Raw genomic sequence first — 115,343 nt, 5'->3', positions numbered from 1 at the left:
CCAGCAATGATTCTATTTATGGGGTTTGCGGCGCCATCAGGACTTGTGTTGTACTGGATAACAGGTAACTTATTTACAATGACACAAACAATTGTATTAAGAAAAATAATGGAACGTGAAGAGTTACAATTACAAAAAGCATAGAGAAACACCGCTCATTACGAGCGGTGTTTTTTATTTGAATCGTTAAGGAAATTTTAAGAAACCAATATTACTATTGGCGTTGTATACGAAAGTGTACATGCTTTAGAAATATGAAGGAGGAAATTTCCTATGAAGAAGAAAACAGTTGGTTATTTAGCGATTGCAGGTGCTTTATCATTCGGAATCATTGGAGGAGTCGGTGTTCCGGCATTCGCGGCAACAAATACTCCAACAGCTGAGCAAGCGACAAAAACAGCGAAAAAAGATTTAGATGCCGCTACAAAACAAAAAGTAAAAACGATTATGGACGATACAAAGAAACAGTTACAGGAGCTAGGTGTAAAGCTTCCAGAAAAAGAAAAACGTAAAGAAATGTTTGCGGGATTAGATGAACAAACAAAAGAAAAAGCGAAATCTATTTTAGAGCAAGAGAAATCTGGAAAATTAACACGTGAACAAGCAAAAGAGGAATTGACAAAGCTAGGCGTAAAAATGCCGGAGAAAGGTAAGCGTGGAGACATGTTTGCTAACTTAGATGAGCAGGCGAAAGAGAAAGCGAAGTCGATTTTAGAGCAAAAGAAATCTGGAAAATTAACGCATGAGCAAGCAAAAGAGGAATTAACAAAGCTAGGCGTGAAAATGCCGGAGAAAGGTAAACATGGAGACATGTTTGCTAACTTAGATGAACAGGCAAAAGAAAAAGCAAAGTCAATTTTAGAGCAAAAGAAATCTGGAAAATTAACGCATGAGCAAGCAAAAGAAGAATTAACAAAATTAGGTGTGAAACTTCCAGAGAAAGAGAAGCATGAAGACATGTTTGCAGGATTAGATGAAGCAACAAAAACAAAAGCAAAAGCGATTTTAGACAATGAAAAGAAACAATTAGAGGCATTGAATGTTGATTTACCGCACCATAAGTTTTTTATGAAAAAAGAAGATAAATAATTGATTTATGTATCTTTCGTGGGGCAACCGGAAGGCACGTGCGAGGACCGATTTCTACTTATAGAAATCGGTCTCTTTTAATGATTCAATAAAATTCTTTTCATAGTTAGTATGTATCCGAAGACGCAGTAGAAGATTGCAAAACCGATAAACACTTCCGTATATTGATATTTACCCAATACGTAGAAGGAAACAGCTGGTATAATAGCTACCGCTAAAATGCTATAACCAGGATACTTGTGCCTATGCATGATAGCGAATAGAACAGAGAGAAACGTAGCAATGATACAAAAAACAGCAATCATTATTGGTGCATCTCCTATATAAATTATACCAATTTTAGGGAATTAGAGAAATATTACAGCTTCTGTTATAATATAAGAAGATAAATATTTCCTATGTTATATAAAAAATATATTGATTTTTTCTAACAATTCAATATAATGAACAATAACTACAAAATTCGACATCAAGAAGTGATGATGAGGACACGATCAATTTTTTACGATTCTCAGAGAGGGAAGCCTTTGGCTGTGAGCTTCCTAATACGGAAAAATGGATTACCACCTCTGAACTGCAGCAGTGAACGAGCATCTAGTAATTGCTTGCCGGCAAAAACCGTTATTTAGACTTGAGAAATTGGTGAAGTGTATTACTTTACGAATTGAAACAAGGGTGGAACCACGAATACAACACTCGTCCCTTTTTTAGGGAGGAGTGTTTTTTTATTTCATTTTTGCATCACACTAGGATTGGAAGGAGGATACGCAGCATGCATCATGATGAGAAGAACAAAATTGGTTTAACAGTAGCACTTTCTATCGTAGTAGGAACGATTATTGGATCTGGTGTGTTTATGAAACCAGGGAGCGTATTAGATTACTCGGGGAGTTCTAATATGGCCATTCTTGCTTGGATAATTGGTGGTCTGTTGACGCTAGCAAGTGGTTTAACAGTAGCTGAAATTGGAGCGCAAATCCCGAAAAATGGTGGGTTGTATACGTATTTAGAGGAGATTTACGGAAGTTTTTGGGGATATTTATCAGGTTGGATGCAAACAATTGTTTATGGACCTGCTATTATCGGAACATTAGGTTTATACTTTAGTTCTTTAATGATTAATTTTTTCTATTTAGATAAAGTGTGGAATTTACCAATCGCAATTGGAACGGTTGTGTTCCTTGGCGTTGTAAATAGCATGGGAACAAAATACGGAGGTATCGTTCAAACAATCACGACAATTGGGAAGATGATTCCGATTGTGTTAATTGTTGTGCTAGGTTTCTGGAAAGGGAATAGCGATATTTTTAACGTAGTTGTGCCGATATCGGAAAATCAAAGTATCGGTATGGCAATTTTAGCAACGTTATTTGCTTATGACGGCTGGATTTTACTTGCTTCGATTGGTGGAGAAATGAAGAATCCAACAAAGTTATTACCGAAAGCAATGACAGTAGGGATTTTAATCGTAACGGCTGCTTACGTATTAATTAACTTGGCGTTATTAAATGTATTACCAGCAGCAAAAATTGTAGACCTTGGAGAAAATGCAACAGCGACAGCTGCAGGCATGTTACTTGGAGAATATGGCGGAAAAATTATTAGTATCGGTATTATCGTTTCTATTTTCGGCTGTTTAAATGGAAAGATTTTAACGTTCCCACGTATCCCAATGTCTATGGCAGAGCGTGGACAACTTCCATTTTCTAAGTTTATTGCAAAGGAAAGTCCGAGATTTAAAACACCAGCAAATGCGATTACTGTTGAAATTATTTTAGGAATTATTTTAATGATTATTAGTGATCCAAATAAGCTATCTGAGATTTCCGTATTCATTATTTATATTTTCTATGTAATGACGTTTATTGGTGTCTTCATTTTAAGAAAACGTAATAAGAATAAAGAGCGTGCATATAGTGTACCGTTATTCCCAATCGTACCAATTGTAGCGATTTTAGGTTCGTTCTTTGTAATTGGTAGTGCGATTATTAACGATCCAGTAAGTTGTTTCTTATCGATTGGAATTGTATTTACGGGACTTCCGGTGTATTGGTACTTGAATAAGAAGAAAGAAACAGAATGATGAAAAGGTAGGCGTATTATACGCCTACCTTTTTTACTGTAAAAAAATTGTACTTGCGTCCATTTTCTATTTTGGTTACTATAGTCGTAGTAACCAAAATAGAAAGCGTGGGGAAAGACTTGAATTTTCGTGTTTATATTTTAGCTATCGCGGCTTTTGTAGTCGGAACGGTTGAGCTAATTATAGGAGGAACGCTCGATTTAGTTGCCAATGATTTAGGAGTATCTATTAGTGTAGCTGGTCAGCTTATAACAATATTTTCGGTAGTATTTGCTTTGTCAGGTCCAGTTTTATTAGCTTTGACAGGGAAGTTTGAAAGAAAAACATTGTATGTTGGAGCATTATCGATTTTCTTAATCGGAAATATTATTTCGGCATTTAGTGTGAATTACGGAATGCTGATGTTCTCAAGGGTTATTTGTGCGGCCAGTGGTTCATTAATTATTGCACTATCGGTAACACTTGCTTCTAGTGTAGTAGAACCGCATTTTCGTGCGCGTGCAATTGGAATCATTTTTATGGGAATTAGTGGATCACTCGTACTTGGAGTACCGCTTGGTCTTGTACTCGGAAATGCATACGGATGGCGTGCACCATTTGTATTAATTTCGGTATTAACAGTTATGGCAATTGCTTGTATTTCATTATTCTTAACGAAAGTACCACCGACATCGGTATTATCAATAAAAGAACAACTTGCTACTTTAAAAGATAAAAAAATTGTAAGTGCACAGTTAACATCATTTTTGTTTTTAACAGGGCATTTAACATTGTATGCATATTTAACACCGTTTTTAAAAGATGTCATGCATGTTGAAGCAAACTGGATTAGTGTGTTTTACTTTATTTTCGGAATCGCAGCAGTAATTGGTGGCGGATTCGGTGGCTGGCTTGCTGATAAATGGGGATCGAAGAAAAGTATTATTTCTATCATTATCGTATTTGCGTGTGCAATCTTCATACTGCCATTAATGACATTCTCATTCCCGCTCTTCATCATTATGATGGGACTTTGGAGTATGCTGAGCTGGGCGATTTCACCAGCGCAACAAAACTATTTAATTGAAATTGCACCAGAATCAGCTGGTATTCAGCAAAGTTTAAATAACTCTGCCCTTCACTTAGGGATTGCGCTCGGTTCAACAGTAGGCGGAGTTGTTATTGAAAAATCATCTGTTATATATAACGCTTGGGTAGGCGGTGGCTTTATTATATTAGCTCTGCTTTGTGCGATTTTCTCGATTACAAGAGGACGTTCTACTCAGTTTGCAAAAGAAGAATCTATCGTTTGATAGGTTCTTTTTTTTGTAAAAAATTGCAGGTTTTAGTAGATGTATGGAGAACGTTGTATATAGCGAGGTGATGGATATGTATACGAATTTTTCAATTATTGGTCTTCTAATTTCAATGCTCCCCTTGTTTCTTATTATTCTTGCACTTAGATGGGTTCGTTTCATCTATAAAAATTCAGAGAAACAGGTAGAGCAAAATGAGAAAATCATTGAGCTGTTGATGGAGATAAAGGAACAAAACGAAAAGGAGTCTAAGTGAAAAACTAGACTCCTTTTTATTATTTAATTAGTATCTTAATTTCATTAACAAACTCTTAATTTCCTCATCTTCCATAAAGAGGTCATGGTGTTTCTGGGTAATCTTTGCAAGTGCAACGTCGTGATAGAAAAATTCTGTAAAGAACTTCACGAAAGGTTGTGACATTGTTTTCATCGCTTGCCATGACTCTTGTTCTACGCCAGCAAATAAAATTTCACGATCGTCAACGATGAGTAGCAAATAGCGCTCTAATGCATTAGGTTCTTCAGCTGGGATTAGAAAATGCATGTTTTCTAAGTCTGTTTCTACTTCTCCAACAATAAGGGATTCAATTTGAACACCTTGTTTTGCTTTTTGTTCTAGTAAAGGAAGATATTCTAAAAGAGTATCATTCCAAGCTGAAATACGGATTGATTCTTTTGCACTTTCAATGAGTTCCTTACTTTGAACTCGAATAGAAGATTGCATTTTTAAGCTCCACACACGGTCATCTGTAAATGATTTTTTTGATATATTTGTTTCCAGTTCTTTAATATTTGATTGGAATTCTGTCGTTAATTTTTCAATTGCTAGCTTTAGTGGTAATGCTGTATACAGTTTTTTCTTTTCTGAAACAGAATCCATTACCATTCCTTTATCGATTAGGCGTGCTAGCACTTCATATATTTTTGCTTTTGGAACACCTGAATGCTTCACAATCGTTGTAGCATCTAATGGTTCATTGCTTGATACGACAACTTCATAAGCTTGGCTTTCATATTGTGAGAAACCGAATTTTTGTAACATAGTTCCCTCCGAACGAATGAGATTATATTTTAAGGATAATGAACTATTTGTTTTTGCACAAGTGGTAGTCCGTTTTCTAATTGTATTAAGGTGAGAATTAATTTCAATTTTTTAATTTTATCTATTATACTTAATATAATGATTAATAAGATTTTAATTTAATGCGAAGGGGATGCTGGGGGGAAGATGTTAAGAAGTTTACGTTTAAAAATTGCGGTAGTGTTTTCAGTTCTTATTTCTATGATGTTCGTAATATTGGGTACAGCTGTGTATCAATTACAGAAAGAAAAGGAAGTGCGTTCCTTAGACGAGTATTCTCAAAATGCGATGGATCTTGTAACAGAGCAACTTACGACATTTGTTCAAAGAACGGATGAAGATATGGGGTATTACGCGAACAGTGAGATGATTCGTAATATACTTCAAGGTGGGGTTACTCCAGAAGAGGAAGCGTTTTTAACGAAAGAGTTTGCGGAGTATAAAAAGAATCATCCTGGTATTTTAGATTTATATATTGGTACGAAAGATAAAAAAACATTAAGTGCCAATCTTGCTGAAGGTGGGCAAGTGCCAGAAGGATACGATCCAACGACAAGACCATGGTATAAAGATTCAGAGGCTGATGTAAAAAAGGTCCATTGGGGACAACCTTCTTATGAAATTGCAACAGGAAAGTTAAGTGTAGGTGTTTCTAAAGCAATTACAGCTCAAGATGGATCTGTATTAGGCGTTGTTGCGATGGATGTATCGCTTGGGACGATTCAGAAGTTGCTTCACAATATTCAATACAATAATGATGGAGAAATGTTTATTATAAATGATAAAAATATGGCTCTTGTTTATCCAGAAAAGATAGGAAAAGATGTTTCTAAAGAGCCACTTATAAAGAGCTTAAATAAAGAGGTAACAAAATATGCGGTCACTACAATAAAAGGTGAAGATGTAGTTGTTTATAGTCAATCATTTGATACGATGAAATGGACGATAGGAATCTTTTATCCGAAAGAAACGATCGATGGGCTATTAAATAGTACAAGAAATACAGTTATTATAATGGCATGTATTAGTTTATTAGTTGGAATCGTAGCTTCCTACTTGTTCTCAAGAAGATTAGCAAGACCACTGCAACTATTAAAGAATCACGTGCAAAAAGTAGCAGAAGGCGATTTAACGCTGCGAATGAAAGTGACAAGTAAAGATGAAGTTGGAGAGTTGACTAAGCACTTTAATGATATGGTTGAACAAATGAATGAAATGGTAAGTAAAATTAAAAACAGCGTATCAACGGTGCAACAATCAACGAATAGTTTACACTATTTAACGAATGAAACAGTAGCGGCTAGTAGAGAAGTTTCAGGAGCAATGGATGATGTGAGTGGAGGAGCTTCTACTCTTGCGAATAGTGTGGATGAAGTTTCAGCTCAGCTCGAGAATATGGCGGAGTCAGTGGAACAAATGAATAGCTCCGTTGGTGAGATAAAAGGAGTGGCTGGCAAAGCGGAAGAGGCATCTAAGCAAGGATTAAATACAATGAGGAATTTAATCCGTACGAGGGGACAATCATCTTCGATTGTTGTTCATACAGAAGAAGCATCGGATAAGTTAGAACAAAGAGTTGGATCGATTCAAAATGTTGTTGAGCTTATAAAAGGCATTTCAGATCAAACAAATTTACTTGCTTTAAATGCATCGATTGAAGCTGCCCGTGCAGGTGAGCAAGGTAAGGGATTTGCGGTTGTTGCTGAAGAGGTTCGGAAATTAGCGGAACAATCAAAAGAGGCAACCGGAGAAATCACAACGATGATTGGTGATGTACAATTAGAAGTAAAAAGGGTTGTAGAAGTTGTAAGTAAATTGAAAGACATTGCAGATGTGCAAAATAAAGTGACGACAGAGGCGGAAATGGAGTTCCGCACAATTATGTCAGTCGTAAATACGATTAGTACTTCAGTTGAAAAAATTGTAGAAGAGGTACATAACATAGGTTACGAGCAAGGGGAAATTACAGCGGTAATGCATACAATTGCTGGTACGAGTCAAGAAAGTGCAGCTGTTTCTGAAGAGGTACATGCTGCAACGGAATCACAGGTGAATCATTTAGAAAAGGTAGCTCACACGATGGAAAGTTTGACAGAACATATGAGAGATTTAGAAAGATTAGTCGAGCAGTTTAAAGTGGAAGAGTAACATATTAGTAAAATGATGAGGATTTCGGTAAAATAGACAATGGATATATAAGAAACGATTATAGGAGGAAGACTACTATGGCAATTGTTGATGTATCGATTATTCCAGTAGGAACAGGTAATCCAAGTGTTAGTGAATATGTAGCAGAAGTACAAAAGGTGCTAGAGAAAAATGCGGATCGCGTGAAGTATCAATTAACACCGATGAATACAATTATTGAAGGAGATCTTCCTGTCATTCTAGAAGTAATTCAACAAATGCATGAAGTTCCATATACGAAAGGTGCACAGCGTGTTGCAACAACAATTCGTATTGATGATCGTCGTGATAAAGTAAGCACAATGGAGAAAAAATTAAACTCTGTTCGATCAAAATTATAAAGAAAAGCAGCGATTTTCGCTGCTTTTTTCATATAGGAGGTAAATAAGATGAGTGAAAAGTTTAACGAACAATTTGACGGGTTGTTAGAGAAATACACGGAACTGTTACTTGGAGAGAGCAATGAAGAGAGAAAAGAACAGGTACAGAAGTGGGCACTTTATTCTTACATAGCGAAGACGATGCCAGCTTTAGTGAAGCATTGGAATGAGACGTATCCCGATGCGAAAGAAGAGATGGTGCAGTTAATTACGGATATTAAAAGGCTGAATGAAGAGAAGCGAAATGAGCAATAAAAAAACTTGAGGGAAATATAATCGTAAGTTTTCTGTATTAATATCCTTATATAATTTACATGGAATATTAAGGGTTTTATAGGCATGTCGAATATTTTCGACATGCCTATTTTATGCCTAGTAAACTCCATTTTTCTAAATGTCGAAAAATATTTCAGGTATATTTATAAGCGGAAATATAGGGTTTTAAATGTTTTTATAGTATTTTATAAATTATCTAAATAATTATTTGTATCCAATAATTTTAAACAATGATATAATTTTGAAGAGGGGTAAAAAACAGATAAATCAAGTCATAGGGGTGAATTACATGGAACAATTAATGCGAAATTCGTTTCTTTTCTTATCTAAAAATAAAGCGCTAACAAAACTGGCTAAAAAGTACGGTTTACGCTTTGGTGCAGGTCGCTTTGTCGCAGGGGAGACAATTGAATTAGCGACAGCAGCTATTAAGCAATTGAACAAGCAAGGACTTTGTGTAACAATCGATTATTTAGGGGAATTCGTTGATAATGAAGCGGAAGCAAATGAAATGGCTAACCAATCGATTGAAGCAATCCGTGCAATTGGAAGAGAAGGTCTTGATTCGCAGCTTTCTTTAAAGATGACTTCTATGGGATTAGATATCTCTGATGAAATCGTAATGAACAATATGCGCCGTATTTTAGAAGCGGCGAAAGAAAATGGTGTGTTCGTTACCATTGATATGGAAGACTATACACGCTGTGGTAAAACAATTGATATCTTTAAACAATTAAAATCTGAATACGATAATATTGGTACTGTTATTCAAGCTTACCTATATCGTACAGAAAAAGATATTGAAGATTTAAATGCTTATAATCCTAATTTACGTCTTGTAAAAGGTGCTTATAAAGAACCTGAAGAAGTGGCATTCCCAGACAAGAAAGATGTAGATGACAATTATAAAAAAATTATTAAAATGCACTTATTAAATGGAAATTATACTGCAATTGCTTCACATGACGAAGCGATTATTGAATATACAAAAAAACTTGCTGAAGAACACAACATTCCAAGGGATCAATTTGAATTCCAAATGTTATATGGTATTCGTAATGAGCGTCAACTTGAGCTAGTAAAAGAAGGCTACAAAATGCGTGTTTACGTACCTTATGGAAACGACTGGTATGGATATTTCATGCGTCGTCTAGCAGAGCGTCCAGCAAACGTTGCGTTCGTATTAAAAGGTATGGTTAAAAAATAACCAAGGAGAAAATACTCCTTGGTTATTTTAATTGCTGAAATGCATAATGTGCCATTTTCTTCGTATCAGGATACAGTTGCTTGCGGGTAGAAGATAATACAACATTAATGACACGTTTACCGTCTTTTTCATCCACTGTTACGACTGTATATTTGCCAAGTGCTGATAGACCGCTTTTACTTCCAATCGCATATGGATCGTCATATAGTTCTTCTCGTCCGTAGTTTGCGATGTTTGGAGAGCGTTCTGAAGTATGTAGAGTTGTACGCGTTGAATTCATATATTCTAAAACAACTGGATACTTTAATGCTTCTTTCGTAATAATAGCAATGTCATATGGTGATACTTTATTCCCAATTGCATCAGCACCACTTGCGTTTTTGAAAGTCGCATGCTTTGTACCAAGTTCCTTCGCTCTAGCATTCATCATTTTCACAAATTCATTTTTTGATCCTGCAATATGTTCTGCAATTGATTCAGCTATTGGATCTGCACTAATGATAAGCATAAGTTTTAATGCCTCATCACGCTTTAATTTTTCTCCAGCACGAAGTTTAATTTTCTTGCTTTGACTTTCTGTTTTAATTGCGTTTTCTGTAACCGTAATTTCTTCATCTTCTTTTACATTCTCTAGTAAAAGAAGGGTTGTCATCATTTTGGCTATACTAGCCGGATAAGAGCGTTCGTCTTCGCGTTTCCCATACAAAATTTCACCTGTGTTTGCATCGATTGTAACCCCATATTGCCCAGTAATGTTAGGTTGATCAGCTCTTACAGCTTGTTGTCTTTGTGCATAAGAGAAGAAAATCATCCCTGTAAATAGTGTGGCAATCATTACAATCATAACTATTGTTCGTTTCATTATAATTCCCTCATTTGTTACAAATAAATTGGGCAGAAAAAGCAGCCATTAATCATTATGCCACGTTCTCTGCCCAAAAATATAGCGTTATTTTTCGCCCATATTATGCTTTTTATATTGTTGGTTATTACCTTGACGTCCTTTTTCCACGCCGTGGTTATGCGGACCTGCGTTTCCAGTTACACTAGCTGCACTAATTCCAGCCTTTGAAGGGTTCTTCTTAAGTTTTGCCATATATATTCCTCCAGTTTCGTCAGATTATAAAAAGGGAAAGTGTATTTTAGTGAAGAAAATACATATATAGCATGGCCAAATGAAAGAAAAATATTTATTTCAGAAAATTTTATCAATAAATATATTGCGAAAATTTAAACAGTATCATATATTTATTAGTAGAGGCTCACTCATTGATTGCGACTTATGTCGAAAAATTGAATGAGCATTCATTCAAGAATAGGGGGAGAATTGGATGTTCCAAATTAAAAAGGCTGCTGTTCTAGGTTCAGGCGTAATGGGTTCGGGAATTGCGGCACACTTAGCTAATATTGGTATTCCGACATTATTGCTTGATATTGTACCACCTGCGCTTACGAAAGAAGAAGAAGCGAAGGGACTTACATTAGAACATAAAAGTGTGAGAAATCGTTTTAGTAATACGGCTGTGCAAAAACTATTAAAGCAAAAACCAGCTCCTCTGACAGTGAAAGGAAATCTAGCACTGATTGAAGCAGGTAACTTAGAAGATGATCTTGAGCGTCTAGCTGATGTAGATTGGATTATTGAAGTAGTAGTTGAAAACTTAGATATTAAAAAGAAATTATTTGAAAAAGTAGACGCTGTTCGTAAACCGGGCTCAATTGTAAGCTCGAATACGTCAGGCATTTCAGTTGAAAAAATGGCAGAAGGTCGTTCAGACGACTTCCAGAAACACTTCTTAGGCACACACTTTTTTAACCCACCACGATATTTAAAACTTCTAGAGGTAATACCGACGAAAGAAACAGATCCACAAGTATTAAGCTTCATGAAACTATTTGGCGAAGACGTTCTTGGAAAAGGCGTTGTTATCGCAAAAGACACACCAAACTTTATTGGAAACCGCATCGGTACGTACGGTTTATTAGTAACTCTTCAAGAGATGATAAAACGCGGCTACAGCATTGGGGAAGTTGATTCTGTAACAGGCCCACTTATTGGTCGTCCGAAGAGCGCAACGTTCCGCACATTAGATGTTGTCGGTTTAGATACATTCGTACACGTTGCAAATAACGTATATGAAAATGTGCAAGAAGAAGAGCGTGATGTATTTAAAGTACCAGCTTTCATGCATGACATGCTTGATAAAAAATGGCTTGGAAGCAAAACAGGTCAAGGCTTCTTCTTAAAACAAGGAAAAGAAATTTTAGAATTAAATCCTGAAACGATGGAATATGAAGCGCGTAAAAAATTAAAAGCTGCATCCGTAGAGTTAAGTAAACAAGAAAAAGGATTAGCGAATAAATTGAAAGCGCTTGTATACGCAAAAGACCGCGCAGGAGAGTTATTATGGAACATCATTACACCAACTCTTTTATACTCTGCAAAACTTCATAAAGAAATTGCTGACGATATCGTTGCAATTGACCAAGCGATGAAGTGGGGCTTCGGCTGGGAGCAAGGACCGTTTGAAGTGTGGGATGCAATCGGCGTTGAAAAATCTGTTCAAAAGATGGAAGAAAACGGCGTAGTTGTTCCTACTTGGGTGAAAGAAATGTTAGAGAAAGGTTTCACTACTTTCTATAAACATGATAACGGCGATAGCTACTATTACGATAATGGCGAATATAAGCTAATCGAGCGTAATAAAAAAGCAATTTCTCTTAAGCAATTAAAAGCGAAAAATGGTGTATTAAAGAAAAATAGCGGAGCGAGCTTAATTGATTTAGGCGACGGCATCCTTTGCTTAGAGTTCCATTCGAAGAGCAATGCAATTGGTATGGATATTACGCAAATGATTAACTACGCTGTTGATGAAGTAGAAAAGAATTATAAAGGTCTTGTTATCGGTAACCAATCGAAGAACTTCTGCGTTGGTGCGAACCTAGCAATGATCTTAATGGAAGCACAAGACGACAACTACTTTGAAATTGAGTGGGTTGTGAAAAACTTCCAAGATGCAATGACGAAAATTAAGTACTCTTCTAAGCCAGTTGTAGCAGCACCATACGGTATGACGCTTGGCGGAGGTACAGAAGTTTGCTTACCAGCAGCGAGCATTCAAGCTTCTAGTGAAACGTATATGGGCTTAGTAGAAGTTGGTGTTGGCTTAATCCCTGGCGGAGGCGGTAATAAAGAGCTATACATTAAACACTTAAACAAAATGGCAAACGGTGTAGAGTTTGATCTGCAAAAAGTTGCAAATAAAGTGTTCGAAACAGTCGCAATGGCGAAAGTTTCAACTTCAGGACAAGAAGCAGTTTCTCATAACTTCTTAGGTGATAAAGATGGTATTAGTGTGAATGGTGATCACTTACTATACGATGCGAAACAGAAAGCACTTGCTTTATATGAAGCTGGTTATAAAGCGCCGATCCGTAAAAAGATACCAGTTGTTGGGGAAACAGGATATGCAACTCTTGCACTTGGTGCTGAAGCAATGCATTTATCTGGTTACATTTCAGAGTACGATCTTCACATTGCTAAGAAACTTGCATATGTCATTGCGGGCGGAAAAGTGCCGTACGGAACAGAAGTTGATGAGCAATATTTATTAGATGTAGAACGTGAAGCATTTATTAGCTTAGTAAGTGAGATGAAATCACAAGCAAGAATGCAGCACATGCTTGTAAAAGGAAAGCCATTACGTAACTAATAACGAGGGGAGATATCGTTCATGAGAGAAGCTGTCATTGTTGCGGGAGCAAGAACACCAATTGGAAAAGCAAAGAGGGGTTCATTAAAAACAGTTCGTCCTGACGATTTAGGGGCGTTAGTAGTAAAGGAAACGTTAAAGCGTGCGAATTATGAAGGACCAATCGATGATTTAATTTTCGGTTGTGCGATGCCAGAAGCAGAGCAAGGTTTAAATATGGCTCGTAATATCGGCGGATTAGCAGGACTTTCTTACGATGTTCCAGCTATTACGATTAACCGTTACTGTTCTTCAGGTTTACAAAGTATCGCTTACGGAGCTGAGCGTATTATGCTTGGTCACTCTGAAGCTGTATTATCAGGCGGAGCAGAATCAATGAGTTTAGTTCCAATGATGGGACACGTTGTTCGTCCGAATAGTCGCCTTGTAGAAGCGGCTCCAGAATATTATATGGGTATGGGACATACAGCAGAGCAAGTTGCTGTGAAATATGGAATTTCTCGTGAAGAGCAAGATGCATTTGCAGTAAGAAGTCATCAACGTGCTGCGAAAGCATTAGCGGCAGGAAACTTTGTTGATGAAACAGTACCTGTAGATGTGACGTTACGCTCGGTTGGATCAAACAATAAACTTCAAGAAGAAACAATCACTTTCGCACAAGACGAAGGTGTAAGAGCAGAGACAACGCTAGACATTTTAGGGAAATTACGTCCAGCATTTAACGTTCGCGGTTCTGTAACAGCTGGTAACTCTTCACAAATGAGTGACGGTGCAGCATCTGTACTATTAATGGATCGCGAAAAAGCAGTGAGCGATGGCATGAAGCCACTTGCGAAATTCCGTTCATTTGCAGTAGCTGGCGTACCACCAGAAGTAATGGGAATCGGCCCAATCGCTGCAATTCCGAAAGCGTTAAAACTAGCTGGCTTAGAGTTATCTGATATTGGCTTATTCGAACTAAATGAAGCATTTGCTTCTCAATCGATCCAAGTTATTCGTGAACTTGGTTTAGATGAAGAAAAAGTAAACGTAAACGGTGGTGCAATCGCACTTGGACATCCACTTGGCTGTACAGGAGCAAAACTAACACTATCTCTTATTCACGAAATGAAACGTCGCAACGAACAATTCGGTATCGTAACAATGTGTATCGGCGGCGGAATGGGAGCAGCGGGAGTATTTGAATTACTTTAAAAAGTGCAGGTGGCTCGTTTAGAACAGGAGGGCGTTGGAAGCCTTGACGAAGAGGCACTTTTTGCCTCACAGGAAGGGGTGAAACGACCGACTGTTTTAGCCACTGGAACTGGATTATGAAAAAAAGTGGAAGCGGCTCGTTCAGAATGTGAGGGGGATGGAGCTTCAGACGTAGAGGCGTTCTTTGCCTCGCAGGAAGAAGCGAAGGCACCGAACATTCTAGCCGCTGGAACTGGATTATAAAAAAGAATGGAAGCAACAAAGGTTTATAAAAAAAGGGAGAGCTAGCTTCTTTCAAAAAGAGAGAAGCGGCTCATGAAAATATGAAGGAGGAAATTTTCATGGAAAAAACAGTAGGAAATGCGGTTAAAGGCGGTAGCTTTTTAGTAGATGAGATTACGATTGATCAAGTGTTTACGCCAGAAGATTTTTCATCTGAGCATAAAATGATTGCAAAAACGACAGAGGACTTTATCGTAAATGAAGTTCTTCCAGAGCTTGAATATTTAGAGCAACATGAGTTTGATCGTTCAGTTCGTCTTTTAAAAGAAGCTGGAGAACTTGGTTTATTAGGCGCTGACGTACCAGAAGAGTACGGCGGAATTGGTCTTGATAAAGTAAGCTCAGCGTTAATCGCAGAGAAATTCTCTCGCGCTGGTGGCTTTGCAATTACTCACGGTGCTCACGTAGGTATCGGATCTTTACCAATCGTATTATTCGGTAACGAAGAGCAAAAGAAAAAGTATTTACCATTACTTGCAACTGGTGAAAAATTAGCTGCATATGCATTAACAGAGCCAGGTTCAGGATCTGACGCATTAGGCGCAAAAACAACTGCACGTTTAAATGCAGAAGGTACACATTATGTATTAAACGGTGAAAAACAGTGGATTACAAACTCTGCATTCGCTGACGTATTCGTTGTATATGCAAAAATCGATGGAGAGCACTTCTCAGCATTTATCGTAGAGAAAGACTACGCTGGCGTATCTACAAGCCCAGAAGAAAAGAAAATGGGTATTAAATGTTCTTCAACTCGTACGTTAATTTTAGAAGATGCGTTAGTACCGAAAGAAAACTTACTTGGTGAAATCGGTAAAGGTCATATTATCGCATTCAACATTTTAAATATCGGTCGTTATAAATTAGGTGTTGGTACAGTTGGATCTGCGAAACGTGCAGTAGAAATTTCAGCACAATATGCAAACCAACGTCAACAGTTCAAACAACCAATCGCTCGCTTCCCATTAATTCAAGAGAAACTTGCGAATATGGCAGCAAAAACATATGCAGCTGAAAGCTCTGTATATCGTACAGTAGGTTTATTCGAAAGCCGCATGAGCACATTATCTGAAGAAGAAGTAAAAGACGGTAAAGCAGTAGCAGCTTCTATCGCTGAATATGCAATCGAGTGCTCTTTAAACAAAGTATTCGGTTCTGAAGTATTAGACTATACAGTAGATGAAGGTGTTCAAATTCACGGTGGTTACGGATTTATGGCAGAATACGAGATTGAAAGAATGTACCGCGATTCTCGTATTAACCGTATTTTCGAAGGGACGAACGAAATTAACCGCCTAATCGTACCAGGTACGTTCTTACGTAAAGCGATGAAGGGTGAATTACCACTTCTTCAAAAAGCACAAAAATTACAAGAAGAGTTAATGATGATGATGCCAGAAGAAGTGGGCGATGAGCCATTGGCACTTCAAAAATATTTAGTAACTAATGCGAAGAAAATCGGCTTAATGGTAGCTGGATTAGCGGCTCAAAAATATGGTAAAGCATTAGATAAAGAGCAAGAAATTCTTGTGAATATCGCTGACATCGTAAGTAATCTATACGCAATGGAATCAGCTGTTCTTCGTACAGAAAAAGCAATCAAAACAACTGGTCTTGAAAAGAATAAACAAAAAGTGTTATACACTGAAGTATTCTGCCAAGAAGCATTCAACGAAATCGAAGCAGATGCGAAAGAAACACTTATCGCAGTTGAAAATGGCGACATGCTGCGCATGATGTTATCATCATTACGTAAATTAACTCGTCACACACCACTTAACGTAATTCCGAAGAAACGTGAAATCGCTGCGAAAATTTTAGAAGATGAGCGTTACACAGTTTAATATCTTTAAAGAACAGTAGTCGTTTATACGGCTACTGTTCTTTTTTTTTTGAAAAAAAGAAATTTTTTAGTGACACAAAAACTAATGCCATTAGTATAATGAAACTAATGGTATTAGTTTTTGTGAAAAGGGAGATGGAAATATGAGAATGATACATGAACAAACGGTATATCAATTGTCATTTTTGCCAAGAGTGTTTCCTGTGAATTGTTACTTTGTGGAGGAAGAAGATGGTTTAACTTTAATTGATGCGGCTTTGCCATATAGCGCAAAAAGTATTTTACAGGCGGCTGAGAAAATAGGAAAACCAATTACTAAGATTGTATTAACACATGCGCATGATGATCACATCGGTGCATTAGACGCATTAAAGGAAGTACTCCCTCATGTTCCAGTCTATATTTCTAAGCGGGACGCAAAGCTGTTAGAAGGAGATACGACGTTACAAAAGGATGAACCAAATATACCGATAAAAGGCGGTGTACCTAAAAAGGTAAAAACGGTACCTGATGTTTTATTAGAAGATGGCGACCGAGTTGGATCGCTTCTTGCGATTATGACACCGGGACATACGCCAGGATCCATGTCGTTTCTTGATGTACGAAATAAAGCTCTTATTGTTGGGGATGCATTTCAAACAAGAGGAGGTATGGCTGTTTCGGGACAAATGAAATTTTGGTTTCCGTTTCCTGCGATGGCAACGTGGAGTAAAGAAATATCAGTACAAAGTGCAGAGAAGTTAAGCGAATATGAGCCTTCCTTACTTGCGGCAGGGCATGGGGAAATGATAAAGGATCCAGGGACTGTCATAGAGCTTGCTATTAAGGAAGCGAAACGGAATATAGAAAGTAAGAAAGAGGGTTAATTTATGTCACCGAGAATTGGACTTACATTACAGAAAATTGTAGAAACAGCTGCAGAAATTGCAGATGCAAATGGAATACAAGAAGTGACATTAGCTTCATTAGCGCAAAGGTTAGGGATACGTTCGCCCTCACTATATAATCATGTAAAAGGGTTACAAGATGTACGGAAAAATCTTGGTATTTACGGAATAAAACAGCTGCATAACAAACTGGAAGAAGCGGCCGAGGATAAACGTATGGATGAAGCAATTCATGCATTAGGAGAAGCGTATGTAGCATTTGTCCGAAAACATCCTGGACTATATGAAGCAACTTTTTTACGAGATGAAGAAGTAAGAAAAGCAGGTGACGGAATTGTAAAGCTTTGTCTTCAAGTATTACAACAGTATGGCTTAGAAGGAGAGAATGCACTTCATGCGACACGCGGATTCAGAAGTATTTGTCATGGATTTGCTTCGATTGAACAGCAAGGCGGATTTGGTTTGCCGTTAGATCTGGATACAAGTTTACATGTATTATTGGAAACGTTTATTAAAGGATTACGTGAATAAGAAGCGAGACAAACAAAAACCTTAGAAGTGATTTTTTAGTTATCTTTTTAATTGGGAATCTATATTCGTTAACAGGCGAACAGTATAAATTAGCAAATGCATGTTTATTAGCAGGAGTACTTTGTTCTTATGCTTTAACTATCGTAGTTTTGAAAAGAAGATATTAGATGAGAAAGAGCCTCTAGTGGTTTAGAGGCTCTTTTTTGTTAAATGATATTATTTTGCAGGTTTGAAAAATGTGTATATGGCTAAGAAAAAGCAAACGAAACTGAATACGATAGGATCTTGATATGGACTAGGCTCAGAGCCCTTCTGGATTTCTGTAAGGAAGTCATGTGTTTTCATATTTATTGCTCCTTTATATAAGAATACGTTTAATGAAACTAATACTTACTAATAGAGTTGCACTAATAACTACTAAGAAAAACGTAGTATTACGGTTTTTATAGTTGTTAAGCGCAATGAATAAAAAACAAATGAGAAATAACATATGTAAAGGAATAGAAGTGAGTAATGGCTTTAAAGTTAATATATCAATCAACAGTTTTACATAGAGGATTGCGTAAATGATAAAGAAGATAACTTTAACATATTTTTGTATGAGCACACCTTCCTACCATGGTTTGTTTGAGGATTATGCTGTTATTATAAGGGTAGCTTTTGAATGTTTATATTTTTCTGTAATTATAACATTTTTTTGTATTTATAAATAGATGTGACTGATTTGAAATGTAAGAAAGCTTTTTCATGAATACGATTTAAAAAGAACAGAATACTAAAGGAGAATGAAAGAAGAAAGGTAGGAGTATTCCATGCAAAATTTAACAGAGCTTGAAGTAGAAAACTTACGTCATTTAATTGGTGGACATGCAACAATTATTAACAAGTTGGAGCAGTATGCACAAACGTGTACAGATCCACAACTGAAACAAATGCTACAAAAGGATGCACAAGATGCACGAAATACGAAGCAACAATTAATGACTTTTTTAGGATAGGAGGAAGCGGAACATGAATGAAAAAGATATGGTAAATGATTATTTAGCAGGATTAAATGCAAGTTTAACAAGCTATGCAAATTATATTGCTCAGTCTGATAATGAGCAGTTACATCAAACGTTAATTCAAATTCGTAATCAAGATGAGATGCGCCAACGTAATATGTATGAGTACGCAAAGCAAAAAAGTTATTACAAACCGGCAGCACCTGCGAATCCAATGATTGTGCAGCAATTAAAAAGTCAATTAAGTGCGGAATAACGGGATGACAAAAAACGGGCGAATGAAGTCGCTCGTTTTTTGTTTTGAGCATGTCAATAAATATAAAATAAATATTTTTCCAGTTGTAACAAATATGACGAAAATGGAATATAACAATTCACAAAAAGGACAAATATTTTGTTCAATATTTCACAAAGTATCCATGGTTTCTATCGTGGGAACCTCTATAATTAGGAGTGTAAAGAGCAAAAGAAATAGATTATATGATCAATTAGGAGAGATTGCTATGAAAAGACATACAAGAAAAATTGCAATTATCGGTACTGGATTAGTTGGATCAAGTTGTGCGTATTCCATTGTAAATCAAGGAATTTGCGAAGAGCTATTATTAATTGATATAAATCATGAACGTGCAGTTGGGGAAGCAATGGATTTATCACATTGCATTAACTTTACAAATACAAGAACAAAAGTATATGCAGGAAGCTATGAAGACTGCAAAGATATGGACATTGTTATTATTACAGCAGGGCCAGCACCAAAACCTGGACAAAGTCGCTTAGATACTTTAGGAGCGAGTGCGAAGATTATGGAAAGTGTTGTTGGCGGCGTAATGGAAAGTGGATTTGATGGTATTTTCTTACTTGCATCGAACCCAGTTGATATTATTACATATGAAGTGTGGAAATTATCTGGATTACCTAGAAATCGCGTAATTGGTACTGGTACATCACTAGATTCTTCTCGCTTAAGAACAATTTTATCTGAAATGCTACATGTAGACCCTCGTAGTATCCATGGGTATTCATTAGGAGAACATGGTGATTCTCAAATGGTTGCTTGGTCTCATGTAACTGTTGGTGGAAAGCCAGTTCTGCAAATTTTAGAAGAACAAAAAGAACGATTTGGTGAAATAGATTTAGATGAAATTGTTGAGAAGACTGCAAAAGCTGGATGGGAAATTTATAAACGAAAAGGTACTACTTATTACGGAATTGGAAATTCTCTAGCATATATTGCGAGTTCAATCTTTAATGATGATCACCGTGTTATCGCTGTATCAGCCATTTTAGATGGTGAGTACGGTGAATATGATATTTGTACAGGAGTACCCGCTATTATTACTAGAGACGGTATAAGAGAAGTTGTAGAACTCAATTTAACAGAGGATGAAGAATCTCGATTCGCAAAATCAAACGATATTTTACGTGATTATATGAAAACAATTGGTTACTAACTTATAGAAGAAGGTGAAACGAATGAAGGAATATATAATGTCTCGTGTATTTAAAGCATCTGCTGGAATCGCACAAGGTATTTTCGTATCCCTCGGAATTGGTTTACTGATCGAAAATATAGGAAGAATTGTTGATATACCATTACTTATTACAATCGGAGTTGTTGCAAAATCCCTTATGGCACCGGCGATTGGTGCCGGCATTGCTTTTATGCTCGGTGCAAACGGTCTTGTAATCTTCTCGGCGATGGTAGCCGGAGCAATTGGTGCCGGATCCATTTCAATTACTGAAGCTGGTCTAATTATTAAAACAGGTGAGCCAATCGGTGCATTATTAACAGCAACTTTAGCTGTATATATTGGTAAACGTTTAAGCGGAAAAACTGCGTTAGATATGATGCTCGTTCCATTTGCAGCAATATTAGGTTCTGGTTTAGTTGGTATTTGGTTATCTCATAATATTACTCCTGTTTTAAATGCAGTTGGAGCGTTCATTAAAGATAGCTCAGCTGGTAGTCCATTTATTGCTTCTATCGTCATTGCAGTAGTTTGGGGACTATTACTTATCTCTCCAGCTTCATCAGCTGCGTTAGCAATTGCACTTAGCTTAGACGGTGTTGCAGGTGGTGCTGCGCTTGCCGGATGCGTCGCTCAGTTTATCGGATTCTCTGTCATCTCAGCGAAAGAAAACAATTTAGGTGGCATATTAGCTCAAGCACTTTGTACTCCGAAAGTACAGTTGCCAAATATCACTAAAAACCCAATGATTCTCGTTCCAACTGTCGTCGCCAGTGCTATAGTCGGTCCAGTATCAGCATTAATTTTCCAACTGGAAGCAGGAAAGGAAATTGCAGGTCTTGGATTAAGTTCTCTTATCGCACCAATTAATTTAATTTCCAGCCAAGGGTGGGAAGTTCTCCCGGCGATGGTAATTACTTATATCGTCATTCCAGTAGCTGTTTCTTATATACTTTACATTGCTCTTAAAAAAGCAGGTCGTATTCACTCTGGTGATATGACTGTACCTCAATCTTAAGTTGAAAATCTCCTTACTAATAGATAAAAGCAGACTGAGAAGCCACAGTCTGCTTTTTTGTCATGCTACATTCTATGATTTTGTTTTACTGGAACTCTTATCGGTTCTTTGGCCAATAAGAGCTGAACGCCGAAGTAAAGTATGCTTGCAAGCGTCATTCCAGAAACGGCATCTACAAAGGCATGCTGCTTCGTAAATAGCGTTGATAAAATAATAAGTGTACCGAAGAAAGTAAGGATGTAATATTCAAAAGCATGCTGTTCTCTACGCTTAAAGGCAGCTAACATAATTACAAATGTAGTAAGAACGTGAATGCTAGGAAAACAGTTTACAGGTTGATCGATACTATAAATATAGCGAACTAGTTCAGAAAATACATCTGTCCCAACGACAGTCGGACGCGGTACAGTTGTTTGCCAAAAATAATAAATAGAAAAACAAGCAAGCTTTCCAAAAATAATACTACTTAAAGTGACATAATATTGCTTTCGGTCTGCAAAGCAGTAATAAATAAGTGCGCCGTATAAGTATGGAAACCAAAGTAAATAAGGAATAATAAATGCTTTTACAAATGGAATCCAATCATCTACTACAGTTGTAACGTCTACTGCGTGAACAGTCGATTTATTTAATACGTCGTAAAGGGGACTTACGAGTACGAGTAGAAGTATATAACTTAACGGAAGAAAAGATGAAAGTTTAAATTTCTTCATGTTGATCTCCTATGTTTAGTAATGTAAGTAAATTCAATTGATTATAATATAGAAACGTGAATTGGGCTATCGATTTTACTTACATTTTCTTGAATTAACCTTACGTTTTTGTCACTTGACTAAAAAGAAGGGAAGGGTGCTAAATGAAGCGTTTATCGTATTTCTTATTTTTTATATTGATATGCCTAGTCGGTGCTGGGTGTGCAAAGGATAAAGAAGGAGAGAAATTAGAATATAACGGAAGAGCACTCGTAATTGGAGTTGTTGGAGAAAAGCCGAAAGATACGTTTAGGAATGTAAAGTTTGAGGAAATGAAGTTAGAGGCACTGGAAAAGAAATCTAAGGAAGTGGATGGTTTTCTAATAATGAAAGATCACTTTCAAGAAGCCTCAACAGAGCAGTATAAAAATGTATTTTCATCGCTAAAGAAACCAGTGTTTTTTATCGGTTTACAAGATAAATTATATTCAATTTTTATTACAAAAGGGATAGAGTATAACAGTGCACGAAAAGATGTAAATGCGATGTATACGCAAGGTTTTGCGAATATCGGAAGTGGTGAAGGGCAACAATGGGCAATTGGTTTATCAAATGGTGGAAACACAGAAGAAAGTATTCATAATATGTATATCGTAGTATTTCAAACAATTGCAGATTATTTGAATAGATGATGAAGGAGCCTGTAAAAGAGGCTTCTTATTTTTTTAAATAAACGTTTGTTTAAGCTGTATGTTCGGTAGGAAGAAACCGATGTAACTCAAGGGTTAACAAAGAGAAATGGAGAATTAATCAAACGTTTGTTTAAGCTGTATGTTCGGTAGGAAGAAACTCCTGTAGTTCAAAGGTTAAGAAAGAAAAATGGAGAATTAATCAAACGCTTGTTTAAGATATATGTTTGGTGCAGAATCTAAAAAATTTATATATTTATTTTTTTCTTAACAAATGGCGGAAAAATAAGAAAAATTCGCAGGATTATTAAAAATTATCACGAAATAAGTAAAAGTTTAGCGAATAATGGTTTGAAATAATAAAACGTTTTCTATATGATAAAGGTAAAGGTTAGTAAAAAAGTAGGTGAATTTATGACAGTAACATTTTATTCATATCCAAAGTGTGGCACATGTCAAAAGGCAAAGAAATGGTTTGAGGCAAACGATGTAGCATATGAGATGATTCATATTGTTGAAAATCCACCATCAAAAGAAGATTTACGTAATTTACATGAAAAAAGTGAATTACCATTAAAAAAATTCTTTAATACAAGTGGAATGCGTTACCGTGAACTTGGTCTAAAAGATAAGTTGAAAGATGCAAGCGAAGACGAAATGTATGAGCTTTTAGCATCGGATGGCATGTTGATTAAACGTCCAATTGTAACAGATGGAACGAATGTAACACTTGGTTTTAACGAAGAGCAGTTTGAAAGTGTGTGGAAAAAGTACCAATAAGGTATTTTTACATAATTAATACATTCACTGGAGGTACAGTCATGAGCATTCCAAATAATTTACGTTACTCTGAAGAACACGAATGGGTAAAAACTGAAGGTAATGAAGTTGTTATCGGTATCACTCACTTTGCACAAGGTGAGCTAGGCGATATCGTATTCGTTGAACTTCCTGAAGTAGGTGCAACAATCGAAGCTGACGAGCCATTCGGAAGCGTAGAATCTGTTAAAACAGTTTCTGAGTTATACGCACCTGTAAGCGGTAAAGTTGTAGCAGTAAACGAAGAATTAAGTGACCAACCAGAACTTGTTAACGAATCTCCATACGAGGGTGCATGGATGGTTAAAGTTGAACTTTCTGATGCAAGCCAAGTTGAGAAGTTATTAACTGCAGAAAAATATGCAGAAATGACAAACCAAGACTAATTATAGTCGACTAAAGGACAGCCTTTGTGCTGTCCTTTTTTATTTTGTGTGAAATAATGAAATTCAAGTTATATGTAAATAAATAAGCTATTATGAGAAAAACTGTTTTGTGGTAAGGTTTCATAAGTCTTCACAATCTAAACGAGCCGCTTGCGCTTTTCATTGTCCAGCTCCACCTCCTAGCTCTTCATGTCTAAGAACCCTCCGCACAAGAAGACAAAAAGCGTCTTCTGTGCGAAAGAACCTTAGCCAACAGGGCTAAACAGTCGGTTCCGCTTTTCTTTATGATCCAGCTCTAGCGGCTAGATTGTTCGGTGGCTTCGCTTCTTCCTGCAAGGCAAACGCCTTTACGTCAGAAGCTCCATCCCCCTCACAATCTGAATGAGCCGCTTCCGCTTTTCTTTGTGATCCAGCTCCAGCGGCTAGAACAGTCGGTCATTTCACTCCTTCACTTGAGGCAAAAAGCGCCTCTAGTTCAGGAGTTCCAATGTCCTCTTGTTCTGAGCAAGCCGCTTCCGCTTTTCTTTTGCAAAAATAAACAGGAAACAACATGAAAATAACGAATATACTATATACTAAGTTCAAGGTTATATAGTATATGGTGATCGGGTGATGACATATGATTTATGTAGAAAAAGTCATTATTGTAGAAGGTACATCAGATAGAAGAAAGATTGAATCTATTATTCGTGAACCGGTGGAAATTGTTTGTACAAATGGTACAATTGGTTTGTCGAAAATGGATGAGCTCGTTGATCAGTTTTTTGATAAGGAAGTGTATGTGCTAGTGGATGCTGATGATGCTGGAGAAAAGTTAAGGAAACAATTTCGAAAAGAATTTCCGCAAGCCGAGCATATCTATATTGATCGCTCGTACCGAGAAGTGGCAACTGCGCCATCTACACACTTAGCAAATGTATTATGGGGAGCCGACATTGACGTTTATACAGAATATTTACGGTAAGGAATGATAGAAGTGATTGATTGGACAGGAGCCGAAGCTACAGCCCTAATAGAGAACGAAGAAAAAACAGTATTATATGTATATACTCCAATGTGTGGAACATGCCAATTAGCAAAAAAGATGTTAACAGTCGTTGAGATGACAATTGAAGGCCTCAAAATTGGGATGTTAGATTTAAATTATGCTCCGTATTTAGCGAAAGAGTATGGGATTGAAAGTGTACCTTGTTTACTTGTTTTTGAAAATGGGACACTGATGAAGAAGATATACGCATTTCATTCGGTTGAATATTTATATACGGAATTAAAGTAGGCGGCAAAATTTTTGCCGCCTCGACATATTTCTTGGGAAATATGTCGAGATGCAGGGTGGATACAGTATTTGTCGAGCGAAAATAACAGGATTACTCTTTAGTGAGAGGGAATGGTATGTAATAGAAAGTGATATGAAGGATGTGATTTAGGGTGAGATTATATTCTTTGCTTCAATCATTTGTAAATTACGCTAATGGTCAATATCATTTAGAACCGCTTTTAAGGAAAGAGGAAAAAACTGTTAATTTTCGCTTTGGAGATGAAAGTTGTTCGTTACAAATTTCAAGAGATTATATAGAGCTGGTACATGAGGAAAGAGGAACGGAACAAATCATTTGCTTAGATGAAAAGGATATAGAACAATTGGTGAATGGAAATGTACGATTGCAAATGTTAATGAACGATGGACGTGTACAATATTCGGGAACGTACCGAACGATGTTATTAGTGGAATCGATGTTTCACATATGTAAACCGATGTCAGTAGGGGCTTAAAATTCTGAAGGTTCATTTTTTACGAAAATTTTTGTTGACATGGTGTGTGGATATTGATACAATTCAATTCATAAAATATAGACAATTTAATAAATTACAAATCAGACGAAAATTGAATCTGATTTCTCTTATCAAGAGAGGTGGAGGGACTGTGCCCTGTGAAGCCCGGCAACCGTCAACTTATGTTGAAATGGTGCCAATTCCTGCAAAGCGAATGCTTTGAGAGATGAGAGAGAGGGATAATGTTGTTATATACGCATATAAACCTTTCTGCTTCTCTAAAGCAGAAAGGTTTTTTTATTGTTTGAATGTGGAGGACATTCAAACAATAAAGGTAGTGATAACGTTGGACTACACGCATTAAACATAAAAATTGCGGAGTCGATCTAAAATCTTTATGAAATCTAGCTCCAGCGGCTAGAACAGTCGGTCGTTTCATCCCTTCCTATGAGGCCAAAAGCGCCTCTACGTCAGGGATTCGGGCGTCCTCTTGTTCTAAACGAGCCGCTTGCGCTTTTTATTTAAAAAAGGGGTGAACATCATGATTCTATTAGAGAACGTAAAGAAAATATATAAGGCGAAAAGCGGTGATGTCACTGCTGTAGATAACGCCAATTTAAAAATAGAAAAAGGTGAAATATTTGGTGTTATTGGATATAGCGGCGCTGGGAAAAGTTCTTTAATCAGATTGTTTAATCAGTTAGAGAAACCGACTTCTGGTCAAATTACAATTGCGAATCGTGTTATATCAGCAATTACAGGAAGTGAACTTCGTAAGGCAAGGCAAGAAATCGGAATGATTTTTCAGCACTTCAACTTACTTTGGTCACGAACTGTACGTGAAAATATTGAGTTTCCACTTGAAATTGCAGGTGTTGATAAAGCGAAGAGAAGAAAACGTGTTGATGAATTAATTCATCTTGTTGGATTAGAAGGAAGAGGAGACGCGTACCCATCTCAGCTGAGTGGAGGCCAAAAGCAACGCGTCGGGATTGCAAGAGCATTAGCTAACAATCCACAAGTGCTTTTATGTGATGAAGCAACGTCAGCTCTTGATCCGGAAACGACAGATCAAATTTTAGATTTACTATTAGACATTAATAAGCGTCTTGGTTTAACAATTGTACTCATTACACATGAAATGCACGTGATTCGAAAGATATGTAACCGAGTAGCGGTAATGGAGAGAGGAAAGATTGTAGAAACAGGTCCAGTACTTGATGTATTCCGTAATCCGAAGCAAGATATTACGAAACGATTTGTACAGCAGTTAACAGATTCTGAAGATACAAATGAAACAATTGAAAGTTTAATTGAAAAATATCCAGATGGAAAAGTAATTCGTTTGCAGTTTATCGGTGAGGCTGTAGAAAGACCAGTGCTTCAACGATTAATGCAACGCAGTGATATAGAAGTTAGCATTTTGCAAGGAAATATTGCACAAACGAATAACGGTTCTTACGGTAGTTTAGTTGTTCATTTAAATGGTGAGGAAACAGCGATCCAGCAAGCAATAGAAGGAATTCATCAAGATCAAGTAGAGCTGGAGGTGATTGCACATGGATAAGTTACTCGCAAATGTTGATTGGAATCAAATGTTAGAAGCAACTGGTGAAACGTTATATATGACGGCAATCGCAGCTCTTGCGACATTTGTTTTAGGACTAATTTTAGGATTGTTACTCTTCATGACAGCGAAAGATAATTTATGGGAAAACAAATCAATTAATACGGTGATTGGAGCATTCGTAAATATATTCCGCTCTATACCGTTCATCATTTTAATTATTTTATTAATCCCATTCACAAAGATTCTTCTTGGAACAATTCTTGGAGCAAGTGCAGCTTTGCCGGCTTTAATTATTGGAGCGGCACCATTCTATGCGAGAATGGTTGAAATTGCACTTCGCGAAATTGATAAAGGTGTAATTGAAGCTTCAAAAGCAATGGGAGCAAAAACAAGCACAATTATTTTGAAAGTGTTAATTCCAGAATCATTACCAGCATTAGTATCTGGTATTACGGTTACGACAATTGCTTTAGTAGGCTATACAGCAATGGCGGGAGTTGTTGGTGCTGGTGGCCTTGGAACACTTGCTTACTTAGAAGGATTCCAGAGAGGGAATAACGATGTAACAATCGTTGCGACAATTTGTGTATTACTAGTTGTATTTTTAATCCAGTGGATTGGTGATAGTTTAACGACTCGAATAGATAAACGATAATAAAAACGGGAGGATATTTTAAATGAAAAAATTATTACTTACGGCACTTATTTCAACTTCAATTTTTGGGTTAGCTGCTTGTGGCGGGAAAGATAAAGATGAAAAGAAACTTGTTGTTGGTGCTTCTAACGTACCGCATGCTGAAATTTTAGAAAAAGCAAAACCGTTACTTGAGAAAAAAGGAATTGAATTAGAAGTGAAAAAATTCCAAGATTACGTGTTGCCAAATAAATCGTTAGCGGATAAGGATTTAGATGCAAACTACTTCCAGCACATTCCGTATTTAGAAAAAGAAATTAAAGATAAAAAATATGATTTTGAAATAGCAGGGAAAATTCATATTGAACCAATTGGTGTATACTCTCAAAAATATAAGAGCTTAAAAGAACTTCCAGACGGGGCGACAATTATTATGAGTAATTCCGTTACTGACCATGGACGTGGTTTAGCAATTTTACAAAAAGAAGGCATTTTAAAAATTAAAGACGGAGTAGATCCAGTTAGTGCAACTCCAAAAGATATTGCAGATAATCCTAAAAACTTAAAGTTCAAAACGGATATTGAGCCTGGTTTGTTACCACAGGTGTATAACAATAAAGAAGGCGACGCTGTTTTAATTAATTCAAACTATGCAATTGATGCGAAATTAAACCCAGAAAAAGATGCAATTGCAATTGAAGGTGATGATTCACCGTATGCAAACGTAGTAGTGGTTCGTAAAGGTGATAAAGATAAAAAGGCGATTAAAGAGCTAGTAGAAGTATTGCATTCAAAAGAAATTCAAGACTTTATTACTAAAGAATATAAAGGTGCTGTACTTCCGATAAGTGAATAAATATAAGGAAAGGACTGGTAATTTTCCAGTTCTTTTTTCTTTATATAAATAAGAAGAAAGGTGTATCATAGAAAGATGTAAATGAAATACTTATATACATTTGTGAAAAAATTGTTACTTTTTTTCGTCGTTTGCGATATCATTTTATTTGATATAAGATTAGAATGAGAATAAAATGAGAATATGAACGTTTTAGGAATTTTTAAAATGTATATATAGGATTAATGGAGGTATTGAGATGGCTGGTTCTACATTAACGGTTAAAGACTTACACGTATCAATTGATGGCAAAGAAATTTTAAAGGGTGTAAACCTTGAAGTAAAAGGTGGAGAAATCCACGCAATTATGGGACCTAACGGAACAGGTAAATCAACTTTATCTTCTGCAATTATGGGTCACCCAAAGTATGAAGTAACAGAAGGTAGCATCATCATCGACGGTGAAGATGTATTAGAAATGGAAGTAGATGAGCGCGCACAAGCGGGTCTATTCCTAGCAATGCAATATCCAAGTGAAATTAGCGGAGTAACAAACGCTGACTTCTTACGTTCTGCAATTAACGCACGTCGTGAAGAAGGCGATGAAATTTCTCTTATGAAATTTATCCGTACATTAGATAAAAACATGGAATTCCTAGAAATGGATCCAGAAATGGCACAACGTTATTTAAACGAAGGTTTCTCTGGTGGAGAGAAAAAACGTAACGAAATTCTTCAATTAATGATGATTGAGCCAAAAATCGCAATCTTAGATGAAATCGACTCAGGTCTTGATATCGATGCATTAAAAGTTGTATCTAAAGGTATTAACGAAATGCGCGGCGAAGAGTTCGGTTGCCTAATGATTACGCATTACCAACGTTTATTAAACTACATCACTCCAGACTTCGTTCACGTTATGATGAACGGTCGTATCGTTAAATCTGGTGGCCCTGAGCTTGCACAACGTCTAGAAGCTGAAGGTTACGACTGGATTAAAAAAGAATTAGGTATTGAAGACGAAACAACAGAGCAAGAAGCGTAAGAGAGGAGCATAAACATGACAATCGGTACATTACCTTTCGATCAAGAAACAATCCGTCAACGCGCAAGCGAAGTAAACGAAGCTGCTTGGTTGACTGAGTTCCGCTTACAAGCTCTTGCACAAGCAACTGAACTTCCAATGCCAACGCCTGATAAAACGAAAATTGACAAATGGGACTTTATCGGAAAAGGCGACGCTGCTAAGCAAGAGCCTGTAAGTTCTTTAACTGAACTTCCAGAAGCAGTGAAAAACTTAATCGATGAAAATAACAGCGTATTAGTGCAACGTACTGGTACAACTGCATTCGTTTCTTTAGCAGACGAAGCAAAAGAAAAAGGTGTTATTTTTACAGACATTGTAACAGCAGCAACTGAGCATGCTGAACTAGTACAAAAGTACTTAATGAAAGACGGCGTGAAAGTAGACGAGCATCGTCTAACTGCACTTCATGCTGCATTAATCAACGGTGGTGCATTCGTATATGTTCCGAAAAACGTTGTTCTTGAAACTCCACTTCAAGCTGTATTCTTAGTAGACGGCGAAGAAGCTAACGTATATAATCACGTACTATTCGTAGCTGATGCGAACAGTACTGCAACTTATGTAGAAAACTATGTTGCAAATGAAAATGCTAAAGGTATTGCAAATATCGTAGCAGAAGTAATCGTGGAACAAGGCGCACAAGTGAAATTCGGTGCGGTTGATCTATTAGCAAAAGACGTAACAACTTACGTTAACCGCCGCGGCGTTGTAGGACGCGACGGCCGTATTGATTGGGCTCTAGGCCTTATGAATGACGGAAACACAATTTCAGAGAACGTTACGAACTTAATGGGCGACGGTTCATATGCTGATACGAAAACAGTAACAATTGGCCGTGGTAACCAAACACAAAACTTTACAACTAAAGTTGTTCACTTCGGTAAACATTCTGAAGGTTGGATTTTAAAACACGGTGTACAAAAAGATAGTGCAACATCTATCTTTAACGGAATTGGTAAAATTGAACACGGTGCATCTAAATCAAATGCACAACAATCTTCTCGCGTTCTTATGTTAGATGAAAAAGCTCGCGGTGATGCAAACCCAATTCTTTTAATCGACGAAGATGATGTAATGGCAGGTCACGCAGCTTCAGTAGGTCGCGTAGATCCAGTCCAACTATACTACTTGATGAGCCGTGGTATTCCAAAACGCGAAGCAGAACGTTTAGTCATCCATGGATTCTTAGCACCTGTAGTTAATGAGCTTCCAATTGAAGGAGTAAAGGCACAGCTTGTTGAGGTAATTGAAAGGAAAGTTCGCTAATGAATATTCATGAAATACGCAAACAGTTTCCAATTCTTGATCAAAAAGTGAACGGCAAACAACTTGTTTATTTCGATAGTGCAGCAACTTCTCAAAAACCAATTCAAGTCATTGAAACGTTAGAACGTTACTATAAAGAATATAATTCTAACGTGCATCGCGGTGTTCATACGCTCGGTACGAAAGCTACCGACGCGTATGAAGGTGCACGTGAGAAAGTTCGCAAGTTTATCAATGCGAAATCAATGGAAGAGATTATTTTCACACGCGGAACGACAACTGCATTAAATACAGTAGCAGCTAGCTATGGTCTTGAAAATGTAAAAGAAGGCGATGAGATCGTTATTTCTTACATGGAGCACCATAGTAATATCATTCCGTGGCAACAAGTTGCGAAGAAAACTGGCGCAACTTTGAAATACCTTCCGCTTCAACCAGACGGTACGATCTCTTTAGAAGATGTTCGTCAAACTGTTACACCGAATACAAAAATCGTTTCTATTATGCAAGTATCAAACGTACTTGGAACGATTAACCCTGTAAAAGAAATCGGAGCAATCGCACACGAAAACGGCGCAATTATGGTCGTTGACGGTGCACAAAGTACACCTCACATGAAAGTGGATGTACAAGATTTAAACTGTGATTTCTATGCATTATCTGCTCATAAGATGTGCGGACCTACAGGTATCGGCGTATTATATGGTAAGAAAGAATTGCTAAACAATATGGAGCCAATTGAATTTGGTGGTGAAATGATTGATTTCGTAGATTTACAAGAATCTACTTGGAAAGAGCTTCCGTGGAAGTTTGAAGCAGGTACACCGATTATCGGTAATGCAATCGGACTTGGTGCGGCAATTGATTTCCTAGAAGAAATCGGTCTTCATAATATTGAAAAGCATGAGCATGAATTAGCGCAATACGCTTTAGAAAGACTATCAGAAGTAGATGGCGTTACAATTTATGGTCCAAAGCATCGCGCTGGTCTTGTTACATTTAATATTGAAGACGTACATCCTCACGATGTAGCGACTGTATTAGATGTAGAAGGCATTGCAGTTCGCGCAGGACATCACTGTGCACAACCGCTTATGAAGTGGCTAAAAGCTTCTTCAACAGCACGTGCGAGCTTCTATTTATATAATACAAAAGAAGAAATTGATACATTTGTTGACTCGCTAATCAAGACAAAGGAGTATTTCACAAATGTCATTTAATAATTTAGATACGTTATATCGTCAAGTTATTATGGATCATTATAAAAATCCTCGTAACCATGGCGTATTAGAAGATAGTGTTACCGTTAATTTGAACAATCCAACTTGCGGCGATCGTATTCAACTTACGATGAAAGTAGAAGAAGGTATTGTGCAAGAGGCGAAGTTTGAAGGCGAAGGATGTTCAATCTCAATGTCTTCAGCTTCAATGATGACACAAGCAGTAAAAGGTAAGAAAATTGAAGAAGCACTTCAGCTTTCGAAAATTTTCTCTGACATGATGCTAGGAAAAGAGTACGATGACAGCATCGATTTAGGAGATATTGAAGCATTACAAGGCGTATGCAAGTTCCCTGCACGTATTAAATGTGCAACATTAGCGTGGAAAGCGTTAGAAAAGGGCTTAAACGAAGATAAGTAATGTTAAAGGTTCCTAAAAACGAGGTTATCTAAGGAGGGACACACCAACATGGCGAAGCAACTGCCAGATATCGGCGATTATAAATATGGTTTCAAAGACAAAGACGTTTCGATTTTCCGTGCTGGACGCGGTTTAACAAAAGAAATCGTTGAAGAAATTTCACGTATGAAAGAAGAACCACAGTGGATGTTAGACTTCCGTTTAAAATCACTGGATAAGTTCTACGAAATGCCAATGCCACAATGGGGCGGCGACTTAAACGACTTAGATTTCGATGAAATTACGTACTACGTAAAACCATCTGAGAAATCTGAGAAGTCTTGGGATGAAGTACCTGATGAAATTAAAGCAACATTTGATAAATTAGGTATTCCAGAAGCTGAGCAAAAATATTTAGCTGGTGTATCTGCACAGTACGAATCTGAAGTTGTATACCACAACATGAAAGAAGACCTAGAAGCTCTAGGAATCGTCTTCAAAGATACAGATAGCGCATTAAAAGAGAACGAAGATATTTTCCGTGAACATTTCGGAAAAGTAATCCCACCAACAGACAACAAATTCTCTGCATTAAACTCTGCAGTTTGGTCTGGTGGATCATTCATCTACGTTCCAAAAGGTGTTAAAGTTGATACACCACTTCAAGCGTATTTCCGTATTAACTCTGAAAATATGGGACAATTCGAGCGTACGCTTATCATCGTAGACGAAGGCGCACACGTACACTACGTAGAAGGTTGTACAGCACCTGTTTACACTACTAACTCACTTCACAGTGCGGTAGTAGAAATCATCATTAAAAAAGATGCTTATTGCCGTTATACAACAATCCAAAACTGGGCGAACAACGTATACAACCTAGTTACAAAACGTGCGGTTTGTGAAGAAAACGCAACGATGGAATGGATTGACGGTAACATCGGATCTAAATTAACGATGAAATACCCAGCAGTTATCTTAAAAGGCGAAGGCGCTCGTGGTTTAACATTATCTATCGCGATTGCTGGTAAAGGCCAACACCAAGATGCTGGTGCGAAAATGATTCACTTAGCACCAAACACGTCTTCAACAATCGTTTCTAAATCGATTGCGAAGCATGGTGGTAAAGTAACTTACCGTGGTATCGTACACTTCGGACCAAAAGCGAAAAACTCTCGCTCTAACATCGAGTGTGACACGTTAATCATGGATAACCAATCTACATCTGATACAATTCCTTACAACGAAATCAAAAACGATTACGTTTCACTTGAGCACGAAGCGAAAGTATCTAAAGTATCAGAAGAACAATTATTCTACCTAATGAGCCGTGGTATTTCTGAGCAAGAAGCTACAGAAATGATCGTAATGGGCTTCATTGAACCATTCACTCGCGAACTTCCAATGGAATACGCAGTTGAAATGAACCGCCTAATCAAGTTTGAGATGGAAGGTTCTATTGGTTAAATAGAAATGCGGAGCCGACTGTTCAGACCCGTTGGCTAAGGTTCTTTCGCACAGAAGATGCTTTTTATCTTCTCGTGCGGAAGGTTCTTAGACATGAGGGGCTAGGAGGCAAAGCTGGATAATATATGCATGAAGAAAGCGCCCTGCACAGCAGGGCGCTTTTTTGTTTTGCGGATTTGTCTTGGCTTGGGAGAGGATACCCGGGTGGGTGTTCAGTTAAATATATCAGCGATTTTTCAAATATATCGACCATAACTCGGAATATATCAGCGATTATTTCAATATATCGACGATTCGACAAGGGATATCGACTTATCAACAAATTACGACATAGCAAGAGGAACGAATACCCCGCACCCTTCAAACAGGAAAGGAGCATTTATACATAAAGAGGGCGACTGGAAGTAATTTAGATTAAAATAATGACAAATGCAGCAAAGAACTTATGGGAAAATCCCCACGGCTAACTTTCTGACAAATCCCCGCTCTACCAACTAATCCCCACACTGGCAAAAATAAAGTTTCTCGTATAAAAAGGACAATCTTTTGCTTTTTCTCACAATGCGAGTACAATGTAAAATAGCAAGAAAAGACGAAAAGTATTTACAGGATTATTGTGTGCGCATAGCGTAAATGGCAGTAAGGAACTGAGAGGAGGTTTTTTCTCTGAATACAAATAAAGAAACAATCATCCACCTTTATCATACAAACGATATACATAGTCATTTTGAAAATTGGCCGCAAATTTCTCGGTTTGTTCTAGGGGAGAAAAAGCGAAGACAGGAAGCGGGAGAGACTGTTTTGACGGTTGATATCGGCGATCATGTGGATCGTTTTCATAGTATTTCGGAAGCGACGAATGGACTTGGGAATACGAAGCTTTTGAATGAGGCGTTATATGATTATGTAACGATCGGAAATAATGAAGGAATTACGTTAGCGAAGGAGCATTTGAATCGGCTCTATGATGATGCTGGATTTGAAATACTTGTCGCAAATTTATTTGAAAAAGAAGGGGTACGTCCGTCATGGGCAAGGCCTTATAAATTGCATACAACGACGGATGGGATTACCATTGCTTTTATCGGATTAACGGTAGCTTATCCAGAGTTTTATCAGATGCTCGATTGGCATATTGAAGATCCCATTATTCATTTAGAGTCTATTTTAGAAGAAGTGAAAGATGAGGCTCATATTACGGTTGTCCTTTCTCACCTTGGAAAAAGTATGGATGAGTATATGGCAGAGCATTATGATATAGATGTTATTTTAGGAGCACATACGCATCATTTATTTGAGCGTGGTATTCTACTGAATAATACTTTACTTTGTTGTTGTGAAAAGTGGGGGCGTTACGTTGGTCACGTACAGCTTACTGTGGATATAGAGATGAAGAAATTGCTGAAAAAAGACGGTAGAGCGATTAAGACGGAACGTTTAGGTGCTTATAACGAGCCGTTATCCACAATTGAAATACTGCAGGAAGAAAGTGAGCATATAATGGCAGAGTCTGTCGTTCATTTAAAAGAGTCATTACCGGTTGATTGGTTTCATGAGACGCCGTTTTCTCACATGTTAGCAAGTGCGCTGAAAACATGGTGCAATGCAGAGATTGGCATGGTGAACGCTGGTGTACTTCTTGAAGGGTTAGAAGAGGGTGTTGTAACGCGCGGAGATATTCACAGAATTTGTCCACATCCAATTAATCCGTGTGCTTTGAAAGTTCCAGGAAAGATATTAAGAGAAGTTATTTTGAAAGCACGTAAGCCGAATATGGAGAATCTTGAGGTGAAAGGATTCGGATTTCGGGGAAAAGTGATGGGGAAAATGATTTACGCTGGTGTAGAAGTCATTCCAGATACGATTCCTGGGAATAAAATTTTACTCGAAGATGTATTAATTAACGGGGAATCGCTGGAATTAGATCGTATATATACAGTAGGAACGATTGATATGTTTACATTTGGCTACTTATACCCAGAGCTATCCACACTTTCTGACAAACAATATTACATGCCAGAACTACTTAGAGATGTGTTAACAGATATGTTAATAACTTATACATCTTCCGTTAAACTATAGGCTAGTTAACTTGTAACACTCATTTTTCTCTTGTCATACAGATAAGAAAGAGAGGAGTGTGAACTATGGTTAATGTGGAGCCAATTATAATTGATAATTATACGTTTATTGCAGTTAGCGTGAAACTTCCAAAGACGAATTTGCTAGCTGTAATGAGCGATAAAGGATATATTATGTGTGGTGCATTAGATGTAGATCTTTTAAATGAGAAATTAGGTGATCGAGGAATTATTGCTGGCCGTGCGGTTGGTGTAAGAACGATTGAACAACTTCTTGAAGCGCCACTAGAATCGGTAACGATTGGAGCTGAAGCATTAGGCATTCCAGCAGGTACGATTGGAAAAGAAGCATTATTAAAAATGAGATAAGCATATATCGTCCCTCCTTCTTGCATAGAAATGATATAAGAAGGAGGTTTTTTTATGAGTATATTTCGCTCGAAAAACTCGCGGTTTCGAAGGGGACCTATTGCCTTTCGGTATATACTGCTTATGTCGTTTATTCTTTTTGTTATATTACTTACGCAAGGGTTGTGGATTGTGAATAATAATATTCAGCCGACCTTAATTAAATATGGGGAAGTAGAGACACATAAAATGGCGACGGCAATTATGACGAAGGCAGTAAAGGATCGAATTAATGAAGGATTCGATGTAGATTCATTAATGAAAGTACAGAATGATAAAAACGGAAAAGTATCCACAATTAATTTAAATACAAAGCAAGTAAATGAAATTGTAACATCAACGACCACGTACATAGAAAAATATTTACAGCAAGTAGAACAAGGGAAGTTGAAGGAGCTAGGTATTTCTGAAAAAAACGGCGCGACTATGGCAGTTCCTTTTGGGCGTGTAACTGATAATGCACTTCTTGGTAATATAGGACCAGATATTCCGATTCATTTCACGCCAGTTGGACATGTGAATACAGATATTAAACAAAAAATTGAGCCGCATGGGATTAATACTACAGCGATTCAAATTGTTATGGAAATGGAAGTAACATTGCAAGTGATTATTCCATTTCATACGAAAGAGATAAAGGTGAAACAAAATGTTCCGATTGCGACGCGTATCGTTCAAGGGGAAGTGCCTACGTATTATGGAAGCGGAAGTGTTGCTGTACCTGATAAAAAGAAAACAGATAGTTAGTTGCATATAAAGTGAAACCCGGCTCAGTCAGACTTTTACTGGATAAAAAATAACCGTAGCAATGCAGCTACGGTTATCGTTTTGTATTTGCTCGTTCTTTGCGCTCCCAAAGGCTTAAATGCATGTATGGATCGAAGGCCCATTCTGTATAGCCATTGTCTTTATACATGCCAAAATGTAAGTGGGGCGGAAATTTTCCGGCTGTACCAGGAGGTCCATAACCAGTGCTACCAACAAATCCGATTACTTTCCCTGGCTCAACAATTTGTCCAAGCTGTATTTCTTTTGAAAACCCGCCTAAATGAGCGTAATAATGGTAATTGTTATGAAGGTCGCGAATACCGATGCGCCATCCACCAAGGCGGTTCCAACCTTTCGTTTCAATAATGCCATAGCAAGTCGATCTTACTGGCACGCCATATCCGGCAAAAATATCGGTTCCTTCATGAATCCTTCTGCCGCCAAAACTTCTTCCAGCGCCGAAAGTACTACGGTAGCTATGGTCACTACGGATCGGAAGAGGAAAAGCATTTCCTTCTAAATTAATACGTCCATAATGTTTATAAATTTGGGCGTATTCGCTAATTAAATCAACTGTTTTGGCACGTCTATAATATTCCCAGAGCATAATTTTAATACGGTCTTCTGACGTTCCTTGTTTCCTTAAAATAGTCGCTGCGGTATGCAGAAGATCACGGTCGCTATTTGCATTTGCAAATCCATCTTTGTCACCATCTAAACCTATTCCGCCAAATAGAGAAATTGTATGGGGAAGAGTATCGTTACTATTAATAGGTCCAGCCCATATTTCTGGTTTGAAATAAAGGGAAATGATGGCATCTGGTTTTTTCGGAATATCTTTTCTTACGCTCCGTATATTTCTTTCATATTGATCCATTGCAGCTAAGTAATACCATGGAATGCCTGAAGACTGCTCGGTTTCTTTATATAGTGCCATGCGCTTTTCGTATATGCTTTGCTGATTATCTTCACCGTAAGCGATGTTTTGGTGGAGAAGAAAACAAATAGAAAGCAAAAGAGAAATTTTTCGAAGCATGAAATAGACTCCTTTCACAACATCACTCTTTTTAGTGTGGGATATACGGAGTATTTCATTATAGGGAACGATTGGAAAAAATCTTAGAATCTTCATTTGAGCAAATCGCTTTCATACGTTAGAATAGATATGTTACATTGAAAGAAGCGAACACGGTAAACTATTTCATATTGTGCGGAGTTGATAACCATGACAAAACAAACAGAATATAAGCGCAAGCCCGAATGGTTGAAAATTAAGTTAAACACGAATGAAAACTATACAGGCTTAAAGAAAATGATGCGTTCTAAAAATCTTCATACCGTTTGTGAGGAAGCAAAATGTCCGAATATTCATGAATGCTGGGCTGTAAGAAAAACAGCAACATTTATGATTTTAGGTGCGGTTTGTACACGTGCTTGTCGTTTTTGTGCGGTTAAAACAGGCTTACCAACTGAGCTTGATTTACAAGAACCAGAACGCGTGGCAGATTCAGTAGTACAAATGGGCTTAAAGCACGTTGTTATAACAGCGGTTGCACGTGATGATTTAAAGGACGGGGGAGCAGCTGTTTTTGCTGAAACAGTACGAGCAGTACGTCGTAAAAACCCATTCACGTCTATCGAAGTATTACCATCTGATATGGGTGGAGTAGAAGAAAACTTAAAAATGTTAATGGATGCAAAACCAGATATTTTAAACCATAACATTGAAACAGTACGTCGATTATCTGACCGAGTTCGCGCTAGAGCAAAATATGAACGTTCATTAGAGTTTTTACGTCGAGCGAAAGAAATGCATCCTGATATTCCAACTAAATCGAGCATTATGGTGGGCTTAGGTGAAACGAGAGAAGATTTAATTGAAGCAATGGATGACTTACGTGCAAACAATGTGGATATTTTAACTCTTGGGCAATACCTACAACCATCTAAGAAGCATTTACCAGTTCTTAAATATTACCCACCAGCAGAATTTGCAGAGCTTAAAGAAATTGCACTTAGCAAAGGATTTAGCCACTGTGAAGCTGGCCCACTTGTGCGTTCTTCTTACCATGCGGACGAGCAAGTACGTTCTGCAAAAGAAAAAACAGCAGAAGCTAAATAATGAAAAAAGAGAGCTAACGATTAGCTCTCTTTTTGTTTATACTCTAAAACGGTATTTGGACATGTTAATAAAATCTTTTTTAATTCTTCTGTGGATAATTCAATTGTAAATTCAGGTACACCAGGTGTAATTAAAATTTTATCGTACGTATAAATAGCGTTATCCACAATAATTGTTACATCGTGTGAATATCCGAAAGGAGCCACACATCCCGGCGTACAACCAGTTTTGTCTCGCAGTTCATCAGGAGAACAGAGAGATAACCGTTCTCCTGTTAGTTCTTTCATCTCTCCCCGGTTGAGCCTTGTGCCCTCTAACGTAAAAAATACGTAATAATCTCCAGACTTTGATTTTAAAAATAAGCTTTTACTTGGAGTGCCTTGTAAGCCGAGTCTCTCACGTACAATCCGATCTGTCTCATAATCGAGTACTGGTTCGTGTTCAAATTTTTCATAAGAAACATTTGTTTTATGTAGTAGAGCAAGTACATCTTCGTACATATGGAGTGATACCCCTTTCTATTATTAGTACAGTTTCTTCTCGTGGCGTCAACTGAATGTTTTGGAAAGGGATATTACTTAGAAGATGCTTCCCATAAGCGTTTTATGATACATTGTTCGTCGATTGTAATTTCGTAAATATCAGGATTCGTTAAAGTTCTCCATTCATTAAAGCCAATCGTATGATTAAAATGCTTTAAAATGAGCGTAAGTAAATTGCCATGTGTAACAAGTAGTGTTGTCGTATGGTTTAATTGTAAAACGTCTTGAATAAGCGATATGGCACGGTCTGTTGCTTGTTTTGTTGACTCTCCGCCTGAAAAGGCAATATCTATATTTGTAAAAGTAGATTCTAGTTTTTGCATCCAATCATCCATTGGAACGTTGCTCAATATGCGTTCAGTTAATCGTTCATCTTCTTGGATAGATAAGTTAGCTTGGAGCGCATAGGGCCGAATGGAATCGATAGCTCGGACAAATGGGCTTGAAATAATATGATCGATTTGTAGATGATTTTCTAAGAGGAATGTAGCAAGGGTATTTGCTTGGTCTTTTCCATCGGTCGTTAATTCAGCATCACGTTTTTGCCCAGTTGCTGAACAATGTCGTATTACAATAATTTTCTTCATAATTCATCCCCATCTTTCAAGTTGACGCTATATACTTCGACAAATGTGGAAATAATTCCTTTTTCTTGTAAAACGGCATATGGATTTAAATATGTGGAAAAGTAATGTGGATAATGAACATTTGAGGTGCAATCATGAATAAAATGATATGTATTGTAGTTAGTCTTTGTTTTTTTATACACTTGTCCACAACTTATGCAGAGTCGAATCAAAAAGTAAATTATCCAAGCAATCGAAATAAGTCATTTGTGAGTGAGGATATTTTTTATAAACAGTTAGATAAGAAAATCTATAAAGAATACAATAATGCAGCATATAGTGTTCGAAAAAAATCTTATTTAAAGAAGTGCCCGATGAAGAATTTTCTTTCCTACAAAAAACAGCCGTGGGTTGTCGGAGTAGTGTGATGCTTCAAGATTTTTTTGTTCATCCTGATCGCCAAGTTTATTTTTTTGCTTCCTTTTCTCAAAATGAAGTAGAAGAGTTTCATAAATATATCGTTATAGATGCAGAAACAAAGAGGGAGCTGCAAGAAGGAAAAAGCTATCAACATTGCGACAATCCATAAAAAATAAACCACCAATCGGTGGTTTATTTTTTACTCCGGTACACTCATTAATTTCTCTTTCATTTTGCGAATAAGAACGACAGCGCCAATTGTACAAAGAAGTGTAATTCCTTCTGCAACGAAGATATTGATTGTTTTTGTTTGGTAAAGTGCCGCGAAAAAGTCTACAAATGCGTGGAATAGTATAGCGTATACTAGGAAGATATATTTCTTCTGTTTTACTGCGTATAAAACAAGCATTGTAAAGGCAATTTGAAGCACGAGTGCCATAATTCTTTCTAAGCTACCAAGGAAGTATAAGTAGGCAGGTTGCTGAATTAACATGTCCTGTAAAATGCTCAGCTCGGGTTTTTGTTCAATCAGTCGAGCGAAGCTACCATCGTTAATAGAATTAGCAAAGATTAATGCTTGTAATGCAGAAAAACCGCCAATTAAAATAGATTCAATTCCGCCGTGACCAATTCCATAAGCGAAGCCATCTTTATATTCTAGATATTTTTTTAGTAAGAAGAAGAAGGCAACGAAGCGTCCTAATTCTTCAAAAATACCAGCAGTCAATCCGCCATAAATTGCGAAGACAAACGGATTTTCTAAAAATGGAGCGATTGTTGGATTACCGCGCATAAATAGGTGGAATGGTGTTTCAAGAATTTGGGTAAATCCGATAAAGATAAGAACACCAATGCCGACTACTTTCCAATTCATATTATATTTTTTACGGAAATAAACGAGTACAATAATTGGGACCAGAATCGAGACAATGAGTTGAAAGATGATGCTGGCAATTACAGTATTTGAAACCATACTTTCACCGCTTTCTAATATATGTACATAACTATTATGCATGAAATATAGGAGAGATGAAACTTTTTAAGATAAAATGAATTTACTTATTGACTCTAACGTTGCGTCATACTTTATCGTATGTACTAAGGGGGAGATACAAATGACAATGAGAGTAAAAGAAGTAGCTGATTTAGTTGGAATTAGTGTGCGCACACTGCATCATTACGATGAAATTGGGTTGTTAACCCCAGACGAGACGACAGAGTCTGGATATCGTCTGTATTCCAATGAAAATTTAGAGACATTGCAGCAAATTTTGTTTTTTAAAGAGCTTGGCTTCCCTTTGAAAAAAATTAAAGAGATTATCATGAGTCCATCATTTGATCGCGAAGAGGCACTACAGCTTCATAAGAAAATGCTTCTTGAAAAGCGTGCCAGATTAGATAAGGTGATTGCGACGATTGATAAAACAATTCAGCATACAAAAGGAGAGATTGAAATGACGAACAAAGAGAAATTTGAAGGATTCGATTTCAGCCATAACCCATATGAAGAAGAAGCACGTGAAAAATGGGGAGACGCAGCTGTAGATAAAGCAAATGAATATGCAAAAGGTATGTCAAAAGAGAACCAAGAGGAGTTTAATGCTATTTATAGAAATTTAGCAGCGCTTAGACACGGAGCACCAGATTCTAAAGAGGCACAAGAAGCAATTGGGGTGTGGTACGATTACTTGCAAAACTTCGGTGAATATTCATTAGATGCTTTTAAAGGACTTGGTCAAATGTACGTCGCTGATGAGCGCTTCACGAAAAATATCGATAAGTTTGGTGAAGGGTTAGCGCAGTTTATGTGTGATGCGATGGAGGTTTATGCGGATCGTAATAAAAAATAAAAAGTAAAACAGGTGGAGGTTTTCTCCACCTGTTTTACTTTTTAATCATATCATTCAAAGTCTGATCTCCCGTATTGTTCAAATGAGGATTTTTACTCATTTCACGTTTTAGCATATCGAGGCTTTGCGTATATTCTGTATCATTTAATGCGCCAGATTGAAGACCTTGAATTTGGGAAATCAACTTTTGGTCTGTTGATACATATCCTTTATAATAGCGAGGGACGATGGACAAAGCAGCTCTATATACTTGATCTGCTACGAGTTTTGGATCCGTTGTGTTTGCACGGTATACAACAAATACTTCATCATCGGTAACGAGCGTAGCAGCGTTTGTAACGTCAGGAAGTTTGACTGTCATACTTGTAATCATTTCAGCAACTTTCTCACGGTTAATGGCTCCTACTTGTTTGTTAGATACTTCATGCTTTTGTTTAGATGAATAGCCGACCCTTGTGAGCCGTGTATTTGTATTTTCCGTATGATACATGTCATTTTTATTGGAAACAAGAACACGGCTTCCTTCTTCACGTTCCATTTCAGCTTTGTTCGCTGATTGGCAGCCTGCAAATAAGGAAATAGTGAGAAGGGAAAGTAAAATTTGTTTTTTCACGATGTATCACCTCCTTCTCCATAGCATGTACTAATTTGCAATTTTTTGTATTTGAAATTGTTGGTTGTTATGCTTTGTGATACGATAAAAAGAAGAATGCTTAGAGAGGAAGTTAATGATGGAGCAAAAGCAAGAAATTCATGCTACGGTGAGCATTAATAATGTTCAGTACGAAGTAATTAAAAACTTTCGTGACGGTTTTAGTGAAGAAGCATTTAAAGAGCGCTATGCAGAAATTTTAAATAAATATGATTATATCGTTGGAGACTGGGGATATGAGCAACTTAGATTGCGCGGATTCTTTGATGATAGTAACCAGCGTGCGACATATGATACGAAAATTAGTACGTTAACGGAGTATTTATACGAGTACTGTAACTTCGGTTGCGCACACTTCGTATTACGAAAAATGAAGAAATAAAAAAATCCTCTTACGATTGTAAGAGGATTTTTTGCATTATAAACAAATCGAGATATAATCTCCTTCAGATAGTATTGTATTTGGCTTCATTTGTTGTCCATTCAATTGAATATCCCCATTTTTAATTTTATCCACAATGAGTGTACGGCTCCAGTCGGAAATATATGTGGATAAGGCTTTATCCATGCGGTGGGAACCGAAAACGATGTCTAATACGATCGTGATTTTAGCTATGCCGTTTTCTTTATGTTGCATAATGGAAATAGTAGTAGTTGTTTCGGCTTGATCTTGCTGCGTCATATCGACTGTTTCAACGTGATCAGTAAATGATTTATAAATACGCAGTTTTTGATTCCACGTATGATCTTTCGGACATTTATAAATGGCAAAGCGATATATGTTTTTTCCGTTGGCGTTATGCCTACGAATATTTGTGTCGGTAAATAGGGTAGTGCGTCTGCAATTTTTACAATACTTTTCGATTGTGTTTTGTTCATTTTCATATAAACTCCAAGAAAGTTGTACTTTCTGCATTTTCCTTCACCTCTTATAGTAGTGGCAAAGGAACGTAATACAGCTATTTGGATGTCTTGTAGTATGAAGACATGAGAAAAAGACAAAAATAAAAGGAGGTTCCCTTAGGAACCTCCGTAAACATCATACTACAGATGCGTTACGTTCCTTTGTAATGGGAATGGGCAGACTACTCCCTTGAAAAAGCGTGGTGCTTTTTTGAGAGTAATGCTATCCAATTGCTGGTCCATTACAAAGTAAATGTTGGCATACGTAGATAACGTCCTTTCTATCCAAATAGATTTATTCTTAATTATAACATATTAGTTTGAAAATTAAAAATACTTACAATGAAAAAACACCAGCTGTTTTAGCTGGTGCCTAAGATAAATTATATAAGTTCAAATAAAAATGAGCGTAGTTCTTCTGCAATTTCTTCAGTCATAGAAAATGCGTGCTCTAAGTAGCCTGGTTCGTTTAAATCGTCAGCGCCGATGATTGCAAATTTATTGCGCTGCATATCAAGGACAATTGTTTTACCGTAATGACGATCAGAGTATAAAAGCGCTAAATCGTGACGCTCATTTTCTCCCATAAAGCTAACGAAACGCGTTTTTGTAGCGACAGTATCGTCGTACAGAAAGAAACGTTCTTCCATACACATGGCTCCTTTATTAAATATCTAAGTTTAAGTGTGGCTTATGATCTAAATGGTGATGCGTTTTAATGAATCGTACTGTTCTTGTTTTGTAACGCATTACGATAGAATATGTTTCAGCTAAATCTCCGCCAAGGAATTTAACACCGTCTAATAACTCACCAGCAGATACACCAGTTGCTGAGAAGATTGCATCATCCCCAGATACTAAGTCATCTAACATAAGAAGTTGACGAGGATCTTCTAATCCCATTTCACGACAACGAGCTTCTTCTTCTTCGTTCATTGGAACTAAACGAGCTTGCATTTCACCTTCAAGGCATTTTAATGCTGCTGCAGAAATAACACCTTCTGGAGCTCCGCCAATACCTACGAATAAGTCGATACCCGTTCCAGGTAGTGCTGTTGCGATTGACGCACCAACATCACCGTCACCAAATAATTTTACGCGTGCACCTTTTGCACGAACACGGTCAATAATATCTTGATGACGTTCACGTTCTTGAACGATAACTGTTAGATCGCGAATCTTTTTATTGTTAGCTTCTGCTACAATTTCAATTGTTTTTTCAATTGGATCATCTAAGCTAATTTTACCAGCTGCTTTTGGACCAACCGCGATTTTTTCCATGTACATATCAGGAGCATGAAGAAGGTTCCCTTTGTCTGCGATTGCAATAACTGCCATTGCATTTGCAAGACCTTTTGCAACGATGTTTGTACCTTCTAATGGGTCAACGGCGATGTCTACTTCTGGACCGTTACCTGTTCCTAGTTCTTCACCAATATACAGCATCGGTGCTTCATCAAGTTCTCCTTCACCAATTACAACTGTACCTGCCATGTTTACTGAATCGAACATATCACGCATTGCTGTAGTTGCTGCATCATCTGCTTCATTTTTCTTTCCGCGGCCCATCCACTGTGCGGATGCTAATGCTGCTGCTTCTGTTACACGGACAATTTCTAGTGCGAGTTCACGTTCCAAGATTTCATTCCTCCAATTTCAAAAATCATACAAATATAACTATAACAAATAACGGAGAAAAGGTGAATTCGAAAAATTGTCGATTTTTTCAGAAGAAAGCGTTACAATTAAAATGTAAATGCTTTAATTTCCAGGTAGGTGACATTCATGTATTTTGTAGACAGAAAGAAAATAGAACAAATGCTAGTATGTTTAGAACGAGCAACAAGTACATTTCAAGAGAAAAAGATATATGAAACCGAGTTTGAATTTTACGCATTAGAGCGCATAGCCCATCTTATTATTGATTGTGTATTAGATGCCGGGAATGCGATGATTGATGGATTTATTATGCGCGATCCAGGAAGCTATGAAGATATTATTGATATTTTAATGGACGAGCGAGTGATAAGTGAAGAAGATGGACAAGGGATGAAAGAAATTATCCTTCTTCGAAAAATGCTTACACAAGACTATATTCAAATGAATCATGATGAATTATATAAGACGATTCAAAAACATATTGCAGTGGTAGAGAAATACCCAGCAAATGTTCGCAGTTATTTAGAAAAGGAATTAGGACCTGTATCTGCATTTGTACCAGAATAATTATGCTTATAAGATCCCCAGAGAATGCCTTTTGGGGATCTTATATTGTATGTGAGAAAGAAAAGGGAGAAGGGTGAAGTATGGGGGAAGCACGTACTACGAAAGACGAAATTGTACAATTGTTGAAAGTAAAGGGAGAGCACACGGTAGCGGAACTAGCTGACGTTTTAGAGATTACAGAAATGGCGATCCGAAGACATTTAAGTAATCTTGAGAAAGACGGACTTATTTATTCTAAGATGGTAAGGCAACATGTCGGAAGACCAACTTATTTGTATGGATTAAGTGAAAAGGGAGAAGATACATTCCCGAAAGAGTATAAGCAATTTGCGATTGATATGCTAGAAGATTTAGCTCGAATGGGTGATGAAAAAATACTTCGTTACGTTTTAAAAGAGAGAACGAAGCGAATGGAAGAACAGTTACAAAAGAGAGTGAGTAATCAAAAGAATTTAGCATATAAAGTGCAAGAGATAGCAGCTATGCAAGAGAAAAACGGTTATATGGTTCAAATAAAGAGAGATGGAGAGAATTCTTTCGTAATTGAAAAACAAAACTGTCCGTTAAAGGAAATTGCAGAGAGATTCCCGCAAGTATGTAAAGATGAAAAAGAGATGTATAAGCGTTTATTTGCAGGAGCAGATGTAAAGACGTTAGCAAATATGTGTGAGGGCGATTGTAGTTGTTCTTACCAAGTAAAAGAGAAAAAATGAACGTTATGGGGCGCTTTTAGGTAAAGCGTTTTTTTCTTTGGAAAAAGCGGGTAATATAAGAGTGGTATGATAAGGTGAGAACGTTAGCATAGAAGGAGAGACATAATCGATGTATAAAGGTTACTTAATTGACTTAGACGGTACGATGTATCGCGGAGAAGAACAAATTGAAGAGGCAAGCGACTTCGTAAAAGCATTAGGAGAGCGCGGCATTCCTTATTTATTCGTTACGAATAACTCAACGCGTAAACCAGAACAAGTGGCAGAAAAACTTGTTCGTTTCGATATTCCAGCGAAAGCAGAGCAAGTATTCACAACGAGTATGGCGACTGCGAACTTCATTTATGAACGTAAACAAGACGCAACTGTATATATGATTGGTGAAGAAGGCTTACACGATGCACTTGTGGAAAAAGGATTTGAACTTGTGGATGAAAATCCTGATTTCGTTGTTGTTGGTTTAGATCGTGACATCACATATGAAAAGTTAGCAAAAGCGTGTCTTGCTGTGCGTAACGGCGCAACGTTTATTTCCACAAATGGAGACATTGCCATTCCGACTGAGCGCGGATTATTACCAGGTAACGGCTCATTAACATCAGTTGTAGCAGTATCAACAGGTGTGGATCCAATCTTTATCGGAAAACCAGAATCAATCATTATGGAACAAGCTTTAAAAGTACTTGGCATAGAAAAAAATGAAGCATTAATGGTTGGGGATAACTACGATACAGACATTTTAGCAGGAATAAATGCTGGCATGCATACCCTTCTTGTCCACACTGGAGTCACAACTGTGGAGAAGTTAACAGAATACGAAGTACAACCAACGCAAGTTGTGCATAACTTGACGGAGTGGATTGAGAAGATGTAATGAAGAAAGCTGTTCCAAACTTTGGAACAGCTTTTTTTCTAATATTTGCGGGCAGTCCGATTGGTGTGGGCTAACATTCAGTTGTGACTAGTGTCGATTTTTGTCGGTAAGTCGATATATTTGAAAAATCGCCGATATAATCTGAGTTGCGCCGATATATTTAGAAAATCGCTGATATAATCTGAGTTGCGCTGATATATTAAAAAAATCGCTGATATAATTTTATTAAAAAGCACGATTCACAACGTCTTTAACCTCTTCAAGATATTGCTTACGCACACTGTTATCCACAGAAGGAACACTTGTATAGAATGTATGCTCAATTGTTTCAATACCTGTGAATTCAAAAATACCAACATCCGCTGTTTTCTTCATTGCATCAAACATGCCGCCTGCTGTGTATGCCTCTTTCGTATTACCCATTGTAGATAATAACAATCCTTTTTTACCGCTTAATAACTTTTCAATACCGTTTTCACCGTAAGCATAAGCAAATCCATGGCTAAACACACGGTCAACGTATCCTTTTAAAATAGCAGGAAGTCCCGCCCACCAAACTGGATAAATAAATGTAATGCTGTCAGCCCAAGAGATATGTTCTTGTTCTTCTTTAATATCTTCTGGTGTATTTCCTTTAGAAAATGAGATGAAATCGGAAGCGCCTAATACTGGATTAAAGTTTAATTCGTATAGATCGCGAACGCGTACTTTGTGACCTTTTCCTTCTAATTCACTTTTTACCGTTTCTAAAATCGCATGGTTGAAGCTTTCTGTATTCGGGTGTGCATAAACGATTACATGTTTCATTTTTCTTCCTCCTATTTGTGGATATGTGAATAGTTATTTGTATATCTGTAACTATTATGGTTACTACCTTTATAGAAGTCAAGTAATACATATGTATGTATAAAAAGACGCCCGAAAATCGCCTTTTTATACCCCGCTCATACAAAGTACAAAAAGGACAAATAAAATAATGACAATACCAATGCCGAAGTTAAATACGAGAGTACTATCCATATATGTAGCCTCCTTGTTTGAAAGTAAAAAGCACTCTAGTTAAGAGTGCTTTTTTATTTTGAATCTACTTTATAACTTTTAGAAAGTGATTCATGCGTGTAATGATTTACATTATTTTATGTATTTATACTTTGAAATGAGTAAGTCCTTGTTGGATATAGAAAAAAAGACACTCGTGGAGTGTCTTTTAAGATGACAAAATGTGCCAATTGCTTGAGGTTGATAAGACGCTAATTTCCGTGTTAACGCCTTTTCTTTAATCAAGAAGTGTAGCAACAGCGATTCAAATAGATTGTACCATTTGTTTAATTGTGGTGCGTATGCAATTGTGCATATTATGATCATGAGGTAGGTAATGAACTGTGAATAATTTGAAGTGATTTATTTACGATTTCTTCTGCGGCATATATGCCGATTGCGTCTGTTTTTAAAATATGAGGTTGTAAGTTATCATGCATTGCCCCTAACTCACCATGAAGTGGTGCGAAGGCATGGTTCGCCTTTTCAAGCATGCATAAATCAAGTAAAGAATCCCCAGCTGTAATAATCGTATCTATTTGCAAAATTTCTTTTATATATTGCACGGCGTCCCATTTGTTAATTGGTTTTGGTACAAAGTATAGCTTTCTACCTTGAAGTGAATGATTCCAGCCTTGTTTGCCTAACCAGGAAGTGAAGGATGATAATTCATCATAAGGAATGTTCTCCCGTTTAATAATGCAATAATGGAATAGATCATCAGCTGTTTTTTGTGATATAACCCAATCTTTATGAGCTATTTGTCCAAATTCCTTTAGTATGTCGTTTCCCTCTATACATTCAAACGATAGTCTTTTTTTTACTATCCTGTTCCAAGTACCATCTTGTTTACCGTTATGAAGGATATTACCGCCGTTACTTGTAATGGCGTATTCGGGAATGATTTCGTCTTGGAATAAAGAAATACGCTGAAACTGCTCAATAGTTCTTGTTGTAACTGGGATGAAATGTGAGTGCAGTTGCAATTTTTTTAGTAGTGAAATGGTTTTATGTGATATGAAAGAAATTTCTTTCCCATCTAAAGTTTCAATGAGTTGAATTGATTCATCTTCTATAGGGGCACGAAACGATTTCCGGGAATAAATAAGCGTCTGATCAAGATCACTGGCGAAAATCATATCGTTTCCCCCTTAAGAGGCTTAATGAGCCCGCAACATGAATAAGCCATATTCTCATAGATTTCAATAGGGACATTCTTTTCTTTAGCAAGAAGTAAAATATGCTTTAAATCGGGATTGTTTTGCTTACGTATTAAAATTTTCCACGGTATTCTCCGGAGTAATACGCGAGTTGTTTCACCGACTCCTGGTTTAATTAAGTTAATATCGTCAATTTCAAAGTGATTTTGGATAGACTGTATATCTTTTAATCCTTGCCAAGAGGGATCAGTGTAAGTTGAAGTAATATAACGTAATTGATTATCTATATGAGAATGAACAGAAGGGAATAAATCTGTTACCTCATCAACGAAGAAATTTGATAAGTCTTCTTGCTCTAGCTCTTTATAATATTTAACACCATGAAAATCATTTGGACCGATATAGGTGTCATTTAGTACAGTGCGGCTAATGAGTCCAGAGACTGTTGCATTTAAGCAAGCGCTAGGAATAAGAAAATCTTCACGTGTACCGTAAATTGAAGTACAGTAACCGGGATCAGCAAGCACAGCCATACAATGAGAAATGTGTGTATTATTTCGTTCGTTAAATGTGTGTACTGCATATTCTAATTCTTTTTTTATTGCACCTTTTCCAGTCCACCCATCAATGAATTGAATTGTTTCTTTAGGGTGATGTTCCAAAATATAATGGAGTGCATTTTCATCAATACCGCGTCCGCGAACAATAGAAATACAATAGTGAGGTACATCAAGGTTGTATTGATAGCGTATGTAGCGTTTGATAAGAATGCCAATAGGTGTACCAGCACGAGCTAATGAAACGAGGACAAGGTTAGTTCCTTTAGTTTGTATAATCTGTTCGGCGACAACTCCAACAGCGATGGCTAGTTTGTGTTTGTATTGTTGCAGGGAAGAAAAGAATAAATCCATATACGCTTTAGAGGGTTTATATTCCATTGGTAACATTTCGGAATAATGTGTGCCAGCTTGAATTGCTTGTTCTCTAGTTTCCGTGGAACTTTCTTTCATTAAATCACTAATATCTTTTAATAGAAAAATAGCATCATTTGGATTGTAACTACTAATATGAGAATTTAATTTCACCATAATTATCAACCTTCCTTTTCTATGCTATTTGAAAATGAGACGATATGAATAAAAGGAATAACTGTTTGTAACTGCTGTAGAAGAGGAGATAGGGCTTCTTCTCCTAAATCACGCTCAATAAAAACAAATACTTCATCGTAATCATGAGGTGAAATATTATAAAAGTAATTTGTAATAGTAGAATCTTCAGGACTTGGATATGAGAAATGATTATGAATGGCGTAGTTCACATCATTTGAAACAGGATGGATAGGGCTTCTTGTTGTAGATTGATATAAAATATTTTCACCCATTTCAGCAGCAATTTTCATTGGGATATACATAAATTCACCCGTTCCGAGACAGAGTGTTCGTTTTCCCATTCTTTCTCTTTTTAAAGTTTTTCCTGCTTCTTGGGCGAAAGAATGAATGTGCTTTTGTTCATATGCTGAAATGCCAAATCGCCCAGTATATTTTATATAATTTGATGTATAGGGTGATTTTGGGCAGGTAAGGGCATGTTTTTTGAAATCAGGTTTTGTTTCTTTAATTTGAATCTCTTTTTTTGCAATATTTAATGGTTGGCCAGTTGTATGAATACTGCCTTCTAATAAAGAAATAACATGAACCTTAATTTGAAGTTCTTCTTCTAATTGTTTAAATTGTTTTCTATTAGTATGAGAACGCCAGTCTAACAAAGAAGCAATTATATATTCTTCTCGTGGGAATTTATTTTGAATAGATCTAATAATATTTAATGCTGTTTTTCCTGTTGTCATCTCATCATCTACGAGAACAATTGAATTGTTGTTTTGAAAAAAGCTTTCATCTACATAACAACGGTGTGATGTTGCATGAGAATGTTCTTCCTCAAATGTAATGACAGATTCTAGGTGGGGTATCGATTCCCTAGTTGTATGTACATACTTTGCATTTTGAAAGCATTGAAACATAGAATGACCAAGTGATGTCGCTGTTTCAGCGAATCCGATGAACAAAACTTCTTGTTGCAGAGGATATTGATAACGAAATACTTCCTCTGGGATTTCATCAATTTCTAATGAAATGAGATTTAAAATTTCTTTTTGAAATGGATGAGAAATATTATGTAGTATTTCCATATATCTTGCAGCGAGAGCAACTCCACTTGATAGAGAGACTGCAGGTTTAATAGGAAGATGCTTTCCAAGGATTGTACTCACAAATAAAAAACTACGTTTCTTATTTATTCTCGCAGCCATTTGAAAAAGATTGTCTAGCGCTAAATTATATGGATTATCACGTACTTCTACATGAACTTGTATATTATTTAAAACGTTATACGTGTTGCTTTGCGTTTGTAATAAGGAGATCGGTAAATTGTTTGTTTTCATGTAGCACCCCGTAAATATTAGATTTTAAAATGGTTTTGCGAGCCCAGCCATAATGAGGTTTTACTTCATTCATCTTGTTAGAAAAACTGCTTTTTAGCACTCCATTATACGTATCTGCATTTTGTAAAATTAATCTCGCATCTAAATAATCTTCCATTGTGACAATGTGCATTGCCTGTACAACTTTAATATGAGATGGATGAATAACTGTCTTTCCGATTAAGCCATTTGCATGGTCAAGTGATACCTCTTGAATAAGCCCTTCTTCATGATCATTAGAAAAATATTCCCATACACATCCTGAAATAATATATTCATTTGTTGCCCTTGAGAAAACGTTAATAATGTCTGAAATACAATCACGGACAACAGTAATATGATAGATAGGTGTGTATTTATTGCGCCGAATACTAAATATACTTGAAAAATCAGTAGCACCAATACGTACATTTAAGATGTAATCGTGATAAGAATCTAGTAAATCCTTTATTTGTAATAATGATTCTGCCCGTGTTTCCTTATACATAATTTCGGGTGATTCTAAAATCGGCATGCCATATAGCGATAATGAGTATAACTCGTTTATATATGCAAGCTGATCGATATAAGTCTTTCCGTTAATTGGTGTGAATTTTGGAAAGACAAAACCACATAAACAATGAACAGCACTACCTAATTCAGTAACAATTTTCTTCATTTGACTTGGCTGTCGAACTCTAATAAAAAGAAGTGGGATGTCTGCTTGATTTAGTATGTTGGCACTGACTAAGTTAGCGATTTGCTGTATTTGAACGACGATGTTTTGCTCTGCAAGTTTTACTTCCTCATCGCTTATAGCGTCCTCTAGACAAAGAATAATTGAGATAGCATCCACATGTTTCCTTATAATTATATCTTCCGCAATCGTTTCTTTCGTGCCAGGAGTATATAGTGTGGCACCTAGTGCGTAAGCTAGTTGTTCTTTCCCTATATTTTTTGAAAAATTAAGAGGTTCTTTATAGAAAAAATTTTGCCGTTCTTCTGAGGAGAGATAAGAAAAGTAATTCAAATTGTCACCACCTTATTTATAATGATTCTGTTTAATCGTAACATAATAAGAAAAATCTTCCATAAAAATGAAGCAAGAAATTAAAAAAATATATTGAGAAAGATGAATTATAAGATGAATATCGAATATTGTTAATAGAAATATAATAGGGGGAAAGAGAAAGTGGATATACATAAATTAACAGAGGAAGAAGCAAATGAGATAAATACTTGGACGTACGAGGAACCATATAATTTATATAGTTTTTCAGGCGAGAAAGAAGTAATGGAAGAGCTATTAGATGGAACGTATTATGGCTGTTGTGATGATCAAGGAGATTTCATCGGTTATTTTTGTTTCGGAGCAAATGCACAAGTACCAGGTGGAAGAGATGCTCATTTATATGGTGGAGAAGATGTGATTGATATCGGACTTGGCATGAAGCCGGCGTTAACCGGGAAAGGAATGGGGAAAGAATTCTTCCAAGCTGGAATAGCGTTTGCCACGAAAGAGTTTAATGCAAAAATGTTTCGATTAAGCGTAGCGACATTTAATACAAGAGCGATTACGTTATATAAAAATATCGGATTTAAGCAAGGGCCTATTTTTTTGAGTCGCGGAAGAGAATTTATGCTGATGGAATATGAAAGACCGTCAGCATGAACCTGACGGCCTAGAAAACACTATTATTCTGAGTGCTCAGCTCGGTGCGCTAAACGGCTTGAAGCAGCGGCAGCGATTCCGCCAACGATATCATCAAGGAACGTATGCACCTTTCCAGTTGATTTATCATTTAAGTATTCTAAAATACCAGGTTTTAATTTATCAATATATCCAAAGTTCGTGAAACCGATAGAGCCGTACACATTCACGATAGAAAGTGCGATAACTTCATCAATTCCGTATAAGCCTTCATCACGTTTTACAATATCTTGTAACGGTTCACTTAGCATTCCCTTTTCAGCAAGGACATCAAGCTCGATACCAGTAATCAGTGCGTTTTGTACTTCACGTTTTGATAGTACACGTTCTACATTGTAACGGCATTCTGACATCTCTAAATTTGGATGATATTTTTTTTGAAGAAAATGAACAAGTTCAGCAATATCGTCAATTGTTACACCGCGTTCTTGTAATAGTTTTAATGCTCTTTCTTGTAGTTGATTTGATTCTTTCATGTTTATCACCTTTTTTTCTTTTTAGTATTTGTATACGTTTCGTTGCTTTATCATGTGCATAGGAATGAAAGGCGAGCACAAGCTCATATATATAAAGAAAAACCATAGGTGGCGACTGCGATGATTCAGCATATTTATGAGCATTATCACATGCATGTTAAAGAATTAATCCCCCTTGGCCCCTATAAAAGCTTTTGGATTCGCAACAAAATTTATGTACTTGTTCCAATTGGAGAAATGGAGGAAGAAGTACTTGTAGAGATGAAAAAGCTCAGTGATTATATGAACCAGCAAGGGGATATAACTGTAGCGACTTTCGTTCCGACTATACACGGCTACTATGTAAGTGAGATAGAAGAACAAAATTACTGCTTATTAAAAGGTATGCGCACGTTAGAACGACATGCTATGTCATTAGGAAGTGAGCTTTCTATATTCCATAAACGAGGTGCATTCTTTCCAGAAGAAATTGAGCAATTAAGCCGAATTGGTGAATGGAAAGCGTTATGGGAAAAGAGACTCGATCAATTAGAAAAGTTTTGGCAATCACAAGTGATGAACCACCCTTCAGATGTATTCGATCAATTGTTTATTGAATCCTTCCCGTATTACTTAGGAGTTGCAGAAAATGCCATTCAATATGTTGTCGATACAGAAATGGATGATACGCCGCAACTAACGGATGCAGCAACAATTTGCCAAGAACGATTCACACCTTTATTATGGCATCAAACGAAGCGTCTCAAACTTCCTTTTGATTGGGTGTATGATCACCCGAGTCGAGATATTGCAGAATGGATCCGCCATATGACGATAGAAAAAAAGAAAGACTGGGAGCAAACAATCGTTCAATTTGTTACGGATTATGAACGGAATTATTCGCTATCCTCATTTGGCTGGCGCTTATTATTTGCAAGGCTCCTGTTCCCGCTGCACTATTTTGAAACAGTCGAACGATATTACCAAACTGGAAACGAAGAACAAAAAAGCATATATAGAGATCGCTTAGAAGCCATTTTACACGATGTGAACCGCTCAGAGCAATTTATGAAGCATTTTTATGGTTCACTTCGTTTACCAGTAGATAAGCTCGGGATTAGAAAATTAGATTGGCTATCTTAAAAGTATAAAAAAGAGACCGATGGAGGTCTCTTTTTTATACCACAATTTTATGTAATACATTATGCCCCTACCTGCTGATCTGCACATATATTTAAAACGAATTGATGCCCTTCGAGTTTTTCATTTACTTTACCCAATAATTCTTGCTGAATTTCTTTAAATAAAAATTGATAGCTTGTATTCCACGTTGGTATAGCGGATGAAAGGCCTAATAAATATTCTTTTTTCTTTTCTAGTTCTTGAATTGTTAAAAAAGTGTTCCCCATTTTTGGCATCTGTCGTCCCCCTATGTTTTTTACTTTATATGTGTGAACGATTCACTATATAGTATTAATTATCGCATTTTTTGAGAGGGATTTCCAATTTTGTTTTATGATGTTAACGGATAAATGTGATTTGAATAAAAAAGGAGACCAAATTTGGTCTCCTTTTAGCAAGTGACTTTGAACAAGCCGCTAGATAATATCCAGCTCCAGCGGCTAAAATGTTCGGTGGCTTCGCTTCTTCCGCCGAGGCAAAAACGCCTCTATGTCAGAAGCTCCATCCCCCTCACATTTTGAACGAGCCGCTTCCGCTTTTAGATTAATATCCAGCTCCAGCGGCTAGAACAGTCGGCCATTTCGCGCCTTCCTGTGAGGCAAAAAGCGCCTCTTCGTCAGGAGCTCCAATGACCTCCTGTTCTGAAAGAGCCGCTTCCGCTTTTAATTAAAATACTTGTTCTACTTCGATAACGCCTGGTACTTCTTCAAGTAACGCGCGCTCGATACCAGCTTTTAGTGTGATTGTAGAACTTGGGCAGCTTCCGCATGCACCCATAAGGCGTAGTTTTACGATACCTTCTTCAATGTCTACTAATTCAACGTCTCCGCCATCGCGAAGTAAGAATGGACGTAATTTATCTAATACTTCTAATACTTGTTCTTGCATATGTGGGTTTTCCATTTTTATCGACTCCTTTCATCAGTTTTATTATAATCAAGATAGAGGGGAAAATCTATTTTTTCTCTTCTTGTTTTATTGTCGAAATTTTGTATCGTGTTTTTTCAGTATAGGGGTATGGAATAAGTTTGTAAAATGATGTGCTTATGTAATAAGACATCTGAATATACTGTTGGGACAAGAAGTGGGGGAGAAGAAATGGTTAATGTTCAAGTGTATGGGACGAAAGTAATTTGTGCGAGCTGCGTTGGAATGCCATCTTCAACAGAAACGTTTGAATGGTTACAAGCGGCAATTGGTCGTAAATATGAAGGACAAGAAAATAAATTTAATTTCGAGTATATTGATTTCCAAGAAGAACAAGAAGATGCGGATAAAAAAGCATTCGCAGAGCGCGTAGTGGAAGAAGATTTATTTTATCCGGTCGTTCTTGTAAATGGAGAAATTGTTGGAGAAGGAAATCCTCGTTTGAAGGATGTTTACGAAGAAATCGAGAAATATTTATAAAACAAGAAGTCTTTGCGAATTTGCAAAGGCTTTTTTTATTGGAGGGATAGATATGAAAAATGGAGTGAAGCATGCGTTACCAACGGAAGTAGAGCAGTTAATGGAGCGGTACACAGTAGAATTAAAAGAAATTTTTTTGGATGAAAAAATAGTCGGGGTATATATTTACGGATCCATCGCACTAGGTGCATTTCATAAGGAAACGAGCGATGTTGATTTTGTTACAGTGATAAATGATTCCGTGAATGAAGCTGAAAAACAGCAGCTTGTGGAACTACATAAGAAACTTAGTGATAATATGCTAGGTAAAAGAATGGACGGTATGTATATTCCGCTTGCTGACTTAGGGAAATACAATGATGAAATGAACGAGTACGTGTATTGTGCAGATGGTAAAGCTAATGTTGGTCATTGGGACATTAATGCGGTCACATGGTGGACGTTGAAAAATCAAGGCATTACAGTTACAGGAAAAGAAGCAGAAGATCTTCCGCTGCAAATACAATGGAATGATGTAGTAAATACGATGAAATACAACGTAGAACAGTACTGGAGTGAAAAGGCGAAGAAGCCATATTTATTTTTTATAGAAGAGTGGGTAGAATCAGCTGTCGTTACGATGGGACGTATTTTATATACACTAGATCATAAAACAATCGTTTCAAAAGATAGAGGCTTGCAGTACTTGTCAGAACGTTCAGCGGAAGAATGGGAGCTTTTATTAAAAGAAGTAGCGAGAATACGGCAGAACCCAAAAGAAAAGCGAATGCTCTCAAGGTGGAGAAGGGCAGATATGACGAAGAGGTACTTACTGCATTTAATTGAGATGTGTAGAGAGAAATGGTAGGGAAGAAAATGGACAATACAGTGGGGTGTATTGTCTTTTTTATTTTGTAGTAGATAGAAAAGTATTTACAAGTATTGTGTAGAGGAAAAATAATAGAAAAAAATATGTGCATGGGGGAAGATGATGAGTAAATATAAATTACATATAGATAGAGAACAATTATGGAAAGGATGCGTTTTAAATTCGATTGCCCATGCAATTAATGTAGCGCATTGTCCAGATTTCTCACATGAAAGTTCATGGGATGGATTTAACTATAGTATGCAAGATAGCCAAGGCGGACAAGGGGCAATTACGTTTCATCCGAATTACACGATTGTATGTCTTCAAGATGTGAATAGTGAGAGAATGGATGAGTGGATTGATGCGAAAAGTTATTTTGAAGGGGCACCTTCGGAAGTAATAGATATTGCGAAAGAAGAAGCACTTCAATACGTATTAGAAGAAGTAGAAGGCGAAACAGTTCCTTTTATTACAACTGCATTTTGGATTGAGGATAGTGGTGCGTATTCAATTGATTCATTTGAAGAGATGGAAGAGCACGGTGGATTCTTATTAGAAATTCCATTACTTGATACAGAATCAGCAATGGAAAGACTGGAAGAAGAGTATGAACTGACAGAGGAACAAATAGAGCTTTTACAACTCGTGTATGAGAAAAAAATCCAAAGGCCAAATGAGGAAATTAAGTTGTCTAAAGAAGAAGTAGCAATGATTGGAACGGAAGATAGCGAAGGATTGGAAGCTAGTAAGGAGTCATTTGCAGAAATGAATATTACTTGGGAGTTGTAGGATAGGATATAAAATTGTGATAAAGGACTAGTAGAAAGAACAATGTGAAATTACATTGCACTTTCTACTAGTTTTTTTATATACATATCAATTTCATGAAAGAATACGGGCTCTTTTTCCTCGGTATTCAGATGCACGGCGCAATGTAAATATTGCTGTAAATAGTGATTAGCTTGTTCGTACTGTTTTAATTTGTAGAAAGAAAAACAGGTAAGAAGTAGAAACGCTTTTTCTTCTAATATTGGAACGACAGCTAGTACCGGAGTAATGGAATGTATATTTATTTCCACTAAGTTTTCATAAGATGTCCACGTTTGAAACCAGTCGAAAATAGTAGAAAGGTAACCCGGAATGTTGATAGTTTCATGTGAAACATTATGCAGAGGAAGTTAATAATGAACTATTCATGAGTTGTGTAAGTGGAAATATGTTTGAAATAGTAGAAGGCTAATTTGTGAGCTCTTTTAAGTCGAGATGTTTGTTTTAAAATAGTAGTATATATTCACTAAAAAAGATGTATAAAAATGATTTTGATGCATCCTTTTTAGTGAATATATAAAATAATTAACTTAGTGTATTAAAGATATGATACATGATTATTTTAATATATTTAAAAGTAAAATGAAATAAGAAACGGATAATTGTCGGAATATATTCGATTTCCGTTCATTTTTATGAAATATGTGTACTTTTTGTTAGATTCCTTCATTTTGTGCATATACAATAAATGTATATAGAAATAAGAAAAGGATGATGCACGTGAAGGACACTGTTTTAAAAGAAACGATTTCTCCACAAGAATTACATAAAGTTGTTCAAAAGAATACAGCTTATTATGACTTTAAGTGGGGGAAAGTAGAAAATCCAGCGCAAGGGAATACATGGAATTGGGTAGCCTTTTTCTTCCCAACTTTTTGGTTAGCTTATCGAAAAATGTATAAGTTATTTATTATATTTGCGTTATTGGCTATACCTAGTATAGTTATACCCCCTTTTATAGATATTCCAGATGGGATTTATGTAACATTTAATTTAGCTCTTCAATTAGGAATGATGATATTTACTGGATGGCAAGGAAACCGTTTATATTACAAGCATGCTGTTCGTGTTTTTCGTAAGGGAGAAGATTCGTCTGATCATGAGAAGGCGTATTTCTTACAATCAAAGGGTGGCGTAAGTATTGCTGGTATGATTGGTTTACAGGTTATAGTCGGGATTGTGTTTGGGTTAGCTGCGCTCGGGCTGTCCTTTTTACCAACTGAACCGAATATTAAAAACGTTGTTCGTTCAAGTGGTGAAGGGGTTACTTTAGAGATTATGACTGATAATCCAACTTGGAAGTTTGTTAAGAAAGAAAAAGATTATGACGTAGTAGAGTTTACTGGTTATGATTATACAGAGAAGAAAAACGTGAAAATTAAATTTGCTGTTTATTTCGATGAAGATTATTTCGAGTGGCAAGAGGTATATGAAGATAATAAGAAGTTAAGTGAAGAAGAAGTGGAAGAATATCAAATTTACATTGAAGAAAATAATTTGGGTTTCTAGAGAGAACTCGTTCATTTTGAAAAGAAGAATCTTGTGAAGGTTCTTCTTTTGTTTATTAGGGAGAGAGAAATGATTTCAGCATTAATAGAAGCTCTAATAGGATCTATTAGTTTAAGTACGGGTTTACACACGAAAAAGATTGATGTTAACATACGTTACTTGCAGCAGTATGAATGGTTTCGAATGATATATGAAGACGAGAAGTATCGAAAGTTATTTATTACGAACTACAAAGTTCGCTCATATTTACAAAGTAAGCTAAGAGTTCGATTGCTCGTAAAAAATAAAAATGCACAACGAAGATTTTTAAAATTAGTAGAAGAGCAAATAGAAAAACGGCATACAAATTGAAATTTTGTAAAATACAATAAAAAATGAGAATTTGAGGTAGGGTTGTCAATAACGTGAGACTATGGCACTATAAAGAAATGCTATACAAATTTTATTTATCGAGATGTAAACATCAATTTTGATTTTTACGTATAAATAATGAACGGAGGAAATGAATTTATGGCTACTTTACCAAATTGTCCAAAATGTAATTCAGAATATACGTATGAGGATGGCGTTCTTTTCGTATGTCCAGAATGTGCTCATGAGTGGGGCCAAGAAGCAGAAGCTGAAAACAATGATGGTGCAAAAGTTGTAAAAGATGCGAACGGAAACGTTCTTCAAGATGGCGATGCTGTTACTGTTATTAAAGATTTAAAAGTAAAAGGAACTTCTTCAGTTGTGAAGATCGGTACGAAAGTAAAGAGTATCCGTCTAGTTGATGGCGATCACGATATCGATTGCAAAATCGACGGTTTCGGAGCTATGAAGTTAAAATCACAGTTCGTTAAGAAGGCGTAAGTAAATAGAAGAGGAGGCGAATAGCCTCCTCTTTTTATTATGTCACTTTTTGTCGGTAAATCGATATTTCGTACAAAATCGTTGATATATTCTGAGTTATGATAGATATATTTGAAAAATCGTTGATATATTGCAAGTTATGATAGATATATTGAAAAAATCGTTAATATAATTTCACTCACCGAGAACGATGCATCATTTACCTCGCATCATAGTCAACCTCTTTCAACTGACATCGCTTATTAAAGAACGTTTTATATCCAAGCTGTAAAAAGATAATGACAGCAAAGGCAGTACTTCCAGAAATACCGAGTATGATGGCGATTTGATATTGAATGGCTGTGAATGGTGATACACCGGATAATATTTGACCAGTCATCATGCCTGGTAAGCTTATAATTCCCATTCCGACCATAGAATTAATTGTTGGTAAAATAGCAGAGTCAAAAGCGTCTCGAATGAGCGGAGCAGCTGCTTCTTTCGGTGTTGCGCCGAGCATAAGTGCACCTTCAATTTGACCTCTTTGCGATTTCATATTGTTTAAGAACGTATTTGCACCAAGAGAAACACCAGTCATGGCATTCCCAACTAACATTCCTGTAATAGGGACGATATATTGCGGAGCATACCAAGGGTCATGACCGATAATAACAAAGATAAATAGTAGAAGTGGTCCAATTGATCCGGCGATCATGGAAAGGGCGGCTACTCGTTTTAATTCTTTAGACATTGGGATGTTAACCCGTTTATAAATATTAAAAATTGCAAAGGTAGTAATAGAAGTGATGAGAGCGATTGTATAAAATGGATTACTGTTTTCAAATACGTATGTAAGGACATATGCAACAAGTACGAGCTGAATCGTCATACGGAATGTTGCGAGCGCGATTTGTTTTTCGCGAGGTATTCCTTTTAATTTTACAAGTCCAATTAAAATAAGAATGAAAATATAGGCAGCTGCAAGTTGCCAAATTTGGAGTTCAATAACGCCCTTCAACTGAGAGCACTTCCTTTCTAGTTGCACCCTTTGTTTTGCTAATTTCAATAATATCGTCTGCAATTTCTTCTGGAAGTTGTTGCGAGTGTGTGATGAAGATAACTGTTTTTTTCTTTTTTCGTGCTAGTTCAGTAAATTGTTTCATAACGCGGCGTTCTGTATCACTGTCTAATGCTGAAGTGGGTTCATCTAATAAATAGACAGGCGGATCCATAAGTACGATACGTGCAAAGGCAAGTCTTTGTTTTTCACCGCCGGATAATGAGGAGGTGCTATCTTCTAATTGCTTGTCTAAGCTAACGGTTTGTAATGCACTCCGCAGGGCATCATCATTTGGAAATGGTTTTTCAGAAAGACGAAGTCCCATTAATAGGTTGTCTTTAACGGTTCCATCAAAAATAGGTGGAGTTTGCCCAAGCATAACTACGTCACGACGTAATTGAATAGGGTAATAATCAGAAATTAACTTTCCGTTATATTCAATTGTACCGGATGTTGGGGATTGTAAATCGTTTAACATGCGAAGTAATGTGCTTTTTCCGCTTCCGCTTTCACCGATAATACAAGTAATCTTTTCTTTTTGAATCTGTAAATAAGGAATGTGTAGTATATCTTTATATATAACGTCTTTTAATATAAACATAAATCGCTCCTTTCTGATTCTAGTTATATCGTATCAAAAAAAGAGGGGAAAATGGTTATAACGAACAACGTTTTTTCTTCGTCTTGAGTTTTATTAATAAGTTAAGTAAACGATCTAATTCTTGGCTGAAAGAAATCACTTTATCATGAGTGAATCCGTATCGTTCAACGAGATAGATTAGCTCTTTCTTTTTTGCTTCTATTCGATTGTTTAGTTTAGATAAGTTCATAAGTGGAATGTAATGCCTCCTACAAAAGTATTTATCACATAAAAAATAAGACCGAATGAATTCGGTCTTAAAGGAAGTAATAAAACAACTTACAAATAGCATACAATGTTTATCAATATTTTTTAATATAAAAATGAAAAATAAATCATTATAAATATTGAGAAAGATGTGTCTGATAATTTTTAAAAACTGATGCAAAGAGGCTGCCTACATCGTAGACAGCCTGTAAAGTATTAACCTTTATGATATTTGTACATCCAAAGAAGACCAGATTTTAATAATCTCGGTACACGTCCCATTAATGGTTGGTTTGCTAGTAAACCAAAGCCGTGCTTCTTACCAAGAGATCCTAGAACACCTTTTAATTTAATAACAGGTAGTTCATCCGGGAGTGGTTCATTATTCCAACGTTTTAATAATATTTGGACAATTTGTTCTCCTTGACCTTCAGCCAGTTGGGCAGATGGTGCATGTGGAAGTGCTGCGCAATCTCCTACAACGTAAACATGATCGTTATTTGGAATATTATGATATTTAGTTAAGACAACCCGTCCGCTACCATCTTGTTCAACTGGAAGGTTTCGAACAACTTCATTTGCTTGAATACCAGCTGTCCAGACGATTGCATCACATTCAAGTGGTTCATCGTGGTTGTACACAATATTTGGTTCTACTTTTGTAATGTTAGAGTTTCGTATAATGTTAACTTTATGCTTTACAAACCATTCTTCTACGTATCTACTTAATTTCTCTGGATATGGGAATAAAATTCTATCTTTTCGATCAAATAAATAGATTTTTAAATCAGAACGGCTTTCACGAAGTTCACTTGCTACTTCAACGCCACTTAAGCCAGCACCAACGACAGCTACTGTTGCATTTGGTTCTAGACTATTTAATTGTTCATATGTCTTACGTGTTTGTTCAATTGATTGTAGACTATGTGTATATTCTCTAGCTCCAGGAACGTTATGATATTTATCTTCACAGCCAAGTCCGATAATTAAATCATCATATTGGATCGCTTCGCCGCCATCAAGATGAACAGCTTTTTCTTCGAGGTCAATATTTGTTACTGTGCCGTATTGAATATTGAGGCGTGGGTGTTCAGGAAACGGTATACGAATATGCGTTTCTGAAATAGTACCCGCAACTAATGCATAATATTCAGTTTTGAAGCAATGATATGGTACTTTGTCGATTAATGTCACTTGTACATCATCTGGAAGTTGGTTGCTTGGAAGTAGCCTTTGCAGAATTCTCATTCCACCGTAGCCGCCACCTAGTATTACGAGGTGTTTCATGATGGATTACCCCTTTTCTGTTGAAATATCCCCTAATCATAAAATTTTATATTAATAAAATATTTTGACTTTACTCAATCAAATTATATCGAATTTGTGAACAAATAACAATGCATGAATGAATACTCTGTTGTACAATAAGAAGAAAAGTAAACTGTTTTTCTTTTTAAGTTACTCTTTCATTGTAAGTAGCATGTTATATAGAAGAAATCATCTACTTTGAAGTGAAGTAATGAAGTAACTAAATAGTTTAGACTGTGTAACGAAAACAACAAGAAACAGCTTAGTTTTCTTCTTATAGATAAAGTGAAAAGGTAATTTGTTTTGTAGTACAGGGGGGAGAATTTTGATTAAACCATTAATTGAATTTTGTGTAGGTAACCTTGCAAGTGGTTCACAAGCAGCTCTAGAAAAATTAGAAAAAGATCCGAATTTAGATGTAATGGAGTATGGTTGTTTAGGATATTGTGGCATTTGTTTTGAAGGACCATTTGCACTTGTAAATGGTGAAGTTGTACAAGGTGCAACAGTAGAAGAGCTTGTTAATAATGTATATGAGTATTTGGATGAAAATCCAATGTTTTAAGGTGTTGCGAATTAGCAGCACCTTTTTCATTAGATAAAACTTTATTTCGTGGGGAAGACTAATACTGAGTATTAGTCTTCCCCAATCGAAAATAGTAGGATAAATAAAAAAAGGCCCTTTTTAGAAGGGCTTTTTTCTTACACAAATTGTGTAAGAGTGGCTCATCGCCAAACGTTGTCAAATATGAGAAACGGGGGACATTCATATTGTGTTCTAAAAGCATGCATTTTATACTTAACATAACAAATTATTTTTGGAGTGAATATAAATGAGCCAATTTTCTTTTACAAAAATGCATGGTCTTGGCAATAGTTATATATATGTAAATATGTTTGAAGAGCAAATTCCTGAAGGAGATTTAGCCCTTGTGGCCGAAAAGGTTTCAAATATTAATACTGGTATTGGAGCAGACGGGATGATTTTAATTTGCCCTTCAGACGTAGCTCCGGTGAAGATGCGTATGTTTAATAATGATGGTTCTGAAGGAAAGAGCTGTGGTAACGGTTTACGCTGCGTAGCGAAATATGCGTATGAGCATAAACTAGTAGAAGAAACAGTTTTCACAATTGAAACGTTAGCTGGTATTGTAACGGCTGAAGTAACAGTAGAAGATGGTGTCGTGACATTAGCAAAAATCGATATGGGAGCACCTCGTCTAACACGTGCAGAAATACCGATGCTTGGTGAAGGTGAAACACCATTTATTCGTGAAAACTTCTTATACAATAATCATCGTTATGCATTTACAGCTGTTTCAATGGGAAATCCGCATGCGGTTATTTTTGTTGATGATGTAGAAAAAGCACCTCTTACAACACTTGGACCAGTTCTCGAGACACATGAAATGTTCCCAGAGCGAGTAAATGTTGAGTTTATCGAAATTTTGAATAATGACGAGATGAACTTCCGCGTTTGGGAACGTGGATCTGGTGTAACGCAAGCTTGCGGAACAGGAGCGTGCGCTGCAGTTGTAGCTGCTATTTTAAATGGAAAGATGGAACGTGGTAAGGAAATTACAGTCCATTTAGCTGGCGGCGATTTAATGATTGCGTGGACTGAAGAAGGAAACGTGTTGATGAAAGGACCTGCGGAAGTAATTTGCCGCGGAGTGTATGAGTACAAGATAGAAGCGTAAAGATGTATAATGGACTAAGAACAGAAAGGAAGGTGTATTTCATGATTGAAGTAACAGAACAAGCAGCTTTTCAAATTAAAGATATGTTAAAAGATGCTGAAGATGGAGAGAAGTATGTGCGCCTTGCTGTACACGGCGGCGGATGTAGCGGTCTTTCTTACGGTTTAGGATTTGAAGTAGAACCAAAAGAAGACGACACAGTGCTTGAGTTTTTCGGTGTTGAATTTGTTATTGATACAGAAAGTGCTCCGATAGTTAAAGGAGTAAAAATTGACTATAAACAATCTATGCTTGGCGGCGGATTTACAATCGACAATCCAAACGCAATCGCATCATGCGGATGTGGATCATCTTTCCGTACAGCATCGAATGCTGGTAAGCCAGAAGAGTGCTAAGTTTTTAGCCAAAAAAGAAAAGGCCTTTTTAGCGATGGAATAAAATCGTTAGAAAGGCCTTTTCTTTTTGCGTTAAAACAGAAAATGCATGTAAAGTTACTTTAGATTTTAATTTAAATGTTATTATATACGGTATATATGATTAATGCTGTGAATTCGAGATTCATATTGTTCATTTTAAGATAAGATTATGTAGAAAAAATGTAAACTTTGAACCGAATGGAACTGTTACGGATGTAGTGGAAGACGGTTTACCACGATAATAAATTAGTTACGGGAAGAATTGTAGTAAAGTTGTCTTTGATTTTATAAAGTTTTTGGGAGCATCTCCGAATATAGGTGAAAAAATAATTCTCTTAGCCATGTTAACTACAGTATTAGTATTTACCGAAGTTTCTTCCAAATTCAATAGCGTTATCGTGGATGTTGTTGTCGTATTATCTTTGTTGATATATACCGCAGTAGGGCAGAAATTGTAACTGGACGCGGAGGAGTAGCAGCTTCCTTTTAAAAGAAGGAGGAAAATATGATGGAGGATATTCTTGAATTTATAGGGAGATACGTAATTAAACCTATTATTAGTTTAGTGAGATATCTTGTAATAGAGATTATAATTGAGGGCATAATAGAAGGCGTAATAAACGGTATAAGGAAATTACGTGATAAGTGGCGGAATTGGCGTGAAAGACGTTATTGGCGGTAGTGTAGCTGATGAGCGTGAGAAACAAAAACGTTATACAGAAGCTTAATGGAATGACAATTTCTAAAGTGAAGAAATAATTATTATCTTACAAAAGTGTAATGTTCATGTCATGTTTTTGAATTTCTTCTTTAAGCTCCGGGCTTTAAGATAAGAATATAAGAAAAAACATATGAGGTGAAGGAAATGAAAAGATACATTGCACTATTTAGTATTTTAGTTGTATTTGCAAGTTTGTTAGTTGGTTGTGATTTAAACCGTATGGGTAAAGATGAGTATTATGTTCAAATTACAGTAGATGGAAAAGAATTTGATAGTAAAGCTAGTAATGGGCAGAAATTTAAAGATTATGAATATAAGTTGACTGGCTTTGATAAAGACGGTAAAGAGAAAGAATTAGAATTCATAGCTCAAAAAAATCTTCGTAAAGAAGCATTCCTACGCGTATACCACTCAGATAAAAAAGGTGTAACAGCTTGGGAAGAAGTGAAAAAAGACGAGCTTCCAGCGAAAGTGAAAGAAAAACTAAGTGTGAAATAAGACAGATAAAAAGGAATTGACGAACAGGGTCAATTCCTTTTTTTGTTTTCAAATTCTTCTTCTGAAATGACTTTAAATCCGTGTCTTTTAAATAAAGCAGTTGTCACTCCGAAACCAGTTTGCTTATTACCGTTAAAATCTCCAGTGTAAATCGTAGAACTACCACAAGATGGGCTGCGTTCTTTTAAAATAATATATTCTGGGTGTAAATCTTTAATTTGTTCTAATGCTTTATAAGCACCATTTACGAAAGCTGCTGTGACATCTTCACCATTTTTTGTTATCACTTTCGCTTTTCCGTCTAAAACGTCGTCGCCATTCCCGCCAATAATTTCAGCGGAAGGACGAGGTGTTGGTAGTCCTCCTAATACTTCAGGGCAAATGAGGACTGTATCTTCTTTTTGCAGAAGCTCCTCTATTTTTGAAACAAGATTGTCATTCCCGTCATAACGGCAAGCAATCCCACCTAAACAAGCGCTAATTACGATCATATTTTCATCTCCATTAAAAAATATTAACTATCACGCCAATTTCGCTTCCTGCCTCTTACTTATAAATGAGGTGATATAAATGGGAAGCTTATATAATTTAATGAAACCATATAGTGAATTTCGAAGTAAAGAAGAGTTTAATACATATCAAAAACAAGTTTTGAAGTGCTACCGATTTCAATTGAATAAAACTGATTCTATCATTATTCATTTTTTAGGAAAATATGCGGTGAATGAGAAACAAAAAACAGTAGGAGTCGCTTGTCCATTAATGGGGACGATTGCGACGAATGTTGGAAAGAGTATTCGTACAGTACGCCGTTCAATTGCAAAGTTAGAGGAACTAGGAATTATAAAGCGTGTTGCAACAAAAGAAAGGCATAAACGCGGCGGGTATAGTGCGAACTTATATGTATTTCTTACATCTGCGATTGACCGCATGGATGACCGTATGAAAATGTCCGCTTGTAAAACTGAGGATAATGCAACTGGCTGTAGTAAAAATGAGCAAAAAATTGCTGGGAAAACAATTCTTTCTAAAAACATTTCACAAATAAAAGAGAAAAGAAAAGGAACGTATGAGCTTGATGAGACGTATTGCCGTCATGATATACCGAAGCCTTTTATATACGCACTGGTGCCGATGACGAGTAATCCGAAGAAAATTAATATATTTTGGAGTAAGGTCGAGCTTGCGTATAAAAAGAGTGGGTTACTAGAACAAGGTGTTTTACTAGAGCAAATATTAGCTGACGAAGAAGTGTATGGAAATTTAATTTGGCGCGTGAAAAGTGTTGTAAGAGCATATAAATATGGGGAAATTCGTAAAGACATTGGGGCACTTTTATACAGTACAGTGCGAGATTTATTTTTAGAGGTTGGATTAGAATGGGGAGCAGCATTAAGGAGAAGTAAGGGAATATCACTATTTGATCCATTTAAAAAAGAGTCATGCGTATAATACATGACTCTAAGTGGCTAATCGAACTTCCTTACAACTGGAATACGAATCGCTACAAATAGTACGAAGACGATAACAGCTATTGCACCACTTTTCATAACGGTTACGATTGGAATTCCCATTGCAAGTGCAAGTGATGTGAATGCATAAGAGAGCGGGATAAAGCCCATTGATGATAGCATAAGTAAACTCATTACGCGTCCCATCATTTCTTCTTTTACTGTCGATTGAATCATTGCCATAAGCGGTACAATCGCCATTGCGATTGTAATACCATAAAACATGCCGGCTAATAGTGCTTGCCAAAGTACGGTGCTAAAGTTGATGGCTAAGAAGAATACACCAGACAATAGCATCATGATAATACAAAATAGACCGCGTCTACGATTAATATTTTTTAAACCGACAATGACAGCACCGATTGCCATTCCGCCACCTACAGATGCTTCTAAGTAACTAAAATGGAGCGAATCACCATGCAGAACGTTTTTAACAAAAAGCGGGAAACCAACTTGCATCGGGCCGATTAAAAATAAGTTTAAAAAAGCGCTACAAATAAGGAAAGTTGAAAGGAATGGCGATTCCTTTACATATAAGATTCCTTCTTTAATGGAAGTGAACATACCTTTATCTGTATCTTTTTGTTCTGGCATCGTAAATTGTATTTTTTGAACGAGTATGGCAGCGACAATCAGTAATAAAATCGTAATGGAAAAGATTGTCTCATAGTTCGTAAATTTAATGAGAATACCACCAAGTACAGGGCCTAAGATGACCGATGCTTGGTTCGTCATTTGTGTAAGCGAATTTGCTTGTGTTAACCGGCTTTTTTCTACCAATTCCGGTAAGATAGATCCATCTGCTGACCAGAAGAAAGCATCAGCAAGTCCAAAGAATAAAGCGAATAAAGCAAATGTATATAGTGTTACATCACCGACAATGAACCATGTGAGAATGGTTGCGACAAGAATCGCTCGAATGATATTGGAGTAAAACATAATGTTTTTTTTCGGGAATTTATCAGCTACAGCGCCGCCGACAATCATAAAAATAAGCCTTGGAACACTAAGAGCTACGAAAACAACACCGAGTGAAGCTTCAAGGTTTAATGTTTTTGCTATGTACCACGTTTGTGAAAAAGTAAAAAAGGCTAAAGCAAAGCTTGAAAAAAGAGTAGCTGCCCAAAGAAAAAGGAAATTCGTATTTTTTAATAACGGTTTTCCGCTTCCTTCTAAAGCAGTTTTATTTTGTTGTAGTTCCTCCATATTGCTTCCTTTCTATGTGACGAATTTAAACTAAAAAACTTATTAACAATCGTTTTATACAGTTTCTAATATTTCTATACTGCACTTTCTCATTGTAGACAATAATAATGAATTTGCCCAGTAGCTATTTAACGACAAAAAAAGATGCCGAATGGGCATCTTTTTTTAGGCTAACGCAATATAAATATCCAATTGAACGTTGTTTGGATCTAACGCTCTTTCATCGTAAAGCTCAAAGTCTGTTGTGAAGGCACGTTTATTTTCTTTCGACCATTTCCAAATATATTCCCAAGCTTCACAAACGACTTCAGCAACTGGTCCTTTTCTTGTTGTAAATACCGCATATGTAGCGGCAGGTATTGTTAAAGTTGTCATATTTTCAGGAACGTCTTCTAATGAAGAAACAGGCATACCGATTGTAAATTGATATGTACCGGTTTCATCTGATTCGTAGTTTGAGTAGAAAGCGAATGTTTCTTTCGTTTGTTGATTTGGGATGTGATGCATCATTTGTTCTTGAAAGTATCGGTTCCAAAGTTGTGGAATGTTTCCTTCAGTAGATGCCTCTTTTTCATTAGTCGTCGTAACCGAAACGCCGATTGCGTGGAAAGCTTCTTTTTTTACGATAATAGGTTCTTGTAGCATAAAAAATTCCTCCTTTTTTAAAAAAAGAACATTTGTTCTTGTTTTAATATAACATATTTTTACATGTAACGGTTGTTGTTTTTAGAAAATTTTAATCATAAAAAACAAACTGAAAATAACTAAAAAATGGTAAATTTTCTATTGTATGTATAAATAGGGTGAGGAGTATGTTAAAATTTTTAAGTATCCTTTAACTGTTATATAAACCTATACAGCACGGTGTTTTTACTATATTAAAAGTATGGTAAAGGTTTGTATAAGTGTCCGGTATATATGCTATTTTTGATAAATTAAAATAGTAATATTCTATGAGATTTATATTGTTGACATTGGGATTTCAACGATACATTTTCGTAGGTCGGATTGTTGCGAGTGGATATATATTGCTATGTATTCGGCTACTAAATGAAAGGGTTACTGAAATGAAGTAGGCGGATAGCAAGTATATAGAAAGGAGAAAGGTAGAAAATATGAAGCAAGTATTGAAGTGTTTTAATGTCGTAACAATGATCACACTTCTTCTATCCATCATATTGCCTTCGCCCAGTGCTTTTGCTACAGAGATAAATAAAAAAAGCTGGGATGAGTTACAAGGAAATGATGTGAAAATTAAGGCAGAGCAAGTGAATGCTGAAATGTATAAGGGAGAAGTAGCGGAGAGGGAGCACGTATTTCAATATAAGATTGAAAATACGGGAGATACACCAATCCGAGAATTAGTAATTAAACAAAATAATGACAATGGAATTGAGTTTCTTTCGCAATCTGTGAAAGTAAACGGAGAGAAGTTACTTGAAAATAAGGTAGCGGATTTCTATGTAGAGGAAAAAGATAATGGAGGAAAGGTTCTTTCTTCTAATCTTAAAATTCAAGATTTAAAATCACATGAAAAAATGACTGTATTAATAAAAGCTCGTCGTGCGCAACATTTTAATAAAGAGTATAAGCAGAAAATTAGTGTGCAAAAGGATCAACTACAAATAGGAAACATGTCTGTAGATGTTGAAGGGCTTCCTTCTGAAGAGAAGTTAGAAGCTAATACCGATGATGAGGCTGACAGTAGTAAGAAAGCTATCGGATCAACAACTGATTCAAAAACTAAAGAAGTGGATGGGAAATTAAAAGTATCTGTAGAAGATAAAAATACATCTACACAAAAAACAGAAATAGAGAAGGTAAAACAACCTGAAGCTGAGAAGCAACTAGAAAAAGAGGAAAAGCAATCACCTTTAGCAGTAAAGCAGAGTGATGCAGAAGTACAAGCTGCATCAGAAAATGCTTCGAAGGTTCAAATCCAAACAGGAGATAAACAAGGATTTGGAGACCCGTTGTATTCTACAATTGCTCCTGGTAATTTAGTACAGACTGGTAATGTGACGCTTGGTTTGACATCTGATCATTATGGCAGACAAAGTATGGGTTATAAAACGAATAAAATGACGGTTGATGTTGATAATGATGATAGTACTTTTAATTCGTCAACAGGTGCATTTCCTAACATTCCTGCTGGAAGTAAAGTGAAAAAGGCTTACTTATTCTGGACAGCAGCAATGGGGTTACCAGGAAATATCGCTGATAGAAAGGTTACCGAGGATCAAGTAAGGCAACCAGTCAAAATGAGAATGGGAAATAAAGAATATGCAGAGGTAACTGCTGATAGCATAAGAAAAGCTGATTATCTACCTTATATTTCTAATTATTCAGGTAGTGGCGCAGGATATGTAGCGTATGCAGAAGTAACAAATATAATTGCACAGCAAGGTATTTCTCAAACGTTGACAGTTGCAAATGTGCCACAAATTAAAGATGTAACAGGTGGCGGCTATTACTGGGGTAACTGGAATCTTATATTAGTTTATGAAAACTATAAAGAAACAGTAAAAGACATGAAGATTTGGGAAGGGCTAGTCTCTCAAAAAAGTACAGCCTGGACAGATATTAGTGTTAATAAAATAAACACACCAAAAGAAGGCGCTTTTAAGGCGAAATTTAGTTATTTTTCATCGCAAGGTGATCCAGCTGATAATGATGGATATGCCTATGATTATGGAGAGTATGATTTTGGGTTAGGGTATCAAAAGTTTAAAAATATTAAAGGTAAAGATAATGATGTTAATGACTCATCTATGACAGAAGTACAAGTAGATGGTACTAACGAATTTGTTACGAAAAAATACCCAGGATATAATCCAGATTGGACAAATTCTTTCAGTACAGATATTCATACGTATCACCTTGAAGGACCCACTCAAGTGAAAAATGATTTAAAAGAAGCAAAAATGCGTTTTAGAGCATATGGTGGTGGCGGTGATATTTACGTATTAAATAACGCTACATTCGTTACAGAACATAATGCTCCAAACTTACAAGTTGATAAAAAGGCATTAGATAGTACCGGAAAAGAAATTAAGGACGTTAAAGCTGGTGAAGAGTTTACGTATCAAATTGAAGTGAAAAATGATACGAAAAATAACCAAGCGCCGGTATCAAATGTAAAAGGTTTTGATAAATTAGATGATCGTTTAGAGTATGTTCCAGGGTCTATACAATATGTTTCTGGAAGTAATAAAGGAAATAAAACAGATAATGCAAGCGATGATGAAGCAGAGTTTGTAAATAATCAAATTGATTTCCGTGTTGGTGAGGGTGCAGATGCTAAAAACGGTGGTGTTTTAAAGCCGGGTGAAAGTACCGTTATTACATTCAAAGTAAAAGTGAAAGATTCTGTACAATCAGATACAACAGTAAAAAATGTCGTTGTTGTAAAGGGACAAGATAGTGCCGAGATAAAGTATGAAACTGAGGACGATGCAAATGTTACGGTTACTACCCCAAAAGAAGTTCCAGGGGAAATAGAGGCGAGAAAAATAGCTTCTAATAAAACACCGAAGTTAGGTGATGAGGTAGAGTATCGTATTACATTTAAAAATAAGATAAAAGATGGACGTCTAGATGTATTGACGATTGAAGACGAATTACCAAGTAGTCTTGAATACGTGAAAGATAGTTTGAAAGCCGAAGGTGTAAAACCAGAGCCAGTAGAGCTGAAGTTTGAAAATGGCAAAGTAATTGCAAAGTATCCAGAAATTATGGATATGGAAGAAAGAAGTATCGTCTTTAAAACAAAAGTAAAAGAAACTGCAAAAATTGGTGAAGAAATTGTTAACAAAGCAACCGTTAGTGATAAAACAAATCCACCAAAGGATCTAGAAGAGAAGATTACACCACAGCATAAGGCCGGTAAAATTGATGCAAAGAAAAAGGCAACAAATAAGAAGCCGAAGCTAGGAGAAGAATTTGAATATCAAATTAGCTTTAAAAATACGGTGGAAAACGGAAAACTAGATGCAATTACAATAGAAGATGAAATTCCAGCTAACTTAGAATTTGTTCAAGGCAGTGAGAGAGCTGAAGGTACTGAACCAAATCCAGTAGAGTTAAAAGTAGAGAATGGTAAGGTAATCGCAAAATATCCAGAAATTACGGATACAAAAGAGCGAAGCATCGCCTTTAAAGTGAAAGTAAAAGAAGAGGCAAAAGCGGGAGAAACGATTGTTAATAAAGCGGTTGTGAGTGAGCCAAATGGACAGTCTGAGCATCCAGAAGAAAAGATTACGCCGGATTATAAATACGGTAAAGTGGATGTAGAAAAAAACGTAACGAATCAAACACCAAAACTAGGAGAAGAAGTGGAATACCGAATTACATTTTATAATACGGTAGAAAACGGAAAACTAGAAACGGTGCTAGTAGAAGATACACTACCTAAAGGTGTTGAATACGTGAAAGATAGTTTGAAAGCTGAAGGTATAAAACCAGAGCCAGTAGAACTAAAAGTGGAAGATGGCAAAGTAATGGCAAAGTATCCAGAGATTATGGATACAGAAAAAAGAAGTATTGTTTTTAAAGTGAAAGTAAAAGATTCGGCAAAGGTAGGGGAGGCAATTGTAAATAAAGCAATTGCAAAAGATCCGAAAAATGAGCCTGTTGAATCGAAGGTTGTTATTACACCGCAAAGTAAAAAAGGTGAAATTGCTGCTACAAAGGTAGTTAATAATAAGAAGCCGAAGTTAGGTGAAGAAATCGAGTACCGCATTAGTTTTCATAATACGGTTGAGAACGGAAAACTAGAAACGGTGCGAGTGGAAGATACAATTCCAAAAGGTCTTGAATATGTAGAAAATAGCATCAAGGCCGAAGGAGAAGCACCTGGACCAGTAGAATTAGCTGTTGAAAATGGGATAGTCAAAGCTAAGTATATCGATATTATGGATATGAAAGAAAGAAGTATCGTCTTTAAAGTAAAGGTGAAGGAAGAAGTAAAAGTAGATAAAGAGATTGTCAATAAAGCAATTGTTGATGATACGAAAAATCCACCGATTGAACCGGAGGAAAGAATTACTCCGCAACATAAGGATGGAATAATTGATTCGAAGAAGACAGTAGATAATCCATCACCAAAACTAGGAGAAGAAGTAGAATACCGAATTAGCTTTAAGAACACGGTAGAAAACGGAAAACTAGAAAAGGTAATAATAGAGGATACAATTCCTAACGGTTTAGAGTATGTAAAAGGCAGTGAAAAGGCTGAAGGTGATAAACCAGCTCCATTAAAGTTAAGTGTGAAAGATGGAAAAGTTATTGCTGAATACGACAATATTACGGATATGAAAGAAAGAAGTATTGTCTTTAAGGTAAAGGTGAAGGAAGAAGCGGAAGTGGGGAAGGAAATCATCAATAAGGCAATTGTTGATGATATGAAAGATCCGAAAGAACCAGAAGCGAAAATTACACCATTACACAAAGATGGAAAAATTAAAGCGAAGAAAATCGTAAATAATGAAACACCGAAGTTAGGAGAAGAAGTAGAATACCGAATTAGTATGAAAAATACGGTAAAGAACGGAAAGCTAACAGACGTGACAGTAGAGGATACTTTACCAGAAGGTTTAGAGTATGTAGAAAATAGTTTGAAAGCAGAAGGTGCCGGAATAGATTCAGTAGAGCTGAAATTTGAAAACGGTAAAGTAATGGCAAAATATCCAGAAATTACGGATACAGAAGAAAGAAGTATCGTTTTTAAAGTGAAAGTAAAAGAAGAAGTAAAAGTCGGTAAAAAAATCATTAATAAAGCAACTATTGATGATTCGCAAAATAAGCCAGTTAATCCGACAGCGGAAATTACTCCTCAGTATAAAGATGGAAAACTTGAAGCAAAAAAGATAGTAAATAATGAAACGCCGAAGTTAGGAGAAGAAGTGGAATACCGAATTAGCTTTAAAAATACGGTAGAACATGGAAAGCTAACAGAGGTAAAAATAGAAGATGATTTACCAAATGGATTAGAGTATGTGAAAGATAGTTTAAAAGTAGAAGGTTCTAAGCCAGATCCAGTGGAATTAAAATTTGAAAACGGTAAGGTAATGGCAAAGTATCCTGAGATTACAGATACAAAAGAGAGAAGTATTACCTTTAAAGTGAAAGTAAAAGGTAAAGTGAGCGATTCAATTGTTAATGAAGCGATTGTGAGCGATACGAAACATCCGCCAGAAACACCGACAGCAGAAATTATTCCGCAACATAAAGACGGAAAAGTGAAAGCGAAGAAGACGGTAAATAATGAAACGCCGAAGTTAGGAGAAGAAGTAGAATACCGAATTAGTTTTAAAAACACGGTAGAAGACGGAAAACTAGCAGAGGTAAAAATAGAAGATACTTTACCAGAAGGTTTAGAGTATGTAGAAAACAGTGTGAAAGCAGAAGGTACTAAGCCAGATCCAGTAGAATTGAAAATGGAAAATGGTAAGGTAATGGCGAAGTATCCAGAGATTACGGACACAGAAGAAAGAAGTATCACTTTTAAAGTGAAAGTAAAGGAAGAAGTGAAAGTCGGTAAAAAAATCGTCAACAAAGCAATTGTTGATGATACGAAAAATGAACCAGAAACACCGACGGCAGAAATTACTCCGCAGCATAAAGACGGAAAAGTGGAAGCGAAGAAGACGGTAAATAATGAAACGCCGAAGTTAGGAGAAGAAGTAGAATACCGAATTAGTTTTAAAAATACGGTAGAAAACGGAAAGCTAGCAGAGGTAAAAATAGAAGACGATTTACCAAATGGATTAGAGTATGTGAAAGATAGTTTACGAGCGGAAGGTACTAAGCCGGATCCAGTAGAACTGAAAGTGAAAGATGGAAAAGTAATCGCCAAATATCCAGAGATTACGGATACAGAAGAAAGAAGTATCGTCTTTAAAGCGAAAGTAAAAGAAGAATTTAAAGTTGGTGAAGGTCTTGTCAATAAAGTAGTTGTTGATGATACAAAAGATCCAACAACTTCAGAAGTAACAATTATGCCAGAATATAAAGACGGTAAGCTTAAAGCAGAGAAATTTGTAAACAATAAAAAACCGAAATTAGGAGAAGAAATAGAATACCGAATTAGTTTTAAAAATACGGTAGAAAACGGAAAACTAGTAGAGGTTAAAGTAGAAGATGAAATTCCAGCTGGATTAGAGTATGTAGAAAACAGTTTACAAGCAGAAGGATCTAAGCCTAGTCCGGTAGAATTGAAATTTGAAAACGGTAAGGTAATGGCAAAGTATCTAGAAATTACGGATACAAAAGAAAGAAGTATTATCTTTAAAGTGAGAGTAAAAGAAGAGGCAGAAATAGGCAAGGAGATTGTTAATAAAGCAATCGTAGTAGATACAAAAAATGAGCCCGAAGAGCCTCATGTGGAAATTACTCCGCAATATAAAGATGGTAAAATTGCTGCGCAGAAAGTGGCGAATAATCATAAACCGAAACTAGGAGAAGAAGTAGAATACCGAATTAGTTTTAAAAACACGGTAGAAAACGGAAAACTAGCAGAAGTGAAAATTGAGGATCAACTACCAAATGGATTAGAGTATGTGAAGGATAGTTTAAAAGCAGAAGGTAATGAACCAAATCCGGTAGAGTTAAAAGAAGAAGCTGGAAAAATTACAGCGAAGTATGAAAATATTACTGATACAGCTGAGCGTAGCATTATCTTTAAGGTAAAAGTAACAGAAGCAGTAAAAGTCGGGAAGAAAATCGTGAATACGGCAATTGTGGATGATGATAATCCGAAGAATCCTCCGCAAAAACCAGAAGCGATTATTACACCGGAGTATAAGAATGGAAAAATAAAAGCTGAGAAAACAGTAAATAACCCAGCTCCAAAATTAGGAGAAGAAGTAGAGTATCGAATTACGTTCCGTAACGTAGTTGAGCACGGAAAATTAGCGAAGGTGAAAATTAAGGATGAATTACCAAACAGTTTAGAGTTTGTAGAAGGTAGCGAAAGAGCTGAGGGGGATAATCCAAAACCGTTGCATGTAAAAGTGAAAAACGGCATAGTACTCGCAGAATATCCAGAAATTACGGATACGAAAGAAAGAAGTATCGTCTTTAAAGCAAAAGTGAAAGAAAAAGCTAAAATTGGCGAAGCGATTGTGAATACGGCGGTTGTGGAAGATACTATAAATCCACCAGAGAAACCGAATGTCGCGATACAACCTCAACATAAAGAGGGTGTATTACAAGCTGAAAAAACAGTGAGTAACCATGAACCGAAGTTAGGAGAAGAAGTAGAATATCGAATTAGTTTTGAAAATACGGTAGAAAACGGCAAACTAACTGAGGTGAAAGTAGAGGACGAAATTCCAGCTGGTTTAGAATACGTACAGGATAGTATAAAGTCTGATGGGCCGGAACCAAATCCAGTAGAACTTAAAGTTGAGAATGGAAAAGTAACAGCAAAGTATCCAGAAATTACGGATACGAAAAAAAGAAGTATCATCTTTAAAGTGAAAGTACAAGAAACGGTACAAGTAGGAAAAGAAATTATAAACAAGGCGGTTGTGGATGATAATAATCCGACAAATCCACCAGTTGAGTCACTTATACCAATTACACCTCAATATAAAGATGGGAAACTAGAGGCAAGGAAAGAAGTAAGTAACCATGAACCAAAGCTAGGGGAAGAAATCGAATATCGAATTACTTTTAACGGCACAGTAGATGGCGGGAAGTTAGTTGATGTAAAGATTGAAGATGAAATTCCGTCTGGTTTAGAGTATGTGAAAGAAAGTCTGGAGGCCGTAGGTGATAAGCCTGTGCCAACAGAACTTAAAGTCGAGAATGGAAAAGTAACAGTGAAGTATCCAGAAATTACGGATACGAAAGAAAGAAGTATCATCTTTAAAGTAAAGGTAAAAGAATCAGTAAAAGTTGGAGAGGAAATAACAAAAAAAGCGATCATTCATGTAGATGATCCAGATCATCCAGTTATGGAACCGACAGCGACAATAAAGCCAGAATATAAAGATGGTAAGTTAAAAGCGACGAAGACAGTAAATAATAAAGAACCGAAGCTAGGAGAAGAAGTAGAATACCGAATTAGTTTCAAAAATACGGTAGAAAACGGCAAACTAGCAGAGGTAAAGGTAGAAGATGAAATTCCAGCCGGTTTAGAGTACGTGCAAGATAGCATTAGATTTGAAGGGGCTGAACCAAATCCAATAGAGTTAAAAATGGAGTTTGGAAAAGTAATAGCAAAGTATCTAGAAATTACAGATACGAAAGAACGTAGTATTATTTTTAAAGTGAAGGTAAAAGCAGCACCAAGTAAAGGGATAACAAATAGAGCGGTAGTGGACGATAAAATAAATCCACCACTTGAGCCTACAGTTACAATTTTACCGAAAACAAAAGAAGATCTTAAGATACCAGAAGAGCCGAAAGAACCAGAAGTGAAGCCGGAAGAGCCGAAAGAACCGAAAGAACCGAAGGAACCAGAAGTGAAGCCGGAAGAGCCGAAAGAACCGAAGGAACCAGAAGTGAAACCGGAAGATCCGAAAGAACCGAAAGAACCAGAAGTGAAGCCGGAAGATCCGAAAGAACCGAAAGAACCAGAAGTGAAGCCGGAAGAGCCGAAAGAACCGAAGGAACCAGAAGTGAAGCCGGAAGAGCCGAAAGAACCAGAAGTGAAGCCGGAAGAGCCGAAAGAACCGAAGGAACCAGAAGTGAAACCGGAGGATCCGAAAGAACCAAAAGAACCAGAAGTGAAACCGGAGGATCCGAAAGAACCAAAAGAACCAGAAGTGAAACCGGAGGATCCGAAAGAACCAAAAGAACCAGAAGTGAAACCAGAGGAACCGAAAGAGCCGAAGGAACCAGAAGTGAAACCGGAGGAACCGAAAGATCTGAAGAAACCAGAAGTGAAACCGGAAGTAAGACTGGAAAAGTTAATTAAAGAACCGCAAGCAAAAGTAGAAAAAGAATTACCGAAAACAGGGGCAGCACATTCATGGATGATGTCAGTTGGTGCGGGAATTTCATTCTTAGTTGGCGGAGTATTATTCGTATTAGGTAGAAGAAGAAAACAATAATTTTTTAGACGAAAAGCACACTGAGTTCGATAGTTTATTGGACTCAGTGTGCTTTTATGTTATATAAAAGGAAAGTCCTTCCACGTATGGAAGGAGCTTTATTTTTGCATATTAAAACATACTTGAGCTATGCATCGGTTGAAGTTTTGCATTTGGATCGAAGTAAGCTTTTGCATTGTTTACTGCTGTCGGTGCTTCGCCAAATCCACAAGCGATAAGTTTTACTTTTCCTTCATATGTACAAATGTCACCAGCAGCGTAAATGCCAGGAATATTTGTTTCCATTTTTGAATTTACAAGGATGCTGTTTTTTTGTATATCTAAGCCCCAGTTTTTAATTGGGCCAAGAGAAGAAACGAAGCCGTAGTTTACGATTACGTCATCAACATCGATGATAATTTTTTCCTCCGTTTTTACATGTTGAAGAACGACTTGTTCAATCTTGTCATCACCAATGAGTTCTACTGGAACGTATGGTGTACTTACTTCTGCACGAGAATTCATTAAGCTTTCTACGCTATGTTCATGCGCACGGAATTTATCACGACGATGAACGATTGTAACTTTTTCAGCAATCGGTTCTAACATCATTGTCCAGTCTACTGCTGAGTCGCCACCGCCAAATACTACGACGCGCTTACCAGCAAATTTATTCATATCATCAACGAAATAATGTAAGTTTTTCTTTTCGTATTTCGCTGTACCTTCTAATTCTAAGCGGCGTGGTTGGAAAGCACCATTGCCAGCAGTAATAATAACTGATTTAGAATAGTGAGTTTGCTTATTCGTAACAAGTTTAAATATACCGTCAGCTTGTTTCTCAAGCGTATCGACAGCTTCTTCTAAACAAACAGTTGGGTCAAATTTCTTCATTTGCTCTTTTAAGTTATCAACTAATTCTTGTGCGCGCACTTTTGGAAATCCAGCCACATCATAAATGTATTTTTCAGGGTAGAGTGCGGATAATTGTCCGCCAAGTTGAGGTAAGCTTTCAATGATTTTTACACTTGCTTGTCTCATACCGCCATAAAATGCTGTGAACAGTCCCGTTGGACCACCACCAATAATTGTTATGTCGTAAACTTTTTGATTTTCTGCCACTTTCATTCCCCCTATAGATGGAATTTTGATATTGATTTCATATATTGTTCATATGTACACGAAAATCCTGCAAATGATGACACTTTCAAATAAATGATAGCATATTTGAGTTCATAATACTTCTGAAAACGACTGAATTGTGTGTAAGTTTTCGCATAGGTTCTTTTTTATTGTATAAAATATACAGAAAGGAAAATACATGAAAAAAAGGCTAAAAAACCCTTGAAAACGCTATGTTATTTTAAAATATTGATAATTCTCCAGACGCTTGAATTCTGGAATAAAACCGACTAATATAGGGAAGTATTATGTTAAATTTCTATGACAAAATTCGTACGATTTTTTGACTGCGTTTTGTTATGATATAGAATGTGATAAATTCCACATTCTTGACAAATAGAGTTTTTAGTACTTGGTATTATTTTTCATTACTATTATATAAAGAAAAGGGTTGTGATTTGGTGAAGACTCCAAAAATCGTAGTTTTAGGTGCAGGTTATGGCGGGATGATTACGACTGTTCGTCTGCAAAAAGCATTATCTGTAAATGAAGCTGAAATTACGCTAGTAAACAACAACAGCTATCACTACCAAGCGACTTGGTTACATGAGAGCGCAGCTGGTACATTACAAGATGAAAAAATCTGTCTAGATATTCAAGACGTTATTGATACAAATAAAGTGAACTTTGTACAAGACACAGTAGTAGAAATTAAAGCTGCTGAAAAACGCATTATCTTAAAAGATGGCGAGTTAGAGTATGATTACTTAGTAATTGGTCTTGGTTTCGAATCAGAAACATTCGGAATTACAGGATTAAAAGAGCATGCATTCTCAATCGCTAACATTAATGCAACTCGTGAAATTCGTGAGCATATGGAAGCTAGTTTCTCTAAATATGCAACTGAACAACGCGATGAGTTAGTAACAATCGTTGTTGGTGGTGCTGGATTTACTGGTATCGAGTACGTAGGTGAGCTTGCAAACCGTGTTCCTGAACTTTGCAAAGAGTATAATGTACCACGTGAAAAAGCACGTATCATCTGTGTAGAAGCTGCTCCAACAGCACTTCCAGGTTTTGATCCAGCGTTAGTAGAATACGCTGTAAAACAACTTGAGAAAAAAGGTGTAGAATTCCGCATCGGTACAGCAATTAAAGAAGCAACTGAAGAAGGTATTATCGTTGCGAATGGCGATGACACTGAATTAATTAAGTCTGAAACAGTAGTTTGGGCTGCAGGTGTTCGTGGTAATGGTATTGTGGAAGAGTCTGGCTTTGAAGCAATGCGCGGACGTGTAAAAGTTGATGAGTATATGCACGCTCCGGGATACGAAGATGTATTCATGGTTGGTGACGCAGCGTTAATCATTAATGAAGAAATTAACCGTCCTTACCCACCAACAGCACAAATTGCAATTCAACAAGGTTACAATATTGCACACAACTTAACTGTATTAGTTCGTGGCAAGGGCGAAATGAAGAAATTCGCATTCGATAATAAAGGATCTGTATGTTCTTTAGGTCATGACGATGCAATGGGCGTTGTTATGGGTAAAAAGTTAACAGGTTGGAAAGCTTCCTTCATGAAGAAAGTAATCGATAACCGTTACCTATTCTTATTAGGTGGACCTTTATTAGTTCTTAAAAAAGGTAAATTAAAGTTCTTTTAATATATAGTAGAAAAAGCAGAAACGGCTAAGAACTGTTTCTGCTTTTTTCATATTAAAAATATAGTATAATATATAAAAAAGAAAGAATATTCTGTCCTTTCTGATGGAGGAGGTTATTACATCATGGAGAAACGAGGGAAGGTATGGCTAGCTGTTAGTGGTTTAGTAGCTACAAAAGATGGTAGGTGGCTATTTGTTAAGAAGAAATACAGTGGATTAAAAGGGAAATGGTCTTTACCGGCTGGTTTTGTAAATGAAGGTGAGACGGTTGATGAAGCTGTGAAACGCGAAGTGTTAGAAGAGACAGGCATTGTCGCTCATGTGAAGGGGATTATTGGTGTTCGATCGGGTGTTATTCGTAATGAGATTAGTGATAATATGATTATTTTCCTTTTGGAACCTGAAGGAGAAAATATTATTGTACAGGAGAAAGAATTGTCTGAAGTGGCGTTCTTACATCCGGATAAGATTGTAGACAATCCGAATACGTCTGTGCTTATTAAATATTTGTTAGAAGGAAGATCAGAACTACATCTTGAAGTGGACAAAACATTAAATCCAGGCGAACCATTTGGTTATACAGCTTATCACGTATTTACGGCACGTGCGAGGAGAGGGGAAAAGAGTGAGTATACCGGTACTACTTATTTCAATGATGTTATTCTTTATTTTGTTCTTTGGAATTGGATTTTTACTCAACATGATTTTGCGAGCTACTTGGGTAATGGTTATTGTGTATCCAATTGTTTGTATGCTTATTATTAATAAAGCGAGTATGTGGGATTATTTTTCAAAACCGAAAGAAACATTTTCTTCATTTGGGACAAGTGTATCGCACTTAGGACAAGCAGACGTATTTATTCTATCTACTGGATTAGTAGGGGCTGCTTTAGCAGGAGTCGTAATCAAGAAACTTCGGAAAAGCGGATATCAAATGTTTTAATCTCCAATTAAGTTGGAGATTATTTTTTTGCATATTCCTTCATCGTATAGGGAATGATTAACGATGAAGGAGTGTGGAATATAAAAATGTTAAAACGATATTGTATTCGCATTATGATGACTTGTTTACTTGCAATTGCATTATGCGTAACATGGAATGCTTTCACAGGAGTTTCTTTATTAGAGATTGTAAAGAAATATGAGGGAATGAGTGCAAAAGAAGTACATGCAGCAGAAGTTAAGAGAAATGTTGCTCCGAGTAAAGAAGTGATAAATGCTTTAGAGCAGGCAAACGACTGGTCTAAATATCGTTCAATTGAAATGACTGCAACAGGTTATACATCGGGGATTGAGTCAACTGGTAAGAGGCCAGGGCATCCAGAGTATGGTATTACATATTCAGGTGTCAAAGTGAAAAGGGATTTATATTCCACAATTGCTGCGGACTTACGCGTATTCCCGATTGGAACAATTCTCTTCGTGCCAGGTTACGGGTATGGTGTAGTAGCTGATAAGGGCGGCGCAATAAAAGGAAACCGTCTTGATCTATATTATGATACGGTGAAAGATGTTTATAGCCAATGGGGTAAGAAAAAAGTAAATGTGTACGTAGTAAAAGTAGGAAATGGTAAGTTTACAGAAGAAGAGTTAACGATGTTAAATCAAGATGAAACGATGCAAGTGTTTCGTGGTCAATATTTGAAATAGAATATATAGTTGATAGGGCTTCCTTCTGTATTTTTTAGAAACATTAATATAGAGGAGAGCCCTTTATTATTGGTATTTAATAACTGATTTTCAATGTTTAATTTATGTGTTATAATTTTTCCTGTATTAGAAGGAAATGACAATTGAATAAGGAGGGATGGAAGAGAGTGAAAAAATAGAAGCTCTCTTATTATTATGAGGGAAGGAACTTTATCTCAACAAAATATAGTTGTATTGTTTTTTAAACAGTTACGCCCGAAACAATGGACTAAAAACTTGCTTGTATTTGCAGCGTTAGTCTTTTCAATAAAACAAGTATCTTTAACTATGGTGGCACAAGCTGCAATTTGTTTTGCACTATTTTGTGCAATATCTGGCTGTGTCTATATTTTAAATGATTTTATGGATATTGAGGCAGATCGACAACACCCTGTTAAGCGATATCGACCGATGGCATCGGGTGCATTAAATCCGTATTTTGCTATTACGGCAGGTTGTGTTATTTTAGTAGCGTCTTTAGTAGTTTCATATATACTAAATCCGTTATTATGCTTAGTATTAGCAGTCTATTTTATTTTAAATGTAGCTTATTCAATTCGTTTAAAGCACGTTGTAATCATTGATATTTTAATTATTGCATCTGGATTTGTTTTACGAGCATTGGCCGGTGGATTAGTTATTCAAGTGCCATTTACACCGTGGTTTTTATTATGTACATTATTACTGTCACTATTCTTGGCCATTAATAAAAGACGACATGAATTAGTATTGTTACAGAATAATAAAGGTTCTCATAGAAAAGTATTAGAAAGTTATTCTCCAGCTTTGTTAGACCAATTAAGTACAATTGTTACGTCGGCAACTATTGTAACTTATGCTATCTTTACTTTTAATGCAGGGAAAAGTATCTATTTAATGTGGACAATCCCATTTGTAATTTACGGGATTTTTCGTTATTTATATTTAGTTCACATGGAAGATAAAGGTGGAGAACCAGATAAAGTTTTATTAGAGGATCAGCATATTTTAATAACAGTGTTGTTATATGCGATAACAGTTATTATTATACTATTGAACTTTTAATTACTCTATTCGGGTTTACTAAAACGTTTAAGAGGAGAGTCTTAAACGTTTTTTATTTGGAATAAAACAGTTAAGGAGTATAGAGATGCAACAATTTTTGATGATTATTTTATCAGTTGGTATGGGAGTTGTAGGGCAAATTTTATTAAAGTTTGGCGCAATGAAATCACAAAGTTCAGCGGCTGTAGGTATTATGAATTTTATTAACGTACCGAACTTTTTCGGACTAGCTTTTTACGGTTTAAGTGCATTATTATGGATGATTGTGTTGAGAAAGGTTGATTTAAGTTATGCATACCCAATGGTGAGTTTCGGATATGTGTTTGTTATTATTGCATCAGCATTATTATTTGGTGAAACAATCAATTTCATGAAGATTGCTGGAATGGTATGTATAGTAGCTGGCATTTTATTTATTGCAAAATCATAGGAGGTAAAGCAATGGGAACATATTTATATTGTGTACTTCCATTTATAGCTTGGGTAGCTTCGGGAGTATTAAAATTTTTAGTGAATTATCTTCGTTCTGGAAAAGATGCTTTTCGTTTAGTAGGAAATGGTGGATTTCCTAGTACGCATACAACGATTTTATCAAGTATGGTCATGACAATAGGGTTTCATGAAGGTTTTAATACCCTGATGTTTGGAATCGGGATGGCAATTTTAACAATTGTTATCATTGATGCCACAGGACTTCGCCGTACAGTTGGTAAACATGCAAGAATGTTGAATAAACATATAAGTTCGGAAGAAGAAAAATTAAGAGAGCGCCAAGGACATCATTGGCATGAGATTTTTGGTGGACTTGTGTTAGGAACAGTTATTGGGTACGTAGCACATCTAATTATGGTATTTCTACCTTAGGGGGAGAAGCAATGTTGAATATTTGGAATAATTATAAAGGAAAGGGGATATTAGCCCTTGTCCTTTTCATTTTTTATTGTTCGTTTTATTTTTTCATTGGTTGGAAAATGGATACTCACTCCAAAATTTTGAGTGGGGAGTGGAGTGATACCTATTTTTCTTTTGATCAAGGATATTACATTTTTGGTTTTTTCCTTGAGAGAGGAGAGATAGTAGGGATGAGCTGGTTCCGACATCCATTCCTTTATTATTTTGTTCAAGGATTCATGTGGATACTTGAAACAGTAAAAGTAGGGAATATAGTACACGGTATTATATTCATTCAAGCATTCTTAAGCGCGATTAGTGTAGTGATGATCTATGCATTATGCTGTAAAATTTGTAAGAATGTAATTGTTTCTTTCCTATTAGCGGTTATGTACGGATTCTCAGCTACTATGTTAGTTATTACGTGGACACCGGAATCTTTTATTTATGCAAATTTCACATTGGTACTGATGTGTTTTGTGTGTTATCCATTTATTAATGGGGAAAAAGAAGCAAAAATGGGGTTCAATATTACCAATATATTATTGGCATTAGGAATAACTGGGGTCACTTTAACTAATTCGTTTCTGTGGTTTTTAGGTAGTGTAATGAGTTATAAAAAATTGCAGAAAAAAATTATTTGGACTAGTATTTCTATTGTTATTGTCGTGATTACGTTTGTTTTAGTAATGAACGCAAATAATGTAGTTCTTATCGAGGCAGTGAAGTCTAGTATGGGCTTTACGCAAGAACAGAGTTTTTCACCAGAATACGTCAAACCAGTAGGTATATTGATGTTTCATCTATTATTAGGATCTTCCTTTATCTTTGGTAAATTTTCAGAAGTACCATTGCGAGTAGGAAGTGAAGTTGCACATTTGAACCTTCTTCCTTCACATACTATAATCGGTTGGATTGTAGTTGTATCCGTGTATGCTTTTATATTGGTAGTTGTATGGAAAAACTTTTTAAAAGAACCTTTTGTAAGGTTTTTAAGTTTATGTTTACTATTTAATATTGTTTTACATGGAATTGTTGGCTTTGGAGCATCTGAAGCATTTATTTATGGGGCACATATGGTATTTACAATACCTTTATTATTGGCATATGGCTTTAAAGTGATGAAACGTATAAAAGTATTCGGTTTATGTATAATATTACTATTACTATTAATAAATAATTTTGAGAGTATGTTATATTTCTATCATTTTGCAGTCTCGAACTACTCTTTATAATAAGGTTTATTTTTAATAAAAGGGTACTTTAGATAGGATGTCTAAAGTACCCTTTTATTATTCCTTAAAAATAGATACAAAATAAAAGTCCGAATTATCGCATTTTAGAAAAAATATAGTTATAATAAAAATAGAGAAATTTAGGGGGTCTGAACATGTTTCAAGTACAAAAAGAATTAGCAGGTCATGAAGCGGTAATTGTTGCTTTATTTGAAGAAGAGAAAATGAGTAGTTTTGTACAAGAACTGGACAAAGCGTTTGAAGGGCAATTACAAGTTTTACTAGAAGAGAAAGAATTATCTACGAAGAAAAAGGCCATTTCGAAAGTACATAGCTTAGGGAAAACAAATGTGAAACGTTATTACTTTGTTGGTTTAGGAAAGAAGGAATCTTACACGACAGAAACGTTACGTGCGGCTCTTGGTAAGGCGTTTAAAACACTGCAAGCAGCAAAAGTACAAGATGCAGCAATCTTACTTGATTCTTTCGTAACAGAGAAATTAGACGCGATTGATGTCGCTCATATTGCGGCAGAGGTACAAGGTCTTGGTACATATGAGTTACAAACGTATAAATCAGATAAAAAGGATCGTGTAGAGTTAGAGAAGTTCACGGCTATTACAGCGGAAGATGCACAAGAAATTGAAGCAGCATTAACAGTTGGCTACGTACATGGACGTGCAACAAATTCAGCTCGTACACTTGTAAATATGCCGCCAAACGTATTAACAGCGACAAAGCTTGCTGAGTATGCTGTTGAATTACGGAGAAATATGATATGGACTATAAAGTTCTTGAAAAAGAAGAAATGGAAGACCTTGGTATGGGTGCGTTACTTGCAGTAAACCAAGGTAGTGTAGAGCCACCAAAAATGATCGCTCTTATTTATAAAGGAAAAGAAGAGTGGACAGATGTCATTGGGTTCGTTGGAAAAGGTATTACATACGATACAGGTGGTTATTCTTTAAAACCACGTGAAGGCATGGTTGGTATGAAAGGTGATATGGGCGGTGCAGCTGCTGTATTAGGTGCGATGGAAATTATCGGTGAACTTCGCCCAGAACAAAATGTGATCGCTGTTATTCCTTCAACTGATAACGTTGTAAGTGGTACGGCATTTAAGCCAGACGATGTAATCACATCTATGAGCGGAAAAACAATTGAAGTATTAAATACGGATGCAGAAGGTCGTCTAGCTTTAGCTGACGGTATTACGTATGCGAAAAAACTTGGTGCAAACTACCTTGTTGATGTTGCAACATTAACAGGCGGTGTAATTGTTGCACTTGGAAACTATACGACAGGCGCAATGACAAATAATGAAGAGTTATTTGAGCAAGTGCTAGAGGCTTCTATGGAAACAGATGAGCCAATTTGGCAACTACCGATTTTTGATCGTGATAAAGAACGTGTGAGAAACAGTAAGTTTGCTGATTTAAATAACTCACCAGGCCGTGAAGGACATGCGGTTATGGCAGGTACATTCCTAGGCGAATTCGCTGAAGATACACCATGGGTACACTTAGATATCGCTGGAACATCAGAAACAAAAGGTGCGCACGACTTAGGTCCAGCTGGAGCAACTGGCGCAATGGTACGTACACTTGCAACACTTGTGGAGCGTTTCGGAGAAGAATAATTTTTTGAAGAAAAGGCTGTCTCAAATTTTTGAGGCAGCCTTTTTTATTGGTAATTCGATATAATTTCGTTTGCTACTACGCTGTTGAAAAAAATGTTTATAAAGAAATTGTGTATAAAATTCCATTTGAAAAAGGAAGTACGGTCTGTTTCTTTACAGAACCAAGTGCATCACTTTTTTTGGGTAAGCCAATTGTAACTTTGAGGCGTGTCCCGAGCTCAAGATTAACTTCTGTAATTGTGTTAATGAAAGAATATTAGCAATGGAGACGATACGATTATTTTAACGAGAATGCATCATCATGAAGATGGTTACTTTTAGAAAATGTTGATTCCATTAATGAGCGTGTAATGCTGTTGTAGCTTTGTCTATTAGAAATACCAATATGGATGAGCGACCTCTTTATTGGTATTTAATAGTTGATTTTCAATGTTATACTTATGTGATATAATCTTTCCTGTATTAGAAGTAAATAACAATTGAATAGGGAGGGAAAGAAGAGAGTGACAAAATAGAAGCACTCTTATTATTATGAGGGAAGGAACTTTATCTCAACAAAATATAGTTGTATTGTTTTTTAAACAGTTACGCCCGAAACAGTGGACTAAAAACTTGCTTGTATTTGCAGCGTGTCTTTTCGATAAAACAAGTATCTTTAACTATGGTGGCACAAGCTGCAATTTGTTTTGCACTATTTTGTGCAATATCTGGCTGTGTCTATATTTTAAATGATTTTATGGATATTGAGGCAGATCGACAACACCCTGTTAAGCGATATCGACCGATGGCATCGGGTGCATTAAATCCGTATTTTGCTATTACGGCAGGTTGTGTTATTTTAGTAGCGTCTTTAGTAGTTTCATATATACTAAATCCGTTATTGTGCTTAGTATTAGCAGTCTATTTTATTTTAAATGTAGCTTATTCAATTCGTTTAAAGCACGTTGTAATCATTGATATTTTAATTATTGCATCTGGATTTGTTTTACGAGCATTGGCCGGTGGATTAGTTATTCAAGTGCCATTTACACCGTGGTTTTTATTATGTACATTATTATTGTCACTATTCTTGGCTATTAATAAAAGACGACATGAATTAGTATTGTTACAGAATAATAAAGGTTCTCATAGAAAAGTATTAGAAAGTTATTCTCCTGCTTTGTTAGACCAATTAAGTACAATTGTTACGTCGGCAACTATTGTAACTTATGCTATCTTTACTTTTAATGCAGGGAAAAGTATCTATTTAATGTGGACAATCCCATTTGTAATTTACGGGATTTTTCGTTATTTATATTTAGTTCACATGGAAGATAAAGGTGGAGAACCAGATAAAGTTTTATTAGAGGATCAGCATATTTTAATAACAGTGTTGTTATATGCGATAACAGTTATTATTATACTATTGAACTTTTAATTACTCTATTCGGGTTTGTTAAAACGTTTAAGAGGAGTGTCTTAAACGTTTTTTATTTGGAATAAAACATTTTTTGAATATAAACACTTAAGGAGTATAGAGATGCAACAATTTTTGATGATTATTTTATCAGTTGGTATGGGAGTTGTAGGGCAAATTTTATTAAAGTTTGGCGCAATGAAATCACAAAGTTCAGCGGCTGTAGGTATTATGAATTTCATTAACGTACCGAACTTTTTCGGACTAGCTTTTTACGGTTTAAGTGCATTATTATGGATGATTGTGCTGAGAAAGGTTGATTTAAGTTATGCATACCCAATGGTGAGTTTCGGATATGTGTTTGTTATTATTGCATCAGCATTATTATTTGGTGAAACAATCAATTTCATGAAAATTGCTGGAATGGTATGTATAGTAGCTGGCATTTTATTTATTGCAAAATCATAGGAGGTAAAGCAATGGGAACATATTTATATTGTGTACTTCCATTTATAGCTTGGGTAGCTTCGGGAGTATTGAAATTTTTAGTGAATTATCTTCGTTCTGGAAAAGATGCTTTTCGTTTAGTAGGAAATGGTGGATTTCCTAGTACGCATACAACGATTTTATCAAGTATGGTCATGACAATAGGGTTTCATGAAGGTTTTAATACCCCGATGTTTGGAATCGGGATGGCAATTTTAACAATTGTTATCATTGATGCCACAGGACTTCGCCGTACAGTTGGTAAACATGCAAGAATGTTGAATAAACATATAAGTTCGGAAGAAGAAAAATTAAGAGAGCGCCAAGGACATCATTGGCATGAGATTTTTGGTGGACTGGTGTTAGGAACAGTTATTGGGTACGTGGCACATCTAATTATGGTATTTCTACCTTAGAGAGGAGAAGAAGTATTGAGTATTTGGAATGGTTATAAAGGAAAGGGGATATTAGCCCTTGTCCTTTTCATTTTTTATTGGTCATTTTATTTTTTTATCGGTTGGAAAATGGAAAACGACTCTAAGATTTTAACAGCTTCCTGGTATGACATGTATTTTTCTTTTGATCAGGGTTATTACATTTTAAGTTTTTTCTTGGCTAAAATACCAATTGCAGATGAAGTGTTGTTTCGACATCCATTTTTAAATTTTTTAACTGAAGAAATAGCAACAGTGGTATCATCACTAGGTGTAAAAAATGTAGTGCAAGGTATTATATTTTTCCAAGCATTCTTAAGTACGATAAGTGTAGTCATGATTTACATGTTATGTTGTAAAATTTGTAAGAATGTAATTGTTTCTTTCCTATTAGCGGTTATGTACGGATTTTCAGCTACTATGTTAGTTATTACGTGGACACCGGAATCTTTTGTTTATGCCAATTTCACATTGGTACTGATGTGCTTTGTATGTTATCCGTTTATTACAGGAGAAAAAGAAGCGAAAGCAGGATTCAGCGTTGCTAATATGTTATTGGCAATAGGAATAACGGGAGTTACATTAACAAATTCGTTTATGTGGTTTTTAGGTAGTGTAATGAGTTATAAAACATTAAAGAAAAGAATCATTTGGACTGGTATTTCTATCATTGTGGTCGTTCTTCTTTTCGTATTAGTGATTATAGAAAATAACATATCACTTATTGATGTGATCAATACTAATATTAAATTTACAGAGAAACAAGGTTTTTCAGAGGAATATGTAGGGTCTAAGTATATACTAGCATTTCATTTAGTATTAGGATCTTCATTCATCTTTGGACCATTCTCGGAAGTTACTTTAAGACAAGGTGAGCAATTCGCACAATTAAATATGCTTCCATCGCATACTATGATCGGATGGATTGTGATTGTATCTGTGTATGCTTTTATAATAGTAGCTGTATGGAAAAACTTTAGAAAAGAACCTTTTGTAAGGTTTTTAAGTTTCTGTTTACTATTTAATATTGTTTTACATGGAATTATTGGTTTTGGGGCATCTGAAGCATTTATTTATGGCGCACATATGCTGTTTACAATACCGTTATTATTGGCATATGGTTTTAAAGTGATGAGACGTGTAAAAGTAGTTGCTTTATGTTTAATATTAATAATTATAAATAATTTTGAAAGTATGCTATATTTTTACCATTTTGCAGTCTCCAATTATTCTTTATAATAAAATAGATTTTTAATAAAGGGTACTTTAGATAGGATGTCTAAAGTACCCTTTTTCCTATTTCTTAAAAATAGATACAAAATAATAGCCGGAAGTGTAGCATTTTAGAAAAAATATAGTTGTTATGAAAGAACTCTAAACATGTTTTGAGTACAAAAAGAGTTAGCAAGACATGAAGTGATAATTATTGTACTTAGATATCGCTGTGTGCACATAATTTATGGGGCAGTTCCAGCAATGGGTAGGTAATTCGTATACTTTTCGAGCATTTTGTAGAAGAATAATTTTTTGAATAAAAGGTTGGCTCAAATTTTGGAGATAGCCTTTTTTATTAATATTGTAGGCGTATTTGTTGGTAATTCGATATAAATTCATTTACTACTGTGCTGTTCAAAACGGTGCTAAAAAGTATTTATAAAGAAATCGTATACAAAATCCCATTTAAAGCAAAAGAAGTACGGCCCGTTTCTTCAGAGACAACTAATATAAGTGCATCACTCTTTTCTGATAAGCCAATTGCAGCTCTGTGACGTGTTCCTAGCTCAGGATCAACTTCTGTACTTTTCGTTAAAGGAAGAATATTAGCAGCTGAGACAATATGATTATTTTTTACGAGAACGGCACCGTCATGAAGGGGGTTACCTGGATAAAATATTGATTCGAGTAATGGCGCAGTTAAATGAGCGTTTAATGTCGTTCCAGTTTGAATGAGAGCTTCAAGCGTCTCGTTTCGTTCCACGACGATAAGAGCACCATGTTTTCTGGCGCTTAAATGTTGGATAGCTGTCGTAATAAAAGATGAACTTTCCGTATAAGGTGATAAATATGCCTGAATATAGTATGTAGCTGCTAATGTTTGTACATTTGCTAACATATGATGAATATCTTCCATTTTGCATAAAATACATTCGTCTTCTTTATCGATTGCGTTCCTCATAATCGATAGTTCTTTTTCAGCAATTTCAATCATTTGCTTTGTTTGTATTTTGAGCTCTTCTGACAAGCCCCATTCGTGCATAATCCTCATTCCCTTTAGTGGAGTATTTAACAATAGTGTATACAAATATTCCTAGTAAAATCCTGTTAGATTTTATAAAATATTGAGATACAGCATGTTTTTTTCATATAATAAAGGTATGACGAGCGAGAGGAGAGAGAAGAATGAATTGGAAACAAGAATTTAGTCGCTGGCTTTCTTACGCACAATTAGATGCAGAATTAAAAGAACAGCTAGAAAATATGAAGCAAGATGAGAAGAAAATCGAGGATAGCTTTTATAAAAATCTAGAGTTTGGCACAGGTGGTATGCGTGGTGAACTTGGTGCTGGTACGAACCGTTTAAACGTATATACAGTTCGTAAAGCAACAAAAGGATTAGCAAGCTTTATCGAAAAGTTAGGTGAGGAAGCGAAAAAACGTGGTGTTGTTGTAGCCTATGATTCTCGTCATAAATCACCTGAGTTTGCAATGGAAGTTGCTGCTACACTTGGTGCACGTGGTATCACAACATATGTGTTTGAAAGCTTACGTCCAACGCCAGTACTTTCTTTCGCAGTTCGTCATTTACATACAGTAAGTGGAATCGTTCTTACGGCAAGCCATAATCCACCTGAATATAACGGATACAAAGTATACGGTGAAGATGGTGGACAGTTACCTCCAAAAGAGGCAGATGAGTTAATTAGCTACGTAAATGCAGTAGAAGATGAATTAACAGTTGAAGTCGCTGATGTAGAGCAATTAAAAACTGACGGTTTATTACATATTATTGGACAAGAAGTAGATGATGCATATGCTGCAGAATTGAACAATGTCATCATTAATAAAGAAATGGTACAAAAGGTTGGTAAAGACTTAAAAATCGTCTTTACACCATTACACGGAACATCAAATATTTCTGTACGCCGTGGTTTAAAAGAAGTTGGATTTACAGATGTAACAGTTGTAAAAGAACAAGAGTTACCAGATCCAAACTTCTCTACAGTAAAATCACCGAACCCAGAAGAGCACGCAGCGTTTGAGTATGCAATTCGTGACGGTGAAAAGGTAGGCGCAGATGTATTAATCGCAACTGATCCTGACGCAGACCGCCTTGGTGTAGCAGTGCGTAATCATAATGGTGAGTTCCAAGTATTAACAGGAAACCAAACAGGTGCATTAATGCTTGATTACTTACTATCTCAAAAGAAAGAAAACGGAACGCTTCCAGAGAACGGTGTCGTATTAAAAACAATCGTAACGTCTGAAATTGGTCGTACAATTGCAAAAGCATACGGTTTAGATACAGTTGATACGCTAACTGGATTTAAATTTATCGGTGAGAAAATTAGACAGTATGAAGAAAGCGGACAATATGAATTCCAATTCGGTTATGAGGAAAGCTATGGTTATTTAATCCGCCCATTCTGCCGTGATAAAGATGCAGTACAATCTGTTCTATTTGCATGTGAAGTAGCTGCATACTACAAATCACAAGGGAAAACGTTATATGACGGTCTATTAGAAGTATTTGAGAAGTACGGCTTCTTCCGTGAAGACCTTGTATCGTTAACGTTAAAAGGAAAAGATGGAGCGGAAAAAATCCAAGAGATGATGGCAACGTTCCGTGAGAATCCTCCGAAAGAAGTGGCGGGCTTAACAGTCGTAGCAGTTGAAGACTATAAAGCGAGCGTTGTTACATCTTTACAAGATGGACATAAAGAAGAGATTCACTTACCGAAATCAAATGTGTTAAAATATCAATTAGAGGATGGTTCATGGTTCTGCCTACGCCCATCTGGAACTGAGCCGAAGATTAAGTTTTACTTTGGTGTGAAAGATAGTTCTTTACAAAATAGTGAACAAAAGTTACTTACTATTAAAGAAGACATTATGAATCGTTTATAATACAAAGTAATTTTAAGTAGTAAGGAACAAAAGGGAGCGAAATCTCCCTTTTGTTTTATGTAGGAAATGCTTGCTATTGATTCCGACAGGAGAGAGGGTATTTTGTGATGAAAAAAGTAAGAAAAGCGATAATCCCAGCAGCTGGATTAGGAACACGTTTTTTACCAGCAACGAAAGCAATGCCGAAAGAAATGTTACCGATAGTAGATAAACCAACGATTCAATACATTGTAGAAGAAGCAGTGAAATCGGGAATCGAAGATATTATTATTGTTACTGGTAAAACAAAGCGCTCTATCGAAGATCATTTTGATAACGCATTTGAACTAGAACAAAACTTATTAGAGAAGAAAAAATATGAGTTGCTTGAAAAAGTACAAGCTTCTTCAAAAATGGTAGATATTCATTACATCCGTCAAAAAGAGCCGAAGGGACTAGGACATGCTGTTTGGTGTGCACGTAAATTCATTGGTGATGAGCCATTTGCAGTGTTACTAGGTGATGATATTGTCCAAGCTGAGAAACCGTGTTTACGTCAATTAATGGATGAGTATGAAAAAACACTTTCTTCTGTTATTGGTGTACAAACTGTTCCAGAGTCGGAAACACATCGCTATGGAATTATCGATCCATTAGAACAAGAAGGTCGTCGTTACCAAGTTCGCAATTTCGTTGAGAAACCAGCACAAGGTACAGCTCCTTCAAACTTAGCGATTATGGGGCGCTACATTTTAACGCCTGAAATCTTTATGTTCTTAGAACAGCAACATGTCGGTGCTGGTGGTGAAATTCAGTTAACAGATGCAATCCAAAGCTTAAATGAAATCCAACGTGTATTTGCCTACGATTTCGAAGGAAAGCGCTACGACGTAGGTGAAAAGCTAGGATTCGTTCAAACGACAATCGAAATGGCTCTGCAACACCCAGAATTACGTGATGACATGGTTGCGATGATGAAGAAAATTTTAGAAGAACAAGCGAATCAAGAGTCATAATAAAAAATGAGTTATTTCAGTATACTGAAATAACTCATTTTTTATTATGAAATCGTCGAATGAGAATGCTGATAAGCAGAACGACGCACAGCATAATATATGCGAGGTGCGATAATAGCACCGATAATTGTAAATGCAATATCTTTTACTGCAAACCACATCATAATCATCCAAGCAGCTTTATAGCTCATATTACCGCCCATAAAGAGATTGACTGCCCCGTACATGTAAGTAGTACCGATTATATAAGTTAAAATAATTCCTGTGAAAGAGGCAACTGCAAATGTAATGAATGTTGGTCTTTCTTTTTGTTCTACTAGTTTTCCGGATACGTAAGCAACGATAATAAATGCGATAATAAAACCACCAGTAGGATCTAAAAGTGCTCCAAATCCAGCTTTGAAGTTAGCGAAGATTGGTGCGCCGGCTACGCCAACGAGCATATATACAGTCATGGATAAGGCACCAAGTCTACTTCCAAGAAGAAGACCTGCTAAAATTGCGAAAAATGGTTGCATAGATAATGGGATGCCTGCTACTTGAAGGAATGGTGCCCAAGATACAATATTTGCACCGATTGCCATAAGAGCAACGAACATGGCAGCTAATGCTAAATCTAAAACATGAAATCTTCTCATAATGTTAACCTCCTGTTGTTTTTAGGTTAACATTATCGTAGCGAAAATATTTACTTGTTGTCAATCAAAATATTTTGATAAGAAGGCTTTAAATAGTCTCTTAGCAACGTATATGGAATACGAAATTGCGGAATTCCACTTGAATAGGGAGCAATCTCATATAAAGGGAAATAAATGACGAGATTGTCTGGCTCTAAAAAGAATTGGAATTTTTTCATACTCATTACTTTTTCAGTTGCATCAGGAAAATAAATGCTTTCATTTTGTTTAATTTGTCGTACAATCTCCGCACGGATTACATCTTTATATTTATCCTTTTGTTCAAATAAATCGTCTAAGTGCAGTACCTTTTTTTCGTTTAAATCGAATGTATTTGCCTTCCACGTATAAAGACCGTGTGCTCCACCAGTATATTGATAGTAATTCACATATAGGCTAAGAAAAGGTGGTTTGTTTAAAGAGACTTTATAATCAACATTTGCTACGTACGGATGAAATGGTGTACTAGATCCTTCTGTCTCTTTATAATATTTTTTTGCTTCTTTTTCTAATTTGGTTTTAAATTTGTCAGTGGATTTTTTGTAGTATAAATTGAGTTTATTTTGAAATTTAGAGTCAGAAAATTCGTGAAAAGAAGGCCTGTTTATTTGATATTCTATATAAGGTTTCTTACCTTTTTGCGTTACAGTCTTAACATCGATTGTCAGGTTAGATGCTTTGGCTGTTATTGCACAATTTGGTACAATAGTCAGCAAGGAGAACATAAGCAGTAATATACAAAATTTCTGTTTCATTTAGGTGAAGCCTCCTTATATAAGTGTTATAAGTAGTTTGAAAATAAATAGGTAAAATTATACATTTAATTAAAGTAAGAGAAGGGGGAAGCGATATGGCAAAAACTTTAATGGATTCACTTGGAATTGAGTTGTTAGAGATGACAGAAGATAAGGTGGTTGCTACGATGCCTGTTGATGAGCGTACGCATCAGCCATTTGGATTTTTACATGGTGGTGCATCGGTTGCATTAGCAGAAACAGTGGCAAGTGTTGGTTCATATAATTTAATTGATCAAGAAAAATGTATTTGTTTCGGATTAGAAATTAATGCGAACCACATTCGCTCAAAGAAAGATGGAATTGTAACAGCGATTGGAACACCAATACATAGAGGACAATCGACAATGGTTTGGGATGTTCGCATTATTGATGAAAATGATGATTTACTATGTATATCAAGATGTACAGTAGCAATTAAAGAAAAACGTGAAAAATAAAAAAGAGGCGCTCTTATGAGCAGCCTCTTTTTCTTATAATTAGAACTGGATTTTCTTCTCTAAGAAACCTTTTAGTTCGCTAATTGGCATACGAACTTGTTCCATTGTGTCACGGTCACGTACTGTAACAGCTTTGTCTTCAACTGAGTCGAAGTCGTATGTGATACAGAATGGTGTACCGATTTCGTCTTGACGACGGTAACGTTTACCGATAGAACCAGTTTCATCAAAGTCTACCATGAAGTCTTTAGCTAATTCTGCGAATACTTCAGTAGCACCTTCAGATAGCTTTTTAGATAATGGTAAGATAGCTGCTTTGTATGGTGCTAAAGCAGGGTGGAAACGAAGAACTGTACGAGAATCGTTTTCTAATTGCTCTTCTTCATATGCATCACATAAGAATGCTAATGTTACGCGGTCTGCGCCTAAAGATGGCTCGATGCAGTATGGTACGTAACGCTCATTCGTTTGTGGATCGATATAGTTAAAGTCTTCGTTTGAGTGTTCCATGTGACGTTTTAAGTCGAAGTCTGTACGAGATGCAACGCCCCAAAGTTCGCCCCAACCGAATGGGAATTTGAATTCAATGTCAGTTGTTGCATTACTGTAGTGAGATAACTCTTCTTCACCGTGGTCACGAAGACGCATGCTCTCTTCAGACATACCAAGTGAAAGTAACCAGTTTTTACAAGTTTCACGCCAGAATGCGAACCACTCTAAATCTTCACCAGGCTTACAGAAGAATTCAAGTTCCATTTGTTCAAATTCACGTGTACGGAATGTGAAGTTACCAGGTGTGATTTCGTTACGGAAACTCTTACCGATTTGGCCGATACCAAATGGAAGCTTTTTACGCATAGAGCGTTGAACGTTTTTGAAGTTTACGAAAATACCTTGTGCTGTTTCAGGACGAAGGAAGATTTCGTTTGTGCTAGACTCTGTAACACCTTGGAATGTTTTGAACATTAAGTTGAACTGACGGATTTCAGTAAATTCTTCACTACCGCAATCAGGACATTTTACTTCATGTTCTTTCATTAAGTCAGCCATTTGGTCGAAAGTAAGACCGTCAACAACCATTTCAATGCCTTTTGCATCTAAAGCATCCTCAATTAATTTGTCAGCACGGTGACGAGCTTTACATTTTTTACAGTCGATCATTGGATCGTTGAAGTTACCAACGTGACCAGAAGCGATCCAAGTTTTAGGGTTCATTAAAATAGCTGCGTCTAAACCAACGTTGTGTGGAGATTCTTGAATGAATTTTTTCCACCAAGCTTTTTTAACGTTATTTTTTAATTCGATTCCAAGTGGACCGTAATCCCAAGTGTTTGCAAGACCACCGTAAATTTCAGAACCAGGGAAAACAAAACCGCGATGTTTCGCTAAGTTTACAACTTGTTCCATTGAATACATAAGAAAATCCTCCTTTTGAAAGTTAACGTATTGGCGATGACATACTCTGATACTTTGGAAACGGGCAGTATATGTTAAAAAGAACATAAAAAAACGCTCATCCCAAGGCTTATTTGCCTAGGGACGAGCGTTTGCCCGCGGTTCCACCCTAGTTGATACACAAAAGGTGCATCCACTTTATCATGTATTGCTCGAGACTGCCGTTTCCTTGCGTCTTCAGGCTTTCACTATCCCTGAATCGCTTTTTATGCAAGTACTTATAAGTCCGTCATCGCTACTTATATTAATAATAATGAACATATTCTAACACGTTCTTTTTTAAATCTCAATAGAGGAACGCGTCTATCTATGATAGAGTCTCGCCTATTTTTTCATTATTTATTCCGTAATTTTGCTTAATATGCTTAATTGCTTCACGCTTACTTAATGGAGCGAGCTCATTGTTTTGCACGTATTCCCAAACTACATCCTGATTTGTTTTTGCATATTCACGAAGGACCCAGCCAATTGCTTTTTGAATGAAAAATTCTTTTGAAGAATGTAGTTGTCCAATAATCCAGAAAAGAAGTTCTTCATCCATCTTTTGTTTATATTTGAGTTGGAATAAAATAGTGGCACGTTGTAACCAAATGTTATCTGATGCAATCCATTTTGGGATATAGGCAGAAATCAATTCTGGATGTTGTAAAAAGATATTACCTAAAAATGTAGGTACGATGCTATCGACAGTGTCCCACCAAGATTTTGTTACAATCAATTCTTCTAAGAAGGGGATATGTGTTTCGTTTATATGCTTTTTATATTTTTGCATAATATCAAGTGCAGCCGCTTGGAATTCACGTTCTGGTAAGTCCCAAAGTTCACGTACGATAATTTGGAAGTCTCTTTTATCTGGGAGAGTATGTATTTGAATGATGTCTTTTAATAATTGGCGTCTTTCCGGTGTTTGAATACCTAGAAATGGGAAGTGATTTTTCATATAACGAGCCATAGGTTCTGCTTTTTCAAGATTTTGATGAGCTGTAAAATGCTCTTGTAATGCTTTTACAAATGGATGCATACGTGTTTCTCCTCTCTTATTCTCTTTCTTCTCTTATTATACAAAGAGTTTGGATAAATTTTAAAACATAACTTGCAATGTAATGAAATATGTTGAAAGTAGAGAGGAGAGGATAAGATGGAGGATCAAGGCGTACTAGCAGGTTTCTTTGCTCTTAGTTTTGCGTTTATTCTTGTTATATTGATTTGGGCAATTATTTCATATTTGTTAACGGCTTTTGCACTTTATTCGATGGCGAAAAATGATGGTGCAACGGACGGGGTGCTTGCGTTTATTCCGTTTTTGAATAGTAAGACGTGGGGGGACTTAGCGAAAGATAAATTACCAGATTTTTTGAAAGAAGAAGCAGGGTGGAAAGTATTCGGCATATATGTTGCATGTTTCATTTTTAATTTCGTACCAATTATAAGTTTACTAGCAACAGCTGTATCGATTGTATTGTCCATTTATCTTATCTACGCTATTTTAGACAGATACGGAACGAACTCTATATTATTTACGATTATTCATGTAATCACATTTTCGGTGTTCTTACCGATTCACTTATTTATTATTCGAAATGAACCGGTGAGATATAAAGAGTAGATTTTTCATTTTTGTTGATAAGTAGCTATAAGTAAAAAAGCGCCCTGATTATCAGAGCGCTTTTTCTACTACATAAGGTAGCGTAAATAAATATAAATGTGAGAAATGATTAATGAAACGATCATAATTGGGAAACCGACTTTTAGGAAGTCCATGTAACTAAATTTATGTCCTTCGCGGCTCGCGATACCTGCAACGATTACGTTAGCAGAAGCTCCGATTAATGTTCCGTTTCCGCCCAGACAAGCACCTAGTGCTAATGCCCACCATAATACATCGATTTGTGCGTCAGATGGTGATAAGCCTAGCCCAACTGCCATATCGTTAATAAGTGGAATCATTGTTGCGACGAATGGGATGTTATCAATTGTTGCAGAGGCGATACCAGATACCCATAAAATAAGGATGGATGCGTAAGAAATATCTCCGCCTGTTATACCAATTACTTTTTGAGCTAACATTTTGATAAGACCGATATCGATAAGTCCTCCAACAAGTACGAATAACCCTGCGAAGAAGAAGATTGTTACCCACTCTACGCTTGCAAATACTTCTTCAATTTCATGCTCTTTCACACCAATTAACATAAGTACAGTAGCACCAGTTAAGGCGATAATAGCAGCATCGATATGGAAAATAGAATGAGTCATGAAACCTACAATCGTAAGTCCAAGTACCGTTAAAGATTTTTTCATTAATACTGGGTCTTTAATGTATTGTTTTTCATCTAAGCTCATTAATTTTTTAACTTGTACAGGATCGGCAATTAATTGTTTGCGATACATGAAGTAAAGTATTATCGCTGTAACTGCAATAATAATAATTACAATGGGTGCTAGATTCAATAGGAAAGCATTGAAGTCTAAATGCTTATTTGCAGAACCAATCATAATGTTAGGTGGATCACCAATTAATGTTGCTGTTCCTCCAATGTTTGAAAAAATAATTTCAGAAAGTAAATAAGGAACAGGATTTACTTGCAGTATGCGCGTAATAGATAAAGTAACTGGAACAACAAGAAGTACAGTTGTAACGTTATCTAAAAATGCGGAGCCAAGCGCGGTAAGTAAGGAAAGTGAAATTAAAATTTTAATTGGATTTCCTTGCGCTCCTTTTGCCGCTTTAATGGCAACGTATTGGAAGACACCTGATTTACTCGTAATGTTCACCAAAATCATCATACCGATGAGTAGCGTAATCGTTCCCCATTCAATATGTTTCGTAAAGGCGTTATGTAAATCGACGACCCCCACAATTACCATGAGTGCTGCACCAAGAAGTGCGATGACAGCGCGATTAATTTTTTCAGAAATAATAATGGCATATGTAATTAAAAAGACTGCGATAGCAAAATAATACTGCCAGTTAGCGAGTTCTTGCGTTGTTTCGTGCAAAAATCTCATCTCCTTTCATTCACTTTTTCTTAGTGTGTCAAAAATGCTCTAGAAGAAACACACATAACGTCATTATAAAGTAGGAAAATGGCGGATGTAAATGAAAGGAGAGATTTTGTCATATTTTCTGCATAGGTCATTTTTTCTTATTTTTTAAAATATTTGTGGGCATTTGACATATATATAAGATACATCCAATCTGAATATTTAAAATGGAATTAGCATTCGAGCTTGTTCGTGTAGGAGTGTCAAATAGAAAGGAATGACAAAAATGATAAGGAAGGGATCGTATGGATGAACAACGATTTTTATTTTTAGATTTTGAGTTTACGATGCCCCAGCATAGAAAGAAACCGAAAGGATTTTTTCCAGAGATTATTGAGGTAGGACTCGTTTCAGTTGCTGGCTGTAAGGTAGAAGATACGTATTCATCACATGTTAGGCCGAAAACATTTCCCTCTTTAACGGATCGATGTAAGAAGTTTTTAGGAATAAAACAAGAAGTCGTGGATAAAGGGATTTCATTTCCTGAACTCGTTAAGAAGCTTTCAGAATACGAAACGAAATGTAAACCGACAATTGTAACGTGGGGAAATATGGATATGAAAGTGCTGAAGCATAATTGTGAAATGGCAGGGATAGCTTTTCCATTCTTCGGACAGTGTCGTGATTTATCGCTTGAGTATAAGAAGTTTTTTGGAGAAAGAAATCAAACAGGATTATGGAAAGCAATTGAGGCGTATGGAAAAGTAGGGACAGGGAAGCATCATTGTGCGCTTGATGATGCAATGACGACGTACAATATTTTTAAACTAGTAGAAAAAGATAAAGAGTATTTAGTAAAACCAGCACCTCCAACATTAGGAGAACTTGTTGATTTTTCAAAAGTGTTAAAGAAAGTGAGCACACAGTAACGACCAAATTGCACATTATGTAATTTGGTCGTTTTGTTTTTTAGAGTTTGTAGTCTTTCTTTAACTGTTCTAATGTTTCTAGACTACGCTCTGCAAAAGGTGAATCATCTTCAGAAAATGAATTCATTTGAGTTTCTAATGCTAATTTTAGTGAATCTGTATAATCCGGAATTTCTCCTTCATATTTCTTCACCATTTGTTCTGGAATGTTCGTTTGCTCACGAAAAGCTAAAGCACGTCTTTCGTGGAAAAATGGTACGTCAGCTTGTTTTACGTTATGTAAGTCACCTTGCACCGGATGTTTTAAAATAGCTAATACTTTTACGACGTAACTGCCAGGGCGGCTATTTGTAACCTCGCCAATGTATTTTCCTGTTTTATAAATACCAGTAACGATTTCACCAATTTCAAATGTTTCTCTCATATTTTTCACCTCAAGTTTATAGTAAGGAAAGTGAGGGAAGGAGTCAAAGAAATCCTTCGTTTTCAGAACGCCCCTTGAGAATATGGGGAGGTTGCACTATAATTTAAAATAATATAACAGAAAATTCTGATGTTTTATAAATCCTATAATAAGGAGTGTTCTATATGATGCCTTTATATTTTCCGGAAGATAAAACAGAATATATTATTCCAGGGATTGTTTGTGTTCTATTTATTATCGGTGCGATTGCTACGTGGCGTATGTTTATTCGTATATCAAAAAGAGAAGCAGACCGATTACAGAAAGTTGAAGAAAAACTATTAGCTGAAAAGAAACAGTAACGCATTTTTGTATGTTTCCCTCTATGCTCGGACAATCTAAGGGCAGAATGTATTTTGGAGGGAATAAAATGAAAAAACGGCTTTTTTTCAGTTGTTGTTTATTATTTCTGATGGCAGGTTGTGACCAAGGAAAGCCGAAAGAAATTGAAGTGAAATTACATAATGCTTCAGGAGATGAAGTAGGGACTGCGAAAGTAGTTCAGCAAACAAGTGGAGTGAAAATTACGATTAAAGGGGAAGGTTTCACGCCAGGACCACACGGACTACATGTACATGAAATCGGAGAGTGTAAGGCACCTCGTTTTGAATCATCTGGGAATCATTTTAATCCTGATAATAAAAAGCATGGACTCCTTAATCCGAAGGGTGCAGAAAACGGTGATTTACCGAACGTAGTTGCAGATGGTTCTGGAAAGATTAAAGCAGAAATCGATGCACCTCACATTACACTTGAAGAAGGGAAAACGACGATTCATAGAAAAGATGGAGCGTCTATTATTATTACAGAAAACCCTGATGATGGTATGACTCAACCGACAGGTAAATCAGGGGATCGAATTGCTTGTGGCGTAATTGTAAAAAAAGCATCGGATATGAAGAAAAAGTAAAAGCTATCGTGAATGGTAGCTTTATTTGTGAAATGTAATTGAAAATATATCAGCGATTATTGGAATATATCGACTGTAACTCAAATTATATCAGCGATTATTGAAATATATCGACTTACCGACAAAATATGACAAAGGAGTCTGTCCAAGAATGATTCGGGACAGACTCCTTTCTTATTATGAAAACGTATGACGCAGTCTGTTTAAAATTTCTTCTAAAACAGATCGTGGACAGCCGATGTTAATTCGAATATGTTCTTCGCCACCTAACCCGTATTTCTCACCAGGTTCAACGATGATTTTTCCTTTTTCCTCAAGTAGTGCGGTACGCTCGTTTTGAGAAAGCTTTAGACGTGAACAATCAATCCATAATAAAAAGCTACCTTCTGGCTTCGTTACGGAAAGAGCAGGTATGTGAGTTTTAATATATTCACAAGCAAATTGAGCATTATCTTCTATATATAATCGAATTTCGTTTAGCCAATCATTACATTCTGTATAGGCGCTTTGCATCGCTGTATAAGCGAATATATTTAACCCGTGGAAGCCTTGTCTATACTGGATAGCTGTAAAGGCATGACGGAGCTTTTCGTTTGGAATGATAATGATCGACGCTTGTAATCCAGCGATATTAAATGTTTTACTTGGAGCCATGCAAGTGATAGTGCGCTCTGCTAATTCTTCAGATAAGGAAGCGAACGGTGTATGTGTATGGTCTGCATAAATGATATCGGAATGAATTTCATCCGCCACAACGATTACGTCATATTTAGTACATAATGATCCGAGCTGCACAAGTTCCTCTTTCGTCCAAACGCGTCCGATTGGGTTATGAGGGCTACAAAGAAGCATGAGTTTGATGCCTTGCTGAAACTGCTTTTCTAAATGCTTGAAGTCTATCACATATGTATCATTTTGTTTCTGTAATGGACTCACGCATAACTGCCTGTTGTTTGTTGTGACCATTTCGAAAAATGGAGGATAAATAGGTGGTTGTACGAGAACAGATTCGTTTTCTTTGGTGAAAGCCTGTATGCTCGTACTAAGAGCTGGAACGATTCCGGCGCTAAAGACAATCCATTCTTTTTGAATATCCCAGTTGTATTGTTGTTTTGTCCAGTTACAAATAATATCTCCAATATTTTCGGGAGGAAGTGTATAGCCAAAAATCGGATGTTCGATTCGTTGTTTTAAGGCAGTTTGAATTGGTTTTGGTACTTCAAAATCCATATCAGCAATCCAAGCATGGATAAGTTCTTCGTTTTTATATGTATCCCATTTTATACTATGCGTTCCACGTCGATTGATTGCTTTATGAAATAGTTGCATAAGTTTGCTCCCTTCTTCTGTAAAACCAATAAGTTATGAAAGTTCTCTCTCTTCTTATAGAATAGCTGATGTGATAGGATAAAGAAAAGTATTAAAAAGTGAAAAGGCGGGAAGCGAATGGGTACATATGAAAAGATGATAGAGGTTGTGAAGAATTGGGATCCGTTTCAAATGGGACCGGAGTTTTATGAAACAGAAGCGAGCGATGTTGTGAGCGTCATAAGTGTGTTTGACGATCCAAAATACATCGCAAAGAAGATTCAACATATATACTTTATGTCTTTTGAGGAAGTACCTGCGCTTGAAAAATGTGAGAAATTAGCTGTGGAATTACTTGTAATAAAAGAAGGCGGAAGCTGTTCATTATAGGCTGTCGGGATTTCCGACAGCCTTTTTTATATTATCCCGCTATTTGCTGGGTAGTAAGACCCTTACCTCAAAATTTAGCGGAAGCAAAGAAGTTAGGTGGGGGCTCATTAAAGTTTCATTTTATTGCGCGGAAAAAGCGATAATTTCTTCATAAACATGTTCAGGCTTTTCTTCAGGTAGTAAATGTCCTGTATTTTCGTAAGAAATAAATTTTGAATTCGGTAAATCTTTGTGTAGACGATGACCTACATGTACAGGGACGACGCGGTCTTTTTCACCCCAAATGAGTAGGATAGGTGTTTCAATTTTTTGTAATTCAGTTGAAGATAAGTCACCTTCACGGTCTCGTATCATGCGAGTTAAAGCGGGAAATATACGGTCGTCATAAAAAGGAGCGGAGTAACCTTTTTTCATTTCATCGTCAATTAATGAGTGATCATGAACGACATTCATTAAGTTATGAACAATGCCGCGCCTTATAATCCAGTTCTTTACGTATAAATGAAAGAACGGTAAATAAGAAGAGTATAGTAAAGGTAAGGTTGCGCGAGCTAAATAGCTCGAGCTACATAGTAAAATTGTCTTTGAAATGAGTTCAGGACGTATACGGTTTACATAGAGAGAAATTTGCCCACCCATAGAATGCCCAACTAATACAATGTTTGAGAGAGATAAATGTTCAATTAAATCAATAATAATCGTTGCTAAATTGTGATAAGAATACTTAAACAGATGAGACTTATCACTTTTTCCGAACGGTGGCAAATCAAGAGCAATGACTGTTCCTTCCTTCGATAGTAAAGGAATGAGACGGCGGTAACTGAATGAGGAAGATAAAAAGCCGTGAACGAGTATGAAAGTAGGACGTTCTGTTTTATTATCATGTTCATACAATTCGTAATGAACAGTAGTGCCGCGAGTGGAAAAAGTGAAATAAGGACAAGTATATTTATGATTCATTTTTTGTCACTCCATTGATTTTTGTTCATATCATCTCCAAGGGAGAAGAAAATATGTTAACAAAAAAAGGCAAGATGACGATGTCATCTTGCCTTTCGTTTATTCAGTATTACCCGCGAACAATATTAGGCGGTGTTTTTCCTTGTAACCCTGCAACTAAATTTTCAGCGGCGGTCATGGCCATTTGCTGACGAGTTTTTAATGTTGCAGATCCGATATGTGGTAAAGTCACAACATTTTGTAATGATAAGAGTGGATTATCTTTTTGAATCGGCTCTTGTGTAAATGTATCGATACCTGCTGCAAAGATTTTCTTTTCTGTTAAAGCATGGATTAACGCTTTTTCATCTACTGTTTTGCCGCGAGAAGCATTAATGAAGATTGCTGTGTCTTTCATTAATGAAAATTCCTTTTCTCCGATAAGGTGATATGTTTCATCTGTTAATGGAGTAAGAAGAACAATAAAGTCAGACTGCTTCAGTAGCATTTGTAAATCACAATATGTAGCATCGAATTTTTGTTCAGCTTCTTCTTTACGACGGCGGTTATAGTAAAGAACATTCATATCAAATCCGAATTTTGCTCGTTTTGCAACGGCTTCTCCAATTCGGCCCATACCGATAATACCAATTGTGCTATGGTGTACATCTAGTCCGAAGTGTTCTTTTCCGATTTCAGCGTTCCATTCACCATTTTTCACGTAAGAATCGAGTTCGCAAACGCGGCGCCCAGCTGATAGCATAAGGGCGAAAACGAGATCAGCTACTGTATCATCTAATACGTATGGTGTATTCGTTCCGATAACATTTCGGTTTTTCATCGCTTGTAAATCAAAATTATCGTAACCGACAGAAATGTTGCTCACTACTTTTAAGTTAGGAGCTACTGTCAGTAATTCTTCATTAATAGCAGATCCGAAATTTAATAATCCATCTTTATCTTGTATTTTCTCTAATAGAATATCACGAGGTACTTTCTCATTTTGATCCCATTTTTCATAATCACAGTGTTCTGATAAATAGTTTTCTACAAATGTTGGAACTGGTTCAGCAATATAAACTTTTGGTTTCACGGTTCCATCCCCTTTCGCTTTATCCCGCATTTTTCCGCTGAGTAAAGTTTCACTTTATTTTGACATAATTCAATAGAAAAATCTTCTTTTCAAACTGGAGAGGGTATTTGTATAATTTAGACACAAACGAAAAGGAAGGATGATTTATATGGTGACAGAAAAAGAATTAGAATTATTAGCTTGTCTTGAAAAGAGTAGTCGATTATCTGTAGATACATTAGCGAAGCTGTTAAATATAGAAGTAGAAGAAGTAAAGAAGATGGTTGCGAGATTAGAAAATGAAAAGATTATTGTGGATTATGTAACACATATTGATTGGACGAAAGTGAAAGAACATACAGGTTTAACGGCAATGATCGATGTGAAAGTTACGCCAAAGCACGGTGTTGGATTTGATGCGGTTGCTGAACAAATTTATCGTTATTCAGAAGTGAAATCAGTTTATTTAATGTCAGGGACATATGATCTTTCTATTACATTAGAAGGGAAAACGATGGGGGAAGTAGCGATGTTTGTTTCTGAGAAATTAGCAACAATTGAATCTGTCGTTTCTACAACTACTCATTTCATTTTGAAGAAGTATAAACATGAGGGCGTTATTTATGAAAAAGACGATGATGATAAGCGAATTGTGGTGACACCATGAAGCAATTTGAACTATCTAGATCAGCAGAATCTTTAAAACCATCTGGTATTCGAAAATTTTTTGATTTAGCAGCAAATATGAAAGGTGTTATTTCCCTCGGGGTAGGAGAGCCGGATTTTGTTACCCCTTGGAATGTAAGGCAAGCATGTATTCGTTCTTTGGAACAAGGGTATACGTCATATACAGCAAATGCAGGATTATTGGAGCTCCGTCAAGAAATAGCAAAGTATCTAAAAAAACAATTTGCAGTATCTTATGACCCAAGTGATGAAATCATTGTTACAGTTGGAGCGAGCCAGGCGTTGGATGTAGCGATGCGCGCCATTATAAATCCTGATGATGAAGTGCTCATTATTGAACCAAGCTTCGTTTCTTATGCACCACTTGTGACATTAGCTGGAGGAGTTCCAGTTCCTGTGGCGACTACTTTAGAAAATGAGTTTAAAGTACTACCAGAACAAATTGAAGCAGCTATTACAGCGAAAACAAAGGCGATTTTGCTTTGTTCACCAAATAATCCGACAGGTGCAATGCTAAATAAATCCGAGCTTGAAGAAATAGCAGTGATTGTTGAGAAGTACAATCTAATTGTATTATCTGATGAAATTTATGCAGAACTTGTATACGACGAAGCATATACAAGTTTCGCGAGTATTAAAAATATGCGCGAGCATACGATTTTAATTTCAGGATTTTCAAAAGGGTTTGCGATGACAGGATGGCGTCTCGGTATGATTGCAGCTCCTGTTCAGTTTTCAGAATTGATGCTCAAAATTCACCAATATTCCATGATGTGTGCACCGACGATGTCTCAGTTCGCAGCACTTGAAGCGTTACGTGCGGGGAATGATGAAGTAATTCGGATGAGAGATAGTTATAAGAAGCGTCGTAACTTCATGACGACATCTTTCAATGAAATGGGCTTAACGTGTCATGTGCCAGGCGGAGCATTTTATGTTTTCCCTTCTATATCTTCAACAGGATTATCTTCAGCGGAATTTGCAGAACAGTTATTGCTGGAAGAAAAAGTGGCTGTTGTCCCTGGTAGCGTATTTGGCGAAAGTGGTGAAGGTTTTATTCGTTGTTCTTATGCAACGTCGCTTGAACAACTTATGGAAGCAATGAAGAGAATGGAACGGTTTGTAGAGAATAAAAAAAGGACAAAACGTAATACGTTTTGTCCATAAAAGGGGGGGAATACTAGAAAGCCATGTGTTAGTAGTCTATCCCGATATTGGATAATTATACTTATTTAAGGGAAATTTTCCATGAATTTTGAATGAGTTCTTTCATAGTGGTATAATTTACTAATATAAGGTATACGCATTCTAGATAACGTTATCTAGAATGCGTACTAACCAATCGGATATTTAAAATAAATATATCTGCTTTGCTCTCTATAATTGTAGAGAGAATGGTAAACGTATGGGAGTGTTTCATATGTCAGAACAATATACAACAGGAGTGGTTGTAACAGGGAAAGTGACTGGAATTCAAGATTACGGTGCGTTTGTAGCGTTAGATGCAGAAACACAAGGGCTTGTGCATATATCTGAAATTACAAATGGATATGTAAAGGATATTCATGACTTTTTAAAGGTCGGCGATACAGTAGAAGTAAAGGTACTTTCAATTGATGAAGAGCACAGAAAAATGAGTTTATCGTTAAAAGCGGCGAAAAGAAAACAAGGAAGGATTCTTATACCGAACCCATCTGAAAACGGATTTAATACGCTGCGAGAAAAGTTGGCAGAATGGATTGAAGAGTCCGAGTTAACAAAGTAAAAGAGGAACGCATATGAGCGTTCCTCTTTTACTTTATCTTATGATATATATTTGCAAATATGATTGCATGCAATCATATTCGTATGTCGGAGGTGAAAGGACATACTGATTATCGAATTTCGTTTGTTTCTGGGTGCGTACCAAGATTTTCAGATGGTTTAAACAGTAAACCAAGGTTGATAAGCCCAGATATACCAACGATGCCGTAAATAATACGTGCAAGAGCTGAATTTTGTCCACCGAAAATGGCTGCTACTAAGTCAAACTGGAAAAACCCGATTAGTCCCCAGTTCACAGCGCCAATTACAGTAAAGACTAATGCGATACGTTGTAAAGTACTCATGAAAAAGCCCCCCTTAATTGTGAAGCATGAGCAAGCGATGAGTTAATTAACTCTTTTATAGAATGGGGTAGTTATGTTGTTTTTATACATAAAAAATGTTTGAAAGAAGATGTATATACATCTATACCGAAAAATGCGAATTTTTATGCAAAAAATGAACTTTTTCTAAAAAATATATATTGGTTACGTTTACAATGTTTGAATCGCTTGATTTACAACTTCAGTTTCGCTAAAGTGAATACAGAAATACATATCCATAATTGGAGGGAAAAAGATGAGTACACATGTAACGTTCGACTATTCTAAAGCGTTATCCTTCATCGGTGAACATGAAATAACTTATTTACGTGATGCAGTGAAAGTAACACATCACGCAATCCACGAAAAAACTGGAGCTGGGAACGATTTCCTTGGGTGGGTAGACCTTCCGCTTCAATATGACAAAGAAGAATTTGCTCGCATTCAAAAATGTGCAGAAAAAATTAAAAATGACTCTGACATTTTACTTGTTGTAGGTATTGGTGGTTCTTACTTAGGAGCACGCGCAGCAATCGAAATGTTAAACCATTCTTTCTACAACACGCTTTCTAAAGAACAACGTAAAACTCCACAAGTGCTATTTGTTGGACAAAACATTAGCTCCACTTACATGAAAGATTTAATGGACGTATTAGAAGGTAAAGACTTCTCTATTAACGTTATTTCCAAATCAGGTACAACAACAGAGCCAGCACTAGCATTCCGTATCTTCCGTAAGTTATTAGAAGAAAAGTATGGAAAAGAAGAAGCTCGCAAACGTATTTATGCAACTACAGATAAAGCGCGTGGTGCATTAAAAACATTAGCTGATAACGAAGGTTACGAAACATTTGTTATTCCAGATGATGTTGGAGGTCGTTTCTCTGTATTAACGCCAGTTGGTTTATTACCAATCGCAGTAAGTGGCTTAAATATTGAAGAGATGATGAAAGGTGCAGCTGCTGGTCGTGATGACTTCGGAACATCAGAACTAGAAGAAAATCCAGCTTACCAATATGCAGTAGTTCGTAACGCTTTATACAATAAAGGAAAAACAATTGAAATGCTTGTTAACTATGAACCAGCACTTCAATACTTCGCTGAGTGGTGGAAACAGTTATTTGGTGAAAGTGAAGGAAAAGATCAAAAAGGTATTTTCCCATCTTCAGCAAACTTCTCAACTGATTTACACTCATTAGGTCAATACGTTCAAGAAGGTCGTCGTGACTTATTTGAAACAGTTCTTAAAGTAGGTAAATCTACACATGAACTAACAATCGAATCAGAAGAAAACGATTTAGACGGATTAAACTACCTTGCTGGTGAAACTGTAGACTTCGTAAACACAAAAGCATACGAAGGTACATTACTTGCACATAGCGACGGGGGAGTACCAAACTTAATCGTCAATATTCCTGAATTAAATGAGTACACATTCGGTTACCTTGTATACTTCTTCGAAAAAGCATGTGCGATGAGCGGCTACTTATTAGGCGTGAATCCATTTGACCAACCTGGAGTAGAAGCATATAAGAAAAACATGTTTGCTTTACTTGGTAAACCAGGATTTGAAGAATTAAAAGCAGAATTAGAAGAGCGTTTAAAATAATAAAAAGCGACCGGATTCCGGTCGCTTTTTATTATTTTATCGAAAAGTCCATCAGTATATTCAAACTAAAGTGGGTATGCTAAAGGAAAAGTCTAGGAGGGATGGGCTTGATTCCGATTCAATCAAATTTAGAAGGACGTACATATGCGTTATATAAGTTAGAAGAGATTATGAAACCACTTGGATATAGCATTGGTGGTAATTGGGATTATGATAAAGGATGCTTCGATTACAAAATCGATGAAGAAGATGGGTATCAATTTTTACGAGTTCCATTTACAGCCATTGATGGAGAACTAGATGTACCAGGCGTAATAGTTCGTCTTGGAACGCCGTATATTCTTTCGCACGTATATCAAGACGAACTAGATGATAATGTGAATACTTTAACAGCTGGAACAAGTGGAATGGATCAATTTGCTGAGCCGAAAGATCCAGATGGAGATGTGAAAAGAAAATATATCAATATTGGGAAAGTGCTCATGCAAGAATTAGAGCGTCATTTTACTAATGGTGAATAACAATGAGTATGTCGCTTTCAATGAGAACAAAGGAATGAACTGGATTAATCATATATTGTTCGTCGCGCTTT

119 protein-coding genes, 7 pseudogenes, 1 riboswitch and 1 other annotated feature (2 of these 128 cut by a window edge) are annotated in these 115,343 nt (G+C 36.3%); of the genes and pseudogenes, 84 read left to right on the top strand and 42 right to left on the bottom strand.

What is annotated here, in order from left to right; translation table 11 throughout:
* Both NST27_RS24635 and NST27_RS24630 read left to right on the top strand, forming a co-directional pair.
* Window positions 1-144, top strand: the 3' end of a protein-coding gene (locus NST27_RS24635) for a membrane protein insertase YidC (protein WP_047387116.1). The gene continues 639 nt to the left of window position 1, outside the view; only the last 144 of its 783 coding nucleotides appear in the window; its start codon lies beyond the left edge, outside the window; it ends in the stop codon at window positions 142-144.
* Between the two features lie 129 nt (window positions 145-273).
* Window positions 274-1,089: a hypothetical protein gene (locus tag NST27_RS24630; RefSeq protein ID WP_000730880.1), complete on the top strand. Its 816-nt coding sequence runs from the start codon at window positions 274-276 to the stop codon at window positions 1,087-1,089.
* 77 nt (window positions 1,090-1,166) lie between these two features.
* On the opposite strand, the gene NST27_RS24625 is transcribed toward NST27_RS24630, so the two are convergent.
* On the bottom strand, window positions 1,167-1,394 hold the full coding sequence (locus tag NST27_RS24625; protein ID WP_000562239.1) for a hypothetical protein: 228 nt from the start codon (window positions 1,392-1,394) through the stop codon (window positions 1,167-1,169).
* A 165-nt stretch (window positions 1,395-1,559) separates the two neighbouring features.
* Window positions 1,560-1,796: a binding site (T-box leader), on the top strand.
* Window positions 1,797-1,861: 65 nt separating this feature from the next.
* Between NST27_RS24625 and NST27_RS24620 the strand changes: the two genes are divergently transcribed.
* The 3 genes from NST27_RS24620 (at window position 1,862) to NST27_RS24610 (ending at window position 4,723) form a co-directional block, all read left to right on the top strand.
* Complete coding sequence (locus NST27_RS24620) at window positions 1,862-3,172, top strand: APC family permease (protein ID WP_000546299.1); 1,311 nt, start codon at window positions 1,862-1,864, stop codon at window positions 3,170-3,172.
* Between the two features lie 107 nt (window positions 3,173-3,279).
* On the top strand, window positions 3,280-4,464 hold the full coding sequence (locus NST27_RS24615; protein ID WP_141526343.1) for an MFS transporter: 1,185 nt from the start codon (window positions 3,280-3,282) through the stop codon (window positions 4,462-4,464).
* Between the two features lie 76 nt (window positions 4,465-4,540).
* Window positions 4,541-4,723: a hypothetical protein gene (locus NST27_RS24610; RefSeq protein WP_000288473.1), complete on the top strand. Its 183-nt coding sequence runs from the start codon at window positions 4,541-4,543 to the stop codon at window positions 4,721-4,723.
* Between the two features lie 27 nt (window positions 4,724-4,750).
* Here NST27_RS24610 and NST27_RS24605 read toward each other — a convergent pair whose 3' ends face one another.
* Window positions 4,751-5,509 carry a TrmB family transcriptional regulator gene (locus tag NST27_RS24605; protein WP_000939479.1) on the bottom strand — a complete coding sequence of 253 codons (759 nt, stop codon included), beginning with the start codon at window positions 5,507-5,509 and terminating at the stop codon, window positions 4,751-4,753.
* A 186-nt stretch (window positions 5,510-5,695) separates the two neighbouring features.
* On the opposite strand from NST27_RS24605, the gene NST27_RS24600 reads away from it, so the two are divergent.
* The 4 genes from NST27_RS24600 (at window position 5,696) to NST27_RS24585 (ending at window position 9,598) form a co-directional block, all read left to right on the top strand.
* On the top strand, window positions 5,696-7,696 hold the full coding sequence (locus NST27_RS24600; protein ID WP_030029149.1) for a methyl-accepting chemotaxis protein: 2,001 nt from the start codon (window positions 5,696-5,698) through the stop codon (window positions 7,694-7,696).
* Window positions 7,697-7,773: 77 nt separating this feature from the next.
* A complete protein-coding gene (locus NST27_RS24595) occupies window positions 7,774-8,076 on the top strand; it encodes an MTH1187 family thiamine-binding protein (RefSeq protein WP_001018860.1) in 303 nt (100 codons plus the stop codon).
* A gap of 48 nt (window positions 8,077-8,124) precedes the next feature.
* Window positions 8,125-8,370, top strand: a complete 246-nt coding sequence (locus NST27_RS24590; protein WP_001290594.1) for a YusU family protein — start codon at window positions 8,125-8,127, stop codon at window positions 8,368-8,370.
* A 310-nt stretch (window positions 8,371-8,680) separates the two neighbouring features.
* Window positions 8,681-9,598: a proline dehydrogenase family protein gene (locus tag NST27_RS24585; RefSeq protein ID WP_000436772.1), complete on the top strand. Its 918-nt coding sequence runs from the start codon at window positions 8,681-8,683 to the stop codon at window positions 9,596-9,598.
* A 22-nt stretch (window positions 9,599-9,620) separates the two neighbouring features.
* On the opposite strand, the gene NST27_RS24580 is transcribed toward NST27_RS24585, so the two are convergent.
* Window positions 9,621-10,460: a D-alanyl-D-alanine carboxypeptidase family protein gene (locus NST27_RS24580; protein ID WP_000831466.1), complete on the bottom strand. Its 840-nt coding sequence runs from the start codon at window positions 10,458-10,460 to the stop codon at window positions 9,621-9,623.
* An 87-nt stretch (window positions 10,461-10,547) separates the two neighbouring features.
* Window positions 10,548-10,694, bottom strand: a complete 147-nt coding sequence (locus NST27_RS24575) for a YuzL family protein (protein WP_001096344.1) — start codon at window positions 10,692-10,694, stop codon at window positions 10,548-10,550.
* Between the two features lie 235 nt (window positions 10,695-10,929).
* Here NST27_RS24575 and NST27_RS24570 point away from each other — a divergent pair, with 235 nt between their 5' ends.
* The 10 genes and pseudogenes from NST27_RS24570 (at window position 10,930) to NST27_RS24525 (ending at window position 21,542) form a co-directional block, all read left to right on the top strand.
* Window positions 10,930-13,311, top strand: a complete 2,382-nt coding sequence (locus NST27_RS24570) for a 3-hydroxyacyl-CoA dehydrogenase/enoyl-CoA hydratase family protein (RefSeq protein ID WP_000486368.1) — start codon at window positions 10,930-10,932, stop codon at window positions 13,309-13,311.
* A gap of 21 nt (window positions 13,312-13,332) precedes the next feature.
* A complete protein-coding gene (locus NST27_RS24565) occupies window positions 13,333-14,505 on the top strand; it encodes an acetyl-CoA C-acetyltransferase (RefSeq protein WP_001206346.1) in 1,173 nt (390 codons plus the stop codon).
* A gap of 341 nt (window positions 14,506-14,846) precedes the next feature.
* Window positions 14,847-16,631 carry an acyl-CoA dehydrogenase family protein gene (locus NST27_RS24560; protein ID WP_000416291.1) on the top strand — a complete coding sequence of 595 codons (1,785 nt, stop codon included), beginning with the start codon at window positions 14,847-14,849 and terminating at the stop codon, window positions 16,629-16,631.
* Window positions 16,632-16,773: 142 nt separating this feature from the next.
* Window positions 16,774-17,496 carry an MBL fold metallo-hydrolase gene (locus NST27_RS24555; protein ID WP_001242349.1) on the top strand — a complete coding sequence of 241 codons (723 nt, stop codon included), beginning with the start codon at window positions 16,774-16,776 and terminating at the stop codon, window positions 17,494-17,496.
* 3 nt (window positions 17,497-17,499) lie between these two features.
* A complete protein-coding gene (locus NST27_RS24550; RefSeq protein ID WP_000074923.1) occupies window positions 17,500-18,048 on the top strand; it encodes a TetR/AcrR family transcriptional regulator in 549 nt (182 codons plus the stop codon).
* A gap of 32 nt (window positions 18,049-18,080) precedes the next feature.
* Window positions 18,081-18,215: pseudogene (locus NST27_RS24545) on the top strand (DUF2178 domain-containing protein); the annotation flags it as partial.
* Window positions 18,216-18,860: 645 nt separating this feature from the next.
* Window positions 18,861-19,046, top strand: coding sequence for a hypothetical protein (locus NST27_RS24540; protein ID WP_001180555.1), 186 nt, complete (start codon window positions 18,861-18,863; stop codon window positions 19,044-19,046).
* A 13-nt stretch (window positions 19,047-19,059) separates the two neighbouring features.
* Window positions 19,060-19,308 carry a spore coat protein gene (locus NST27_RS24535; RefSeq protein WP_001002987.1) on the top strand — a complete coding sequence of 83 codons (249 nt, stop codon included), beginning with the start codon at window positions 19,060-19,062 and terminating at the stop codon, window positions 19,306-19,308.
* Window positions 19,309-19,555: 247 nt separating this feature from the next.
* Window positions 19,556-20,506 (top strand): L-lactate dehydrogenase, encoded by a 951-nt coding sequence (locus NST27_RS24530; protein WP_000820652.1) that lies wholly within the window; start codon window positions 19,556-19,558, stop codon window positions 20,504-20,506.
* Between the two features lie 22 nt (window positions 20,507-20,528).
* Window positions 20,529-21,542: a PTS transporter subunit IIC gene (locus NST27_RS24525; protein WP_000666172.1), complete on the top strand. Its 1,014-nt coding sequence runs from the start codon at window positions 20,529-20,531 to the stop codon at window positions 21,540-21,542.
* A gap of 65 nt (window positions 21,543-21,607) precedes the next feature.
* Here the strand turns inward: NST27_RS24525 and NST27_RS24520 are convergent, their stop codons facing one another.
* The gene (locus NST27_RS24520; protein WP_000713763.1) at window positions 21,608-22,255 is read right to left on the bottom strand and encodes a phosphatase PAP2 family protein; all 648 of its coding nucleotides are present in this window, start codon (window positions 22,253-22,255) and stop codon (window positions 21,608-21,610) included.
* A 143-nt stretch (window positions 22,256-22,398) separates the two neighbouring features.
* Between NST27_RS24520 and NST27_RS24515 the strand changes: the two genes are divergently transcribed.
* From NST27_RS24515 to yunB, 17 genes are all read left to right on the top strand, one after another.
* Window positions 22,399-22,926 (top strand): hypothetical protein, encoded by a 528-nt coding sequence (locus tag NST27_RS24515; RefSeq protein ID WP_000826875.1) that lies wholly within the window; start codon window positions 22,399-22,401, stop codon window positions 22,924-22,926.
* 411 nt (window positions 22,927-23,337) lie between these two features.
* On the top strand, window positions 23,338-23,703 hold the full coding sequence (locus NST27_RS24510; RefSeq protein WP_000218968.1) for an arsenate reductase family protein: 366 nt from the start codon (window positions 23,338-23,340) through the stop codon (window positions 23,701-23,703).
* A 41-nt stretch (window positions 23,704-23,744) separates the two neighbouring features.
* Window positions 23,745-24,128 (top strand): glycine cleavage system protein GcvH, encoded by a 384-nt coding sequence (gcvH, locus tag NST27_RS24505; protein ID WP_000026896.1) that lies wholly within the window; start codon window positions 23,745-23,747, stop codon window positions 24,126-24,128.
* Window positions 24,129-24,747: 619 nt separating this feature from the next.
* A complete protein-coding gene (locus tag NST27_RS24500; RefSeq protein ID WP_000640870.1) occupies window positions 24,748-25,092 on the top strand; it encodes a toprim domain-containing protein in 345 nt (114 codons plus the stop codon).
* A gap of 3 nt (window positions 25,093-25,095) precedes the next feature.
* Entirely contained in the window at window positions 25,096-25,404 is a 309-nt protein-coding gene (locus NST27_RS24495; RefSeq protein ID WP_002062684.1) for a thioredoxin family protein, read from the top strand.
* Window positions 25,405-25,556: 152 nt separating this feature from the next.
* Window positions 25,557-25,901: a hypothetical protein gene (locus NST27_RS24490; RefSeq protein ID WP_001242137.1), complete on the top strand. Its 345-nt coding sequence runs from the start codon at window positions 25,557-25,559 to the stop codon at window positions 25,899-25,901.
* 125 nt (window positions 25,902-26,026) lie between these two features.
* A riboswitch (SAM riboswitch) is annotated at window positions 26,027-26,134 on the top strand.
* A gap of 308 nt (window positions 26,135-26,442) precedes the next feature.
* Entirely contained in the window at window positions 26,443-27,468 is a 1,026-nt protein-coding gene (locus NST27_RS24485; RefSeq protein WP_000601780.1) for a methionine ABC transporter ATP-binding protein, read from the top strand.
* Window positions 27,461-28,126 carry a methionine ABC transporter permease gene (locus NST27_RS24480; RefSeq protein WP_000359401.1) on the top strand — a complete coding sequence of 222 codons (666 nt, stop codon included), beginning with the start codon at window positions 27,461-27,463 and terminating at the stop codon, window positions 28,124-28,126. The genes NST27_RS24485 and NST27_RS24480 overlap by 8 nt, the downstream gene beginning before the upstream one ends.
* A gap of 22 nt (window positions 28,127-28,148) precedes the next feature.
* Window positions 28,149-28,961 (top strand): methionine ABC transporter substrate-binding lipoprotein MetQ, encoded by an 813-nt coding sequence (gene metQ / locus NST27_RS24475; protein ID WP_000735086.1) that lies wholly within the window; start codon window positions 28,149-28,151, stop codon window positions 28,959-28,961.
* A 238-nt stretch (window positions 28,962-29,199) separates the two neighbouring features.
* The gene (gene sufC / locus NST27_RS24470) at window positions 29,200-29,985 is read left to right on the top strand and encodes a Fe-S cluster assembly ATPase SufC (protein ID WP_000929160.1); all 786 of its coding nucleotides are present in this window, start codon (window positions 29,200-29,202) and stop codon (window positions 29,983-29,985) included.
* 15 nt (window positions 29,986-30,000) lie between these two features.
* The gene (gene sufD / locus NST27_RS24465; RefSeq protein WP_000152167.1) at window positions 30,001-31,293 is read left to right on the top strand and encodes a Fe-S cluster assembly protein SufD; all 1,293 of its coding nucleotides are present in this window, start codon (window positions 30,001-30,003) and stop codon (window positions 31,291-31,293) included.
* Window positions 31,293-32,513 (top strand): cysteine desulfurase SufS, encoded by a 1,221-nt coding sequence (gene sufS, locus NST27_RS24460; protein WP_001020768.1) that lies wholly within the window; start codon window positions 31,293-31,295, stop codon window positions 32,511-32,513. The genes sufD and sufS overlap by 1 nt, the downstream gene beginning before the upstream one ends.
* A complete protein-coding gene (sufU, locus tag NST27_RS24455; RefSeq protein ID WP_000009523.1) occupies window positions 32,503-32,934 on the top strand; it encodes a Fe-S cluster assembly sulfur transfer protein SufU in 432 nt (143 codons plus the stop codon). The genes sufS and sufU overlap by 11 nt, the downstream gene beginning before the upstream one ends.
* A gap of 48 nt (window positions 32,935-32,982) precedes the next feature.
* Complete coding sequence (gene sufB / locus NST27_RS24450) at window positions 32,983-34,380, top strand: Fe-S cluster assembly protein SufB (protein WP_001118827.1); 1,398 nt, start codon at window positions 32,983-32,985, stop codon at window positions 34,378-34,380.
* Between the two features lie 666 nt (window positions 34,381-35,046).
* Window positions 35,047-36,462, top strand: coding sequence for a bifunctional metallophosphatase/5'-nucleotidase (locus NST27_RS24445; RefSeq protein WP_206702944.1), 1,416 nt, complete (start codon window positions 35,047-35,049; stop codon window positions 36,460-36,462).
* A gap of 65 nt (window positions 36,463-36,527) precedes the next feature.
* Window positions 36,528-36,830: a YunC family protein gene (locus NST27_RS24440; protein ID WP_000248462.1), complete on the top strand. Its 303-nt coding sequence runs from the start codon at window positions 36,528-36,530 to the stop codon at window positions 36,828-36,830.
* A gap of 54 nt (window positions 36,831-36,884) precedes the next feature.
* Entirely contained in the window at window positions 36,885-37,616 is a 732-nt protein-coding gene (gene yunB, locus NST27_RS24435) for a sporulation protein YunB (RefSeq protein ID WP_000021805.1), read from the top strand.
* 73 nt (window positions 37,617-37,689) lie between these two features.
* Here yunB and NST27_RS24430 read toward each other — a convergent pair whose 3' ends face one another.
* A complete protein-coding gene (locus tag NST27_RS24430) occupies window positions 37,690-38,673 on the bottom strand; it encodes a M23 family metallopeptidase (protein WP_000944665.1) in 984 nt (327 codons plus the stop codon).
* Between the two features lie 189 nt (window positions 38,674-38,862).
* On the opposite strand from NST27_RS24430, the gene lipA reads away from it, so the two are divergent.
* The gene (lipA, locus tag NST27_RS24425) at window positions 38,863-39,759 is read left to right on the top strand and encodes a lipoyl synthase (protein WP_000166371.1); all 897 of its coding nucleotides are present in this window, start codon (window positions 38,863-38,865) and stop codon (window positions 39,757-39,759) included.
* Between the two features lie 20 nt (window positions 39,760-39,779).
* Here the strand turns inward: lipA and NST27_RS24420 are convergent, their stop codons facing one another.
* Together NST27_RS24420 and NST27_RS24415 are read right to left on the bottom strand one after the other, a co-directional pair.
* Window positions 39,780-40,259 (bottom strand): YbaK/EbsC family protein, encoded by a 480-nt coding sequence (locus tag NST27_RS24420; RefSeq protein WP_000272747.1) that lies wholly within the window; start codon window positions 40,257-40,259, stop codon window positions 39,780-39,782.
* Between the two features lie 74 nt (window positions 40,260-40,333).
* A complete protein-coding gene (locus NST27_RS24415) occupies window positions 40,334-40,888 on the bottom strand; it encodes a histidine phosphatase family protein (RefSeq protein WP_000721050.1) in 555 nt (184 codons plus the stop codon).
* 134 nt (window positions 40,889-41,022) lie between these two features.
* Here NST27_RS24415 and NST27_RS24410 point away from each other — a divergent pair.
* Window positions 41,023-41,456 (top strand): annotated as a pseudogene (locus tag NST27_RS24410) (hypothetical protein).
* A gap of 30 nt (window positions 41,457-41,486) precedes the next feature.
* Here the strand turns inward: NST27_RS24410 and NST27_RS24405 are convergent.
* A complete protein-coding gene (locus NST27_RS24405; RefSeq protein ID WP_002097971.1) occupies window positions 41,487-42,302 on the bottom strand; it encodes a YhfC family intramembrane metalloprotease in 816 nt (271 codons plus the stop codon).
* Between the two features lie 100 nt (window positions 42,303-42,402).
* Between NST27_RS24405 and NST27_RS24400 the strand changes: the two genes are divergently transcribed.
* A complete protein-coding gene (locus NST27_RS24400; RefSeq protein WP_000178774.1) occupies window positions 42,403-43,137 on the top strand; it encodes a MerR family transcriptional regulator in 735 nt (244 codons plus the stop codon).
* Window positions 43,138-43,171: 34 nt separating this feature from the next.
* On the opposite strand, the gene NST27_RS24395 is transcribed toward NST27_RS24400, so the two are convergent.
* Window positions 43,172-43,750: a YhcN/YlaJ family sporulation lipoprotein gene (locus NST27_RS24395; protein WP_000744129.1), complete on the bottom strand. Its 579-nt coding sequence runs from the start codon at window positions 43,748-43,750 to the stop codon at window positions 43,172-43,174.
* Window positions 43,751-43,868: 118 nt separating this feature from the next.
* Here NST27_RS24395 and NST27_RS24390 point away from each other — a divergent pair, with 118 nt between their 5' ends.
* On the top strand, window positions 43,869-44,171 hold the full coding sequence (locus NST27_RS24390) for a YutD family protein (protein ID WP_000435942.1): 303 nt from the start codon (window positions 43,869-43,871) through the stop codon (window positions 44,169-44,171).
* A 36-nt stretch (window positions 44,172-44,207) separates the two neighbouring features.
* On the opposite strand, the gene NST27_RS24385 is transcribed toward NST27_RS24390, so the two are convergent.
* From NST27_RS24385 to glpX, 3 genes are all read right to left on the bottom strand, one after another.
* Complete coding sequence (locus NST27_RS24385; RefSeq protein ID WP_001174576.1) at window positions 44,208-44,705, bottom strand: hypothetical protein; 498 nt, start codon at window positions 44,703-44,705, stop codon at window positions 44,208-44,210.
* Between the two features lie 370 nt (window positions 44,706-45,075).
* On the bottom strand, window positions 45,076-45,342 hold the full coding sequence (locus NST27_RS24380; protein ID WP_000392606.1) for a DUF3055 domain-containing protein: 267 nt from the start codon (window positions 45,340-45,342) through the stop codon (window positions 45,076-45,078).
* Window positions 45,343-45,358: 16 nt separating this feature from the next.
* The gene (gene glpX / locus NST27_RS24375; protein ID WP_000439090.1) at window positions 45,359-46,330 is read right to left on the bottom strand and encodes a class II fructose-bisphosphatase; all 972 of its coding nucleotides are present in this window, start codon (window positions 46,328-46,330) and stop codon (window positions 45,359-45,361) included.
* A 147-nt stretch (window positions 46,331-46,477) separates the two neighbouring features.
* Here glpX and NST27_RS24370 point away from each other — a divergent pair, with 147 nt between their 5' ends.
* From NST27_RS24370 to NST27_RS24360, 3 genes are all read left to right on the top strand, one after another.
* The gene (locus NST27_RS24370) at window positions 46,478-46,918 is read left to right on the top strand and encodes a DUF86 domain-containing protein (protein ID WP_000274000.1); all 441 of its coding nucleotides are present in this window, start codon (window positions 46,478-46,480) and stop codon (window positions 46,916-46,918) included.
* An 80-nt stretch (window positions 46,919-46,998) separates the two neighbouring features.
* Window positions 46,999-47,631 carry a helix-turn-helix transcriptional regulator gene (locus NST27_RS24365; protein ID WP_000503350.1) on the top strand — a complete coding sequence of 211 codons (633 nt, stop codon included), beginning with the start codon at window positions 46,999-47,001 and terminating at the stop codon, window positions 47,629-47,631.
* Window positions 47,632-47,740: 109 nt separating this feature from the next.
* A complete protein-coding gene (locus NST27_RS24360) occupies window positions 47,741-48,505 on the top strand; it encodes a TIGR01457 family HAD-type hydrolase (RefSeq protein ID WP_000276467.1) in 765 nt (254 codons plus the stop codon).
* 225 nt (window positions 48,506-48,730) lie between these two features.
* Here the strand turns inward: NST27_RS24360 and NST27_RS24355 are convergent, their stop codons facing one another.
* The 5 genes from NST27_RS24355 to NST27_RS24335 all read right to left on the bottom strand — a co-directional run bounded on the left by NST27_RS24355 (window position 48,731) and on the right by NST27_RS24335 (window position 54,191).
* Complete coding sequence (locus NST27_RS24355; protein ID WP_000683449.1) at window positions 48,731-49,312, bottom strand: NAD(P)H-dependent oxidoreductase; 582 nt, start codon at window positions 49,310-49,312, stop codon at window positions 48,731-48,733.
* Window positions 49,313-49,866: 554 nt separating this feature from the next.
* Window positions 49,867-50,682 carry an HAD family hydrolase gene (locus tag NST27_RS24350; RefSeq protein ID WP_047387099.1) on the bottom strand — a complete coding sequence of 272 codons (816 nt, stop codon included), beginning with the start codon at window positions 50,680-50,682 and terminating at the stop codon, window positions 49,867-49,869.
* Complete coding sequence (locus NST27_RS24345) at window positions 50,679-51,791, bottom strand: cysteine protease StiP family protein (protein ID WP_000239907.1); 1,113 nt, start codon at window positions 51,789-51,791, stop codon at window positions 50,679-50,681. The genes NST27_RS24350 and NST27_RS24345 overlap by 4 nt, the downstream gene beginning before the upstream one ends.
* A gap of 5 nt (window positions 51,792-51,796) precedes the next feature.
* Window positions 51,797-53,143, bottom strand: coding sequence for a phosphoribosyltransferase family protein (locus NST27_RS24340; RefSeq protein ID WP_000856284.1), 1,347 nt, complete (start codon window positions 53,141-53,143; stop codon window positions 51,797-51,799).
* Window positions 53,088-54,191 carry an HpcH/HpaI aldolase/citrate lyase family protein gene (locus NST27_RS24335; RefSeq protein ID WP_001106077.1) on the bottom strand — a complete coding sequence of 368 codons (1,104 nt, stop codon included), beginning with the start codon at window positions 54,189-54,191 and terminating at the stop codon, window positions 53,088-53,090. The genes NST27_RS24340 and NST27_RS24335 overlap by 56 nt, the downstream gene beginning before the upstream one ends.
* Window positions 54,192-54,353: 162 nt before the next feature.
* On the opposite strand from NST27_RS24335, the gene NST27_RS24330 reads away from it, so the two are divergent.
* Entirely contained in the window at window positions 54,354-54,833 is a 480-nt protein-coding gene (locus tag NST27_RS24330) for a GNAT family N-acetyltransferase (RefSeq protein ID WP_000351145.1), read from the top strand.
* A gap of 23 nt (window positions 54,834-54,856) precedes the next feature.
* On the opposite strand, the gene NST27_RS24325 is transcribed toward NST27_RS24330, so the two are convergent.
* The gene (locus NST27_RS24325) at window positions 54,857-55,348 is read right to left on the bottom strand and encodes a phosphatidylglycerophosphatase A family protein (RefSeq protein ID WP_000665094.1); all 492 of its coding nucleotides are present in this window, start codon (window positions 55,346-55,348) and stop codon (window positions 54,857-54,859) included.
* 120 nt (window positions 55,349-55,468) lie between these two features.
* Between NST27_RS24325 and yutH the strand changes: the two genes are divergently transcribed.
* Window positions 55,469-56,470, top strand: a complete 1,002-nt coding sequence (gene yutH, locus NST27_RS24320; RefSeq protein WP_000614218.1) for a spore coat putative kinase YutH — start codon at window positions 55,469-55,471, stop codon at window positions 56,468-56,470.
* Window positions 56,471-56,529: 59 nt separating this feature from the next.
* Here yutH and NST27_RS24315 read toward each other — a convergent pair whose 3' ends face one another.
* Both NST27_RS24315 and NST27_RS24310 read right to left on the bottom strand, forming a co-directional pair.
* Window positions 56,530-56,745, bottom strand: coding sequence for a hypothetical protein (locus NST27_RS24315; RefSeq protein ID WP_001125493.1), 216 nt, complete (start codon window positions 56,743-56,745; stop codon window positions 56,530-56,532).
* Window positions 56,746-57,175: 430 nt separating this feature from the next.
* Window positions 57,176-57,412, bottom strand: coding sequence for a NifU family protein (locus NST27_RS24310; protein ID WP_000431159.1), 237 nt, complete (start codon window positions 57,410-57,412; stop codon window positions 57,176-57,178).
* A gap of 195 nt (window positions 57,413-57,607) precedes the next feature.
* Between NST27_RS24310 and NST27_RS24305 the strand changes: the two genes are divergently transcribed.
* The 3 genes from NST27_RS24305 to NST27_RS24295 all read left to right on the top strand — a co-directional run bounded on the left by NST27_RS24305 (window position 57,608) and on the right by NST27_RS24295 (window position 59,555).
* Entirely contained in the window at window positions 57,608-57,916 is a 309-nt protein-coding gene (locus NST27_RS24305; RefSeq protein WP_000248588.1) for a YuzD family protein, read from the top strand.
* Window positions 57,917-57,968: 52 nt separating this feature from the next.
* Entirely contained in the window at window positions 57,969-58,763 is a 795-nt protein-coding gene (locus NST27_RS24300) for a nucleotidyltransferase domain-containing protein (RefSeq protein ID WP_001986998.1), read from the top strand.
* A gap of 123 nt (window positions 58,764-58,886) precedes the next feature.
* Window positions 58,887-59,555: a hypothetical protein gene (locus NST27_RS24295; RefSeq protein WP_000049704.1), complete on the top strand. Its 669-nt coding sequence runs from the start codon at window positions 58,887-58,889 to the stop codon at window positions 59,553-59,555.
* Between the two features lie 50 nt (window positions 59,556-59,605).
* Here NST27_RS24295 and NST27_RS24290 read toward each other — a convergent pair.
* Window positions 59,606-59,938, bottom strand: a pseudogene (locus NST27_RS24290) (DUF4304 domain-containing protein); the annotation flags it as partial.
* Window positions 59,939-60,314: 376 nt separating this feature from the next.
* Between NST27_RS24290 and NST27_RS24285 the strand changes: the two are divergent.
* The 3 genes from NST27_RS24285 (at window position 60,315) to phnA (ending at window position 61,955) form a co-directional block, all read left to right on the top strand.
* Entirely contained in the window at window positions 60,315-61,103 is a 789-nt protein-coding gene (locus NST27_RS24285; protein ID WP_000655761.1) for a DUF2628 domain-containing protein, read from the top strand.
* A 69-nt stretch (window positions 61,104-61,172) separates the two neighbouring features.
* Window positions 61,173-61,454 carry a hypothetical protein gene (locus tag NST27_RS24280; protein WP_000622259.1) on the top strand — a complete coding sequence of 94 codons (282 nt, stop codon included), beginning with the start codon at window positions 61,173-61,175 and terminating at the stop codon, window positions 61,452-61,454.
* Between the two features lie 159 nt (window positions 61,455-61,613).
* Window positions 61,614-61,955: an alkylphosphonate utilization operon protein PhnA gene (phnA, locus tag NST27_RS24275; protein WP_000212737.1), complete on the top strand. Its 342-nt coding sequence runs from the start codon at window positions 61,614-61,616 to the stop codon at window positions 61,953-61,955.
* A 199-nt stretch (window positions 61,956-62,154) separates the two neighbouring features.
* On the opposite strand, the gene NST27_RS24270 is transcribed toward phnA, so the two are convergent.
* From NST27_RS24270 to NST27_RS24255, 4 genes are all read right to left on the bottom strand, one after another.
* Window positions 62,155-62,952, bottom strand: coding sequence for an ABC transporter permease (locus tag NST27_RS24270; RefSeq protein ID WP_000679246.1), 798 nt, complete (start codon window positions 62,950-62,952; stop codon window positions 62,155-62,157).
* On the bottom strand, window positions 62,936-63,595 hold the full coding sequence (locus NST27_RS24265; RefSeq protein WP_000470265.1) for an ABC transporter ATP-binding protein: 660 nt from the start codon (window positions 63,593-63,595) through the stop codon (window positions 62,936-62,938). Before NST27_RS24265 ends, NST27_RS24270 begins: the two co-directional genes overlap by 17 nt.
* A gap of 55 nt (window positions 63,596-63,650) precedes the next feature.
* Window positions 63,651-63,824 (bottom strand): aspartyl-phosphate phosphatase Spo0E family protein, encoded by a 174-nt coding sequence (locus NST27_RS24260; RefSeq protein WP_001054089.1) that lies wholly within the window; start codon window positions 63,822-63,824, stop codon window positions 63,651-63,653.
* 233 nt (window positions 63,825-64,057) lie between these two features.
* Window positions 64,058-65,128 carry an NAD(P)/FAD-dependent oxidoreductase gene (locus tag NST27_RS24255; RefSeq protein WP_000682077.1) on the bottom strand — a complete coding sequence of 357 codons (1,071 nt, stop codon included), beginning with the start codon at window positions 65,126-65,128 and terminating at the stop codon, window positions 64,058-64,060.
* Between the two features lie 346 nt (window positions 65,129-65,474).
* Here NST27_RS24255 and NST27_RS24250 point away from each other — a divergent pair, with 346 nt between their 5' ends.
* From NST27_RS24250 to NST27_RS24230, 5 genes and pseudogenes are all read left to right on the top strand, one after another.
* Complete coding sequence (locus NST27_RS24250) at window positions 65,475-65,714, top strand: YuzB family protein (protein ID WP_000595026.1); 240 nt, start codon at window positions 65,475-65,477, stop codon at window positions 65,712-65,714.
* Window positions 65,715-65,982: 268 nt separating this feature from the next.
* Window positions 65,983-66,849, top strand: coding sequence for a diaminopimelate epimerase (gene dapF / locus NST27_RS24245; RefSeq protein ID WP_047387095.1), 867 nt, complete (start codon window positions 65,983-65,985; stop codon window positions 66,847-66,849).
* A gap of 41 nt (window positions 66,850-66,890) precedes the next feature.
* Window positions 66,891-67,244: a HesB/IscA family protein gene (locus tag NST27_RS24240; protein ID WP_000573825.1), complete on the top strand. Its 354-nt coding sequence runs from the start codon at window positions 66,891-66,893 to the stop codon at window positions 67,242-67,244.
* Between the two features lie 674 nt (window positions 67,245-67,918).
* Window positions 67,919-67,987 (top strand): annotated as a pseudogene (locus NST27_RS24235) (methyltransferase); the annotation flags it as partial.
* Between the two features lie 143 nt (window positions 67,988-68,130).
* Window positions 68,131-68,484, top strand: a complete 354-nt coding sequence (locus NST27_RS24230; protein ID WP_000833145.1) for a YxeA family protein — start codon at window positions 68,131-68,133, stop codon at window positions 68,482-68,484.
* A 29-nt stretch (window positions 68,485-68,513) separates the two neighbouring features.
* Here NST27_RS24230 and NST27_RS24225 read toward each other — a convergent pair whose 3' ends face one another.
* Window positions 68,514-68,975, bottom strand: coding sequence for a DUF523 domain-containing protein (locus NST27_RS24225; RefSeq protein WP_000635483.1), 462 nt, complete (start codon window positions 68,973-68,975; stop codon window positions 68,514-68,516).
* Between the two features lie 79 nt (window positions 68,976-69,054).
* On the opposite strand from NST27_RS24225, the gene NST27_RS24220 reads away from it, so the two are divergent.
* Entirely contained in the window at window positions 69,055-69,936 is an 882-nt protein-coding gene (locus NST27_RS24220; protein ID WP_000535262.1) for a helix-turn-helix domain-containing protein, read from the top strand.
* Between the two features lie 17 nt (window positions 69,937-69,953).
* On the opposite strand, the gene NST27_RS24215 is transcribed toward NST27_RS24220, so the two are convergent.
* The gene (locus tag NST27_RS24215) at window positions 69,954-71,201 is read right to left on the bottom strand and encodes an MFS transporter (protein WP_000391939.1); all 1,248 of its coding nucleotides are present in this window, start codon (window positions 71,199-71,201) and stop codon (window positions 69,954-69,956) included.
* 165 nt (window positions 71,202-71,366) lie between these two features.
* Entirely contained in the window at window positions 71,367-71,846 is a 480-nt protein-coding gene (locus tag NST27_RS24210) for a GyrI-like domain-containing protein (protein ID WP_000938791.1), read from the bottom strand.
* A 470-nt stretch (window positions 71,847-72,316) separates the two neighbouring features.
* Between NST27_RS24210 and NST27_RS24205 the strand changes: the two genes are divergently transcribed.
* Window positions 72,317-81,262, top strand: a complete 8,946-nt coding sequence (locus NST27_RS24205; protein ID WP_341035215.1) for an isopeptide-forming domain-containing fimbrial protein — start codon at window positions 72,317-72,319, stop codon at window positions 81,260-81,262.
* 111 nt (window positions 81,263-81,373) lie between these two features.
* Here the strand turns inward: NST27_RS24205 and NST27_RS24200 are convergent, their stop codons facing one another.
* Window positions 81,374-82,363, bottom strand: a complete 990-nt coding sequence (locus tag NST27_RS24200; RefSeq protein ID WP_000829788.1) for an NAD(P)/FAD-dependent oxidoreductase — start codon at window positions 82,361-82,363, stop codon at window positions 81,374-81,376.
* A gap of 461 nt (window positions 82,364-82,824) precedes the next feature.
* On the opposite strand from NST27_RS24200, the gene NST27_RS24195 reads away from it, so the two are divergent.
* From NST27_RS24195 to NST27_RS24135, 13 genes and pseudogenes are all read left to right on the top strand, one after another.
* A complete protein-coding gene (locus tag NST27_RS24195; RefSeq protein ID WP_000856612.1) occupies window positions 82,825-84,033 on the top strand; it encodes an NAD(P)/FAD-dependent oxidoreductase in 1,209 nt (402 codons plus the stop codon).
* A 123-nt stretch (window positions 84,034-84,156) separates the two neighbouring features.
* Window positions 84,157-84,657 (top strand): annotated as a pseudogene (locus tag NST27_RS24190) (NUDIX hydrolase); the annotation flags it as partial.
* Between the two features lies 1 nt (window position 84,658).
* A complete protein-coding gene (locus tag NST27_RS24185) occupies window positions 84,659-84,976 on the top strand; it encodes a YuiB family protein (protein WP_000027016.1) in 318 nt (105 codons plus the stop codon).
* 86 nt (window positions 84,977-85,062) lie between these two features.
* Window positions 85,063-85,683, top strand: a complete 621-nt coding sequence (locus tag NST27_RS24180) for a 3D domain-containing protein (protein WP_009327527.1) — start codon at window positions 85,063-85,065, stop codon at window positions 85,681-85,683.
* Window positions 85,684-85,878: 195 nt separating this feature from the next.
* Entirely contained in the window at window positions 85,879-86,766 is an 888-nt protein-coding gene (locus tag NST27_RS24175) for a decaprenyl-phosphate phosphoribosyltransferase (protein WP_001206694.1), read from the top strand.
* Window positions 86,767-86,851: 85 nt separating this feature from the next.
* Window positions 86,852-87,196, top strand: a complete 345-nt coding sequence (locus NST27_RS24170) for an EamA family transporter (RefSeq protein WP_001183889.1) — start codon at window positions 86,852-86,854, stop codon at window positions 87,194-87,196.
* Window positions 87,197-87,207: 11 nt separating this feature from the next.
* Window positions 87,208-87,630: a divergent PAP2 family protein gene (locus NST27_RS24165; RefSeq protein ID WP_061661748.1), complete on the top strand. Its 423-nt coding sequence runs from the start codon at window positions 87,208-87,210 to the stop codon at window positions 87,628-87,630.
* 14 nt (window positions 87,631-87,644) lie between these two features.
* A complete protein-coding gene (locus NST27_RS24160) occupies window positions 87,645-88,892 on the top strand; it encodes a DUF6080 domain-containing protein (RefSeq protein ID WP_061661749.1) in 1,248 nt (415 codons plus the stop codon).
* Between the two features lie 155 nt (window positions 88,893-89,047).
* Window positions 89,048-90,531 (top strand): annotated as a pseudogene (pepA, locus tag NST27_RS24155) (cytosol aminopeptidase).
* A gap of 531 nt (window positions 90,532-91,062) precedes the next feature.
* Window positions 91,063-91,948: pseudogene (locus NST27_RS24150) on the top strand (decaprenyl-phosphate phosphoribosyltransferase).
* 102 nt (window positions 91,949-92,050) lie between these two features.
* Window positions 92,051-92,395 carry an EamA family transporter gene (locus NST27_RS24145; RefSeq protein ID WP_001183889.1) on the top strand — a complete coding sequence of 115 codons (345 nt, stop codon included), beginning with the start codon at window positions 92,051-92,053 and terminating at the stop codon, window positions 92,393-92,395.
* 11 nt (window positions 92,396-92,406) lie between these two features.
* On the top strand, window positions 92,407-92,829 hold the full coding sequence (locus tag NST27_RS24140; RefSeq protein WP_000537666.1) for a divergent PAP2 family protein: 423 nt from the start codon (window positions 92,407-92,409) through the stop codon (window positions 92,827-92,829).
* Between the two features lie 15 nt (window positions 92,830-92,844).
* On the top strand, window positions 92,845-94,086 hold the full coding sequence (locus tag NST27_RS24135) for a DUF6080 domain-containing protein (RefSeq protein WP_047387083.1): 1,242 nt from the start codon (window positions 92,845-92,847) through the stop codon (window positions 94,084-94,086).
* Window positions 94,087-94,498: 412 nt separating this feature from the next.
* Here the strand turns inward: NST27_RS24135 and cdaS are convergent, their stop codons facing one another.
* On the bottom strand, window positions 94,499-95,104 hold the full coding sequence (gene cdaS / locus NST27_RS24130) for a sporulation-specific diadenylate cyclase CdaS (RefSeq protein WP_000545252.1): 606 nt from the start codon (window positions 95,102-95,104) through the stop codon (window positions 94,499-94,501).
* A 143-nt stretch (window positions 95,105-95,247) separates the two neighbouring features.
* Here cdaS and NST27_RS24125 point away from each other — a divergent pair, with 143 nt between their 5' ends.
* Both NST27_RS24125 and galU read left to right on the top strand, forming a co-directional pair.
* A complete protein-coding gene (locus NST27_RS24125) occupies window positions 95,248-96,972 on the top strand; it encodes a phospho-sugar mutase (protein ID WP_001104223.1) in 1,725 nt (574 codons plus the stop codon).
* A gap of 107 nt (window positions 96,973-97,079) precedes the next feature.
* Window positions 97,080-97,967: a UTP--glucose-1-phosphate uridylyltransferase GalU gene (gene galU, locus NST27_RS24120; RefSeq protein ID WP_002097988.1), complete on the top strand. Its 888-nt coding sequence runs from the start codon at window positions 97,080-97,082 to the stop codon at window positions 97,965-97,967.
* 44 nt (window positions 97,968-98,011) lie between these two features.
* On the opposite strand, the gene NST27_RS24115 is transcribed toward galU, so the two are convergent.
* Both NST27_RS24115 and NST27_RS24110 read right to left on the bottom strand, forming a co-directional pair.
* Entirely contained in the window at window positions 98,012-98,605 is a 594-nt protein-coding gene (locus NST27_RS24115; RefSeq protein ID WP_016118807.1) for a biotin transporter BioY, read from the bottom strand.
* A gap of 50 nt (window positions 98,606-98,655) precedes the next feature.
* Window positions 98,656-99,399, bottom strand: a complete 744-nt coding sequence (locus NST27_RS24110) for a DUF3298 and DUF4163 domain-containing protein (RefSeq protein ID WP_000810319.1) — start codon at window positions 99,397-99,399, stop codon at window positions 98,656-98,658.
* 95 nt (window positions 99,400-99,494) lie between these two features.
* Between NST27_RS24110 and NST27_RS24105 the strand changes: the two genes are divergently transcribed.
* Window positions 99,495-99,878: a hotdog fold thioesterase gene (locus NST27_RS24105; protein WP_001140612.1), complete on the top strand. Its 384-nt coding sequence runs from the start codon at window positions 99,495-99,497 to the stop codon at window positions 99,876-99,878.
* 39 nt (window positions 99,879-99,917) lie between these two features.
* Here the strand turns inward: NST27_RS24105 and NST27_RS24100 are convergent, their stop codons facing one another.
* Window positions 99,918-101,294, bottom strand: coding sequence for a glycine--tRNA ligase (locus tag NST27_RS24100; protein ID WP_000287147.1), 1,377 nt, complete (start codon window positions 101,292-101,294; stop codon window positions 99,918-99,920).
* 346 nt (window positions 101,295-101,640) lie between these two features.
* Entirely contained in the window at window positions 101,641-102,354 is a 714-nt protein-coding gene (locus NST27_RS24095; protein WP_000553303.1) for a DNA alkylation repair protein, read from the bottom strand.
* 117 nt (window positions 102,355-102,471) lie between these two features.
* On the opposite strand from NST27_RS24095, the gene NST27_RS24090 reads away from it, so the two are divergent.
* Window positions 102,472-102,939, top strand: coding sequence for a hypothetical protein (locus tag NST27_RS24090; RefSeq protein ID WP_000390061.1), 468 nt, complete (start codon window positions 102,472-102,474; stop codon window positions 102,937-102,939).
* 68 nt (window positions 102,940-103,007) lie between these two features.
* Here NST27_RS24090 and NST27_RS24085 read toward each other — a convergent pair whose 3' ends face one another.
* The gene (locus NST27_RS24085) at window positions 103,008-104,333 is read right to left on the bottom strand and encodes an ArsB/NhaD family transporter (protein ID WP_000545231.1); all 1,326 of its coding nucleotides are present in this window, start codon (window positions 104,331-104,333) and stop codon (window positions 103,008-103,010) included.
* Window positions 104,334-104,623: 290 nt separating this feature from the next.
* Between NST27_RS24085 and kapD the strand changes: the two genes are divergently transcribed.
* Window positions 104,624-105,247: a 3'-5' exonuclease KapD gene (kapD, locus tag NST27_RS24080; RefSeq protein ID WP_000344358.1), complete on the top strand. Its 624-nt coding sequence runs from the start codon at window positions 104,624-104,626 to the stop codon at window positions 105,245-105,247.
* A 40-nt stretch (window positions 105,248-105,287) separates the two neighbouring features.
* Here kapD and NST27_RS24075 read toward each other — a convergent pair whose 3' ends face one another.
* Window positions 105,288-105,671 (bottom strand): kinase-associated lipoprotein B, encoded by a 384-nt coding sequence (locus NST27_RS24075; RefSeq protein ID WP_047387079.1) that lies wholly within the window; start codon window positions 105,669-105,671, stop codon window positions 105,288-105,290.
* A gap of 164 nt (window positions 105,672-105,835) precedes the next feature.
* On the opposite strand from NST27_RS24075, the gene NST27_RS24070 reads away from it, so the two are divergent.
* The gene (locus NST27_RS24070; protein WP_000982755.1) at window positions 105,836-106,012 is read left to right on the top strand and encodes a hypothetical protein; all 177 of its coding nucleotides are present in this window, start codon (window positions 105,836-105,838) and stop codon (window positions 106,010-106,012) included.
* A 68-nt stretch (window positions 106,013-106,080) separates the two neighbouring features.
* Window positions 106,081-106,620, top strand: coding sequence for a superoxide dismutase [Cu-Zn] (gene sodC, locus NST27_RS24065; protein WP_025966281.1), 540 nt, complete (start codon window positions 106,081-106,083; stop codon window positions 106,618-106,620).
* A gap of 177 nt (window positions 106,621-106,797) precedes the next feature.
* On the opposite strand, the gene NST27_RS24060 is transcribed toward sodC, so the two are convergent.
* Entirely contained in the window at window positions 106,798-107,949 is a 1,152-nt protein-coding gene (locus NST27_RS24060; protein WP_001175818.1) for a MalY/PatB family protein, read from the bottom strand.
* A 117-nt stretch (window positions 107,950-108,066) separates the two neighbouring features.
* Between NST27_RS24060 and NST27_RS24055 the strand changes: the two genes are divergently transcribed.
* On the top strand, window positions 108,067-108,318 hold the full coding sequence (locus NST27_RS24055; protein ID WP_000537645.1) for a YugE family protein: 252 nt from the start codon (window positions 108,067-108,069) through the stop codon (window positions 108,316-108,318).
* Between the two features lie 120 nt (window positions 108,319-108,438).
* On the opposite strand, the gene NST27_RS24050 is transcribed toward NST27_RS24055, so the two are convergent.
* Entirely contained in the window at window positions 108,439-109,278 is an 840-nt protein-coding gene (locus NST27_RS24050) for an alpha/beta fold hydrolase (RefSeq protein ID WP_001015858.1), read from the bottom strand.
* A 109-nt stretch (window positions 109,279-109,387) separates the two neighbouring features.
* Window positions 109,388-110,380 (bottom strand): 2-hydroxyacid dehydrogenase, encoded by a 993-nt coding sequence (locus tag NST27_RS24045; protein WP_001986625.1) that lies wholly within the window; start codon window positions 110,378-110,380, stop codon window positions 109,388-109,390.
* A gap of 118 nt (window positions 110,381-110,498) precedes the next feature.
* On the opposite strand from NST27_RS24045, the gene NST27_RS24040 reads away from it, so the two are divergent.
* From NST27_RS24040 to yugI, 3 genes are all read left to right on the top strand, one after another.
* Window positions 110,499-110,996, top strand: coding sequence for an Lrp/AsnC family transcriptional regulator (locus NST27_RS24040; protein WP_000255696.1), 498 nt, complete (start codon window positions 110,499-110,501; stop codon window positions 110,994-110,996).
* Window positions 110,993-112,183 carry an aminotransferase gene (locus tag NST27_RS24035; protein ID WP_000808523.1) on the top strand — a complete coding sequence of 397 codons (1,191 nt, stop codon included), beginning with the start codon at window positions 110,993-110,995 and terminating at the stop codon, window positions 112,181-112,183. Before NST27_RS24040 ends, NST27_RS24035 begins: the two co-directional genes overlap by 4 nt.
* A gap of 253 nt (window positions 112,184-112,436) precedes the next feature.
* Window positions 112,437-112,781 (top strand): S1 domain-containing post-transcriptional regulator GSP13, encoded by a 345-nt coding sequence (gene yugI / locus NST27_RS24030; protein ID WP_000003764.1) that lies wholly within the window; start codon window positions 112,437-112,439, stop codon window positions 112,779-112,781.
* 109 nt (window positions 112,782-112,890) lie between these two features.
* Here yugI and NST27_RS24025 read toward each other — a convergent pair whose 3' ends face one another.
* Window positions 112,891-113,124: a DUF378 domain-containing protein gene (locus tag NST27_RS24025; protein ID WP_000105788.1), complete on the bottom strand. Its 234-nt coding sequence runs from the start codon at window positions 113,122-113,124 to the stop codon at window positions 112,891-112,893.
* Between the two features lie 274 nt (window positions 113,125-113,398).
* Here NST27_RS24025 and NST27_RS24020 point away from each other — a divergent pair, with 274 nt between their 5' ends.
* Together NST27_RS24020 and NST27_RS24015 are read left to right on the top strand one after the other, a co-directional pair.
* The gene (locus NST27_RS24020) at window positions 113,399-114,751 is read left to right on the top strand and encodes a glucose-6-phosphate isomerase (protein ID WP_000103658.1); all 1,353 of its coding nucleotides are present in this window, start codon (window positions 113,399-113,401) and stop codon (window positions 114,749-114,751) included.
* A 107-nt stretch (window positions 114,752-114,858) separates the two neighbouring features.
* Window positions 114,859-115,272, top strand: coding sequence for a YugN-like family protein (locus NST27_RS24015; protein ID WP_000612334.1), 414 nt, complete (start codon window positions 114,859-114,861; stop codon window positions 115,270-115,272).
* Here NST27_RS24015 and NST27_RS24010 read toward each other — a convergent pair.
* Window positions 115,259-115,343 carry the final stretch of a potassium channel family protein gene (locus tag NST27_RS24010; protein ID WP_000842320.1) on the bottom strand. 911 nt of this gene lie beyond the right edge of the window, so only the last 85 of its 996 coding nucleotides appear in the window; its start codon lies beyond the right edge, outside the window; its stop codon occupies window positions 115,259-115,261. The genes NST27_RS24015 and NST27_RS24010 overlap by 14 nt on opposite strands.

Origin of the sequence: Bacillus sp. FSL W8-0770, from assembly GCF_038008705.1 — a bacterium.
Taxonomy (GTDB): domain Bacteria; phylum Bacillota; class Bacilli; order Bacillales; family Bacillaceae_G; genus Bacillus_A; species Bacillus_A cereus.
This window is presented reverse-complemented; position numbering and strand designations above follow the sequence as displayed.

Coding starts and splice junctions, on each gene's coding strand:
- NST27_RS24280 (WP_000622259.1), top strand. CDS start 61,173: ATGATTTCAGCATTAATAGAAGCTCTAATAGGATCTATTAGTTTAAGT.
- NST27_RS24035 (WP_000808523.1), top strand. CDS start 110,993: ATGAAGCAATTTGAACTATCTAGATCAGCAGAATCTTTAAAACCATCT.
- NST27_RS24055 (WP_000537645.1), top strand. CDS start 108,067: ATGGGTACATATGAAAAGATGATAGAGGTTGTGAAGAATTGGGATCCG.
- NST27_RS24215 (WP_000391939.1), bottom strand. CDS start 71,201: ATGGAGGAACTACAACAAAATAAAACTGCTTTAGAAGGAAGCGGAAAA.
- NST27_RS24600 (WP_030029149.1), top strand. CDS start 5,696: ATGTTAAGAAGTTTACGTTTAAAAATTGCGGTAGTGTTTTCAGTTCTT.
- NST27_RS24590 (WP_001290594.1), top strand. CDS start 8,125: ATGAGTGAAAAGTTTAACGAACAATTTGACGGGTTGTTAGAGAAATAC.
- NST27_RS24220 (WP_000535262.1), top strand. CDS start 69,055: ATGGGAAGCTTATATAATTTAATGAAACCATATAGTGAATTTCGAAGT.
- NST27_RS24480 (WP_000359401.1), top strand. CDS start 27,461: ATGGATAAGTTACTCGCAAATGTTGATTGGAATCAAATGTTAGAAGCA.
- NST27_RS24100 (WP_000287147.1), bottom strand. CDS start 101,294: ATGTATTCAATGGAACAAGTTGTAAACTTAGCGAAACATCGCGGTTTT.
- NST27_RS24620 (WP_000546299.1), top strand. CDS start 1,862: ATGCATCATGATGAGAAGAACAAAATTGGTTTAACAGTAGCACTTTCT.
- sufD (WP_000152167.1), top strand. CDS start 30,001: ATGACAATCGGTACATTACCTTTCGATCAAGAAACAATCCGTCAACGC.
- NST27_RS24570 (WP_000486368.1), top strand. CDS start 10,930: ATGTTCCAAATTAAAAAGGCTGCTGTTCTAGGTTCAGGCGTAATGGGT.
- NST27_RS24510 (WP_000218968.1), top strand. CDS start 23,338: ATGACAGTAACATTTTATTCATATCCAAAGTGTGGCACATGTCAAAAG.
- NST27_RS24495 (WP_002062684.1), top strand. CDS start 25,096: ATGATAGAAGTGATTGATTGGACAGGAGCCGAAGCTACAGCCCTAATA.
- NST27_RS24365 (WP_000503350.1), top strand. CDS start 46,999: ATGGGGGAAGCACGTACTACGAAAGACGAAATTGTACAATTGTTGAAA.
- NST27_RS24180 (WP_009327527.1), top strand. CDS start 85,063: ATGTTAAAACGATATTGTATTCGCATTATGATGACTTGTTTACTTGCA.
- NST27_RS24540 (WP_001180555.1), top strand. CDS start 18,861: ATGCAAAATTTAACAGAGCTTGAAGTAGAAAACTTACGTCATTTAATT.
- NST27_RS24440 (WP_000248462.1), top strand. CDS start 36,528: ATGGTTAATGTGGAGCCAATTATAATTGATAATTATACGTTTATTGCA.
- NST27_RS24405 (WP_002097971.1), bottom strand. CDS start 42,302: ATGCATAATAGTTATGTACATATATTAGAAAGCGGTGAAAGTATGGTT.
- lipA (WP_000166371.1), top strand. CDS start 38,863: ATGACAAAACAAACAGAATATAAGCGCAAGCCCGAATGGTTGAAAATT.
- NST27_RS24355 (WP_000683449.1), bottom strand. CDS start 49,312: ATGAAACATGTAATCGTTTATGCACACCCGAATACAGAAAGCTTCAAC.
- NST27_RS24625 (WP_000562239.1), bottom strand. CDS start 1,394: ATGATTGCTGTTTTTTGTATCATTGCTACGTTTCTCTCTGTTCTATTC.
- NST27_RS24630 (WP_000730880.1), top strand. CDS start 274: ATGAAGAAGAAAACAGTTGGTTATTTAGCGATTGCAGGTGCTTTATCA.
- kapD (WP_000344358.1), top strand. CDS start 104,624: ATGGATGAACAACGATTTTTATTTTTAGATTTTGAGTTTACGATGCCC.
- NST27_RS24555 (WP_001242349.1), top strand. CDS start 16,774: ATGAGAATGATACATGAACAAACGGTATATCAATTGTCATTTTTGCCA.
- sodC (WP_025966281.1), top strand. CDS start 106,081: ATGAAAAAACGGCTTTTTTTCAGTTGTTGTTTATTATTTCTGATGGCA.
- cdaS (WP_000545252.1), bottom strand. CDS start 95,104: ATGCACGAATGGGGCTTGTCAGAAGAGCTCAAAATACAAACAAAGCAA.
- NST27_RS24045 (WP_001986625.1), bottom strand. CDS start 110,380: ATGCGGGATAAAGCGAAAGGGGATGGAACCGTGAAACCAAAAGTTTAT.
- dapF (WP_047387095.1), top strand. CDS start 65,983: ATGAGCCAATTTTCTTTTACAAAAATGCATGGTCTTGGCAATAGTTAT.
- NST27_RS24575 (WP_001096344.1), bottom strand. CDS start 10,694: ATGGCAAAACTTAAGAAGAACCCTTCAAAGGCTGGAATTAGTGCAGCT.
- NST27_RS24205 (WP_341035215.1), top strand. CDS start 72,317: ATGAAGCAAGTATTGAAGTGTTTTAATGTCGTAACAATGATCACACTT.
- NST27_RS24340 (WP_000856284.1), bottom strand. CDS start 53,143: ATGAAAACAAACAATTTACCGATCTCCTTATTACAAACGCAAAGCAAC.
- sufU (WP_000009523.1), top strand. CDS start 32,503: ATGTCATTTAATAATTTAGATACGTTATATCGTCAAGTTATTATGGAT.
- NST27_RS24175 (WP_001206694.1), top strand. CDS start 85,879: ATGAGGGAAGGAACTTTATCTCAACAAAATATAGTTGTATTGTTTTTT.
- NST27_RS24140 (WP_000537666.1), top strand. CDS start 92,407: ATGGGAACATATTTATATTGTGTACTTCCATTTATAGCTTGGGTAGCT.
- NST27_RS24110 (WP_000810319.1), bottom strand. CDS start 99,399: ATGAAACAGAAATTTTGTATATTACTGCTTATGTTCTCCTTGCTGACT.
- NST27_RS24105 (WP_001140612.1), top strand. CDS start 99,495: ATGGCAAAAACTTTAATGGATTCACTTGGAATTGAGTTGTTAGAGATG.
- NST27_RS24095 (WP_000553303.1), bottom strand. CDS start 102,354: ATGCATCCATTTGTAAAAGCATTACAAGAGCATTTTACAGCTCATCAA.
- NST27_RS24515 (WP_000826875.1), top strand. CDS start 22,399: ATGAAGCGTTTATCGTATTTCTTATTTTTTATATTGATATGCCTAGTC.
- NST27_RS24580 (WP_000831466.1), bottom strand. CDS start 10,460: ATGAAACGAACAATAGTTATGATTGTAATGATTGCCACACTATTTACA.
- gcvH (WP_000026896.1), top strand. CDS start 23,745: ATGAGCATTCCAAATAATTTACGTTACTCTGAAGAACACGAATGGGTA.
- NST27_RS24310 (WP_000431159.1), bottom strand. CDS start 57,412: ATGGAAAACCCACATATGCAAGAACAAGTATTAGAAGTATTAGATAAA.
- NST27_RS24380 (WP_000392606.1), bottom strand. CDS start 45,342: ATGGAAGAACGTTTCTTTCTGTACGACGATACTGTCGCTACAAAAACG.
- NST27_RS24585 (WP_000436772.1), top strand. CDS start 8,681: ATGGAACAATTAATGCGAAATTCGTTTCTTTTCTTATCTAAAAATAAA.
- NST27_RS24305 (WP_000248588.1), top strand. CDS start 57,608: ATGGTTAATGTTCAAGTGTATGGGACGAAAGTAATTTGTGCGAGCTGC.
- NST27_RS24255 (WP_000682077.1), bottom strand. CDS start 65,128: ATGAAACACCTCGTAATACTAGGTGGCGGCTACGGTGGAATGAGAATT.
- NST27_RS24565 (WP_001206346.1), top strand. CDS start 13,333: ATGAGAGAAGCTGTCATTGTTGCGGGAGCAAGAACACCAATTGGAAAA.
- NST27_RS24090 (WP_000390061.1), top strand. CDS start 102,472: ATGGAGGATCAAGGCGTACTAGCAGGTTTCTTTGCTCTTAGTTTTGCG.
- NST27_RS24325 (WP_000665094.1), bottom strand. CDS start 55,348: ATGAAAGAATCAAATCAACTACAAGAAAGAGCATTAAAACTATTACAA.
- NST27_RS24315 (WP_001125493.1), bottom strand. CDS start 56,745: ATGCCAAAAATGGGGAACACTTTTTTAACAATTCAAGAACTAGAAAAG.
- NST27_RS24115 (WP_016118807.1), bottom strand. CDS start 98,605: ATGAGAAGATTTCATGTTTTAGATTTAGCATTAGCTGCCATGTTCGTT.
- NST27_RS24145 (WP_001183889.1), top strand. CDS start 92,051: ATGCAACAATTTTTGATGATTATTTTATCAGTTGGTATGGGAGTTGTA.
- NST27_RS24520 (WP_000713763.1), bottom strand. CDS start 22,255: ATGAAGAAATTTAAACTTTCATCTTTTCTTCCGTTAAGTTATATACTT.
- NST27_RS24550 (WP_000074923.1), top strand. CDS start 17,500: ATGTCACCGAGAATTGGACTTACATTACAGAAAATTGTAGAAACAGCT.
- NST27_RS24265 (WP_000470265.1), bottom strand. CDS start 63,595: ATGTTTATATTAAAAGACGTTATATATAAAGATATACTACACATTCCT.
- NST27_RS24260 (WP_001054089.1), bottom strand. CDS start 63,824: ATGAACTTATCTAAACTAAACAATCGAATAGAAGCAAAAAAGAAAGAG.
- sufS (WP_001020768.1), top strand. CDS start 31,293: ATGAATATTCATGAAATACGCAAACAGTTTCCAATTCTTGATCAAAAA.
- NST27_RS24430 (WP_000944665.1), bottom strand. CDS start 38,673: ATGCTTCGAAAAATTTCTCTTTTGCTTTCTATTTGTTTTCTTCTCCAC.
- NST27_RS24165 (WP_061661748.1), top strand. CDS start 87,208: ATGGGAACATATTTATATTGTGTACTTCCATTTATAGCTTGGGTAGCT.
- NST27_RS24385 (WP_001174576.1), bottom strand. CDS start 44,705: ATGCAGAAAGTACAACTTTCTTGGAGTTTATATGAAAATGAACAAAAC.
- NST27_RS24400 (WP_000178774.1), top strand. CDS start 42,403: ATGACAATGAGAGTAAAAGAAGTAGCTGATTTAGTTGGAATTAGTGTG.
- NST27_RS24595 (WP_001018860.1), top strand. CDS start 7,774: ATGGCAATTGTTGATGTATCGATTATTCCAGTAGGAACAGGTAATCCA.
- NST27_RS24225 (WP_000635483.1), bottom strand. CDS start 68,975: ATGATCGTAATTAGCGCTTGTTTAGGTGGGATTGCTTGCCGTTATGAC.
- metQ (WP_000735086.1), top strand. CDS start 28,149: ATGAAAAAATTATTACTTACGGCACTTATTTCAACTTCAATTTTTGGG.
- NST27_RS24360 (WP_000276467.1), top strand. CDS start 47,741: ATGTATAAAGGTTACTTAATTGACTTAGACGGTACGATGTATCGCGGA.
- NST27_RS24125 (WP_001104223.1), top strand. CDS start 95,248: ATGAATTGGAAACAAGAATTTAGTCGCTGGCTTTCTTACGCACAATTA.
- NST27_RS24210 (WP_000938791.1), bottom strand. CDS start 71,846: ATGCTACAAGAACCTATTATCGTAAAAAAAGAAGCTTTCCACGCAATC.
- NST27_RS24390 (WP_000435942.1), top strand. CDS start 43,869: ATGGAGCAAAAGCAAGAAATTCATGCTACGGTGAGCATTAATAATGTT.
- NST27_RS24025 (WP_000105788.1), bottom strand. CDS start 113,124: ATGAGTACTTTACAACGTATCGCATTAGTCTTTACTGTAATTGGCGCT.
- NST27_RS24560 (WP_000416291.1), top strand. CDS start 14,847: ATGGAAAAAACAGTAGGAAATGCGGTTAAAGGCGGTAGCTTTTTAGTA.
- NST27_RS24230 (WP_000833145.1), top strand. CDS start 68,131: ATGAAAAGATACATTGCACTATTTAGTATTTTAGTTGTATTTGCAAGT.
- NST27_RS24415 (WP_000721050.1), bottom strand. CDS start 40,888: ATGAAGAAAATTATTGTAATACGACATTGTTCAGCAACTGGGCAAAAA.
- NST27_RS24300 (WP_001986998.1), top strand. CDS start 57,969: ATGAAAAATGGAGTGAAGCATGCGTTACCAACGGAAGTAGAGCAGTTA.
- NST27_RS24485 (WP_000601780.1), top strand. CDS start 26,443: ATGATTCTATTAGAGAACGTAAAGAAAATATATAAGGCGAAAAGCGGT.
- galU (WP_002097988.1), top strand. CDS start 97,080: ATGAAAAAAGTAAGAAAAGCGATAATCCCAGCAGCTGGATTAGGAACA.
- NST27_RS24295 (WP_000049704.1), top strand. CDS start 58,887: ATGAGTAAATATAAATTACATATAGATAGAGAACAATTATGGAAAGGA.
- NST27_RS24345 (WP_000239907.1), bottom strand. CDS start 51,791: ATGGTGAAATTAAATTCTCATATTAGTAGTTACAATCCAAATGATGCT.
- yunB (WP_000021805.1), top strand. CDS start 36,885: ATGAGTATATTTCGCTCGAAAAACTCGCGGTTTCGAAGGGGACCTATT.
- sufB (WP_001118827.1), top strand. CDS start 32,983: ATGGCGAAGCAACTGCCAGATATCGGCGATTATAAATATGGTTTCAAA.
- NST27_RS24070 (WP_000982755.1), top strand. CDS start 105,836: ATGATGCCTTTATATTTTCCGGAAGATAAAACAGAATATATTATTCCA.
- NST27_RS24350 (WP_047387099.1), bottom strand. CDS start 50,682: ATGATTTTCGCCAGTGATCTTGATCAGACGCTTATTTATTCCCGGAAA.
- NST27_RS24240 (WP_000573825.1), top strand. CDS start 66,891: ATGATTGAAGTAACAGAACAAGCAGCTTTTCAAATTAAAGATATGTTA.
- NST27_RS24420 (WP_000272747.1), bottom strand. CDS start 40,259: ATGTACGAAGATGTACTTGCTCTACTACATAAAACAAATGTTTCTTAT.
- NST27_RS24060 (WP_001175818.1), bottom strand. CDS start 107,949: ATGCAACTATTTCATAAAGCAATCAATCGACGTGGAACGCATAGTATA.
- NST27_RS24525 (WP_000666172.1), top strand. CDS start 20,529: ATGAAGGAATATATAATGTCTCGTGTATTTAAAGCATCTGCTGGAATC.
- NST27_RS24535 (WP_001002987.1), top strand. CDS start 19,060: ATGAATGAAAAAGATATGGTAAATGATTATTTAGCAGGATTAAATGCA.
- NST27_RS24370 (WP_000274000.1), top strand. CDS start 46,478: ATGTATTTTGTAGACAGAAAGAAAATAGAACAAATGCTAGTATGTTTA.
- NST27_RS24530 (WP_000820652.1), top strand. CDS start 19,556: ATGAAAAGACATACAAGAAAAATTGCAATTATCGGTACTGGATTAGTT.
- NST27_RS24040 (WP_000255696.1), top strand. CDS start 110,499: ATGGTGACAGAAAAAGAATTAGAATTATTAGCTTGTCTTGAAAAGAGT.
- NST27_RS24500 (WP_000640870.1), top strand. CDS start 24,748: ATGATTTATGTAGAAAAAGTCATTATTGTAGAAGGTACATCAGATAGA.
- NST27_RS24050 (WP_001015858.1), bottom strand. CDS start 109,278: ATGAATCATAAATATACTTGTCCTTATTTCACTTTTTCCACTCGCGGC.
- NST27_RS24605 (WP_000939479.1), bottom strand. CDS start 5,509: ATGTTACAAAAATTCGGTTTCTCACAATATGAAAGCCAAGCTTATGAA.
- NST27_RS24020 (WP_000103658.1), top strand. CDS start 113,399: ATGAGTACACATGTAACGTTCGACTATTCTAAAGCGTTATCCTTCATC.
- sufC (WP_000929160.1), top strand. CDS start 29,200: ATGGCTGGTTCTACATTAACGGTTAAAGACTTACACGTATCAATTGAT.
- NST27_RS24075 (WP_047387079.1), bottom strand. CDS start 105,671: ATGAGAGAAACATTTGAAATTGGTGAAATCGTTACTGGTATTTATAAA.
- phnA (WP_000212737.1), top strand. CDS start 61,614: ATGGCTACTTTACCAAATTGTCCAAAATGTAATTCAGAATATACGTAT.
- yutH (WP_000614218.1), top strand. CDS start 55,469: ATGATTCAGCATATTTATGAGCATTATCACATGCATGTTAAAGAATTA.
- NST27_RS24170 (WP_001183889.1), top strand. CDS start 86,852: ATGCAACAATTTTTGATGATTATTTTATCAGTTGGTATGGGAGTTGTA.
- NST27_RS24610 (WP_000288473.1), top strand. CDS start 4,541: ATGTATACGAATTTTTCAATTATTGGTCTTCTAATTTCAATGCTCCCC.
- yugI (WP_000003764.1), top strand. CDS start 112,437: ATGTCAGAACAATATACAACAGGAGTGGTTGTAACAGGGAAAGTGACT.